The sequence below is a fragment of the Rhodanobacter sp. UC4443_H10 genome (genome assembly GCF_052978325.1).
Genome location: NZ_CM129668.1, coordinates 2,041,291 through 2,154,103 on the forward strand (window position 1 = coordinate 2,041,291; position 112,813 = coordinate 2,154,103).

Annotated in this window: 97 protein-coding genes, 2 tRNA genes, 3 rRNA genes and 1 pseudogene (2 of these 103 running past the window's edge); 43 read left to right on the forward strand and 60 right to left on the reverse strand. The window is 66.2% G+C overall.

The genetic code is table 11. The features are described 5' to 3' along the window. The 6 genes from ACVCMB_RS09485 to ACVCMB_RS09510 form a co-directional block, all read right to left on the reverse strand. A protein-coding gene (locus tag ACVCMB_RS09485) for a Y-family DNA polymerase (RefSeq protein WP_447106778.1) crosses the window boundary here: on the reverse strand, positions 1–939 show its 5' portion. It extends 462 nt beyond the left edge of the window; 939 of the gene's 1,401 nt are visible here — the first part of the coding sequence; it begins with the start codon at positions 937–939; its stop codon lies beyond the left edge, outside the window. A 12-nt stretch (positions 940–951) separates the two neighbouring features. Further along, a complete protein-coding gene (gene imuA, locus ACVCMB_RS09490; protein WP_395120208.1) occupies positions 952–1,578 on the reverse strand; it encodes a translesion DNA synthesis-associated protein ImuA in 627 nt (208 codons plus the stop codon). After that, positions 1,578–2,198, reverse strand: coding sequence for a transcriptional repressor LexA (gene lexA, locus ACVCMB_RS09495; protein ID WP_395120209.1), 621 nt, complete (start codon positions 2,196–2,198; stop codon positions 1,578–1,580). The genes imuA and lexA overlap by 1 nt, the downstream gene beginning before the upstream one ends. A 64-nt stretch (positions 2,199–2,262) precedes the next feature. Then, positions 2,263–3,330 carry a tetratricopeptide repeat protein gene (locus ACVCMB_RS09500; protein ID WP_395120210.1) on the reverse strand — a complete coding sequence of 356 codons (1,068 nt, stop codon included), beginning with the start codon at positions 3,328–3,330 and terminating at the stop codon, positions 2,263–2,265. Positions 3,331–3,412: 82 nt separating this feature from the next. Continuing rightward, positions 3,413–4,072, reverse strand: a complete 660-nt coding sequence (locus tag ACVCMB_RS09505; protein WP_447106779.1) for a thiopurine S-methyltransferase — start codon at positions 4,070–4,072, stop codon at positions 3,413–3,415. A gap of 52 nt (positions 4,073–4,124) precedes the next feature. Further along, complete coding sequence (locus ACVCMB_RS09510; RefSeq protein ID WP_447099677.1) at positions 4,125–4,427, reverse strand: hypothetical protein; 303 nt, start codon at positions 4,425–4,427, stop codon at positions 4,125–4,127. Between the two features lie 161 nt (positions 4,428–4,588). Here ACVCMB_RS09510 and ACVCMB_RS09515 point away from each other — a divergent pair, with 161 nt between their 5' ends. After that, the gene (locus tag ACVCMB_RS09515; RefSeq protein WP_447106780.1) at positions 4,589–5,080 is read left to right on the forward strand and encodes an SRPBCC family protein; all 492 of its coding nucleotides are present in this window, start codon (positions 4,589–4,591) and stop codon (positions 5,078–5,080) included. Beyond that, positions 5,064–5,417, forward strand: a complete 354-nt coding sequence (locus ACVCMB_RS09520) for an ArsR/SmtB family transcription factor (protein ID WP_395120214.1) — start codon at positions 5,064–5,066, stop codon at positions 5,415–5,417. Before ACVCMB_RS09515 ends, ACVCMB_RS09520 begins: the two co-directional genes overlap by 17 nt. Positions 5,418–5,486: 69 nt before the next feature. Here ACVCMB_RS09520 and ACVCMB_RS09525 read toward each other — a convergent pair whose 3' ends face one another. The 3 genes from ACVCMB_RS09525 to ACVCMB_RS09535 are packed head-to-tail and all read right to left on the reverse strand — an operon-like array spanning position 5,487 to position 7,480. Beyond that, complete coding sequence (locus tag ACVCMB_RS09525; protein WP_395120215.1) at positions 5,487–5,972, reverse strand: pilin; 486 nt, start codon at positions 5,970–5,972, stop codon at positions 5,487–5,489. A gap of 2 nt (positions 5,973–5,974) precedes the next feature. Further along, the gene (locus ACVCMB_RS09530; protein WP_447106781.1) at positions 5,975–6,928 is read right to left on the reverse strand and encodes a hypothetical protein; all 954 of its coding nucleotides are present in this window, start codon (positions 6,926–6,928) and stop codon (positions 5,975–5,977) included. A gap of 6 nt (positions 6,929–6,934) precedes the next feature. Next, on the reverse strand, positions 6,935–7,480 hold the full coding sequence (locus ACVCMB_RS09535) for a hypothetical protein (RefSeq protein WP_447106782.1): 546 nt from the start codon (positions 7,478–7,480) through the stop codon (positions 6,935–6,937). A 205-nt stretch (positions 7,481–7,685) separates the two neighbouring features. Here ACVCMB_RS09535 and ACVCMB_RS09540 point away from each other — a divergent pair, with 205 nt between their 5' ends. Next, a complete protein-coding gene (locus tag ACVCMB_RS09540) occupies positions 7,686–7,847 on the forward strand; it encodes a hypothetical protein (RefSeq protein ID WP_447098036.1) in 162 nt (53 codons plus the stop codon). A gap of 116 nt (positions 7,848–7,963) precedes the next feature. Continuing rightward, complete coding sequence (locus tag ACVCMB_RS09545) at positions 7,964–8,779, forward strand: hypothetical protein (protein ID WP_447106783.1); 816 nt, start codon at positions 7,964–7,966, stop codon at positions 8,777–8,779. 241 nt (positions 8,780–9,020) lie between these two features. On the opposite strand, the gene ACVCMB_RS09550 is transcribed toward ACVCMB_RS09545, so the two are convergent. After that, positions 9,021–9,284, reverse strand: coding sequence for a hypothetical protein (locus tag ACVCMB_RS09550; protein WP_447106784.1), 264 nt, complete (start codon positions 9,282–9,284; stop codon positions 9,021–9,023). Positions 9,285–9,867: 583 nt separating this feature from the next. Beyond that, positions 9,868–11,919 (reverse strand): alpha/beta hydrolase domain-containing protein, encoded by a 2,052-nt coding sequence (locus ACVCMB_RS09555; RefSeq protein WP_447106785.1) that lies wholly within the window; start codon positions 11,917–11,919, stop codon positions 9,868–9,870. Positions 11,920–12,565: 646 nt separating this feature from the next. Between ACVCMB_RS09555 and ACVCMB_RS09560 the strand changes: the two genes are divergently transcribed. The 6 genes and pseudogenes from ACVCMB_RS09560 to ACVCMB_RS09585 all read left to right on the forward strand — a co-directional run bounded on the left by ACVCMB_RS09560 (position 12,566) and on the right by ACVCMB_RS09585 (position 17,131). After that, positions 12,566–13,195: a GntR family transcriptional regulator gene (locus ACVCMB_RS09560; protein ID WP_447106786.1), complete on the forward strand. Its 630-nt coding sequence runs from the start codon at positions 12,566–12,568 to the stop codon at positions 13,193–13,195. A gap of 171 nt (positions 13,196–13,366) precedes the next feature. Continuing rightward, a complete protein-coding gene (locus tag ACVCMB_RS09565; RefSeq protein ID WP_447106787.1) occupies positions 13,367–13,507 on the forward strand; it encodes a benenodin family lasso peptide in 141 nt (46 codons plus the stop codon). A 50-nt stretch (positions 13,508–13,557) separates the two neighbouring features. Further along, positions 13,558–14,187 carry a lasso peptide biosynthesis B2 protein gene (locus ACVCMB_RS09570; RefSeq protein ID WP_447106788.1) on the forward strand — a complete coding sequence of 210 codons (630 nt, stop codon included), beginning with the start codon at positions 13,558–13,560 and terminating at the stop codon, positions 14,185–14,187. A 27-nt stretch (positions 14,188–14,214) separates the two neighbouring features. Further along, positions 14,215–15,371 (forward strand): IS3 family transposase gene (locus ACVCMB_RS09575; RefSeq protein WP_447105647.1). Its coding sequence is split into 2 segments (ribosomal slippage): positions 14,215–14,464 and positions 14,464–15,371, totalling 1,158 coding nucleotides; the frame shifts between segments, so codons are not numbered across the junction. Positions 15,372–15,389: 18 nt separating this feature from the next. Then, positions 15,390–15,707, forward strand: a pseudogene (locus tag ACVCMB_RS09580) (type II restriction endonuclease); the annotation flags it as partial. Between the two features lie 362 nt (positions 15,708–16,069). Beyond that, positions 16,070–17,131 (forward strand): hypothetical protein, encoded by a 1,062-nt coding sequence (locus ACVCMB_RS09585; RefSeq protein ID WP_447106790.1) that lies wholly within the window; start codon positions 16,070–16,072, stop codon positions 17,129–17,131. Between the two features lie 156 nt (positions 17,132–17,287). Here ACVCMB_RS09585 and ACVCMB_RS09590 read toward each other — a convergent pair whose 3' ends face one another. The 7 genes from ACVCMB_RS09590 to ACVCMB_RS09620 all read right to left on the reverse strand — a co-directional run bounded on the left by ACVCMB_RS09590 (position 17,288) and on the right by ACVCMB_RS09620 (position 27,712). Next, positions 17,288–18,316 (reverse strand): hypothetical protein, encoded by a 1,029-nt coding sequence (locus tag ACVCMB_RS09590; protein WP_447106791.1) that lies wholly within the window; start codon positions 18,314–18,316, stop codon positions 17,288–17,290. After that, positions 18,285–20,351, reverse strand: a complete 2,067-nt coding sequence (locus ACVCMB_RS09595) for an ORC-CDC6 family AAA ATPase (RefSeq protein WP_447110563.1) — start codon at positions 20,349–20,351, stop codon at positions 18,285–18,287. The genes ACVCMB_RS09590 and ACVCMB_RS09595 overlap by 32 nt, the downstream gene beginning before the upstream one ends. After that, positions 20,315–21,289, reverse strand: coding sequence for a phosphoribosyltransferase-like protein (locus ACVCMB_RS09600; protein WP_447106794.1), 975 nt, complete (start codon positions 21,287–21,289; stop codon positions 20,315–20,317). The genes ACVCMB_RS09595 and ACVCMB_RS09600 overlap by 37 nt, the downstream gene beginning before the upstream one ends. Positions 21,290–21,302: 13 nt before the next feature. Beyond that, entirely contained in the window at positions 21,303–22,484 is a 1,182-nt protein-coding gene (locus ACVCMB_RS09605) for a DNA cytosine methyltransferase (RefSeq protein ID WP_447106795.1), read from the reverse strand. A gap of 442 nt (positions 22,485–22,926) precedes the next feature. Next, positions 22,927–23,670 carry a TSCPD domain-containing protein gene (locus tag ACVCMB_RS09610; RefSeq protein WP_447106796.1) on the reverse strand — a complete coding sequence of 248 codons (744 nt, stop codon included), beginning with the start codon at positions 23,668–23,670 and terminating at the stop codon, positions 22,927–22,929. Between the two features lie 100 nt (positions 23,671–23,770). Further along, a complete protein-coding gene (locus ACVCMB_RS09615) occupies positions 23,771–24,364 on the reverse strand; it encodes a hypothetical protein (RefSeq protein WP_210772175.1) in 594 nt (197 codons plus the stop codon). A 63-nt stretch (positions 24,365–24,427) separates the two neighbouring features. Continuing rightward, entirely contained in the window at positions 24,428–27,712 is a 3,285-nt protein-coding gene (locus tag ACVCMB_RS09620) for an LAGLIDADG family homing endonuclease (RefSeq protein ID WP_447106797.1), read from the reverse strand. Between the two features lie 354 nt (positions 27,713–28,066). Here ACVCMB_RS09620 and ACVCMB_RS09625 point away from each other — a divergent pair, with 354 nt between their 5' ends. The 6 genes from ACVCMB_RS09625 to ACVCMB_RS09650 all read left to right on the forward strand — a co-directional run bounded on the left by ACVCMB_RS09625 (position 28,067) and on the right by ACVCMB_RS09650 (position 38,556). Next, entirely contained in the window at positions 28,067–29,458 is a 1,392-nt protein-coding gene (locus ACVCMB_RS09625; protein ID WP_395120236.1) for a Do family serine endopeptidase, read from the forward strand. Positions 29,459–29,742: 284 nt separating this feature from the next. Next, entirely contained in the window at positions 29,743–31,056 is a 1,314-nt protein-coding gene (locus tag ACVCMB_RS09630; RefSeq protein WP_395120237.1) for a substrate-binding domain-containing protein, read from the forward strand. 34 nt (positions 31,057–31,090) lie between these two features. Then, the gene (locus ACVCMB_RS09635) at positions 31,091–31,798 is read left to right on the forward strand and encodes an HAD family hydrolase (RefSeq protein WP_395121252.1); all 708 of its coding nucleotides are present in this window, start codon (positions 31,091–31,093) and stop codon (positions 31,796–31,798) included. 67 nt (positions 31,799–31,865) lie between these two features. Beyond that, complete coding sequence (locus ACVCMB_RS09640) at positions 31,866–33,245, forward strand: leucyl aminopeptidase family protein (RefSeq protein WP_447106798.1); 1,380 nt, start codon at positions 31,866–31,868, stop codon at positions 33,243–33,245. Between the two features lie 439 nt (positions 33,246–33,684). Next, complete coding sequence (locus tag ACVCMB_RS09645; RefSeq protein ID WP_395120239.1) at positions 33,685–36,561, forward strand: TonB-dependent receptor plug domain-containing protein; 2,877 nt, start codon at positions 33,685–33,687, stop codon at positions 36,559–36,561. A gap of 102 nt (positions 36,562–36,663) precedes the next feature. Beyond that, positions 36,664–38,556 carry a sulfotransferase gene (locus tag ACVCMB_RS09650; protein ID WP_447106799.1) on the forward strand — a complete coding sequence of 631 codons (1,893 nt, stop codon included), beginning with the start codon at positions 36,664–36,666 and terminating at the stop codon, positions 38,554–38,556. 93 nt (positions 38,557–38,649) lie between these two features. Here ACVCMB_RS09650 and ACVCMB_RS09655 read toward each other — a convergent pair whose 3' ends face one another. The 12 genes from ACVCMB_RS09655 to ACVCMB_RS09710 form a co-directional block, all read right to left on the reverse strand. Continuing rightward, positions 38,650–40,899: a carboxy terminal-processing peptidase gene (locus ACVCMB_RS09655; RefSeq protein WP_447106800.1), complete on the reverse strand. Its 2,250-nt coding sequence runs from the start codon at positions 40,897–40,899 to the stop codon at positions 38,650–38,652. 8 nt (positions 40,900–40,907) lie between these two features. Continuing rightward, complete coding sequence (gene lipA / locus ACVCMB_RS09660; RefSeq protein ID WP_395120242.1) at positions 40,908–41,918, reverse strand: lipoyl synthase; 1,011 nt, start codon at positions 41,916–41,918, stop codon at positions 40,908–40,910. Between the two features lie 11 nt (positions 41,919–41,929). Then, positions 41,930–42,628, reverse strand: a complete 699-nt coding sequence (gene lipB, locus ACVCMB_RS09665) for a lipoyl(octanoyl) transferase LipB (protein WP_447106801.1) — start codon at positions 42,626–42,628, stop codon at positions 41,930–41,932. 106 nt (positions 42,629–42,734) lie between these two features. Then, on the reverse strand, positions 42,735–43,025 hold the full coding sequence (locus ACVCMB_RS09670) for a YbeD family protein (RefSeq protein WP_395120244.1): 291 nt from the start codon (positions 43,023–43,025) through the stop codon (positions 42,735–42,737). Further along, positions 43,025–44,269 (reverse strand): D-alanyl-D-alanine carboxypeptidase family protein, encoded by a 1,245-nt coding sequence (locus ACVCMB_RS09675; protein WP_395120245.1) that lies wholly within the window; start codon positions 44,267–44,269, stop codon positions 43,025–43,027. The genes ACVCMB_RS09670 and ACVCMB_RS09675 overlap by 1 nt, the downstream gene beginning before the upstream one ends. A gap of 77 nt (positions 44,270–44,346) precedes the next feature. Then, complete coding sequence (locus ACVCMB_RS09680; RefSeq protein WP_447098023.1) at positions 44,347–45,255, reverse strand: septal ring lytic transglycosylase RlpA family protein; 909 nt, start codon at positions 45,253–45,255, stop codon at positions 44,347–44,349. Continuing rightward, positions 45,252–46,256 carry a lytic murein transglycosylase B gene (gene mltB / locus ACVCMB_RS09685; RefSeq protein WP_447106802.1) on the reverse strand — a complete coding sequence of 335 codons (1,005 nt, stop codon included), beginning with the start codon at positions 46,254–46,256 and terminating at the stop codon, positions 45,252–45,254. Before mltB ends, ACVCMB_RS09680 begins: the two co-directional genes overlap by 4 nt. Positions 46,257–46,352: 96 nt before the next feature. After that, positions 46,353–47,468 (reverse strand): rod shape-determining protein RodA, encoded by a 1,116-nt coding sequence (gene rodA, locus ACVCMB_RS09690; RefSeq protein ID WP_395120248.1) that lies wholly within the window; start codon positions 47,466–47,468, stop codon positions 46,353–46,355. After that, positions 47,465–49,426 carry a penicillin-binding protein 2 gene (mrdA, locus tag ACVCMB_RS09695; protein WP_395120249.1) on the reverse strand — a complete coding sequence of 654 codons (1,962 nt, stop codon included), beginning with the start codon at positions 49,424–49,426 and terminating at the stop codon, positions 47,465–47,467. Before mrdA ends, rodA begins: the two co-directional genes overlap by 4 nt. Before the next feature lie 16 nt (positions 49,427–49,442). Then, positions 49,443–49,928, reverse strand: coding sequence for a rod shape-determining protein MreD (mreD, locus tag ACVCMB_RS09700; RefSeq protein ID WP_395120250.1), 486 nt, complete (start codon positions 49,926–49,928; stop codon positions 49,443–49,445). Then, positions 49,925–50,890 (reverse strand): rod shape-determining protein MreC, encoded by a 966-nt coding sequence (mreC, locus tag ACVCMB_RS09705; RefSeq protein WP_447099660.1) that lies wholly within the window; start codon positions 50,888–50,890, stop codon positions 49,925–49,927. The genes mreD and mreC overlap by 4 nt, the downstream gene beginning before the upstream one ends. A 21-nt stretch (positions 50,891–50,911) precedes the next feature. Beyond that, on the reverse strand, positions 50,912–51,958 hold the full coding sequence (locus ACVCMB_RS09710; protein ID WP_395120252.1) for a rod shape-determining protein: 1,047 nt from the start codon (positions 51,956–51,958) through the stop codon (positions 50,912–50,914). Positions 51,959–52,230: 272 nt separating this feature from the next. On the opposite strand from ACVCMB_RS09710, the gene ACVCMB_RS09715 reads away from it, so the two are divergent. Then, positions 52,231–53,166 (forward strand): carbohydrate kinase family protein, encoded by a 936-nt coding sequence (locus tag ACVCMB_RS09715; RefSeq protein ID WP_395120254.1) that lies wholly within the window; start codon positions 52,231–52,233, stop codon positions 53,164–53,166. A 7-nt stretch (positions 53,167–53,173) separates the two neighbouring features. Here ACVCMB_RS09715 and glpK read toward each other — a convergent pair whose 3' ends face one another. From glpK to ACVCMB_RS09750, 7 genes are all read right to left on the reverse strand, one after another. Further along, positions 53,174–54,679 (reverse strand): glycerol kinase GlpK, encoded by a 1,506-nt coding sequence (gene glpK, locus ACVCMB_RS09720; RefSeq protein WP_447106803.1) that lies wholly within the window; start codon positions 54,677–54,679, stop codon positions 53,174–53,176. Then, positions 54,676–56,214, reverse strand: a complete 1,539-nt coding sequence (gene glpD, locus ACVCMB_RS09725) for a glycerol-3-phosphate dehydrogenase (RefSeq protein WP_447106804.1) — start codon at positions 56,212–56,214, stop codon at positions 54,676–54,678. The genes glpK and glpD overlap by 4 nt, the downstream gene beginning before the upstream one ends. 287 nt (positions 56,215–56,501) lie before the next feature. Beyond that, positions 56,502–56,615: ribosomal RNA gene (rrf, locus tag ACVCMB_RS09730) — 5S ribosomal RNA — on the reverse strand. 302 nt (positions 56,616–56,917) lie between these two features. Then, positions 56,918–59,796, reverse strand: a 23S ribosomal RNA gene (locus ACVCMB_RS09735). A gap of 204 nt (positions 59,797–60,000) precedes the next feature. Then, a tRNA-Ala gene (locus ACVCMB_RS09740) sits at positions 60,001–60,076 on the reverse strand. 1 nt (position 60,077) lies between these two features. Further along, positions 60,078–60,154: transfer RNA gene (locus tag ACVCMB_RS09745), tRNA-Ile, on the reverse strand. Positions 60,155–60,375: 221 nt separating this feature from the next. Next, positions 60,376–61,921, reverse strand: a 16S ribosomal RNA gene (locus tag ACVCMB_RS09750). The 16S, 23S and 5S rRNA genes sit together here with 2 tRNA genes alongside, the layout of an rRNA operon. An 8-nt stretch (positions 61,922–61,929) precedes the next feature. Between ACVCMB_RS09750 and ACVCMB_RS09755 the strand changes: the two genes are divergently transcribed. After that, entirely contained in the window at positions 61,930–62,124 is a 195-nt protein-coding gene (locus ACVCMB_RS09755; RefSeq protein ID WP_395120256.1) for a hypothetical protein, read from the forward strand. 247 nt (positions 62,125–62,371) lie between these two features. Here ACVCMB_RS09755 and ACVCMB_RS09760 read toward each other — a convergent pair whose 3' ends face one another. Beyond that, on the reverse strand, positions 62,372–62,563 hold the full coding sequence (locus tag ACVCMB_RS09760) for a hypothetical protein (RefSeq protein ID WP_395120257.1): 192 nt from the start codon (positions 62,561–62,563) through the stop codon (positions 62,372–62,374). A 107-nt stretch (positions 62,564–62,670) separates the two neighbouring features. Further along, positions 62,671–62,868 carry a rubredoxin gene (locus ACVCMB_RS09765; protein ID WP_395120258.1) on the reverse strand — a complete coding sequence of 66 codons (198 nt, stop codon included), beginning with the start codon at positions 62,866–62,868 and terminating at the stop codon, positions 62,671–62,673. A gap of 108 nt (positions 62,869–62,976) precedes the next feature. Between ACVCMB_RS09765 and thiE the strand changes: the two genes are divergently transcribed. Both thiE and hemL read left to right on the forward strand, forming a co-directional pair. Further along, positions 62,977–63,612 (forward strand): thiamine phosphate synthase, encoded by a 636-nt coding sequence (gene thiE / locus ACVCMB_RS09770; protein ID WP_447106805.1) that lies wholly within the window; start codon positions 62,977–62,979, stop codon positions 63,610–63,612. A 7-nt stretch (positions 63,613–63,619) separates the two neighbouring features. Then, the gene (hemL, locus tag ACVCMB_RS09775; protein WP_447106806.1) at positions 63,620–64,903 is read left to right on the forward strand and encodes a glutamate-1-semialdehyde 2,1-aminomutase; all 1,284 of its coding nucleotides are present in this window, start codon (positions 63,620–63,622) and stop codon (positions 64,901–64,903) included. A 1-nt stretch (position 64,904) separates the two neighbouring features. Here hemL and ACVCMB_RS09780 read toward each other — a convergent pair whose 3' ends face one another. From ACVCMB_RS09780 to ACVCMB_RS09805, 6 genes are read right to left on the reverse strand one after another with little or no spacing between them, the layout of a single operon-like run. Then, positions 64,905–65,324: a VOC family protein gene (locus ACVCMB_RS09780; RefSeq protein ID WP_447106807.1), complete on the reverse strand. Its 420-nt coding sequence runs from the start codon at positions 65,322–65,324 to the stop codon at positions 64,905–64,907. Continuing rightward, positions 65,321–66,571 carry an acetylornithine/succinylornithine family transaminase gene (locus ACVCMB_RS09785; protein WP_447106808.1) on the reverse strand — a complete coding sequence of 417 codons (1,251 nt, stop codon included), beginning with the start codon at positions 66,569–66,571 and terminating at the stop codon, positions 65,321–65,323. The genes ACVCMB_RS09780 and ACVCMB_RS09785 overlap by 4 nt, the downstream gene beginning before the upstream one ends. After that, positions 66,568–67,392, reverse strand: coding sequence for an SDR family oxidoreductase (locus ACVCMB_RS09790; RefSeq protein WP_447106809.1), 825 nt, complete (start codon positions 67,390–67,392; stop codon positions 66,568–66,570). The genes ACVCMB_RS09785 and ACVCMB_RS09790 overlap by 4 nt, the downstream gene beginning before the upstream one ends. A 44-nt stretch (positions 67,393–67,436) precedes the next feature. Next, positions 67,437–68,039 (reverse strand): LON peptidase substrate-binding domain-containing protein, encoded by a 603-nt coding sequence (locus tag ACVCMB_RS09795; RefSeq protein ID WP_447106810.1) that lies wholly within the window; start codon positions 68,037–68,039, stop codon positions 67,437–67,439. A gap of 45 nt (positions 68,040–68,084) precedes the next feature. Beyond that, entirely contained in the window at positions 68,085–69,557 is a 1,473-nt protein-coding gene (gene mpl / locus ACVCMB_RS09800) for a UDP-N-acetylmuramate:L-alanyl-gamma-D-glutamyl-meso-diaminopimelate ligase (RefSeq protein ID WP_447106811.1), read from the reverse strand. Between the two features lie 44 nt (positions 69,558–69,601). Continuing rightward, entirely contained in the window at positions 69,602–70,186 is a 585-nt protein-coding gene (locus tag ACVCMB_RS09805; protein WP_027484899.1) for an adenylate kinase, read from the reverse strand. 189 nt (positions 70,187–70,375) lie between these two features. On the opposite strand from ACVCMB_RS09805, the gene ACVCMB_RS09810 reads away from it, so the two are divergent. The 6 genes from ACVCMB_RS09810 to ppa all read left to right on the forward strand — a co-directional run bounded on the left by ACVCMB_RS09810 (position 70,376) and on the right by ppa (position 78,334). Then, positions 70,376–71,653 carry a 6-phosphofructokinase gene (locus ACVCMB_RS09810; protein WP_395120266.1) on the forward strand — a complete coding sequence of 426 codons (1,278 nt, stop codon included), beginning with the start codon at positions 70,376–70,378 and terminating at the stop codon, positions 71,651–71,653. A 160-nt stretch (positions 71,654–71,813) separates the two neighbouring features. Further along, positions 71,814–72,263: an RcnB family protein gene (locus ACVCMB_RS09815; protein ID WP_447106812.1), complete on the forward strand. Its 450-nt coding sequence runs from the start codon at positions 71,814–71,816 to the stop codon at positions 72,261–72,263. Positions 72,264–72,424: 161 nt separating this feature from the next. Beyond that, a complete protein-coding gene (locus ACVCMB_RS09820) occupies positions 72,425–74,497 on the forward strand; it encodes a sodium-translocating pyrophosphatase (protein WP_136257809.1) in 2,073 nt (690 codons plus the stop codon). Between the two features lie 190 nt (positions 74,498–74,687). Beyond that, complete coding sequence (locus ACVCMB_RS09825; RefSeq protein WP_447107157.1) at positions 74,688–76,778, forward strand: prolyl oligopeptidase family serine peptidase; 2,091 nt, start codon at positions 74,688–74,690, stop codon at positions 76,776–76,778. A gap of 84 nt (positions 76,779–76,862) precedes the next feature. Continuing rightward, positions 76,863–77,717, forward strand: a complete 855-nt coding sequence (locus ACVCMB_RS09830) for a 2OG-Fe(II) oxygenase (protein ID WP_447098011.1) — start codon at positions 76,863–76,865, stop codon at positions 77,715–77,717. Positions 77,718–77,788: 71 nt separating this feature from the next. Next, positions 77,789–78,334, forward strand: a complete 546-nt coding sequence (gene ppa / locus ACVCMB_RS09835; protein ID WP_395120270.1) for an inorganic diphosphatase — start codon at positions 77,789–77,791, stop codon at positions 78,332–78,334. Positions 78,335–78,394: 60 nt separating this feature from the next. Here ppa and ACVCMB_RS09840 read toward each other — a convergent pair whose 3' ends face one another. Beyond that, on the reverse strand, positions 78,395–79,414 hold the full coding sequence (locus ACVCMB_RS09840) for a DUF2333 family protein (protein ID WP_447106813.1): 1,020 nt from the start codon (positions 79,412–79,414) through the stop codon (positions 78,395–78,397). A 213-nt stretch (positions 79,415–79,627) separates the two neighbouring features. Between ACVCMB_RS09840 and ACVCMB_RS09845 the strand changes: the two genes are divergently transcribed. Further along, entirely contained in the window at positions 79,628–80,644 is a 1,017-nt protein-coding gene (locus tag ACVCMB_RS09845) for a zinc-binding alcohol dehydrogenase family protein (RefSeq protein ID WP_447106814.1), read from the forward strand. Between the two features lie 21 nt (positions 80,645–80,665). On the opposite strand, the gene ACVCMB_RS09850 is transcribed toward ACVCMB_RS09845, so the two are convergent. Together ACVCMB_RS09850 and ACVCMB_RS09855 are read right to left on the reverse strand one after the other, a co-directional pair. Next, positions 80,666–81,280, reverse strand: a complete 615-nt coding sequence (locus ACVCMB_RS09850; protein ID WP_395120273.1) for a ferritin-like domain-containing protein — start codon at positions 81,278–81,280, stop codon at positions 80,666–80,668. A 110-nt stretch (positions 81,281–81,390) separates the two neighbouring features. Next, positions 81,391–81,990, reverse strand: a complete 600-nt coding sequence (locus ACVCMB_RS09855) for a TetR/AcrR family transcriptional regulator (RefSeq protein WP_395136006.1) — start codon at positions 81,988–81,990, stop codon at positions 81,391–81,393. A gap of 316 nt (positions 81,991–82,306) precedes the next feature. On the opposite strand from ACVCMB_RS09855, the gene ACVCMB_RS09860 reads away from it, so the two are divergent. Both ACVCMB_RS09860 and ACVCMB_RS09865 read left to right on the forward strand, forming a co-directional pair. Continuing rightward, positions 82,307–82,966: a protein-L-isoaspartate O-methyltransferase family protein gene (locus ACVCMB_RS09860; RefSeq protein ID WP_395120275.1), complete on the forward strand. Its 660-nt coding sequence runs from the start codon at positions 82,307–82,309 to the stop codon at positions 82,964–82,966. Positions 82,967–83,005: 39 nt separating this feature from the next. After that, the gene (locus ACVCMB_RS09865; protein ID WP_395120276.1) at positions 83,006–84,424 is read left to right on the forward strand and encodes a TolC family outer membrane protein; all 1,419 of its coding nucleotides are present in this window, start codon (positions 83,006–83,008) and stop codon (positions 84,422–84,424) included. 12 nt (positions 84,425–84,436) lie between these two features. On the opposite strand, the gene waaA is transcribed toward ACVCMB_RS09865, so the two are convergent. Then, positions 84,437–85,705 carry a lipid IV(A) 3-deoxy-D-manno-octulosonic acid transferase gene (gene waaA / locus ACVCMB_RS09870; protein ID WP_395120277.1) on the reverse strand — a complete coding sequence of 423 codons (1,269 nt, stop codon included), beginning with the start codon at positions 85,703–85,705 and terminating at the stop codon, positions 84,437–84,439. Positions 85,706–85,799: 94 nt separating this feature from the next. Here waaA and lpxL point away from each other — a divergent pair, with 94 nt between their 5' ends. Then, positions 85,800–86,717, forward strand: coding sequence for an LpxL/LpxP family Kdo(2)-lipid IV(A) lauroyl/palmitoleoyl acyltransferase (lpxL, locus tag ACVCMB_RS09875; RefSeq protein WP_447099649.1), 918 nt, complete (start codon positions 85,800–85,802; stop codon positions 86,715–86,717). A gap of 84 nt (positions 86,718–86,801) precedes the next feature. On the opposite strand, the gene ACVCMB_RS09880 is transcribed toward lpxL, so the two are convergent. From ACVCMB_RS09880 to ACVCMB_RS09895, 4 genes are all read right to left on the reverse strand, one after another. Beyond that, positions 86,802–87,554 carry a glycosyltransferase family 2 protein gene (locus tag ACVCMB_RS09880; protein WP_395120279.1) on the reverse strand — a complete coding sequence of 251 codons (753 nt, stop codon included), beginning with the start codon at positions 87,552–87,554 and terminating at the stop codon, positions 86,802–86,804. Next, the gene (locus ACVCMB_RS09885; protein ID WP_447099648.1) at positions 87,544–88,875 is read right to left on the reverse strand and encodes an O-antigen ligase family protein; all 1,332 of its coding nucleotides are present in this window, start codon (positions 88,873–88,875) and stop codon (positions 87,544–87,546) included. The genes ACVCMB_RS09880 and ACVCMB_RS09885 overlap by 11 nt, the downstream gene beginning before the upstream one ends. A gap of 56 nt (positions 88,876–88,931) precedes the next feature. Continuing rightward, the gene (locus tag ACVCMB_RS09890; protein WP_395120281.1) at positions 88,932–90,065 is read right to left on the reverse strand and encodes a glycosyltransferase; all 1,134 of its coding nucleotides are present in this window, start codon (positions 90,063–90,065) and stop codon (positions 88,932–88,934) included. 78 nt (positions 90,066–90,143) lie between these two features. Further along, positions 90,144–90,353, reverse strand: a complete 210-nt coding sequence (locus ACVCMB_RS09895; RefSeq protein ID WP_395120282.1) for a zinc-finger domain-containing protein — start codon at positions 90,351–90,353, stop codon at positions 90,144–90,146. A 196-nt stretch (positions 90,354–90,549) separates the two neighbouring features. Between ACVCMB_RS09895 and ACVCMB_RS09900 the strand changes: the two genes are divergently transcribed. Next, a complete protein-coding gene (locus ACVCMB_RS09900; RefSeq protein ID WP_447106815.1) occupies positions 90,550–91,812 on the forward strand; it encodes a Yip1 family protein in 1,263 nt (420 codons plus the stop codon). 79 nt (positions 91,813–91,891) lie between these two features. Here the strand turns inward: ACVCMB_RS09900 and ACVCMB_RS09905 are convergent, their stop codons facing one another. Beyond that, on the reverse strand, positions 91,892–92,485 hold the full coding sequence (locus tag ACVCMB_RS09905) for a YceI family protein (protein WP_447106816.1): 594 nt from the start codon (positions 92,483–92,485) through the stop codon (positions 91,892–91,894). Positions 92,486–92,666: 181 nt separating this feature from the next. On the opposite strand from ACVCMB_RS09905, the gene ACVCMB_RS09910 reads away from it, so the two are divergent. Beyond that, positions 92,667–93,683 carry a mitochondrial fission ELM1 family protein gene (locus tag ACVCMB_RS09910; protein WP_447106817.1) on the forward strand — a complete coding sequence of 339 codons (1,017 nt, stop codon included), beginning with the start codon at positions 92,667–92,669 and terminating at the stop codon, positions 93,681–93,683. A gap of 72 nt (positions 93,684–93,755) precedes the next feature. Here the strand turns inward: ACVCMB_RS09910 and ACVCMB_RS09915 are convergent, their stop codons facing one another. Together ACVCMB_RS09915 and glnE are read right to left on the reverse strand one after the other, a co-directional pair. Next, the gene (locus tag ACVCMB_RS09915) at positions 93,756–96,737 is read right to left on the reverse strand and encodes a diguanylate cyclase (RefSeq protein ID WP_447106818.1); all 2,982 of its coding nucleotides are present in this window, start codon (positions 96,735–96,737) and stop codon (positions 93,756–93,758) included. Positions 96,738–96,932: 195 nt separating this feature from the next. After that, complete coding sequence (gene glnE, locus ACVCMB_RS09920) at positions 96,933–99,803, reverse strand: bifunctional [glutamate--ammonia ligase]-adenylyl-L-tyrosine phosphorylase/[glutamate--ammonia-ligase] adenylyltransferase (RefSeq protein WP_447106819.1); 2,871 nt, start codon at positions 99,801–99,803, stop codon at positions 96,933–96,935. 178 nt (positions 99,804–99,981) lie between these two features. On the opposite strand from glnE, the gene ACVCMB_RS09925 reads away from it, so the two are divergent. The 3 genes from ACVCMB_RS09925 to ACVCMB_RS09935 all read left to right on the forward strand — a co-directional run bounded on the left by ACVCMB_RS09925 (position 99,982) and on the right by ACVCMB_RS09935 (position 103,148). Continuing rightward, complete coding sequence (locus ACVCMB_RS09925; RefSeq protein ID WP_447106820.1) at positions 99,982–101,886, forward strand: LTA synthase family protein; 1,905 nt, start codon at positions 99,982–99,984, stop codon at positions 101,884–101,886. Between the two features lie 66 nt (positions 101,887–101,952). Next, positions 101,953–102,783: an HNH endonuclease gene (locus tag ACVCMB_RS09930; protein ID WP_447106821.1), complete on the forward strand. Its 831-nt coding sequence runs from the start codon at positions 101,953–101,955 to the stop codon at positions 102,781–102,783. Then, a complete protein-coding gene (locus tag ACVCMB_RS09935) occupies positions 102,780–103,148 on the forward strand; it encodes a hypothetical protein (protein WP_136257784.1) in 369 nt (122 codons plus the stop codon). Before ACVCMB_RS09930 ends, ACVCMB_RS09935 begins: the two co-directional genes overlap by 4 nt. Positions 103,149–103,211: 63 nt before the next feature. Here ACVCMB_RS09935 and ACVCMB_RS09940 read toward each other — a convergent pair whose 3' ends face one another. The 4 genes from ACVCMB_RS09940 to ACVCMB_RS09955 form a co-directional block, all read right to left on the reverse strand. Further along, positions 103,212–103,631, reverse strand: a complete 420-nt coding sequence (locus ACVCMB_RS09940; protein ID WP_136257783.1) for a type II toxin-antitoxin system HicB family antitoxin — start codon at positions 103,629–103,631, stop codon at positions 103,212–103,214. 37 nt (positions 103,632–103,668) lie between these two features. After that, on the reverse strand, positions 103,669–103,845 hold the full coding sequence (locus ACVCMB_RS09945) for a type II toxin-antitoxin system HicA family toxin (RefSeq protein ID WP_136257782.1): 177 nt from the start codon (positions 103,843–103,845) through the stop codon (positions 103,669–103,671). Positions 103,846–104,206: 361 nt separating this feature from the next. Next, the gene (gene groL, locus ACVCMB_RS09950; protein WP_395120291.1) at positions 104,207–105,856 is read right to left on the reverse strand and encodes a chaperonin GroEL; all 1,650 of its coding nucleotides are present in this window, start codon (positions 105,854–105,856) and stop codon (positions 104,207–104,209) included. Between the two features lie 119 nt (positions 105,857–105,975). Next, a complete protein-coding gene (locus ACVCMB_RS09955) occupies positions 105,976–106,269 on the reverse strand; it encodes a co-chaperone GroES (protein WP_136257780.1) in 294 nt (97 codons plus the stop codon). Positions 106,270–106,504: 235 nt separating this feature from the next. Here ACVCMB_RS09955 and cutA point away from each other — a divergent pair, with 235 nt between their 5' ends. From cutA to prmA, 8 genes are all read left to right on the forward strand, one after another. Continuing rightward, complete coding sequence (gene cutA, locus ACVCMB_RS09960) at positions 106,505–106,828, forward strand: divalent-cation tolerance protein CutA (RefSeq protein WP_447106822.1); 324 nt, start codon at positions 106,505–106,507, stop codon at positions 106,826–106,828. Between the two features lie 100 nt (positions 106,829–106,928). After that, positions 106,929–109,118, forward strand: coding sequence for a protein-disulfide reductase DsbD family protein (locus tag ACVCMB_RS09965; protein ID WP_447106823.1), 2,190 nt, complete (start codon positions 106,929–106,931; stop codon positions 109,116–109,118). Beyond that, positions 109,118–109,681: a TlpA family protein disulfide reductase gene (locus tag ACVCMB_RS09970; protein WP_447106824.1), complete on the forward strand. Its 564-nt coding sequence runs from the start codon at positions 109,118–109,120 to the stop codon at positions 109,679–109,681. Before ACVCMB_RS09965 ends, ACVCMB_RS09970 begins: the two co-directional genes overlap by 1 nt. Positions 109,682–109,826: 145 nt before the next feature. Continuing rightward, positions 109,827–110,285, forward strand: a complete 459-nt coding sequence (gene aroQ, locus ACVCMB_RS09975; protein WP_395120295.1) for a type II 3-dehydroquinate dehydratase — start codon at positions 109,827–109,829, stop codon at positions 110,283–110,285. 66 nt (positions 110,286–110,351) lie between these two features. Then, positions 110,352–110,819: an acetyl-CoA carboxylase biotin carboxyl carrier protein gene (gene accB, locus ACVCMB_RS09980; protein ID WP_395120296.1), complete on the forward strand. Its 468-nt coding sequence runs from the start codon at positions 110,352–110,354 to the stop codon at positions 110,817–110,819. Positions 110,820–110,896: 77 nt separating this feature from the next. Further along, entirely contained in the window at positions 110,897–111,220 is a 324-nt protein-coding gene (locus ACVCMB_RS09985) for a four helix bundle protein (protein WP_447099634.1), read from the forward strand. 46 nt (positions 111,221–111,266) lie between these two features. Further along, positions 111,267–112,643, forward strand: a complete 1,377-nt coding sequence (gene accC / locus ACVCMB_RS09990) for an acetyl-CoA carboxylase biotin carboxylase subunit (RefSeq protein ID WP_395120297.1) — start codon at positions 111,267–111,269, stop codon at positions 112,641–112,643. A gap of 120 nt (positions 112,644–112,763) precedes the next feature. Further along, positions 112,764–112,813, forward strand: the 5' portion of a protein-coding gene (prmA, locus tag ACVCMB_RS09995; protein ID WP_447099633.1) for a 50S ribosomal protein L11 methyltransferase. It continues 877 nt past the right edge of the window; 50 of the gene's 927 nt are visible here — the first part of the coding sequence; its start codon is at positions 112,764–112,766; its stop codon lies beyond the right edge, outside the window.

The window sequence follows — 112,813 nt, forward strand, 5'->3', positions numbered from 1 at the left end:
CTGCTCCAGTCGTCCGCGTGCCAGTTCGAACAGCATGCCGGCCTCGCGCTCGGGTGCGAGCAGGCCCACCTTCACCTCGGTGTGTCCCTCGCGATGTTCCAGCTGCAACGTGAAACGCTGCACGCCGCCGTCGCGACCGGCCAGGTAGGCGGACAGGTCGGCCGTCATCCGCCGCAGCGGAAACACCAGCGCGCCGATGGCTTCGACTTCATGCGTCAGCTCGATGCGCAGGTCGAAGCGGTCGGGTGGCCGATACGCTTCCAGGCCGGCCGGGGCCGCGCCGGTCAGCCGATCCAGCGCCAGCAGCAACTCCGCACCGAAGCGCCGGCGCAGGCCGTCGCGCGGCAGCACCAGCAACTGGCCCAGCGTGCGGATGCCCATGCCCGGCAAGGCGTCGGCCGCCGCCGCAGGCAGGCGACTCTGCGACAGCGGGATGCGCTGCAGCGCGTGGCGCAGCTGCTCGTCGGTGAGCACCGCCTGGCCGTCGGCGACACCGGTCAGCACGTGGGCCGCATGCGGCGTGGGCGCGGCGCTGATCCGGTGGCGGAAACCCAGCGCATCGAGATCGGCACGCAGCAGGCTTTCCAGCCGCGGCCACGAGCCGAACAGGTTCAGGCTGCGGCTGACCTCCAGCACGATCGCGTGCGGCAGCAGGCTCACCTCGGCGCTGTAGCGATAGGCCACCGCGGCCAGGAACCGATGCCAGTGGTCGACCCGCTCAGGCTGGTACGGCAGCGCCTCGAATTGCGCCAGCAGCGCCTGCGCCGCGCTCAGCCGCTGGCCCACGCGCAGGCCGGCCTCGCGCGCGGCCGCGTTCGCTGCCACGATGCTGCGCGCATGTCCGGTGCCGGCCACCAGCACCAGCGGGCCCGCGTCCGGGCGGCGGCGGAGGACACCGTCCAGTGCCAGCTGCGGCAACAAGATGCAAGCCCACAACATGCGCGGCCACCATCAATGCAGCGCCGCGGTGGGCAGCGGCAGCGGTTGCGCCGGCACCGCGCCGCCCCGGCATTTGCGCACCCATACCCGCGCCTGCGGCCGTGCCTCCAGCTCCAGCCGCAACGCCGCCGGCGAGGCATTGGAGAGATGCCGGCGATCGCGGAACGCGAAGGCCAGCGCGCGGCCGCCGTCGGCCGCCACCTGCAGGCGCCGCAGCGCGCGATCGTCCGCCTGCCGCGGCCACGCCAGCACCGCCGCGCAGCTGCCCGAGCGCAGGCATTGCTCCGTCGCCCACAGCACGTCGGCCTCGGTCGCGTTGACGATCTCGACCCGACGCATGTCCACGCCGTGCTGGCGCCAACCGGCCACGCAGGGCAGATACGGCGGCGCCACCAGCACCACCGGCCGCGCACCCTGGCTGAGGCGCGCCAGCGTGGGCAGCACCAGTTGCAGTTCGCCCACGCCATCCAGCGGCAGCAGGATTTCCGACAGCGCCGCCGCCGGCCAGCCGCCGCTGGGCAGCACCGCATCCAGCGCGGCCCAGCCGGTCGGCTGCTCGCCGGCCGGCGGCGGCTCGGCCCGGCCGCGCCAGACCCGGCGCGCATCGAGCAGGTTCGACAGGGGCAGCACGGCCGCCATCAGCCGCCCCTCAGCAGGCCGGCGAACAGGCCTTCGATGGCGAAATCCTCGGTGGGGTCGGGATCGATCGGCTGGTAACCGGGGCTGTTCGGCAGCAGCCGGATCACCTCGCCCTGCCAGTACAGCCGCTTGATCGTGAAGCGGTCGCCGCCGACGCGCGCCGCCACCACCTGGCCGTGCCGCGCCACCGGCGTGGCGTGCACGCCGACCAGGTCTTGGTCGAGGATGCCCTCGTCGCGCATCGAGTCGCCAACCACCCGCACCAGATAATCCGGCGTGAGCCGGAACAGCCAGCGCGACACCCGCAGGCTGCGCTCGATCCGCGACTCGGAGAACAGCGGCTCGCCGGCGGCGATGCGGCCGACCAGCGGCAGCTCCAGGGTATCGGCATCCAGCGCGTCGGGCGCATCCACCAGGCGGATGCCGCGCGAGCGGTGCGGCTCGATCGCCAGCCGCCCCTTGGCCTCCAGCGAACGCACGTGTTTGAGCACCGCGCTGACGTGGGGCAGGCCCATCGCCTGGCCGATCTCCTCCAGCGTGGGCGCCTGCCCATCCCGTGCCACGCGGGCGCGGATGAACTCGAGGATGTTGGACTGGCGGCTGGTCAGGTGCAGGCTCATGGTTCCGGCATTTTCACCTCAAAAGGTGAAAATTGAAAGTACCCGGAAATCATCCCCGCCGACCTCAATTGCGCAGCGGCACCCGCGCGCGGTGGTCCGCGTCGGCGTTGCGGCCGAGCACGTCGGCACGTTGCAGGGCCCGCCGCGCATGGCGCTCCTCGCCCAGTTGCCGATAGACCCGGGCCAGCCCGAGGTAGAAACGCGGGTCGCCGTGGTACAGCCGGATGGCGCGCCGGTAGTGCTGCACGGCGCCGGCGTAGTCGCCCCGTTTTTCGTCGTCCATGGCCAGCAGGAACTGGAAGTACGGGTCCTTCTGCTGCACCTTTTCCAGTCGCTGCTGGAAGCGGGCGCGGCGCGCCTCGTCGCCCTGGCTGCGATACAGCGTGACCAGGTTGAACAGCGCGCCTGCATGCGTCGGGTCCAGCGCCAGCGCCTGCAGATAATTGCGCTCGGCGCCGCGCAGGTCGCCCAGGCGCAGCCGCAACACGCCGGCATTGGCCCGACCGCTGGCATAGCGCGGCGCCAGCTGCAGCGTCATCGCCATGTAGGGGGCGGCGACCTTCGGGTCATCGTCGGCCAGCAATTCGGCGGCGCGGTTGTTGTAGTAGAGCGCCAGCAGGCGCTGGTCGGGAATCGGCTCGGGCTGGTGCCGCGCCAGCACCTCGTCGCGGGCCACGTCGACGGTGTAGCGCATGCGGCCGATCGCGACTTGCGCGTTGACGTGGTTGAAGCGGTAGACCACGTTGTCCTGCACGCGCCAGGCCACGACGTCGTCGATCTCCTGCGCGCGGGCCTCCAGCCCGGCCTCGCGCGCCAGCGCCACGGTGAGCAGGGTGAAGGTGAGGCAGTTGGCCTGGCGCAGCCGGTACGCCTGCGCCACCGTCAAGGTGGCGTCGGCGGCGTAGGTCATGCCCAGGCCGGAAGGATCGAACAGGAACGCCACCAGGCGCTGCAGCCGCTGCCGCTCCGACCCGCCACCGCCGGTGACCTGCTGCTGCAGTTGCGCGCGCAAGGCCGGCGGAATCGCCATGACCTGTTCGGGAGGCGGCATCGGCTCCGGCGGCGGCATGGCCGGGGCGGGCGCGGTGGCCACCGACCACGCCAGGATCGCCGCATGCATCCAGGCCACCATGCCGGAACCCTCCACGCACAAGGCGGGAACGTTTGACGCGGTCAGTCTAGACCTTTTCGCACGCACCGAACGGCGCGGTGAATCAGGCCTTGCGCAGCAGCCGGTACGCGGCGGTCTCCAGTGCGCTCACCCCTTCGGCGGCGAAGCCCGGCTGCTCGGCCAGGATGTCGCGGCGCTCCAGCAACTCCACCACCCAGTCGCGGCCGTAACGCTCGCGCACCTCGGCCTCGGACACGGCAAACGGCGGGCCCTGCTTTTCGTGCGGCGGATAGTCGAGCGTGATCAGCAGGCCGCGGCAGCCGACGGGCAGCCTTGCATGCAGTTCGTCCACGTAGCGACGGCGCAGCTCCGGCGGCAGCGCGATCAGCGCGGCGCGGTCGTACACCGCCGAGCAATCGGCGAGGAGGTCGGCGTCGAGCCCGAACACGTCGCCGCAGATCAGCTCGATGTTGCCGGCCACGTGGCGACGGCCACAGGCCGAGGCGGACACCTGCGGCGTCAGTTCGTGTTCGGCGAAGAACTGCTCCACCGCCAGCGGCGACAGCTCCACGCCCAGCACGCGATGCCCCTGCGCGGCCAGCCAGACCATGTCCAGCGACTTGCCGGCCAGCGGCACCAGCACGCGGGTGTCCGGCGCCAGTGCCAGCGCCGACCAGTGCGCGAGCAGCAACGGCGTGGGTCGATCCTGATGAAAGCCGGTGCGACCCTCGCGCCAGCGCCGATGCCAGAAGTCGGGTTCCATGGCTTGCCTCCGGTGAACATGCCTCGCACGGTAGCAGGGTGTGCGTGACGCTTCAGCCGTGCCGGACCAGCCAGCGCAGATAGCCCAGATACAGCACGGTGGCCACCAGCGGCAGCGCATGCCAGGCGTATGCACCGGCGCCGCCACCGCACACTTGCAAGCCCAGCACGATGAGCGCGCTGCACAGGCAGGCACCGGGCAGCACGAAGATCGACAGGTTCAGCACCCGCAACTGGCGCGGGCGCAGCGACCGCCCGCTGGCCATGCCGCCGCCGGAAAATGCCACCAGCATGAACAGCAGATACGCCAGCAGCAGCTGGCCGAACACTCCCAGCAAGGTCCATCCCCACGACATGCCGTTTCCCCCTTGCGCGCCACGCCGGCGAAGTATCGCAGGCCTTCCCCGACAGGTGCTGGAGACCGGAAACCGGCGGCAGCAATCGAGCAACTGAAAGATTGCATATCAGGCGCGGCGCGTGCATCATGCAACCTCAAGGTTGCCATTGAGGATGACCCATGAGTTCGTCGACCGATCGCATCGAACAACACATCCTGCTCCGTGCACCGCTCGAACGGGTGTGGCACGCATTGACCGACGCCCGCGCATTCGGCGCCTGGTTCGGCATGGCGCTGGACGGCCCCTTCGTCGCCGGGCAGCCGATCACCGGCACGATCGAGCCCACCCAGGTCGACGCCGACGTCGCAAAGTTGCAGGCGCCGCATGCCGGCACGCCGTTCACGCTGTACGTGGAGCGCATCGAACCGATGCGCGTGTTCGCCTGGCGCTGGCACCCCTACGCGATCGAGGCGGGGATGGACTACGACAAGGAGCCGACCACCCTGGTCACCTTCGAACTCGAAGCGTTGGCCGAGGGCATCATGCTGCGGCTCACCGAGTCCGGCTTCGACCGGTTGCCGGCCGCGCGCCGCGACGCCGCACTGCGCGCCAACGCCGGTGGCTGGGCCATGCAGATGGGCAATATCGAGAAATATGTCGCCGCGCACTGAACGCTCCCGGCGCAAGGCCGCCGCGTTGTCCGCCAGCGCGCCGGTGTTCGCCGCGCTGGGCGATGCCACCCGGCTGCGGCTGGTCGTCGCGCTGTGTGCCGGCGGCGCGCTGTCGATTGCGCAGCTCACCGCGGGTACCACCATCACCCGCCAGGCCGTCACCAAGCATTTGCAGGTGCTTGCCGATGCCGGCCTGGTGCAGGACCTGCGCCAGGGCCGCGAGCGGCTATGGGAGTTCACGCCGGCGCGGCTGGACGAGGCGCGCCAGGCGCTGGACGCGATCAGCGCGCAGTGGGGCGCGGCGCTGGCGCGGCTGCAGCGTTTCGTCGAATCGTGATGGCGAGCGCGGGCTGCCGAGGTGCCGCGGTGGATGCAACGGCGGCGTGATGCGCCGAAGCCCGGGCGCCTATGGCGCGCGGCAGCTCGACGGCAGGTAGGCGGCCTTGAGCGTGGTGCGGTTGGTGCCGATGGCCGACATGCCCTCCGGTGCCGGCGATTCGCCGCAGGCCCAGGCAATCGGGCTGTGCGGGCTGCCCTTCACCACCAGCGGCCGCAGGCTCAGCACCTGGCCTTGCAGGGCGCTGTTGATGTTCCTGTCGCGGAAACGGATGTTGATCACGCCGTCGTCGACGGTCACCGCGCCCACGTAATGGCCGATGATCGACCCCGCCGACGGCACGCCGCTGGCGCGGTTGTCCGCGGGGAAGTGACCGAACTGGCGGTAGTAGTCGACGATCTTCGGCTGCACGAACGAGCCCAGCGAGAACGCCTCGGTGGTCTGCGCGCGAATGACGTAGCTCTGGTACGCCGGGATCGCGATCGCCGCGAGGATGCCGATGATGGCCACGACGATCATCAGTTCGATAAGCGTGAATCCGCGTTTGCGTGTCATCCTCAATGTACTCCCACCATGCTGGCGACCGAAAAAATCGGGATGTAAAGCACCGTGACCATGACGCCGATCAGGATGTAGAACAGCACGCGCGAGGCCAGGATCAGGCGGTCGCGCGACGATTCGAGTTGGGCCTGGGCGGTGGTCCAGTGCAGGCGGCGCTGCCATTCCAGTTCCACGCCGAACGTGCCCAGGCGCTCGGCCTGCGCGAGCTTTTCGCCCAGTTCGCCGGCGACCGGCGTCCCCGCTGGCCAGCCGGCCACCCGCAGGGCCGGCTCCAGCACCGCCGCATCCGTCACCCCTGCCGCCTTGAGCGCAGCGGCAAACTCCAGGCAGCGCAGCACCTGGTAGGCGGCCGCGCCCTTGCCATCCAGCCAGCCGGCACGGGCGCGCCCCAGCGGTTGCAGCTGCGCCATGCGACGACGCATGCGCAGCCATCGCGTCGCCAGCAGCACCAGCACGATGGCCATCACCAGCAGCGGCGCGAACAGGCGGATGGCGCCGTTCGCGGCGATCCAGTCGGCGGCGCCGTGCACGCCCAGCGTGCGGTCGAGGTGACTGAAGGCCGGCAGCACGTAGGTCGCGTAGATGAGCGCGATCACCAGCGCCAGGCCCAGCAGGAACAGCACGTACGAAAGAAAGGTGCGCACCGGCCGCCACCAGTCCAGCGCGAACAGCCGCGCCTCGGCCAGCGAGTGGATGAACGCGGCTTGCACGCCGGCCGCGCTGCCGCCAAGTTCCTTCGCTGCCGCAGCCAGGCGCGGGCCCATGCCGGCATCGGCGAAGCGGGCCGGGCCGTCCGCCGCATCGCCGCCGCCGAGCAGCGCCACGGCATCTGCGCCCAGCACCTCGCGCAACCGCGCATGCGCCGCCGGCTCGTCCAGGCCGCTGGCGAGCAGATGCGCGTACTGGCGCGTCACGAAATCGCGGGAGTCATCCAGCTTCAAGGCATCCATTCGCAATCACCGGCAAGAGGGCGGGAGGTAGTCCACGGGGAGGGTGGTCCGGTTCGCGGCCGTGGCCTCGACCGTTCCGGACACTGGCGTGGCGTAACCGCACAGGAAGGAAACCGTCGGCTCCTCGGCCGACCCCATCAGCTCGGGGCGGAACGACAGCCGCCCCCGCACACCGCCTGTCGCCACCGCGCCGCTGCGGTCGCCGGCCGGCAGCGACTGGCCCAGCACTACCTGCGCCGTGATGACGCCACCCTCCGCCAGTGAGAGGTTCTCGACGTGCGACCCCGCGCGCGCGTCGCCGAGGATGTTCGGGTCGCCCGCCGAGGGCCATCGACCATGTTCGGCGCGATAGACCCGGGCGTTGACTTGCGGGGCCCACGCCAGCGAGACCGCGTCCAGGGTCTGCGCCATGAGCATCACGCGGCTGCCGAAACCCGTGGCGACCGCCACCACGGCTGCCACGATCGCGCCAGCGGCAATGAGTTCCAGCGCGTCGGGCCCCCGCACTTCACGCGTGCGGCCGATCGCTGTCCGATGCAGTCTTGCTCCCATCGTTCGAGCCTAGCACAGCGCCCTGCGGCGCCGGAACGACTGCCTGGCGGCCCTCCTGCGAAGTGCGCGGTGGAAAGTTGCCGCCGCCACGATCACGCGGGTGGCGGCCCCTCGACGCCATGACGCGGCGATGATCCATCGACGACCGGGCATTCACCCGCCCGGACACTGGCGCAGGACGTCCATCTGGCTCTGGAGCACTCCCATGTCCAAGGGCGACAAATCCTCGTACACCGCCAAGCAGAAGCGCGAAGCATCCCACATCGAGGAAAGCGAAAAGAAAAAGGGCAAGTCGGAGAAGACGGCCGAGCGCATCGCCTGGGCCACCGTGAACAAGCGCGATGGTGGCGGCAAGAAGAAGTCGTGAGGGCAGCGGCTATCGACCCCGGTTCCCCACGCATCTGCCGGCAACGCCCGAACCCCGCGCTCACCCCACCGGGCTGCCCCGCTATATTGCGTGGCAGGCACAACGGGGAACAGTCGATGTCCGATGGCGATGACGAAGACGCAGACGGCGGTGAGTTCGGCATGTCCGTCGGCGAGGACGGCGAGGTCACCTTCGTCGGTCGCCCGCCCTGGGGCACCAAGGCCGCGAAGATCCCGGTCAACTCGAAGGCAAGCCGGGGACCGGTGGAGGACCGCCGCCACATCCTGCACTGGGGCGAGCAACTGCGGCCGATCCTGGCCTCCGTCATGACGGCCATGTTCCAGCTGCACGGCCGCAGCGGGCAGGCGATCGAGAAGGCGCTGCGCGACCCGCTGAAGGGCCGGGTGCAGCGCATCGTCGGCACCGGCGCCCAGGCGATCGCCGAGCGGGTGGCGAAGGAGATCAACGGCGCGGTGATCAACCTGGTCGCCGACCGCGCCGACATCAACAAGGCCATCGAACATGTCCGCGCCCGCGTGCGAAACCTGACCCGCCGCCTGACCGACGACCCCGCGCTCACCGCCAAGGTGGCCAAGGCCATGCGCGAGCCGTTCCCCAACGACGCGATCATGGAGGTCTACCTGGACGAGGCGGCACAGGAACTGCTGGGCGGGACCAGCGACAGCACCGCGATCAAGTCGCAGGTGCAGGACATCGGCTTCCAGATCGTCGGCCTGGTGCAGTCCTGCCGCGCGCCGTGCGATTTCGTGATGATGCTGCACCACGTGGCCGATTCGGTCACCTTCGACCTGTCGCAGAAAGCGGAGCGCGAACAGACTCGCCGCACGCTGGAATGGCTGCGCCGGATGGAAGCCAACGTGCGCGAACCCGCCGACATCCGCTACGAAGCACTGCTGACGCTGCTGGACTGAGCGGCGCCCCCTCGCGGTACGGCGGCGAGGGAAACCGCGAAGCGGCCCCGCACTCAGGACGGCATCAACTGCCGGTTCAAGTCCGACGGCAAGGCCGCCGGCATTGTGCCGCCAGTGCGTCGCGCCCCACGTCGTGGTAGTCGGTGCGCCCGACCGCGTATTGAACAGAACAGAACAACAAGGTCAGGTTCATTCAACCTACGCGGAATAATGAACCTGACCCCTTATTTGGGAAATGGTTTTACCCGACGGCGGAGATCTGGTTTACCCCAATGAACCGTCCGCGAAATCCATCCCCAACCCCCACGTCTTCGCTGGAATTGTAGTTAAGGCCGTCCACCGCATAGGGAGGGGCATGGTGGTCCGGAAGAAAGACCACGGTCACCTCGACGGAGGGGATCAGCATCTGCGGCAACTGCGCCCCCATCTTGGTCGAACTGATGATCACGGAAACCGAGCCGGGATTCGGGTCATTCGCCGCAAGCTTGCAACCACACAGTCCCATGCTTTTCTCCGGTTGACGTTGTCAAACAAAGGGCGGGTAAACAAGCAAGAGGTCAAACAAGGCGCAGGTACGTTTACCACGTTCCAGTGCATGCACCTGCCCCCCTTCCCGGCTGCCGAGGCATTGAGAAATTCGGGCTGGAAGGTACGATCAGCTGGCCTTGCCGCCCAGCTGCGGTCTGTCAGAGGCCGTCCCTCGCCTCCGTCAGAAAGTGCGCGCTGACCGTTCCTGGTTCCGAGAGAATGATGAACCCGCCCCCTTTCCGCGGGTGGGAAGTCCGCTTTCAGTGCGGCAAGTTTACACTGACCCCTTTTTTGACGATGGCCGGCTTTACCCGCTCAGTCGTTGAGCAGATCCATCCCGCTCCGCGGCGCGTGGCCGCGGGCCGGGCGCCGACTGATCGACCGGAGGCACATGCGGGCCGCAAAGTGCCGAGCCGTTGAAGGTCGCGCCGCTGCAACAGTCGTAACGAAAAAACGGGGACGCGGCCCGGGGATGACGAGCTTAAGTAAGTCATTGGATCCTAACCATTCCTCCGTCCCATTTGGGTCCGCCCTGACCCGGGCTTCTCGGCCGGAACCAGTTATTTTGCAGCCGCTCCCCGCTTGCCCAGATACCAGTCGAACTTCATCGTGTCGTCCCAGTTCCTTCCCATCTTCACGAGGATGTCCTCGCGCTGGATCGGCAGCAGGAATCGCTTTGCGATCGCGTTGTCGATCGACGCGGCGGCGGCTTTCATGAAGCCGTCGCGATTGCCGTAGCGTTCCTCGATCGACAGTCTGGGATCGTGTGCGGCCAGGCGCTCGGCACGCGTATGGGCAAACGGGATGAAGGCGCCGTAGAGGCTGGAAATGAAGCCGAAACGCGCGAGTTCCGGCGACGTCCAGTTCCACGCGGTGTAAGTGCCGAGCGGCACCGAGGACATCGCGCCGCGCCAGCCACCCAGCTCGTTGCCGTCGGCATCGACGGCCGGCACCAGCAGCGGATACCTCGCACCCACATGCACCGGCTCGGCGATGATGCCTTCGCTCGCATAGGCGGGTCCCATGCGGATCTGCCACAGCGGCGGCGGACGGGTTGGCACACGGATGCCCGGAATCGCCGGGAACCGCAGCTCGGCCACGGGGACGAGCGTGGAGCCCAATACCGGTGCCATCGTCGGCGGCGGCGTCACGTTGTCGACCGCCCACAGCCGGAGATTCTCGAGCTGCGCATCCATGCCATCGGCCAGGTCGACGTTGGCATTGTAGGGATAGGCCGCCTCCCTGCCCTTCTCGGTGAACTGGCCCGAAAACCTCAGCGCGTGTGACACGCCGGCAAAGTAGTAGAGCCGGCTGTCCGCTCCCAGCGCGACCGGCTGCTTGCCGTCGGTGGTCGTCTGCAGCAGCGATGCATTGCGCGCCCAGTATCCGGAGCTGCTGAGGATGTACATGATCTTCGGCACGGTGTTGTCCCGCACCGCACGGTCCAGCAGGCCGGCGTGGCCCTTGCCGTCGATATCCGGCGTCGGCACATCGGCGAACGGATACAGGTCCACGGCGCGCAAGTTGCTCATCACCGAGTTGCCCGCCTCGCCAGGCAGCGCGTAGCGGTGATCGAAGGAGCCGCGACCCGAGCCGGCGGTGGTGATGAGCATGCCGTCGAACACGCGCTGGCCGTCCGGTCCGGTATTGAAGCCGTGGTAGACGAAGTCGCGCAGGAAGCGTCCGCCCTGCGAATAGCCGAACGCGAAGACCGCGACGGCGTCGCCGGGGCGATCGTTGATGGCGGAGGGAATGTTCTTCGCCTTCAGATGCACCGCGAAATCACGAAAGGCCGCCTCGCCCAGGCCCATCACCGCCGCATCCTCACCCTCGTAGACGAGGCTGAAATACGCATCCGCAGCCGCAGGTTTATCCAGCACGATGGCGCAGCGCGCGTCGTTCTTCTGTTCGACCGAAGCGGCCGCAAAATGCCACGACTTGCGTGGCACCACGGTGCCCGGATCGTCGAAGGTGTTCAGCAAACGAAGCACGGCCCTGGGCTGCTTGGCGTCGTGCGCGCAGTAAAAGCCGTTGTATGGCAAATCGAAGGTCCTGCGGTCCGGCGCCATTTCGTCGGCCGCGAAGGTGGCGCGCACCGCGCTGTGCACGCGCGCAACGGGAACTCGCAGGCCGAACTTGCCGGGCTCCATCCGGGCCTGCCAACCCACCCACGCCAGCGAATAGCCAAGCTTGAAGAAGGTCGGATCCGTCAGCTTCGTGACCTTGCCGGGCGACATCAGGTCAAGCCCGTCCTCGGTCTCGAAGAACATGCCGTCCATCTCCGTCCGCCCACGGTTCGCCACCTCGATCAACGTCGTGTGATTTCCACGGGCGGCATCGACAGGACGAATGATCACGAACGGACCGGAATACTCGACCAGGCCGCGCGCGTCGACCGGCGCAAAACGAATGTCGACCACATCGCGCGCCGAAGCGCTGCGCGGATCGATCGCATAGTGGACGGTGCCGCGCAGCACCTCATACGCACCCACCTTGCCGAAGGACTGGCCGCCCACCCAGGGCTGCCGGCTCGTGACCTCGACCGACGTGACCTCGGCGAGTGATGGCGAAGAGGCGAGAAAGCAGGCAAGCAGCAGAAAGTATTTGCGCATCGCGACACCTTGAGTGGGACGAAGGAGGTGGGCGAGGTTACGGCCTACCCCGCGTCGACCCGCGACGGGCGTCATGCCTGGACTCAACCTCGCTGCACGAGGCTGGGCACCTGAGAGGGGTTGGTCAATCGGGATGCGACGAAGCGATCGGAATGGCGGATCAAGCGGCGAATACGGCGATGAACGATTCCACGAATGGCGTCAGGAATACTCGCTCACTCGGCGGACTCTCGCCCATCGCCTACGCCATGACAACATCCCACACCTCTACTTCTGGATGACTCGGAAAAACGAGGACGCTTCATCGTGACGATCTGGCTCTCGGTGAACTTGCTCTTGCGCATCGGTGGTCTCCTTGGGGCTAGTTTGCCCGGAGATCTCTGGGTATGCCGGATCAAGATTGGGGGGAGTCGACAGTCCCGTTCATCCCACTACATGGCTGTTCACGACGATAGACATTCCACAGTGAGAATCACATCACACTTATGGTGCCGATTTTTGAGCTAATCCAGCCGTGCGCGTTCAAGAACTTTCGCCACATCCGCGCGCTGCCCAACGGGGGGCGTTCCCACTCCTTCTCAGGTGCCGAAAGATCCTTGCGCCATCCAAGGAGGGAAATCGCCATCCGCAGACAGGGAGTCCAGCCATGGATCCGATCCACTCCAAGAGCGTCCTTGTGTACAGGCAGGTCAAACGCGCCATGCGGTCAGGACGCTACGCACCCGGGGAGCGAATCGACCCGGCCAGGCTCGCCAGCGAGTTCAAGACCAGCGCCACACCAGTCCGCTTCGCCCTGTACCGATTGGTCGGCGAAGCCCTGATCGTCGATAACGCCCGCGATGGACTGCACGTTCCGCTGCTCAACGAAATCGCTTTGCGCGATCTCTATGACTGGATGGAACGGTTGTTATTGATGGCATGCGACATCGGCGAGGATCCGATACTCCAGGCGTCAAGGACACCGGAGTTTGCGACCGTCGACAGCGACCCGGTGAAACTCACCTGGCAGCTGTTCGACGCGATCGCCCGATCGACCGCCCACGGTGCCTTGCACCGCGCGGTTAAGCAGGCCAACGATCAGCTGGCGCCCATACGTCGAGCCAAACAGGGACTGCTCGACGATGCCCACGAAGAGCTTGCGCGGCTACATCAGCATTGGCTGGCTCGCGACATGCCGGCCCTGAGGGCCGCGCTGCACGACTATCACGATCGCCGCAGACAACTGGTGCCGCGTATCGTGGCCTTGCTGAGCGACCATAGCGGCTACGCCCACTAGCAGCTTGTTCGACCAGAAAAGGTTCGCGAAAAGCCCCACATGACGGGACGACCATGACGCTGCCGGAATAATTACCGGGTGACAGCACAATAATCATTTGAAAATCAAGATTTCCGCCTTCTACGCTGCTCACGTCATGGGACGGCCATGACGTGACCGAAGGAGACTGAGATGAAGACGAACGAAAACATGCATACCGACCTGCCGGAAGACGTCATCGTGCTCGGCGTCGCCAGCGTCGAAACCAAAGGGCCGGGAGGAATTAGCGAGGCGAACGGCCTCGGCGTCATTCCGGGCATTTCCGAAGAATGACCGCCAAGGGGCGCGCTCCTCAGCGCGCCCCTTCCACCTTGGAGTCGACGATGATCCAGCATTTGAATGCGAACGTATCGTTCTGCGAGCTTGATGGCCGACTGTTCTTCCTGGATATACAGAAAGACCGGTACTTCCAGCTTTCCAGAGCGCTCGAATGCAGCTTCCTCAGCCATCTGAAAGCTCCTGACGATGCGGTCGTAGGCATTGGCGCACCGATCAAACATAACCTGCTACCGCAAGCGACGATGGCATCGCACGGCGAGGCGATAACAGGCATTGCTTTCCCAAGCGAAAGTGCGCTTGAGGTTCCCTGTCCCCATAGCCGGGTTCCTCTCGATGTGGCACGAGATGTCTTTCTTGTCGTTGCCATGATGCGCTTGCAACTGAAAGTGCGACGCCTAAAGCCCATCCTCAAAGCCGTGAGCGACTACCGCAATCGCAGAACGTCGGCGCCTGTCGAAGACCAGTCCGAACTCCCACAACGCCTGTTGAAAGCTGCTACTAACTTCAACCGCGTTCGTCCCTACGTACCCGTCGAGATGTGCTGTCTGATCGACTCACTTTCGATGATTAGATTCCTCGCCAAGCAAGGTCTGCATGCCCACCTCGTCATGGGAGTCGCGTGCGATCCATTCTCCGCCCGGGTTCTACCCCGATTCTGCGGACACTTTCACTAAGCCCCATACTGGGCCAGAGGAGTGTCCATGTCCAAGCGCAAGCGTTACAGCCCTGAATACAAACGGGAGATCGTCGAACTGGTTCGGCGGTCGAAGTCGAGCTGCCGCCAGGTCGCCCTGGAGGTCGGCGTCAATCCGAACATGCTGACCCGGTGGGTGCGGGAGGCCGAGGCGGGAGGTGGCAAAGCTTTCCCCGGAGGCGGCACCCCGCGTGACGAGGAGCTCGCTCGGCTCAAGCGCGAACTGACGCGCGTGACCAAGGAACGGGATTTTTTAAAAGACGCGGCAGCGTACTTCGCGAAGCAATCACCGAACGGTACGCGGTGATTGAGCGCTGCCGCAGCGACTATCCCGTCGGGATGATGTGCCGCTGCCTTGAAGTTTCAACGAGTGGTTTCTACGCTTGGGTCGGGCGCAAGCCGGGCCCGCGTGCGCGGGCCAACGCGGGCCTGCTGGAGCGCATCCGGGAGATCCACGAGGACAGCAAGGGCGTCATCGGCGCCCCACGCATGCAAGAGGACCTGGTCGATGAGGGCATGCATGCCAGCGTCAATCGGGTGGCTCGACTGATGGCCCGCGCTGGCCTGCAGGGCTGGCCACGGCGAACCCGGCGCCGTTTTGGCGGCAAGCCGGGCGCCCGGCCCGTGGGGATCGAGAACCGGCTGGAACGTGACTTCCAAGCCTCCGAACCGGAGACGAAATGGGTAACCGACATCACCGAAGTCGCGACGCAGGAAGGCAAGTTGTACCTGTGCGTCGTGGTCGATCTGTACAGCAAGCTGGTGGTGGGCTGGTCGATGCATCACCGCCAGGATCGCCACATGGTGGTGCGGGCGGTGCAAATGGCGGTGTGGCAGCGGCAAGGCAGCTCGGAGGTCATCCTGCACTCCGATCGCGGTGGCCAGTTCATCAGCGGCACGTATCAGAAGTTCCTGGGCGGGAATGCCCTGGTGAGCAGCATGAGTGCGGTTGGCCACTGCGCCGACAACGCGGCGTGCGAGGGCTTCTTCGGGATGCTCAAACGAGAGCGGGTGCACCATCGCTGCTACCGGACTCGCGACGAGGCGCGGGCCGATCTGTTCGATTACCTTGAGCGGTTCCACAACCCGCGCATGCGTCGTAGAGTTGCCCGGCGCGACCGGGAGTTTTCAGCCTTAATCAAACCGTCCGTGGAAACGGGGTAGAACCCAAACAACGCGAAGCCAGACTTCATGTTCCCGGGCCGGAGCGAATACCACGATCCAAACTTTGCCGAAGGCATGCTCGCTATGCTCGGCGTAAAGACCACCTGCAAAGATCGCTGGCGTCAAGTTCTGTCGGAAGCCCAACGCATCCCGAACAAGCACCTGCTCACACTGGAGTCGGCCATCAGCGAGAACCAGACGGCAGAGATGACGGCCTGGCACCTCACGCTTGTGGTACCCAAACCATTGCAGGAGAGCTATACCGACGCCCAACGGAAGTGGCTATGGGGCGTCAACGAATTCGCCAAATTCATTGCTGCCAAACAGGCCGGCTGAAAGCAATGCCGACACGCGGCCGGCTCTGCTCTTCCACTCCTGAGAGTGGACCGGAAGGAAAGTAATCCACCCCACGCCGTGGAGAAAAATTTAAGGAACACCTTGAAAGGGCAGCAGCCAACCGCCGCACCGCGGTGACCAGACTCCACACGAGCCACAAAGCATGCACTGAGCCGCTCAGATTCCAGCGCTTTTCCGCTGCTACAGATGGCAGCAGATCACCGTAGCTAGTTCGTCAAGCGTAAATCTCCGAACTGCAGCCCGAATCATGGAAGTGATCTTGAATTCACGGTTACGAGGGGATTTCCGAGGACACGGGTTGACGCGCTACGCTATCGACATGTATCTACTGTGCGAATCCAATGCAAGAAGCTCTTTCCTGTGATTTCGCTGAACTCTCCACTAGCTGCCCGAAAGCACTTCGCCTCAATGGCAACGTCACCACATGCAGTATCGCCGCTGCGTTCTATCAGGGGCTGATCGACTGCGACGCCCCCAGCCGCACGGCGCCGCTCTCGGCCTTTCTTCAGGCTGAAGGCCCGAAACGCATACCCGCCTTCGTGTTCGAGCGGATATTCATTCGCAGAATGAAGTTGAATCACGAGGTAGCGGGCAACTGGTATGTCTGCAACGCACGCGATGCACGGGCACCATCCATCTGGTTCAAACTGGCGTCCTCCGTCCGCGATTGGAGTGCGCTCGATGACGATTTTTCACGATTGCTGATGTCACACAACATCCCGGCATGGAAGGCCTGGTTCGAGGGCACTCAGCTGCGGCTGTCAGAGGTCGGCAGCCAAGCAACGATCCTCAGCGCCGATCAGTTTCTCGACCGCAACCCCTGCCAAATGAACATCGAACGCGGCCGGGTCCGGAGCATGCTGACCACCGGGGAAATCCCAGAGAACGCGCTGCGCCTGCTCGTGGAAGCAGGGGACACCGCGATCGACGAACTGATCCGCTCTAGGATTTTCATCAACTGCTTCCTAGAACTGACAGGCGGGCGACCGTTCGACGTGGATGCCATCTGCCGCAGGAAAGATCAGATCTTTGCGGCCGAGTTCAAGCGCAAATACCCCTCAAGAGAAGGCTTCTTTGGTGTGGACCAGCACCTGATCAAGCTCCCCCAACTACTTGACGGCATCTGTCCTTTGTATCACTTCGTGCTGGAGGATCTGCGCGGAAAACGCGCAAAAGACGGTGACCCTACCACCGCTTTGACAGACGCGCACATCGGGGAATCCACCTTCCGATGGCACGTACTGCGGCTGAAGCCAAACTTCGAGCTAGCCTATACGGCGCACCTCGAAACGCGAGGCAGTGACAGCGGCCAGAGAGGCGGCGTACGCGAGCAGGCGGGCATCCCCGCAAGCGAGTTCATTCATCTTCCCCCGACCGGGGCTATTGATGTTTTTGGACTGTAGGGCTCTAGAAAATGAGCCCAACGGCATTGATTCAACGGTAATCGGCAGCTCGATCTAATACCGGGCTCAATGGAAGGCGCTGAAGTAGCTCAGACTACGTATCGCACCGCTACTCGAAGCGGAAAGGCCCCGAGCGAACAAAGATTGCCGCGAACCTCAGATGTAGCTAACGCCGTGTCTTTTTAAACAATATGCATATATTTCGGGAGCACCATCTGAGCCCCTAGCCACGCCAATCGAATAACTCGGATGGTATAACTTTGGCTGCGAATACATGACTTGCGAAGTTTCACCGACCGATAACGACGCGAGTCCCATGGCTAAAGAATGTGGCTTTGGCCCCAAAGCAACCATATCCAGGTCGCCGTCAGCATCGCTACCAATTTGCTTCAACCAGTCGAGAGCCGCAAACATATCCATCGCGTGAATACGATGAATTTCCAGCGGTATCGACGCCTGCGGCATCAACTGACGTATAAGCCGCCAGTTTCTCCTGAATGCTGGCGACCCAGGCGGGAAGGGAAACATGAAATGTAGATTCACCGCCTGCACCTGCTCAATGAGCTGATTTATGTCAAACGCAACATATCCAACCCCGACAACCAAAGATGCTCCTGTCCCCTCAGACACACGGGCAAATCCGGGGAGAGCTTCGATCGGGTTTGAATCTTGAGTGAGCACCCCCTCCGGATACGAACCGGCCCTCGTATAACAGACAATCAGATTCTTTAGTGAATCCTTCGCCAGAAGACGTTTGACAATAAAAAGAAATACTCGCTTAGGAAGCGTACTAATATCTAATATCACGGACTCAGCATCTGGCAACGCTTGAGAAAGAATCGAATTCCAAACGGCGGGCTGAGCTAAGAGGTCCTCTCGATAAAATGTACTCTTTGGGAAAAATTCCCTAAGTCGCCTTTCCTGCGTATCCGTTAGTCGCTCAACCTCATCTGTAAAGCGATTAACGGGATCATTTATGCGGAGGAAATGAGCGCTCTTCGGCACAACGCCACGCATCGCACACCATTCTGCGAGCGCCGAACTTCTTTCCTCGAACGAAGCACAAAAAAACAGTTCCCAAGCCCTCACCGACAGCTTCGGAAACAGCCAGTCAATAGTTCCCCACGGCCTCATTGGCGTCACGATGCCATCCCTAGAAAAGCTCTCGCTGGGCGTCTGACCCACCAGTTTTCTTCCTAGCAATCCTTACGATATCACCTTTTTTCTGAGACCCGTTATAAATATCCTCCAATTCATGTACTTTCGTGTAAATCGGCTCTTTCGTTCTAACAAATTGAATTCGAAAATATGGACAAAGTAACGGGTGCAAATACCACTTTCTTCGCGGCTTCTGGTCGCTAGATTTTGTGGTATGTTCCGACTCTATAAGATCACCGTGGTCCCTCGAATTTTTTATAAGCTCAATCATCCACCCACCCGCCTCGAACTCCGACAAGAGTAAAGAAAACCCATTGTGCCCTGGATTTGACAACGCCTTGTCTTCGCGTATCGAGCGAGAAAACCAAGTACCCAGGGCATTTATGAAATTTGCCCTCCGATCCCCGTCCAAACCCTCCCGCAATTTATCGAACCAGACCTTACTCGCCTCACCAATTCCGATTATCTGCGCATCCACAGGAATCCTAGGTAGACCCTGTAGCCCCCTTAGTTCAGCATCAGAGGTATTGCGCAACCAGGCCCCCCAGATGGCGCGGCAAACCGACATGAACGACAAGATGTTAAATCCGGCAAGATCAATAATGTGCTTTCGGCCGCTCCAGATCAGCGATTGAATAGCAGCTCCGGCCATCTGCACCAACGCTGCCTCCTTGCGCTCTTTTGCCCAATAAATCTTATCTTTTTTTAACCAAGGGTACCCTTGAACGAGAGCTCGGTTTCTATGAATCCCTTTTTTTTGCTGTATCTCTTGGCGCAACCACGCTTCACCCAACTTGGCTTGTAAAGGTCGCCCATCCAGCCACATCTTCTCTAATTCTTCTTTCCACCGATCATCCCAATCTTTACCAAAGGAAAGTCGAGGTGTCTCGCTCTTTGCAAATCGCAGCGCACGTGCATCAGCGCTCAAGGACTTACCGAATACGGTATCAAGCAATCCCTTACCTTCTGTGTGGGAAACCTGAAAACCACTTGCTTTAAGCCGCCGACCAAAAACGTCTTCGGCGAAATCATCAAATGGCGTGGATCCGATCTCAGGCCGCCGATAAATTTCGTCTAAATCTACGGTGACGTAGTCACGCATGTTTTCGAGCTTCGCTCCACTTCCCCATACTTCGATATCGTCGCTCCATGCGTAATGGCGAGTGCCTATACGATAGGAAACTCGTCCTTCACGTAGGGCAATAGCACGATTAATCACCTGTCGGAATATCTCACCATATCCAGAAGAGTGTTCGAGGGCATAAAGCTCTTCATGCTGATCTATCCGAAGAAAGAACAACGTGTTTTCGGGTGTAGTACCCGAATCCCTAAGCGCATCAGCAAGCGCCATCATTGGCTCACCAATACTAGTTTTCGACGACTCAACTTCTTTATCTAAACTATCACAATTGAAATTAAAATATCTCCTATATGCCTGCAACCTAGATGACAGCCTCCGCTGAATTTCATCAAGGTTCTGGCATCCATCTAGATAGCCAAACCATACCTCTGAATCAACTATTTTACTCACCAAGGCTTTTTTGGTTCTATCGTTCAAATTTATATGAATATTATTTTTCAGCCACCCGCTAGCGGACTGCTCGCGACCTAGCAACAGGATATTGTCTAGCATGTCCTTACAAAGCAGATAGTTTAGATAGTCGGCAAACGTAGTCGCTGCCCAGTTTCTCCGCCTATCTACTGGAACCTCGTCTAGTCTAGAAGCAACAATTCGAGCGTTATCTCTAATGAGATGGACGCCGCAAGCCATAAAAGGTTGACCATTCACCGGACCTGGGTAGCTGATATTGCTTTTCTCGTACGCGATACGAGTCGTTGTGCTCAGCAAATTAAGTAGCATGCTCTTGCCACTTCCCTGGGTGCCGCGTACAACCACATTGCTTGTTCCAAAAAGTTCAGCCGCATGTTTCACAATATGCGGACTAAACATATCTACGAACTCGGCGGGATTTAGGATCTCCGTGAGCCATAGGTCATGAAAAGGATTGTCGTGCCTCTGCATAGCTAGACCCGAGTACTTCTGGGGAAAGGGGGGCGCCATATTTCACCATCAAAATGAAAAATTGGCGGCGTATTATTTGGGCAGTTGCTGTATAGGACCACTAAGCTTCCCGTCCCTTGGTAACCAAACGCCTTCCCATTTAACTCTCCTTCTCGTTTTATCTTCCGATATCCATCTTTCATCGCCTCTCGCAATTTAGGGAATAGTTTTGGTTGACCATCAATGGCATCCCTCCCTACCAGACAATCTTCAGAGATAACCAGACCTGGATCATATCTAACATCCTGCAAATTTCCGCTTAAAACCGTTCGCTGCATTTTTTTATGGCCAGGCGCACAAATAATAAGTGGCACAGCCAAAATCGGCCCTTTAAAAACGCCTGCAGCGTATTCGATTGCTCTAGACAGCTGGTTTCCCGTCCCTGAAAAATCCTCGAGAATGATGAGATACTTTACGCCGTTATTTCTTACAAAATCGTCAATGCGGGAGCTGCTACCCAGTTCACGAAGACTATACCAATCAGGCCTTATCGATTTTCCCCTCATGTGAGACACATGTAGGAAACCATTGATGCGCAAACTATCGGTCGCTGGACATATCCAGCACTGTTCAATCGCCTCGTCTATACGTTTGCCCGCGTCCGGCGAAAATATGTCTATGCTATTGATGTCAATCAGCCAAGGCTTAATGATATTCTCCGCCGCATGACGGTAAAGCTCATCAAATTCAGCTTGCCCCGCAAAAAGTAGGTATTCCAATGATCGAAACGCGGCCCATTTATTATCGTCGTTATCGAAACAGTCAATCCACGACTCTACTCGCTTCAAAAATTTTCTAGAGACTCTATGTGAAACCATGCGTGTGGGCTCATATTGCCCATATAGCTGAATTGCCATAGTTTCATATAGGCCTCTTAGATACATGGCTTTGTTTCGGCGCTCGACATTTAACTCCCACTCGTCAATCTTTGAGGCCATCGTTAATCCATTCTTAAGCCAAGACTGACTGCACCAGCTTCGCGATAGCTTTACCCATCGGAGGGGGTACAGCGTTACCTATCATTTTGTATTGATCTTTCACCAAACCACGAAAAATGTAAGTGTCGGGAAAACCCTGAATCCTTGCTGCTTCTCGAACGGTGAAGCCTCGGTGCTGAGTGGGATGAAGAAAGTAACGAGGGTCGCCAAACTTTGTGTCAACAGTAAACGATTCACCGCCGATTTTCGGCCTTCGATACTTCCCATTAAATCCATGCTTGAGATCTACATTGCTTTTGATCATCTTAAGATAACCCTTATCTACGAGGCTATTGATGTCGCGCACAGCAGCCTTGCCCAGTGCCGCAACCAAGAGCCTGGTACTTACCGGATCCGCGTCGCCAAAATCACGAAGCCGGACACGCCGCCGTATCTGCATCACCTCAACTAGCAGTTGCTTTTCGCGGGCTGTCGTCTTGCCAAAAACTTCCGGGATATCCCAAGTGTGCACTGCGTTGGGGCCACCTCGCACATCACAAAGTTTTTGACCTTGTTCGATCTTCTGAGCAATCCGAAAGTCGTCAGAATCCTTCTGAAGTGCGGAGGGATGATGGTTACTAACACCACGGACACCGCTCAGCACCGAAGCAAGAGTTACCCGCTTGTCGGTTATTCCAATGGGCTCCGGATCACTCTTAGTTCGCCAAGCAAGCACGATAACGCGGCGGCGGGTTTGAGGGATTCCACAATCACGTGCATCGACCACTTGGGTAAGGGTTTTATAACCCGCTTTGTGAAGTTTTTTGCAAGCGTTTTCCCAGTAAGCACGATGCTCACCGGACAATAGCCCAAGCACGTTTTCAAGAACAATAACCCTTGGGCTCAAATCGATGGATGTTTTAATGGCGGCACTCAGTAGTTTGTTCCGTGGATCATCAACCTCCCGCTTTCCGGCTGTCGAAAATCCCTGGCAAGGTGAGCCCGCAATTACAACATCACATTTTTTTACGCTAATGGGTAATCGAGCGATTGATAAATCCAAAACTTCAGCATGCCCGCCTATATTCCTTTTGTAGTTTTCGACCGCCGAATCCCAATTGTCGTAGGCGGCCACGGGCTCAAACCCAGCTTGTACAAAGCCAAGGTCCATGCCGCCGCAACCGGCGAAGAGTGAAACAAACTGCGACTTAGCCATCGATATACTGCAACCTAGGTTACAAATTTTGGAAGAAAAAACTGATTACAAGGTTTTCGTTCAATCGCCCCATTCATTCGAGGTGGATTGGAGCGGGTCTCTCAAACGTTCGTCTAAGTGACTGTTTTTACAGTGGAACGTAAAGGGACAGTATGCCGGTTCCAGTCCCCTTGTTCAAAGAAGGCGTTACCGCTGATTTCAAGCCCATATCCGCCTGATATCAAAGCTAAAATTCCTTCAAACATGCACGGCCCAACCATCAGGGACACTTCCCCCATCCCATGCACCCGATAGCTTTGCTGGCGTCCAAGACCGCATGTAGGGGGTATGGGGGCGTCACCGCTCGTGGCGAACGAAATGGATCCGACCCACTTTCATACTGCTCAAAGAACAAGAGCGGCATCGCGGCCGCTCTTGTTTGATCATCATCAGTTGCCGCTAATCACCCGCACTTCGAATACCCACAATTCAAACAAGTCTGGCAGTTGTCCATCAGCACCAGCGCCTTGGTGTTGCACTTGTCGCACATCATCGAGCCGGCCGGAAAGGTCAGCGTCTCGGCGCCTGCCGACTCGGCGCTCACGCCCGCATCAGCGTTTTTTTTTGAGTCCATCGCCTCGTAGGCGGCGCGCTTTTCGGCGATCAGCTTGCGGGTCGCCTCGTCCATCTCCGGGTCGTGGATCAGCCCGATGTTCTTCATGTGCTGCTCCACCACCGAGCCGATCTCGGCGACGATGCTGGGCATGTAGACGCCGCCGGCCTTGAAGTAGCCGCCGCGGGGGTCGAACACGGCTTTCAGCTCTTCCACGATGAACGTCACGTCGCCGCCCTTGCGGAACACGGCGGAGAGGATGCGGGTGAGTGCCACGATCCACTGGAAGTGGTCCATGTTCTTCGAGTTGATGAAGATCTCGAAGGGGCGGCGCTGCTCGTACTTGGTGCCGGCGTTGAGCACGATGTCGTTGATGGTGACGTACAGGGCGTGCTCGAACAGCGGCGACTTGACCTTGAAGGTGGAGCCGACCAGGGTTTCCGGCCGCTCGACACTCTCGTGCATCTGGATCACTTCGGCCTGCTTGGGCGCGGCAGGGGTGGCCTGCTTTGCGCTGCCGGCCGCATCGGCAACCTTGTCCTCGGGCTTGACCACGTTGTAGCCGGTGATCTTCTTGTCGATCTTGATTGCCATGGGATTCGCTTCTTTGCTGGGGCGCGCCGCGATGGCGGCGACGTGTGACGTGAAAAACCCTCCGGCCCGGCGCATGACGCCGGGCCGGAGGAGGTACGGCTTACTTCTTCTTGCTGGCAGTGGACCTCTTGGCTGCCTTGGGGGCGGCCTTCTTCTTGCTGGCGGACTTCTTTGCCGCCGCCTTCTTCGGGGCCGCCTTGCGGGCGACCGACTTCTTGCCCGCCGCCTTGCGGGCGGGCTTGGCGCGCTTGACGGCGGCTTTCTTCACCGCCTTCTTCGCCACTTTCTTCGCGCTCTTGCGCACCGCCTTCTTCGCGGCGGCCTTCTTCACCGCTTTCCTTGCCGTCTTCTTGGCAGCAGCCTTCTTCGGAGCGGCCTTCCTGACTGCAGCCTTTTTCTTGGGAGTCGCTTTCTTTGCGGCGGCCTTCTTCTTCGGAGCTGCCTTCTTGGCCGCGGCCTTCTTCTTCGGAGCCGCCTTCTTCGCGGCAGCCTTCTTCTTCGGCGCAGCCTTCTTGGCCGCGGCCTTCTTCGGTGCCGCCTTCTTCACTGCGGCCTTGCGGCGTGCCGGTGCCTTCTTCGCCGGGGCCGCGGCGGGTGCGGCCGGCGCCACCTCGGGCAGCACGGGCAGCACGACGGCGGGCGCCTCGGCGGCCGCTGGGTTGTTGCTTGACTCAAGCTCGTTGTCGATGGACATAACTGGTGTTCCCCTCCGATGAATGTCAGTACGTGCCGTGGCCCTCGGGAAACTGCGCGCAGTTCAGAACTTGCCGTAGTAACCCTCCTTCAAGGCATCGAAGAGGTTGGCGGCCGAATGCATCTCGCCGTCGTATTCCACCTGCTCATTGCCTTTCAGTTCGACAACACTACCGTCCTCCAGCTCGAAGCGGTAGAGGGTGTTTTCAAGGTCCGATTCCTTGACCAGCACACCCTGGAAAGCGGCGGGGTTGAAGCGGAACGTGGTGCATCCCTTGAGCCCCTGCTTGTAGGCGTAGAAGTAGATGTCCTTGAAGTCTTCGTACGGGTAATCGGTGGGCACGTTGGCGGTCTTGGAGATCGACGAATCGATCCATTTCTGCGAGGCGGCCTGGATGTCCACGTGCTGCTTCGGGCCGATGTCGTCGGCGGAGACGAAGTAGTCGGGCAGCTTGTGCGCGGCATCGTCGGTGAACGGCCTGGCCTCGGCGTTGATCAGCGCGCGGTAGGCGAGCAGCTCGAAGCTGAGCACCTCGACCTTCTCCTTGGATTTCTTGCCTTCGCGGATCACGTTGCGCGAGTAGCTGTGCGCGAAGCTCGGCTCGATGCCGTTGCTGGCGTTGTTGGCCAGGCTGAGCGAGATGGTGCCGGTGGGGGCGATCGAGGTGTGGTGGGTGAAACGCGCGCCGGTCTCGGCCAGTTGCTCGACCAGCTCCGGCGCCACCGTGGCGATGCGCTGCATGTAGCGGCTGTATTTCGCGTGCAGCACGCGGCCGGGGATGGTGTCGCCGATCTTGTAGCCGTCGGCCGCCATTTCCGGGCGCTTGCGCAGCATGTCGCCGGTGACGGTGTAGTCGCGCAGCAGCACCGGCGCGGCGCCCTTCTCTTTCGCCAGCTCCAGCGCCACTTCCCAGCCGGCCAGCGCCATCTCGCGCGAGACGTCCTCGGTGAACGCCACCGCCTCGGCGCTGCCGTAACTCTGCTTGAGCATGGTCACGGTGGAGCCCAGGCCGAGGAAGCCCATGCCGTGGCGGCGCTTGCCCATGATCTCGTTGCGCTGCTGCTCCAGCGGCAGGCCGTTGATCTCGACCACGTTGTCGAGCATGCGGGTGAACACCTTGACCACCTCGCGGTATTCCTCCCAGTCGAAACGCGCCTTGGGCCCGAACGGGTCGCGCACGAACTTGGTCAGGTTGACCGAGCCGAGCAGGCACGAGCCGTAGGGCGGCAACGGCTGTTCGCCGCAGTTGTGCGCGTGCAGGCCGTTGCCGTCGAAGGTGTTGATGCCGGGTACCTGCACGTCGTAGACGTCCTCGACGCCATCGGCCTGCAGCGATTGCACGGTGGCGACAAAGCGCTCGCGGTTGAGGTGACGCTTGTAGCCCGACAAGGCGGCCTTCAGACGCGCGGCCTTGTCGCTGTCGGCAAAGCCGATCAATTCGGCGAAACGCGGCAGCGACTCGCCGGCAATCACCAGCTCGTGCTGGGCCCGGGTGGCATAGGCATGCCTGCCGCCATGACCATCGGGCAACAGGCTTTCACCTGCGACACGGCGGTCGCGATAGATCCGTGACGGCATGCCCAGGCGCAGCAGCATGCGCTGTACCGCTTCCAACCGCGGCAGGTCCGACTGCGCCAGGCGCACGGACACGCCCTTGGCCTGGCTGCCCTGCACCGAACCGTCGGCGTCGAAGAAGCCGCGCAGGAAGCCGCGATAGGCCTCGCTCGACGCCTGCTCCAGCGCCGGCGTGATCGCCTTGTCGCCCGGATTCATGCCGAACTCGAACGCAAGGTCACGCAGCGCGGCGGACTTCATGCGGAACTCGCCGCGGCCGGCCACTTCCGACCAGCCGGTGAAATCGGCACGGTGCGGCAGCGTCCGGGCGCAGCGCAGGGCTTCGGCCATCAGCGCACGGGTACCGCCATCCACCGAGCCGTTCATCACGGCGGCCTGCGGCCACACCGACAACACCGCGGCCTCGTGCTTGAGCGTGCCGTCACCGACCAGCAGGCCGAGCAGGTAGCCCTGCTCCCCGGTCAGCGCACCGGGCCACTGCGCGTTGGCGCGGTGATCGTTGAGCAGCACGCGGTCGCCAGGCTGCAGCGCGCCGGCGGCGCACCACTCGGTGTCCACGCTCCAGCGGGTCAGGCGCGACACGCGGCGCACGCGGTGGTCCTCGGTCAGGCGCAGGCGGTGGCCTTCCTCGGTCTGCAGCGCCAGCACCGGCTTGGTCGCGGTGCGGAAGAAACCCTCGGCGCCAGTGGCGTGATCGTTGCCGTCCACGCGGGCCATGAAGCCTCGACCGAGCAGGTCACTGACCTGGCGCGGGCCTTCGGCGGTCTGCACCCAAGTGTCGGCCGTGACGCAGGGGTTGGTCGCGCGGATGTGCTCGCACCACCAGTTGTTGTTCATCTCGTTGACCTTGTCGATCAGGATGAACCCGGGCTCGGCGTAGTCGTACGTCGAGACCATGATCATGTCCCACAGGTGCCGCGCGCGGATGTGGCTGTAGATCTTGCAGGCGACCAGGCCGTCTTCGCGGTCGACATAGTTCTCGTGGGTGGGCCATTCGCGCCAGACGACCTTGCTCGGGTCGTTGATGTCGATCTCGTCCTTTTCCTTGACGTGCACCGGGAACACCAGCGGCCAGTCCTGGTCGTGCTCGACCGCCTGCATGAAGCCGTCGGTGATCAGCAGGCTGAGGTTGAACTGGCGCAGGCGGCCATCCTCGCGCTTGGCGCGGATGAACTCCTTGGCGTCCGGGTGGCTGATGTCGAAGGTGCCCATCTGCGCGCCGCGACGGCCGCCGGCAGAGGAGACGGTGAAGCACATCTTGTCGTAGATGTCCATGAACGACAGCGGGCCGCTGGTGTACGCGCCGGCGCCGGAGACATAGGCGTTGCGCGGACGCAGGGTGCTGAACTCGTAGCCGATGCCGCAACCGGCCTTCAGGGTGAGGCCGGCCTCGTGCACCTTCTCCAGGATGTCGTCCATCGAATCGTGGATGGTGCCCGAAACGGTGCAGTTGATCGTGCTGGTGGCCGGCTTGTGCGCCAGCGCGCCGGCGTTGGAGGTGATGCGGCCGGCGGGGATGGCCCCGCGGCGCAGCGCCCACAGGAAACGCTCGTACCAGTGGCCGCGCAGCTCGTCGGTGGCTTCCACGTCGGACAGCGCGCGCGCCACGCGCTGGTAGGTCTCGTCGATGCTGCCGTCGACCGGCTCGCCGGTCTTGGTCTTCAGGCGATACTTCTTGTCCCAGATGTCCCACGAGGCGGGTTGCAGCGGGATGTCCACGGCAGCATCGCGGCCGGTGGCAGGGTGGTTGGCTGGCGCACGCATTGTGCTCATCGTTTTGCTGACCTCTCGGTGTGGCCTCGCGGCCCCCGTTGATTTTTATTGGGATGTAAGGGTGTCGCTCGCGACGCGACGGCGACGAAGATCACGGGCGGGAACGACCTCCCGGCCTGCCCGCCCCCTGGCTTTCCGACAACAGTGGCTCCTCCCCAAGAACGCCGCGGTTGGCACCAGTGCTAGTCTCGGCATTGGCGCTTCAACACAAGATGTTGTGGTTGTTACCAAGGGAGGAAGTTAACCCTGCCGCTCCGGGAAGTAAAGTCCTGCGAGCGGCATCGGCCGGCGGGAACCCGCACGCCGCCGATCGGTCGAACCAGCGCCGAACTCACCCCCGCCAAGGAGCCCCTCATGTCGCCTCGCCATCCCTCCGTGCCGTCGTGGTTGACCGGCTTGCTGGCCGCGCTGGTGATCGCGTTCGGCACGCTGCCGGGTGCCGGCCGCGCCGCCACCTTGCCGGCGGCGATCGACGGCCAGCCGATGCCGTCGCTGGCGCCGATGCTGACCCGGGTGACGCCGGCGGTGGTGAACATTTCCAGCACCACCCACGTGCCGGTGCGCGATGCGTATTTCGACGACCCGATGGTGCGCCAGTTCTTCGGCCTGCCGCCCACGCCACGCGAGCGCGTGGAGCAGAGTCTGGGTTCGGGCGTGATCGTGGACGCCGCCAGGGGCTACATCCTGACCAACAACCACGTGGTCGCCGGCGCCGACGACATCAGCGTGACGCTGCAGGACGGGCGCAGCTTCAAGGGCAAGCTGATCGGCACCGACCCGGCCACCGACGTGGCGGTGGTGCAGATCCGGGCCAGCGACCTGCACGCGCTGCCGATGGCCGACTCCTCCACCCTGCGCGTGGGCGACTACGTGGTGGCGGTGGGCGAACCGTTCGGCCTGGGCCAGACGGTGACCGCCGGCATCGTCTCGGCGCTGGGGCGCTCGGGCCTGGGCGATTCGAGCTACCAGAACTTCATCCAGACCGACGCCTCGATCAACCCGGGCAACTCCGGCGGCCCGCTGGTGAACCTGCGCGGCGAGCTGGTCGGCATCAACACGATGATCTTCTCGCCCTCGGGCGGCAACGTGGGCATCGGCTTCGCGATCCCCAGCAACCTCACCGCCGAGGTGATGAAGCAGCTGATCGCGCATGGCAAGGTCGAGCGCGGCAGCCTGGGCCTGCAGGCGCAGGCGATCACCCCGCGCATCGCCCAGGCGCTGGGGCTGAAGGAGAGCAAGGGCGTGGTGGTGACCGGCGTCGGCGACGGTTCGGCCGCCGCGCGCGCCGGGCTGCAGCCGGGCGACGTGCTGACCTCGCTCAACGGCAAGCCGCTGCAGAGCGTGCAGCAGCTGCGCAACACCGAAGGCCTGCTGCCGCTGGGCAGCAGCCTGCAACTGGGCATCGTGCGCGACGGCCAGCCGCGCCAGGTCAATGCGACGCTGAGCGCCGAGAAGCTGGCCAGCCTCGACGGCGGCCAGCTCGACCCGCGCCTGGCCGGCGTGCGTTTCAGCGAGCTGAGCCAGAGCCAGCGCGACCAGGGTTGGTACGGCGCCGCCGTCAGCACGGTGCAGCCAGGCAGCCGCGCCGCCCAGGCGGGACTGCGTGCGGGCGACGTGGTGGTCGGCATCGGCAACCAGCGCCTCACCAGCCTGCGCATGCTGCGCGGGCTGGCCGGCGTGCGCCTGCGCCAGTTGGTGCTGGTGGTGGCCGATGCAGACGGCAGCCACTACGTACTGATCAACTGACGACGCGGCAAAGCGACCGCGCGAAAAACCGGACGTGGGTCGCGTGAACGGCGTGTTCGCGCGCACGCTCTGTGACGCATCGTCACGCAAACGCCAGAAATCGCTTGATATTGTGGGTTCAGGCCGATCCAATATCCTGACGGCTTGTCGAACGCGCCGCGCGTCGGCTGCATATCCGCTTTCGATCACGCACCTTCGTCAAGTCGCCAGACGGGTGGGTCGGCCCGATCGGCCAGCTCATCCGCCCATGTCATGAGTTCATCACGCCGGGGTTTCGCATCATCATGTCCGTACGCTTTGCTCGCCTGTTCTGCCTCGCCCTGATCGGCGCCTGTTTCTCCACCGCGGCAACCGCGGCCACCAAGTCCGGCAGCCTGGTCTGGCGCGGCGACGACGCCACCGCCAACGCGGTGATGAACGAAGTGGGCAAGGCATGGACGAAGGCCGGCCACGGCCGCATCGAGCTGCAGCCGTTCAACACCGCCTCGGGCCTCGACGCGGTGAGCAACGGCACCGCCGACCTCGCCGGCAGCGCGCGCCCCTCCGACGGCAGCGCGCAGAACGACCGGCTGACCTTCACCCCGGTGGCCTGGAGCGGCCTGGTGATCATCACCCAGGCGTCCAACCCGATCGGCAGCCTCACGCTGAAGCAGGTGCACGACATCTACTACGGCAAGATCCACAACTGGAGCGAAGTCGGCGGCCGCAACGCGCCGATCGACGTCTACGCGGTGGCCAGCCCCGGCGACGGCGTGGAGTACAGCCTGCGCAGCCTGCTGTTCGGCCGCGGCAACCAGCCGGTCGCCGCGCCGCGGCTGTACGTCAACACGCGCAAGCTGGAAGAAGGCATCGCGCTGAACCCGAACGGCCTGGGCGTGGCCATGCTGGCCGGCATCAGTGACAACCCCAAGCTGAAGGCGATCCCGATCAACGGCCGGACCGCGACCACGGCGAACATCGCCAACGGCAGCTACCCGCTGTTCATCCCGCTGTACCTGGTCACCAACCCGCACAGCGCCAAGGCCGAGCAGGCGCAGGATTTCGTGGACTTCCTCAAGACCGAGCCGGCCAAGGCTGCGCTGCGTCGCCACGGCGTGCTGCCCTACGACGACGGCGCGCGGCTGGCGGCGATGGATGCCGAGCGCCGCAGCACGATCCTGGCCGAAGTCGGCGCGCGCGCGCGGTCGCAGGGCACGCCGATCTCGGCGCCCGGCGCCACCTACGCGTCCCGCGCCGCCATCGCGCCCACGTCGGAGCGCACGGTGCAGGCCCGCAACGCGCTGGAAGCGCGCCGCGAGCGCGCGGCGAACGATGCACGGCTGGAGCGCGTCAGCGGCAGCGTCAGCAACGTCGCCGTGACCGGCGTCGAGCGCGCCAGCGGCTCGGCCACCACGGTGAGCCAGGCCAACGGCAAGAATTTCCGCGGCGTCAGCGCCGACGCCACGCAGACCCATTCGACGTACAAGGTGGTGCGCGGCGACACGCTGTCCTCGATCGCCAAGGCACATTCGGTCGAGGTGGCGCAATTGCGCGCGTGGAACCAGCTCAAGAGCGACCACCTGCAACAGGGCCAGGTGTTGCGCGTCAGCAAGCGATAACCGGGTGAGCCGCGCCGCAGAGGCGGGCGCCGGCATGGTCCAGCGTCCGCTGGCGCTGACGCTGGATCTGGACGACACGCTGTGGCCGGTGCTGCCCGCGCTGGAACGGGCCGACCAGGCCGTCGACGCCTGGCTGCAGCAGCACCATCCGGAGGTGGCGCGTGCGTGGCCGATCACCGCGATGCGCCAGCTGCGCGCCAAAGTGGCCGCCGAGCGGATCGACCTGGCGCACGATTTCACCACCCAGCGCCAGCTGACCCTGCGCCATGTGTTCGAGGCCAGTGGCATCGCCGATGCGCCGGTGGACGCGTTGTGGGAAATCTATTTCGCCGCGCGCAACCAGGTGGAACTGTTCCCCGACTGCCCAAGCGCGCTGGAACGCATCGCCGCACGCTGGCCGCTGGCGAGCCTGACCAACGGCAACGCCGACCTGCGCCGCATCGGCATCGAGCGGCATTTCCGCCATCAGGTCTGCGCCCGCGACCATGGCGTGGGCAAGCCCGACCGCGCCATCTTCCTTGCCGCAGCCGCCCTGCTCGGCGTCGAACCGGGACAGGTGCTGCACGTGGGCGACGACCCCGCGCTGGACGTGGCCGGCGCGCGCGACGCCGGCTTGCGCACGGCGTGGATCAATCGCCAGGGCGAACCGTGGCCACCCGGCATGGGCCCGCCGCCGGATCTCGACCTGCCCGACCTGGCGGCGCTGGCCGACTGGCTCGAAGCCTCGTCCCGCCGCGACTGACGCCGTTGCGATTGTTCTTCGACGCGGGCATGTCCATCATGGGCCATTTCCCCGCAAGGATTTGCCCATGTCCGCCCTGATCGAACGCCGCCCTGGCCAGCGCCATGGCATCCCCGTCGAGACCACCGACGCCGCGCACCTGGCGGTCAGTCGCCGCCGGCTCGATGCGACGCAGCGGCGCTGGCTCGGCGACAGCGGCTTCGACGCGGCACCCGGCACGTTCGCTCTGGTGCCTGACGCAGCCGGCAAGCTGGCGCGCGTGCTGGTCGGCGTGGCGCCGGCCGATCCGCTGGCCGCGCTGGCCGGCCTGCCCTGCCACCTGCCCGAAGCCACCTACGAACTGGCCGCCGAAGGCGTGCTCGCCGACACCGCGCTGGCCACGCTGGGCTGGGCGCTGGGCGCCTACCAGTTCACCCGCTACCGCGCAGCCAAACGCGCCCCGGCGCGGCTGATCGTGGCGGCCGAGGAACTGGCCCGGCTGGCCCCGCTGGTGGAGGCCACCTCGCGCGTGCGCGACCTGGTCAACACGCCCACGCAGGACATGGGTCCGGAGCAACTCGGCGAGGCGATAAAGACCCTGGCCAAGGCACACAAGGCGAAGCTGCGCGACTGGGTCGGCGACGAACTGCTCAAGGCGAACTTCCCCACCATCCACGCCGTGGGCCGCGCCAGCCATCGCGCGCCGCGGCTGGTCGAACTGAGCTGGGGCAAGCCCGACCATCCCAGGCTGGTGATCGTCGGCAAGGGCGTGTGCTTCGACACCGGCGGCCTGAACCTCAAGGGCGGCGAAGGCATGCGCTGGATGAAGAAGGACATGGGCGGCGCCGCGCACGCGATCGCGCTGGCCGGACTGGTGATGCAGGCCAACCTGCCGGTGCGGCTGACCCTGCTGGTGCCGGCGGTGGAGAACGCCGTGGCCGGCAACGCGATGCGCCCGGGCGAGGTGATCACCACCCGCGCCGGCCATACCGTGGAAGTGGACAACACCGACGCCGAAGGCCGGTTGATCCTGTGCGACGCGCTGGCCTACGCCGGCGAACAGCAACCGGCGCTGATCATCGACTTCGCCACCCTCACCGGCGCCGCCCGCGTGGCGCTGGGCCCGGATCTGCCGGCCCTGTTCGCCAACGATGACGCGCTGGCCGACGCGGTGCTGCAGGCCGGTAACGCCGTGGCCGACCCGCTGTGGCGGCTGCCGCTGTGGCGTCCGTACCGGCGCATGCTGGACTCCCACCTGGCGGACTTCGCCAACTCCAGCGCCTCGCGCCACGCCGGCGCGATCACCGCCGCGCTCTATCTCGAACGCTTCGTCCCTGACGGCACGCCGTGGCTGCACCTGGACACCTACGCCTGGAACGACGCCGACCGCCCCGGCCGCCCCCGCGGCGGCGAGGCAATGGGCCTGCGCGCGGTGTTCGCGTTCCTGCAGGAGCGTTACGGACACTGAGAGGCTGAGCGGTTTTCAACCCCTCGGACCAGCCCCGGCGAGGGCATGGCTGTCCGAGTGGAGGCAAGGCAGGAGCAATGGCCCGATGCCCGAGTCGAGGCAACAGGAGCGGTTGTCCGAAGGCTGGACATGAAACAGGCATCTAGGGGACTGTTCCACGTGAGCGAGTCCGGGCCCGTAACGGGCTCGCGACAGCAGGAAACCACGGGAGGCGGTTTCCTTCACAAGCTCCGGGGCGCCCCCGTCGACCTCGACGCCCGATACCCCGTTCCGCCCGGTGCCGTGCGCAGTGGTGCGACGAAGCCTCGGGGGAGTAACCTCTCGAACGTTGGGCGTGGTCCGAAACTGGTTGCGACATTGCCTGAGGGGGGACAAGGGGCACCAGTGGACGCGCTCGACATTACAGGGCCGAGCCATCACCACTGGGGAAAGAAACCACATGAAATACGACTTGAATCACCTGTCACTGGCTGTGCGTCTCGCATTGACCGCCGGGATGCTCTCGGTCGCCGGCGGGCTGCAGGCCCAGACGACGACCACCAATCCGCCCACGACGGATCAGGCCACGCCGGCCTCCAAGGACAAAGCCAAGACGCTGAACGCCGTGGTGGTCACCGGCTCGCTGATCCGCCGCGTGGACGTGGAAACCGCCAGCCCGGTGGTGACCATCGACCGCGAGGCCATCACCAACTCCGGCAAGCCCACCCTGGGCTACGTGCTGCAGGACATGCCGGCGATCTCCGGCAACGCCACCAACCCCTCCAACAACAGCAACGGCGGCGGCGTCGCCAGCCCGCTGCTGGAAGCCGGCGGCGGCGCCTCGCGCGTCTCGCTGCGCGGCCTGGGCATCAACCGCACGCTGGTGCTGGTGGACGGCCAGCGCATGGTCAACTCGGACATCAACATGCTGCCGCCGGACATGATCGACCGCGTCGACGTGCTGGCCGAAGGCGCCTCCACCGTGTACGGCTCCGACGCCATCGGCGGCGTGGTCAACTTCATCCTGCGCAAGGATTTCCAGGGCGTCCAGTTCAGCCTGAACGACGGCATCTCCAGCCACGGCGATTCGCAGCGTCGCGGCTTCAACCTGACCGGCGGCATGTCCGGCGACAACTACAGCATCGTCGGCGGCCTCGACTACAACAAGTACGACGCCACGCTGGCCTCGCAACGCGACTTCTCGCGGCAGCAGCTGTACCTGTCCAGCGGCACCATCATCGCCGCCGGCTCCAGCTCGATCCCGACCGGCCGCATCCAGCTGCCGGCCTCGATCGCCAGCCAGTACGGCTGCGCGATCAACTCGTCCGGCACCGCCAACGTGACCCTTGCCACGGGCGACGGCTCCAGCCTCGGCGACTACCGGTGCCGGCTCGGTTCGGACACCTACAACTATGCCGCGCTCAACTACATGCAGACCGCGCAGAAGCGCACCAACGGCTTCGTGCTGGGCAGCTACGACCTGACGCCCAACCTCAAGGCCTACGTCAACGCGTTCTACAACCGCACCGAATCCAGCGGCCAGGATGCCCCCTCGCCGGTCGGTACCGGTGACGGCCTGATCATCTCCTCCAGCAACCCGATCAACCCGTTCGGCGTCACCTTCAGCCAGAACGCGGTGCCGGGCGACCCGAACAGCGGCTACAACTTCCAGACCCGCCTGACCGGCGCCGGCACCCGCGTGCACAGCTACAAGACCGACAACGCGCAGATCAACACCGGCCTGCGCGGCAACTTCGGCCAGGACAGCAGCTGGATCTGGGACGCGTCGATCAACTACAGCCACAGCAAGCGCGACCAGCGCGACACCAACGAGGTGGACATCCCCGCCCTGCAGGCGGCGGTCGATGCCGGCGCCAACATCTTCAACCAGGCCGACCCGGCGGTGGGCAAGCTGCTGAGCGCCGGCGTGAAGACGCCGATCTATGTCATGACCAACTCGACCAAGCAGGCGCAGTTCGACGCCAGCGGCGACCTGTGGGACCTGCCCGCCGGCGCCATGCAGCTGTCGGTCGGCGCGCTGTACCGCAAGCAGACGATGAAGTACACGGTGAGCCCGTTCGCGGTGCTCGACCCGGTCACCACCCAGTGCCAGATCCTGCAGGAAGCATGCGGCTCGCCCGCCAGCGGCAGCTACAACGTCAAGGAGATCTACGCGGAAACCCTGATCCCGCTGCTCGCCGATGCGCCCGGGGCGCAGTCACTGAACATCGACCTGGGCGTGCGCTCCTCCAACTACAGCACCAGCGGCAGCACCACCAACGGCAAGGTCGCGATCGAATGGAAGCCGGTGGCCGATCTGCTGGTCCGCGGTACCGTCTCGCAGGTGTTCCGGGCGCCGAACCTCAACGAGCTCTACGACGGCCGCACCCTGGTGCAGCCCACCCTGAACGACCCCTGCGTCAACCTCAGCGCGGCCGACCTGGCCCAGCATGCCGCGGCCTGCCAGTACGTGCCGGTCAACTGGGGTGGCAACTCGCCGGCGCAGGTCAACACGTTCTATTCCGGTGCCGCCACCGTGGGCAACTCGCTCAAGCCGGAAAAGGGCAAATCCATCGACCTCGGCCTGGTCTACTCGCCGGAGTGGCTGCCCGGCTTCTCCACCAGCCTCGACTTCTGGCACATCTACCTGTCCGACACGTTGACCGCGATCACCGGCGACCTGGTCGTCAGTTCGTGCTTCAACAACAGTGCCAGCCCGTACTGCGGGCTGATCCATCGCGAGGACACCACCAGCCGCCAGCCGGGCCAGGTGTTCCTGATCAACACGCCGGTGGTCAACCTTGGCACGCTGAATACGTCGGGTGTCGACTTTACCTTGCGCTACAAGGTGCCCCACTTCAACATGGGCAGCGTGGACCCGGGCGACTTCCAGGTGGGCCTCAACAGCAGCTACACCTCCACCTACAGGAACAACGCCACCCCCGGCGAGCCGGGCGCACAGGCCATCGACTACGCCGGCACCTACAGCCAGCAGTTCGGCAACATCTCGCGGCTGCGCGGCACGGTCACGCTGAACTGGAGCAAGGGCAACTGGAACGCCCAGTGGCAGTCGCGCTACATCAACAGCCTGACCGCGCTCAACACGGATGCGGCCATTCCCGGCGTGAACATTCCGATCGCCTCGGTGACCTACCACTCGATCCAGCTCGGCTACGCGGTGCCGTCGATCCACACCCGCTTCGACGTCGGCGTGGACAACATCGCCGACAAGGCACCGCCGCTGATGTATCAGAACGGTTCCAACTACAACGTGGACGTCTCCACCTACGACGTGCTCGGTCGCTACTACTGGGCCCGCGCCACCGTGAAGTTCTGATGTCCTAGCTCCATCGCAGTCGTTGCAAACCCCCAGGAGGGCCGCGGGCAAACCGCGGCCCTCTTGCATAATGGGCGCCGGACACCATCCCACCGAGGCCGCATGCCCCCGCCCCCGCCCGCCGCCGATCCACCCAGCACTCCGGCCAGCACGCTGGCCGCCGCCATGGCCAGCGCGTGGAATGCAGGCGACGCAGGGCGCGTCATCGAACTGGCGGCGCAGGCGGCGGATGCCGCCGGCGACGACGAAGGCGTGCTCGTCCTGCTCGGCGTGGCGCAACAGGCCACCGGCCGGCACGCACGGGCGGCCGCCACGTTCAACCGCCTGTGCCAGTTGCGACCGGCCGTCTCGGCCTACTGGAACAACCTCGGCGTGGCCTCTCGCCTGGCCGGCGACCTCGCCGCGTCCGGACAGGCCTTGCGTCAGGCCCGGCAGCTCGCGCCGGGCGATGCGGAGGTGCACTACAACCTCGGCCTGCTGTACACCCAGCAACGCGATTGGCCGGCGGCACGGCAGGCGTTGCTGGAAGCGGCCAGTCTCGCCCCGTCATTCATCGAGGCCCGCCTGCAGGCGGCCTACGCCTGCTACGTCTGCGGCGACAACGCGGCGCAGGAGGAAATGCTCGACGGCGCCGGCGAGTGGCCGCCGCAACCCGCCGAACAGGCGCTGATACTGGCCGCCATGTTGTCGGTGCAGGGCGCTTCCGAGGCGGCCCTGCGCACGCTCGCGCGCGCGCAGTTGCCGCCGACGGAGGCCGCGGCCGCTCCGCTGCGCCTGCGCATCGCCGCCCAGCGCGTGGTGTTGCACGAGCGCAGCAACCAGGTCGAACGCGCGCAGCAGGACCTGCAGCAACTGCCGCTGGCCGCGATCGACGCCCTGCCGCCGGACGCCGTGCAAGCGCGCGCCGACGGCTGGCGCGCGCACGCCGCGATGGCCTCACGCAACGGCGCGTACGCCGAGGCAGCGGCGCTGTACCGGCGCGTGCTGGCGCTGCCGCTCGACGACGAGAGCCGGGCCAGCGTCGGTTTCGGCCTCGCCATCGCCTGCGACCGGCTGGGCCGCCACGCCGAGGCATGGGACGCGTTGCAGGCGGCGCACGCGGCGCAACTGGAGATCGCCCGCCAGGTCGTGCCGGAGCGACTGGCGGCGGACAGCCAGCCGCTGCCGCTGGCGGACTGCGTGGTCGAACCGCACGACTACGCTCGCTGGACCGAGCTGCGCGCCCCCGGCTCCATGGATAGCCCGGTCTTCGTGGTCGGCTTTCCGCGCTCGGGCACCACCTTGCTGGAACAGATGCTCGACGCCCACCCGGATTTCCGGTCCATGGACGAGCGTGCCTACATCCATGAGCTGATCGAAAGCATGGAACGCGTCGGCCAGCGCTATCCCGCCGATCTCGCCTCACTGAGCCAGGACGATGCCGATGCCCTGCGCCGCAGCTATCGCCGACGGGTCGCGCAGGTGCGCCCCGACCTCGGGCCGCGCCGGCTGGTCGACAAGAACCCGCTCAACATGCAGTGCCTGCCGATGATCATGCGGCTGTTTCCGCAGGCACGGATCATTCTCTGCCTGCGCCATCCCTGCGACGTGTTGCTCAGCTGCAGCATGCAATCGTTCCGCTCGCCGGCGTTCATGGTGCTGTGCTCCTCCCTGGCGCGCCTGGCGCAGGGCTACGCGCGCGCCTTCACCCAATGGCAGCGCGATGTCGAGGTGTTCGCCCCGCAGGTGCTGGAGTGGCGCTACGAATCCGTGGTGGAGCAGTTCGGCGACCAGGCGACACGACTGGCGCAGTTCCTGGACCTGGCCGATGCCGCGCCCCTGCAGCGCTTCGCCGAGCATGCGCGCGAGAAGCACATCAGCACGCCCAGCTACGCGCAGGTCACCCGCGGCGTCTATCGCAAGGCGGTGGGACGCTGGCGCGACTACCGCGAGCATTTCGAACCGGTGTTGCCCGTGCTGCAACCGTGGCTCGAACGCTTCGGCTACGACGGGTAGGAAACGGCCCGCGGGACAAGCGCCTGCGGACCGCAGGCTCCCGCACGCACCACGACAGGCAGTGCCGCCTTGTCGTCGTGCGCAGCGGGATACTCAGTGCGCCGGGCTGCTCGCGGACGGCGCGGGGGTGGTTACGCTGGCCAGTGCGTGCGGCGAGAACTTGCCGCCGTAAGGCAGCACCTCGCTGGCCAGTTTCGGGTCGGCCTTGATCATGCCGATCGCGTCGAACAGGATGTGCGCGGTCTCCTGGAGCTGCGGGTCCTTGGCGTTCTTGGCGTCCTTCTCTTCCTTCAGCTCGCTCTTGATGCTGCGCTCGTTGGGGTTGAGGCCGTCGTCCAGCGTGCTGCCCGCCTCCGGCAGGGCCGCGTCGCTGCCGTCGATGGCGACGTGCCGCGCGCGGAAGGCGGCCTGCATCTGCTCCTGCTGCTTGCGCTCGGCTTCGCGGGTGGCCAGGTTCAGCGAGATCGTGGTCATGTCGCGCATCTTCTTGTACTGCGCCAGCTCGTCCAGCATCAGCTTCCACGCCGGCGATTGCGCCGCACGCTGGTCGTGCTGCTTGAGCAGCTGCGGCAGGTAGGCGGAGAGGTTCGCCACCGGCTGGTAGTCGGCCGGCGGAATCTGCGTCCACGGCAGCGCGTTGTCGTAGGTCGATTCGCCGAAGTCCTTCTCGTCGCCGTTCTTCGGGAACTCGATGTCCGGGGTGACGCCCTTGAGCTGGGTGGAACCGCCGTTGATGCGGAAGAACTCCTGGATCGTCATCTTCAGTTCGCCCAGCTGCGGCTTCTCGCTGTCGCCGGAGGCGAACTTGTCCAGGTCCACCAGGGTCTGCACGGTGCCCTTGCCGAAGGTCGGCTCGCCGATGACCAGGCCGCGGTGATAATCCTGGATCGCCGCGGAGAAGATCTCCGAGGCCGAAGCCGTGCCGCGGTTGACCAGCACCGCCAGCGGACCGCTCCAGGCCATGCCTGCATCGTCGTCGCCCTGCACCTGGACTTCGCCGTGCGAGCCGCGCACCTGCACCACCGGGCCCTTGTCGATGAACAGGCCGGTCATCGAATCCGCCTCGGCCAGCGAGCCGCCGCCGTTGTTGCGCAGGTCCACCACGATGCCCTGCACGCCTTCCTGCTTGAGCTCGGCGATCAGCTTGGCCACGTCGCGGGTGGTGCTGCGGTAATCCTTGTCGCCGGCGCTGCGCGCGCCGAAATCGGAGTAGAACGAGGGCAGGTCGATCACGCCGATCTTGCGGGTGACCGCGCCGTCCTTGATCTCGATGACCTTCTTGCTGGCCGCGGCATCCTCCAGGTTGATCTTGTCGCGCACCAGGGTGATCAGCTCGTGCTTGCCGTCCGGGCCGACATCGGCGGGCAGCACTTCCAGCCGCACCACCGTTCCCTTCTTGCCGCGGATCAGCGCGGTGACGTCGTCGATGCGCCAACCGACCACGTCCACCATTGCGCCCTTGTCGCCCTGGCCCACCGCCACGATGCGGTCGCCCGGCTTGAACTTGTGCGACTTCATCGCCGGGCCGCCGGGGATCAGCTTGACGATCATGGTGTAGTCGTCGCGCGACTGCAGCTGCGCGCCGATGCCCTGCAGCGACAGGCTCATCGCGATGTCGAAGTTGGCCGCCGCCTCCGGGCCGAGGTAGTCGGTGTGCGGGTCGGTGGATTCGGCGTAGGCGTTCATGAAGGTCTGGAACGCGTCGGCGCTGTTGATCTGCCGGATGCGGTCGATGTAGCCGCTGTAGCGCCTGTCCAGCGTCTTGCGGATGTCCGCGTCGTCCTTGCCGGCCAGCTTCAGACGCAGCCAGTCGTTCTTGGTGCGCTTGCGCCAAAGGTCCTGCGCGGCGGCCTCGTCCTTCGGCCAGGCGGCGTCCTTGCGGTCGACCTCGTAGCTCTCGTCGCGGCTGAGGTCGAAGCCGTTCTTCAGCAGCTCGCGGGCGTAGCTCATGCGCTGCACGGCGCGCTGCAGGTACAGGTTGAAGATGGCGAACGGTGCGGAGAGGTCGCTGTTCCAGATCGCGTCGTCGAACTTGCTCTTCAGTGGCGCGAACTTGTCCATGTCGGCCTGGGTGAAGAACACCTTGTCGCCGTCGAGCATCTTGAAATATGCCTTGTAGATGCGCGCGGACATCGCGTCATCCAGCGGCTGGGCGTCGTAGTGGAAGCGGGTCAGGAAGCGCGCGGACAGTTGCGCGGCCTGGGCCTGTTCGGCCGTGGGCTCCAGCGGCCAGGTGGCCGCCTTGCGCGGCTGGGGGCCGGCACCCAGGTCGGCCGCGGACTGCGCAAAGGCGCAGCTGGCGGAGAGAACGAACAGCAGGACCAGCGCGGGGCGAAGTTTCATGGGTGCTCTCAGGCGGATTCGGTGACGCCGGCGGCATGCGCCTGCAGGTCGGCGTGATAGGACGATCGCACCAGCGGGCCGGAGGCGACGTGATGGAAGCCCATGGCTTCGCCGGCTTCGCGCAGCGCGTGGAATTCCTCGGGCGTCCAGTAGCGCAGCACCGGGTGGTGGTGCGGCGTGGGCTGCAGGTACTGGCCGATGGTGATCATCTCCACATCGTGGTCGCGCAGGTCGCGCAGCGTCTGCAGCACCTGCTCGCGGGTCTCGCCCAGGCCGAGCATGATGCCGGACTTGGTCGGCACCTGCGGGTGCTGCGCCTTGAAGCGCTTGAGCAGGTCCAGCGACCACTGGTAATCGGCGCCGGGGCGCACCTCGCGGTACAGATGCGGCACGGTTTCCAGGTTGTGGTTGAACACGTCCGGCGGGAATGCCTTGAGCACCTCCAGCGCCCGTTCCATGCGGCCCTTGCCGCGGAAATCGGGGGTGAGGATCTCGATGCGGATGGCCGGGCTGGCATGGCGCACCGCGCGGATGCAGCTGGCGAAGTGCGCCGCGCCGCCGTCGCGCAGGTCGTCGCGGTCGACCGAGGTGATCACCACGTACTTCAGCCGCATGTCGGCGATGGTCTGCGCCAGGCGCGCCGGCTCCAGTTCATCCGGCGGCTGCGGCCGGCCATGCGCCACGTCGCAGAACGAGCAGCGCCGCGTGCACACCTCGCCGAGAATCATGAAGGTGGCGGTGCCGTGGCTGAAGCATTCGTGGATGTTGGGGCAGGAGGCTTCCTCGCATACGGTCACCAGCGCGTTCTCGCGCAGGCGGGCCTTCAGCTGCTGCACCGCGTTGCCCTGCGGCAGGCGCACGCGGATCCAGTTGGGCTTGCGCAGGGTCGGCACGCTGGTGTCGAAACCGGCGCGGTTCAGCGCGATCTTGTCGCTGCCGAGCTGTTTCTCCACCGTGCCGGTGCCGGCCACGACCTGGATCGGAATGGATTTGGACAAGGGGGCGCTGGTTTCGCTCATGGGAGAGGAGTTCAGACCGCGGCGCGCGCGGGGAGTTCGGGAATCAGGGGGGCAGCGGGCGCGGCGACGAAGCCGAACTGGCGGCAGAACTCGTCGGCCAGCACCGTCTCGACGTCCGCCAGCTGCGACGGACCGCCCAAGTCTACCAGTTGCGTGACCGCCAAACCCTTGTAGCCGCAGGGGTTGATGCGTTCGAACGGCTCCAGGTCCATGGCCACGTTGAAGGCCAGCCCGTGGAAACTGCAGCCGCGACGCACGCGCAGGCCGAGCGCGGCGATCTTGGCCTCGCCCACGTACACGCCGGGGGCGCCTTCGCGGCGCGCCGCCGCCACCTGCCAGTGCGCCAGCGTGTCGATCAGCGCCTGCTCGATCCGCCGCACCAGCTCGCGCACGCCCACGCCGATGCGGCGCAAGTCGATCAGCGGGTAGCCGACGATCTGGCCGGGCCCGTGGTAGGTCACCTGCCCGCCGCGGTCGACCGGGATCACCGGGATGTCGCGCGGCGCCAGCACGTGCTCCATCTTGCCGGCCTGGCCCAGGGTGAACACCGGGTCGTGCTCCAGCAGCCACAGCTCGTCCGGCGTGTCGGCGGTGCGGTTGTCGGTGAACGCGCTCATCGCCTGCCAGGTCGCCGCGTAGGGCTGGCGGCCGAGACGGCGGATGGCCAGGGGCCGGGATTCGGGATGGGGGGTGCGGGATTCGTGGTTCACGACGAGCTTGTGGCCTTGCAATTCTTCTGGTTCAAGAGCCGCCGAACCCATGCGACGCGGAGGCTCGGGACGCGGCTCTTGCGAATCCCCATCCCGAATCCCGGCCTCACAACGTATACCGGACATCCGCATCGGCGCGCAGTGCGTGATGCGCCGCTTCGTACTGCTCGCGGTTGTCGCAGCGGAAGGTGACCGTGACCGAGACGAAATTGCCGGCGCCGGAATGGCGGTGACGCACGGTTTCGTGCAGCACGTGCAGACCGGCGCGTTCGAGCAGTTGCGGCACGTGGCGGGGCAGGTCGGCGCTGGCGCTGCCCACGGCGGTGATCTCGAACTCGCCGGGGAACTGGAAGCCCCGGCCTTGCCGCTTCGCCTTGTCGAAGTCGATCGGTTGCATCACTTGGCGCTCGGCGCCTGCTCGGTGTTGCCGGTGTCCTTGTGGAACCAGAGCAGGATGCTGTCCCACAGGCGCGAGAAGAAGCCACCCTGCGGCGCGTCGGCCAGTGCGACCAGCGGCACCGTCTGCAGCGCCTGGCCATCCAGGCTGATGCGCAGGCTGCCGATCTGCTGGCCCTTCTTGAACGGCGCGATCAGGGTCGAGGGGATGTCCATCACCGCCTTGAGCTTGTCGTACTGGCCGGTCTTGACGGTGACCAGCACGTCGCTGGCCACGCCGATCGGCAAGGTGTCCGCCTCGCCCTTCCACAACCGCGGCGTCGCCAGCGGCTTGCTGGTGTCGTACAGCTTGTGCGTCTCGTAGAAGCGGAAGCCGTAGTTGAGCAGGGCCATCGCCGAATCGGCGCGCGCCTTGTTGGAGCTGGCGCCCATCACCACCGCGATCATGCGCTCGTCGCCATGCTTGGCGGACGCCGCCAGGCAGAAGCCCGCGTCGGCGGTGTGCCCGGTCTTGATGCCGTCCACGGCCGGATCGCGCCAGAGCAGCTCGTTGCGGTTCTGCTGCTTGATGCCGTTCCACTCGTACGACTTGATCGCCGAGATGGCGTAGTCGTCCGGAAAGTTGTGGATCAGCGCGCGCGACAGGATCGCGACGTCGCGCGCGGAGCTGTAGTGGTTCTGCACCGGATAGCCGGAGGCGTTGGAGAAGTGCGAGTTGGCCATGCCCAACTGCTTGGCGTAGGCGTTCATCAGGTTGGCGAAGGCATCCTCCGAACCGGCGGTGTGCTCGGCCAGCGCGATTGCCGCGTCGTTGCCGGACTGCACGATCATGCCCTTGAGCAGGTCCATCAGCGGCACCTGGCTGCCCAGCTTGAGGAAACTGGTGGAGCCGTCGGTGCCGGCACCGCCGCCGCGCCACGCATGCTCGCTGATGGTGATCATGTCGCTGGTGTGGATGCGGCCGTTGGCGAGCTCGGCCGACACCACGTAGTCGGTCATCACCTTGGTCAGCGAGGCCGGCGCGCGACGCGCATCGGGATCTTTCGAGGCAAGTATCTGGCCGGTGGCGTAGTCCATCAGCACCCAGCTGGCGCCATCGACGTCCGGCGGCGGCGGCACCGGTGCGGCCGGCATGGCCGGGCGCGGCACGGGCGACGGATGGGGCGGGGTCTGCGCCATCGCAGCGCCGACCAGCAGGACGGCAACGGCGGCAAACGGCATCAGGGTGCGTCGAAGAAAGTTCATCGTGTTTTCGAGTCCGGTTTTTTCGAGGATCGGCGTTGCGCGCGCCGAAGTGGCAAGGAAGCCTGCGCAAATCCTGCTCAGTCTACCGCGACCTGCGGCGAGGGCAGACCCATGCGTTCGATCCGGCGACTGACTTCGTCGGCGCGATCCACGCTGTCCAGCGGGCCGACCCGCACGCGGCGCAGGCGCTGGCCATGCGCCACGCCGTCGATCACCTGCACCGTGCCGAGGTCGGCCGCACGCAGGCGCCGGGCCAGGCGGTCGGCATTGGACGCGTCGGCGAACGCACCCACCTGCAGGTAGATTCCCGGGTGCCTGCCTGAGACCGTCTCCGGCGGCGGCAGTTCCTGCGCCGGATGCGCCGGGTCGATGCCGCGCACCTCGACCAGGCCGGTGCCCTTGGGCCAGATGCCGATCTTCACTGCCGCGGCATAGGACAGGTCGATCAGCCGGTTGTCGTGGAACGGTCCGCGGTCGTTGACCCGCACGACCACGCTCTTGCCGTTCTCCAGGTTGGTGACGCGCGCGTAGCTGGGCAGCGGCAGCGTGGTGCTGGCCGCGCTGAACGCGTACATGTCGTAGGTTTCGAGGTTGGAGGTCTTGTAGCCGTGGAACTTGTTGCCGTAGAACGAGGCGATGCCGCGCTCGTCGTAGCCGCGCGCCGTGGACAGCACGCGATAGGTCTTGCCGCGCACGCTGTAGGGCGACTTGTTGCCGTAGCGCGAGCGCGGCTCGGCCTTCGGCACCGGCTCGGACAGCTTGCTGACGTCGATCGGCGGCGGCACGCTGTCGCGGCCGTCGCGGTAGCGGCTCGATTGCGGCCGACTGAGGTCGTCGTGGATGCCACCTTCACCCGCGGGCGATGCCGTGCCGGACACGCCGCGATGGCCCGCGCCGGACGACGACGACGGCCGGCTGCGCGGCCCGCTGCACGCGGCAAGCAGCGCGCTGGCCGCGAGCACGGCGGCGACCGCGACGAACCTCACCGCGCCGCGTCCGCCTGCGCCACGCCGGCGGCGATCGCCTGCGCCAGCTGTTCGACGGCCATCGCGTACAACGGGCTGCGGTTGTAGCGGGTGATCACGTAGAAATTCTGGAAGGTGAACCAGTACTCCGGCCCGGCCGGGCCTTCGAGCTGCTGCAGGCTGGCGAGCCGGCCGGGGTCGATCCGCTGCAGCGGCGCGTAGCCCCAGGCCTCGAACTGTTCCAGCGGATGCTTCGGCATGAGCTCGTTGAGGTCGCTCGCGTGCGCCTTGGCATCGGGCTGCGCCCGCGCCGCCACCGGGGCATCGCGCTCCCAGCCGTACCCGTGCAGGTAGTTGGCGACGCTGGCCACGATGTCGTCGGCCGAATCGTGCAGGTCGATGCGACCGTCGTGATCCTCGTCAACCGCGTAGTCGCGGATGCTCGAAGGCATGAACTGGCCCCAGCCCTGCGCGCCGGCATAGGAACCGACCAGCGAGTCCAGCGGACCGGCCAGCTTGCTGGCGGGAAGCTCCAGCAGGGTCTTCAGCTCGTCGCGGAAAAACGGCGCGCGCGGCGGGTAGTAGAAGGCCAGCGTCACCAGCGCATCGAGCACCTTGTAGCGGCCCACGATGCGGCCGTAATTGGTCTCCACGCCGATGATCGCCACCACGTATTGCGGCGCCACGCCGTACTCGGTCGCGATCCGGTCGAGCAGTGCGCGATGCTGCTGGTAGAACGCGATGCCGCCGTCGATGCGGGCATCGGTGAGGAAGATCGGTCGATAGTCCTTCCACGGCTTGGCCTCGGCCGGGCGGCTGATCGCGTCGAGGATCGACTGCTGTTTGGTGGCGCCGTCGAGCAGCGCATTGAGCGCGGCCGGGCTCTGGCCGGTGTCGTGCGCCACCTCCTGCACCAGTTTCGCCTGCCCCGGATGGGCGGCCAGCGCGGCGTCCGTTCCAGCCACCCACGACAGCAGGATCAGCAGGCAACAGCACACACGGGACACGGGATGCACGGACATGCAAGGCCTTCGCAAAGGGAAAATCGGGGTCAGCGAGAGCCTACCATGCAAGCCGCGGCGACTTCGGCCCCACGCATGGCGCGCGCGGGGCGCGATTCAGATGTGGCTCTTGCGATTGGCATGGATCGACATCAGCACGCCGAAACCGGTCAACAGCGACACCGCCGACGTGCCGCCGTAACTGATCATCGGCATCGGCACGCCGACCACCGGCAGCATGCCGGCCACCATGCCGCCGTTGACGAACACGTAGACGAAGAAGCTCATGCCGATCGCGCCGGCGAGCAGGCGCGAATACGTATCGCGCGCCTCCATCGCGATCCACAGGCAGCGGCCGATGATGAACGCGTACAGCGCGATCAGCGCGCACACGCCGACCAGGCCGAACTCCTCGGAGAACACCGCGAAGATGAAATCGGTGGTGTGCTCGGGCAGGAAATCCAGCCGCGACTGCGTGCTGTGCAGCCAGCCTTTGCCGAACACGCCGCCGGAGCCCACCGCGATCTGCGACTGGATGATGTGCCAGCCGTTGCCCAGCGGATCGGATTCGGGATTGAGCAGGGTCAGCACGCGATCGCGCTGGTACTGGTGCAGGAAGTGCCAGCCGATCGGGATCATGCCCACCACCGCGCCCACCAGCAATCCGATGCGCCACCACGCCATGCCGGAGAGGAACAGCGCGAACGCGCCGGCCGTGGCCACCAGCACCGCCGTGCCCAGGTCCGGCTGTTCGGCGATCAAGGCGGCAGGAATGGCGATCAGGATGCCGACCACCGCGATGTCCTTCCAGCCCGGCGGCAGCTGCCGCGGGTGGAGGTACCAGGCCACCATCATCGGCGTGGTGAGCTTGAGCAGTTCGGACGGCTGGAAACGCATCACGCCCAGATCCAGCCAGCGCATCGAACCGCGCCCTTCACCGAGGATCGCCACCACCACCAGCAAGGCGACGCTGACGGCGTAGAGGCCCGGCGTCCAGCTGCGCAGCACCGGGGGCGGAATGCGCGAGACCAGCAGCAGCAAGGCGCCGCCCAGCACGAAACGCGCGGCCTGGCCACCGACCAGGGCCAGACTGCGATCACCCGCGCTGTAGAGCGTGGCCAGGCCGATCAAGGCCAGCACGAACAGGCCGGCCGCCAGCGGCAGGTCGATCCGGCGCCGGGTCATCACCCGGTGCGCGAAGCGGCGCATGCGCGCGCGCAGCACGCCGATCATGGTTGCACCTCGCTGCTGGCGGACACGGGCACGTCCTCGACGACCGAGCCGGCCGGTGCCGGCGCAGCGGATGGGAGCGGTGCGGCATCCGGCAATCGCTCGGCGCCGGGCAGCACGCCCTGGTGGGTGGCCAGCCACGCATCGAGAATCTTGCGCACGATCGGCCCCGCCGCCGAAGCGCCCCAGGCGCCCTGCTCCAGCACCACGGCTACGGCGATCTGCGGGTGGTCGGCCGGCGCGTAGGCGATGAACCAGGCGCGATGGCGGGTGGCCAGATACGCGGTGTTGCGATTGGTGTCGTACGCGTCGCTGGTGCGCGAGTAGCGCTCGGCGGTGCCACTCTTGCCGGCGATCGCGTAAGGGAAGCCGTCGTTCAGGCCCTTGCCGGTGCCTTCGGTGATCACCGCGCGCATGCCCGCGTTGATCACCGCCCAGTCGCCGCGCTGGCGGATCAATGTGGCGCCCGGCGGATTGGGCAGCGGCTGGCGCTGCGCCTCGCCGACCGTGCTGGTGGCCATGCCCAGCCGCGGCAGGTACGGCACGCCACCGCCGGCCAGGGTCGCCACCGCATGCGCCAGTTGCAGCGGGGTAACCGCCCAGTAACCCTGGCCGATGCCGGCGATCACCGTTTCGCCGGGATACCAGGGCTGCTTGCTGTTGGCCGCCTTCCACTGGCGCGAGGGCAGGATGCCGTCGGATTCGCCGATCAGGTCGATGCCGGTCTCGCGGCCGAAGCCGAAGCGACTCATCCACTGGCTCAGCCGGTCGATGCCCATGTCCAGCGCCAGCTTGTAGAAATACGTGTTGGTCGACTTCTCGATCGCGGTGACCATGTCCACCGTGCCGTCGCCGCCGCGCTTGTCGTCGCGGTAGCAGCGCGTCTGCCCCGGCAGGCAGAACTGACCGTTGGAGAACACCGTGTCCGACGGCTTGCGCAGGCCCAGCTCCAGCCCGCCGAGTGCAAGGAACGGTTTCACCGTCGAGCCCGGCGGATAGACGCCCCGCAGCGCGCGGTTGTACAGCGGCTTGTCCGGGTCGGTGGTCAGCGCGCGGTAGTCGGCCTGGCTGATGCCGTTGACGAACAGGTTGGGATCGAACGTGGGCACGCTGACCATCGCCAGCACCTGGCCGTTGCGCGGATCGATCGCCACCGCCGCGCCGGGACGGCCCTCGAATGCCGCCTCGGCCGCCTTCTGGATGCGCGCGTCGATGCTCAGGTAGAGGCTGCGGCCGGGCGTGGGCGCATGGGTTTCCAGCACGTGCTGGGTGCGGCCATCGGCGTTGACCTCCAGCAATTCGTAGCCGGGCTTGCCGTGCAACACGTCCTCGTAGGAACGCTCCACGCCGCTGCGCCCGACATGGCTGGTGCCCTGGTAGCGATCCGCGTCCAGCCGCTGCAGGTCGTCGGCGTCGATGCGCCCGACATAGCCGACCACGTGGGCGAACAACGGGCCGAACGGATAATGCCGGGTCAGGTAGGGCACCACGTCGACGTTGGGAAAGCGCCAGCGATTGACCGCGAAACGATCGATCTCGTCTTCGGTCAGGTGCATCTTCAGCGGCACGCTGTCGAAACGCCGGCTCTGCCGCAACTGCTTGTTGAACGCGTCGATGTCGTCCTGGTCCAGCGGCACCACCTGGCCCAGCCGCGCCAGCAGAGCGGGCATGTCCTTGACCTGCTCGGGCACCACTTCCAGCCGGAACGCCGGCACGTTGTCGGCCAGCACCACGCCGTTGCGGTCGTAGATCAGGCCGCGCGCCGGCGGGATCGCGCGCGGCTTGACCCGGTTGTTGGTCGAGCGGGTGGCGAACTCGTCGTGTCGCGCGACCTGCAGCACCACGTAACGCCCGACCAGCCCGCCCAGCCCCAGCAGGATCAGCACGAAACCCACCAGCGCGCGTCGACGGAACAGCGCGGTCTCGTCACGGACGTTCTTGAGCGCGCGGCGACTCTTCATCTCACCGGCTCATGCTTCATTGGATCCGCAGCCGCGCGCGCAGGTCGTCGAGCAACAGGAACAGGAACGGCCACAACGCCGCGCCGACGAAGGGGGAAATCCACCAGCTCGCCGGCGGCAGCGAGGCTCCGGCCAGCATGCGCACCAGCAGCAGCAGGAAGCGATCGTTGAGCAGCAAGGCCAGCACCGCCAGCGCCTGCTGCCACATCGGGAAGAAGCGCAATCGCGAACGGAATCGCACGGTGATGAAGACCAGCGCGCACAGCCGCAGCGCCTGCTCGCCCAGCAGCACGCCGTCGAGCAGGTCCGCAAGCAATCCGACGCCGAAGGCAAGGCCCAGGCTCACCCGGTCTTCCGCTTCCAGCGCCCAGTACAGCAACACCAGCGCCGGCCAATACGGCTTGAACGGCTCCAGCACGCCGGGCAGCGGCACCAGCATCAGCAGCAGCGCCGCGGCCAGCGTGCCGACGAACCACCACTGGCTCAGCCGCGCGCGACTCATCGCGGTACCCCGCCGGCCTGACCCGGGCGCACCGCCGGCGCGGCCACGCTGGCGGAAGCGGCCGGCGCCAGGACCTGCGGCGGACCTGCCGGAACGGGCAGGTCGGGCGGCCCCTTGGGTTCGGCCTGGTCGTGCAGCAGCAGGACATCGGTGCTGCGATCGAGATCCGCCGCCGGCGTGGCCAGGGCGACCTGGAACATGCCGGTCGGCGCCGGCGCCACGCTGTCGATCCGGCCCACCGGGAACCCCGGCGGAAAACGGCCGCCGATGCCCGAGGTGAGCAGCTTGTCGCCAGCGCGCACGTCAGCCGCCAGCGGCAGGTTGGGCAGGCTCAGCTGGTCGCCGTCGCGCGAACCGTAGGCCACCGTGCGCAAGCCGGTACGCGCGATCGTCACCGGGATCGCATGCGAGGGGTCGGTGATCAGCATCACCACGGCAGTGTGCGGCAGCACGGCCTTCACCTGGCCCATCACGCCGTGGGCATCGATCACCGGCTGTCCGGGCTCGACGCCGTCGCGCGAGCCCATGTTCAAGGTCAGCTCATAACGGTACGCGCCGAGATCCACGCCGATGACCCGCGCCAGTTGCACGTTGAGCTTCAGGCTGTGCTGGGTATCGAGCAGCCGCCGCAGCCGTTCGTTCTGCTCGGCGACCGCGGCCATGCGGTTCAACTTGGCGTTGGCCAGCAGCAGATCCTCGCGCAGGCGCTGGTTCTGCGAGGTCAGCAGTTGGCGATCGGCAAACGCGACGCCGAGGGTGTGCACCCCGGCCGCGGGCAGGCCGGCCAGCCGATAGACCGGCTCGACCACCGCCGAGGCGGCCGAGCGCAGCTGCCACAGCCAGCCATTGCGCTGGTCAAGCACCATCAGCACCACCGCCAGCGCCAGATAGACGATCAGCCGCAGCGTGCCGGCCGCGTTGCCGGCAAACAGGGGGGAAGAACCTTCGCGTGCGCGCGCCATCGCGGCCCCCGTTGCCGCGCGCTATTCGGGCGAGAAGAAGTCGCTGCCATGCTGATCGATCAGCTCCAGCGCCTTGCCGCCGCCGCGCGCCACGCAGGTGAGCGGGTCGTCGGCCACCTGCACGTGCAGGCCGGTTTCCTCGGAGATCAGCCGGTCCAGGTCGCGCAGCAGCGCGCCGCCACCGGTGAGCACGATGCCGCGCTCGGCGACGTCGGAGCACAGTTCCGGCGGGGTCTGTTCCAGCGCCGACTTCACCGCCGCCACGATGCCGGCCAGCGGCTCGTGCAGTGCCTCGAGGATTTCGTTGGAGTTGATCGTGAACATGCGCGGCACGCCCTCGGCAAGGTTGCGCCCGGAGATCTCGATCTCCTTGACGTCGTCCTGCGGGAACGCGCAGCCGATCTGCAGCTTGATCCGCTCGGCGGTGGATTCGCCGATCAGGGTGCCGTGGTTGCGGCGCACGTAGTTGATGATCGCCTCGTCGAAACGATCGCCGCCGACGCGGGCGGACTGCGAGTAGACGATGCCGTTGAGCGAGATCACCGCCACCTCGGAGGTGCCGCCGCCGATGTCCAGCACCATCGCGCCGCGCGCCTCGTGCACCGGAATGCCGGCGCCGATCGCCGCAGCCATCGGCTCTTCGATCAGGAACACGTCGCGGGCACCGGCGCCTTCGGCCGATTCCTTGATGGCGCGGCGCTCGACCTGGGTCGAGCCGCACGGCACGCAGACCAGCACGCGCGGGCTCGGCCGCAGGAAGCGCGACTTGTGCACCTGCTTGATGAAGTGCTGCAGCATCGCCTCGGTCATGGTGAAGTCGGCGATCACGCCGTCCTTCATCGGGCGCACCGTGGCGATGTTGCCCGGCGTGCGGCCCAGCATGCGCTTGGCGTCGCCACCCACCGCCGCGATCGTGCGCGGACCACCGGGGCCGCGGTCCTGGCGAATCGCCACCACCGAAGGCTCGTTCAACACGATGCCCTGACCACGCACGTAGATCAGCGTGTTGGCCGTGCCGAGGTCGATGGAGATGTCGTTGGAAAAGATGCCGCGGAACTTCTTGAACATGGGTCCGCCGTGGGTCGGCCAGGCTAAACAGACAAGCTCGCCAGTCTAGTCAGGCCCACCGTTCCACGCAAGGAAAAACACGTTAAGAAACCCTTGTGCAACACGGCCATAAGCGATTTTCCTGTGCCGTGGACTGAACTGCGAAGCAGGTCGCGAAGTCGCCAGCGCGGACGGATGGCGGTACGATGGCGGCCTTTGGCTGCAGGGACCGATTCTGCCCGTCCGGGCACGCACCCGCAGCCTCCCATCTCAAATCGGGGTTTTCTCGCATCATGCCTGCCGTCATCTGCGGATCGCTCGCCTACGACACCATCATGGTGTTCCAGGATCAGTTCAAGAACCACATCCTGCCCGACCAGATGCACATCCTGAACGTGTCGTTCCTGGTGCCGGCCATGCGGCGCGAGTTCGGCGGCTGCGCCGGCAACATCGCCTACAACCTCAAGCTGCTGGGCGGCGACCCGCTGCCGGTGGCGGCGGTGGGCCAGGATTTCGCACCCTACCGGCAGCACATGCAGGACTGCGGCATCCGGCTCGATGGCGTGCGCGTGTTCGAGGAGCAGTTCACCCCGCAGTGCTTCATCACCACGGACCTGGACAACAACCAGATCACCGCCTTCCACCCCGGCGCGATGTCCAGTGCGCAGGAGAACCACGTCCGCGACATCCCGCAGATCGACTTCGCGATCGTGGCGCCCGATGGCCGCGAGGCGATGCTGCAACACGTCGACGAATTCGCCGCGCGCGGCGTGCCGTTCATCTTCGATCCCGGCCAGGCGATGCCGTTGTTCAACGGCGACGAGTTCCGCTCGATGATCGCCAAATCGACTTACGTGATCGTCAACGACTACGAATCCCAGTTGCTGCAGACGCGCACCGGCTGGAGTGCGGCGGAGATCGCCAGCCATGTCACCGCCTACATCGTGACCCAGGGTCCACGCGGTTCGGTGATCCACGTGGGCGAGGAGAGCCACCACATTCCGCCGGCGCGCGAGCGCGTCATCGTCGATCCGACCGGCTGCGGCGACGCCTACCGGGCCGGCCTGATGTTCGGCATCATGCATGGCAAGGACTGGCCCACCACCGGCCGGATCGCCTCGCTGATGGGTGCGCTGAAGGTCGAGCACCCCGGCACCCAGAACCAGCGTTTCAACTACGCCGAGTTTGCCGCGGAGTTCGCCGACCAGTTCGGATACGCACTGGACTGAGCGGAAGTCAGCTCGCGGGAAAGCCCATCGTGGCCTGCACCGCCGCTTGCCAGCCGCTGTAGAGGCGCTCGCGACGGGATGCCTCCATCGCGGGATCGAAGCGGCGATCCTGCTGCCACAACCGCGCGATCTGCTCGCGGCTGTCCCAGACGCCGACCGCCAGGCCGGCCAGATAGGCGGCGCCCAGCGCGGTGGTTTCGGTAATCCGGGGCCGCAGCAGCGGCACGCCGAGCATGTCGCTCTGGAACTGGGCCAGGAAATCGTTGCCGATGGCGCCGCCGTCGGCGCGCAACTCCTTCAGCGCGATGCCGGCGTCGGCCTCCATCGCGGCCAGCACATCGCGCGTCTGGTAGGCCATCGACTCCAGCGCCGCGCGTATCAGGTGCTCGCGGCTCGTGCCGCGCGACAGGCCGAAGATGGCGCCACGCACGTCGGCGTGCCAGTACGGTGCCCCCAGCCCGGCGAAGGCGGGCACCAGATACACACCTTCGGTGGAATCCACGCTGTCGGCGCAGGCTTGCGATTGCTCGGCCCGGTCCAGCAGGTGCAGGCCGTCGCGCAACCATTGCACCACCGAACCGGCCACGAAGATGCTTCCTTCGAGCGCGTACTCCACCTTGTCGCCCAGCTTCCAGGCCAGCGTGGTCAGCAGGCCATGCTGCGACGGCACCGCGGAGAGTCCGGTGTTCATCAGCATGAAGCAGCCGGTGCCATAGGTATTCTTGGCCATGCCCGGCTCGAAGCATGCCTGGCCGAACAGGGCGGCCTGCTGGTCGCCTGCGATGCCGCAGATCGGCACGTCGCGACCGAAAAAATACTTCGGCTCGATGCGCCCGTAGATCTCGCTGCAGCCGCGCACCTGCGGCAGCATCGAGGCGGGCACGCCGAACAGGGCCAACAGGTCGTCGTCCCAGCATTGCCGATGGATGTCGTACAGCAGCGTGCGCGAGGCATTGGTCACGTCGGTGACGTGGGTGCGACCGCCGGTGAGGTTCCACACCAGCCAGCTGTCGATCGTGCCGAACAGCAGTTCACCGCGCTGCGCCCGTTCGCGCACCCCGCTGACCTGCTCGAACAGCCATTTCAGCTTGGTCGCGGAAAAATAGGCGTCCAGCAGCAGACCGGTACGCTCGCGCACCAGCGCGTCGACGGCCTCGCTGCGCATGGACTCGCACAGTTTCGCCGAATGCCTCGACTGCCACACCAGCGCGTTGTACACCGGCTCGCCGGTAGCACGATCCCAGACCACGGTGGTTTCGCGCTGGTTGGTGATGCCGATACCGGCCACCGCCGACGCCTCGATCCCGGCCTTGTGCATCGCTTCCGTCAGGGTGACCTGGACGCTGGTGAGAATGTCGCGCGGGCGATGCTCGACCCAGCCTGAGCGCGGAAAGATCTGCTCGAACTCGCGCTGTGCCGAAGACACCACGCAACCTTGCGCGTCGAAGACCATCGCGCGTGAACTGGTGGTGCCCTGGTCGATGGCGACGACGAAGTGTGCTTTCCCGCTCATGCCGACTGTGCCTCTGCTCTCTCCGCGGTTGCACCCACCAGCATCGGAACCATCCGCGCCACGTAAGCGTGCACCCGGTGGTGTTCCACCGGACTCAGGCGCAACCCGAGCTTGGTACGGCGCCACAGCACGTCGTCGCCGCTGCGCGCCCATTCCGCGCGGATGAGATAATCCAGTTCGAGCTGGTAGAGGTCGGCGCCGAAGTGCTCACCCAGATAGCCCATGGCGCACGCTTCGCCGAGCAGGGTTTCGGTGCAGGTGCCGTAGTGCCGGAACCAGCGATGCGCGAGCGAGGAAGGCAGCCAGGGCCAACGCTGCGACCAGGCCGCGAGCAGCCGTTCGGCATCGGCAAAATCGCCGCCTGGCAAGGGATCGCCTTGGGCAGTCCATGCCGACCGCTCGGGCCACAAGACCTCAGCCAATTGATCCACCGCTTCCTCGGCAAGTCGCCGGTAGGTGGTGATCTTGCCGCCGAAGACATTCAGCAGCGGGGCGCCCTGTTCGTGGTCCAGCGTGATGCGATAGTCCCGGCTGACCGTGCTGGCGTTGCCATCCTCATCCAGCAGCGGCCGCACGCCACTGTAACTCCACACGACATCCTTCGGCTGTACCGGCGTGCGGAAGTAGCGATTGACGGCGTCGCACAGGTAGCGAACCTCGCCAGCGTCGATCACGACGTTCGCGGGGTCGGCGGCATAGTCGAGATCGGTGGTGCCCACCAGGGTGTAGTCGTCCTCATAGGGGATCGCGAACACGATGCGTCGATCGGGCTGCTGGAAGATGTAAGCGTGGTCGTGTTCGAACAGCCGCGGCAGTACGATGTGGCTGCCCTTCACCAGCCGCACGCGTGGATGCCGATCGCGGCCCAGCACGTCACCCAGGAAGCGCCCGGCCCACGGGCCGCACGCATTGACCAGCACCTTCGCACGGCAGCTGTCCATCTGCCCGTCGGGGCCAAGCAGCTGAGCCTGCCACACGCCATCCTCGACGTGCGCGGAAACGCAGCGCGTGCGCACCCGGACATCGGCCCCGAGCCGGTGCGCATCCATCGCGTTGAGCACGACCAGGCGCGCGTCCTGCACCCAGCCATCGGAGTACACGAAACCGCGTGTGTACGTGTTTTTCAACGGCGCGCCGCTGACATGGCCGCGCAGATCCACCGCGCGCGAATCGGCCAGCGTCCGATGGCCGGCACCCAGGCTGTCATACAGCAACAGGCCGAGCCGGATCATCCAGGCCGGGCGCAGGTGCGATTCGTGCGGCAGGACAAACAACAGCGGCCAGGCAATGTGCGGTGCCAGCCGCATGACCACCTCGCGCTCGGCCAGCGCCTTCGCCACCAGCCGGAATTCGTGCTGTTCCAGGTAACGCAAGCCGCCATGGATCAGCTTGGTGCTTGCACTGGAGGTGTGCCCGGCCAGGTCGTCCTGCTCGCAAAGCGTCACCGAAAGTCCGCGGCCTGCCGCATCACGTGCCATTCCCGCCCCATTGATGCCGCCACCGACGATCAGGATGTTCGTGTCATGCCCCGCCATCATCGCCCTCGCCTGCGCCGAGCCGGCAACCCCACGACACGCTAACACGCCGCCCCTGCAACCAGTCGGCCCGTGTCATGGAACGGCCTTCCCGGCACAGCTTTGCTCCTGTTTTGCCAGGAACGTAGCGGGTTGATCGTGGGGTGGGCGGCGCTTGCCACCCGAGCGCAGGTCCACCTCGAGAACGAGCTCCCTGGCGGTGACCTGTTGCAGGTTGCGGGCGGCGGTGGCGGCGGCAGAAAAGAAAAACCCCCACCGTTGCCGGTGAGGGTGTTTCGGGATAAAGCCCCTGGCGGTGACCTACTCTTGCATGGCAAAGCCACACTACCATCGGCGCATGCGCGTTTCACTTCTGAGTTCGGGATGGGATCAGGTGGGACCACGCCGCTATGGCCGCCAGGGAAGGGGTGGGAGCAGCGCGCGTGCGCCAGCTCCACGTTTCTGAAGAGGCGGCCCTGACGGCCGGCTCTTCCGCGAAAGATCCCTCGAGGTGTTGAAGAGTCCGCCATGGATGGCGAGGTGTTGACTCCTCTTTCCGTGAGAGGGATCTCACGTGAGATAAATCGTAAACGAGTGACAAGCGTCGAGGTGAAATTCAAACGTTTCGAGACAGTGCTCGAGGCGGCTCCTTTGAAGAGTCCGGCCAGGGATGGCCGGTGGCTCCGCAGAGGGACCTGCGTCAAACAAAGCCACTTGGGGTTATATGGTCAAGCCGCACGGCTCATTAGTACAGGTAAGCTCAACGCATTGCTGCGCTTCCACATCCTGCCTATCAACCACCTGGTCTTGATGGTGCCTTCAGGAGAGTCAAGCTCTCGGGAGATCTCATCTTGGGGCGTGCTTCCCGCTTAGATGCTTTCAGCGGTTATCACTTCCGTTCATAGCTACCGGGCAATGCCTCTGGCGAGACAACCCGAACACCAGCGGAACGTCCACTCCGGTCCTCTCGTACTAGGAGCAGCCCCCCTCAAATCTCCAACGCCCACGACAGATAGGGACCGAACTGTCTCACGACGTTCTGAACCCAGCTCGCGTACCACTTTAAATGGCGAACAGCCATACCCTTGGGACCGGCTACAGCCCCAGGATGTGATGAGCCGACATCGAGGTGCCAAACACCGCCGTCGATATGAACTCTTGGGCGGTATCAGCCTGTTATCCCCGGAGTACCTTTTATCCGTTGAGCGATGGCCCTTCCATACAGAACCACCGGATCACTAAGACCTACTTTCGTACCTGCTTGATCCGTCGATCTCGCAGTCAAGCACGCTTATGCCTTTGCACACAGTGCGCGATGTCCGACCGCGCTGAGCGTACCTTCGTGCTCCTCCGTTACTCTTTGGGAGGAGACCGCCCCAGTCAAACTACCCACCATACACGGTCCCTGACCCGGATAACGGGCCGAGGTTAGAACGTCAAGCACTTCAGGGTGGTATTTCAAGGATGGCTCCATGCAAACTGGCGTCTGCACTTCAAAGCCTCCCACCTATCCTACACAGAAGAACTCAACGTTCAGTGTAAAGCTATAGTAAAGGTTCACGGGGTCTTTCCGTCTTGCCGCGGGAACGCTGCATCTTCACAGCGAATTCAATTTCACTGAGTCTCGGGTGGAGACAGCGCCGCTGTCGTTACGCCATTCGTGCAGGTCGGAACTTACCCGACAAGGAATTTCGCTACCTTAGGACCGTTATAGTTACGGCCGCCGTTTACTGGGGCTTCGATCAAGAGCTTCGCCTTGCGGCTGACCCCATCAATTAACCTTCCAGCACCGGGCAGGCGTCACACCCTATACGTCCACTTTCGTGTTTGCAGAGTGCTGTGTTTTTGATAAACAGTCGCAGCGGCCAGGTTACTGCGACCCATCGGTGCTCAGCTACGCATGTAGCCACACTGATGGGCGCACCTTCTCCCGAAGTTACGGTGCCATTTTGCCTAGTTCCTTCACCCGAGTTCTCTCAAGCGCCTTGGGATTCTCACCCTGCCTACCAGTGTCGGTTTACGGTACGGTTCTTCTACAGCTGAAGCTTAGTGGCTTTTCCTGGAAGCGTAGTATCAGTCACTTCGCCCAAAAGGGCTCGTCATAAGTGCTCGGCATAAAGGATCCCGGATTTGCCAAAGATCCATGCCTACCTCCTTTCCCCGGGACAACCAACGCCCGGTAGACCTAACTTTCTCCGTCCCCACATCGCACTGTAGAAAAGTGCGGGAATATTAACCCGCTTCCCATCGACTACGCATTTCTGCCTCGCCTTAGGGGCCGACTCACCCTGCGCCGATGAACGTTGCGCGAGGAAACCTTGGGCTTTCGGCGGGGGGGCTTTTCACCCCCCTTATCGTTACTCATGTCAGCATTCGCACTTCCGATACCTCCAGCAGACTTTACAATCCACCTTCACAGGCTTACGGAACGCTCCTCTACCGCGCACATTGCTGTGCACCCCGAGCTTCGGTGTCTAGCTTAGCCCCGTTAAATCTTCCGCGCAGACCGACTCGACCAGTGAGCTATTACGCTTTCTTTAAAGGATGGCTGCTTCTAAGCCAACCTCCTGGCTGTCTATGCCTTTCCACATCGTTTTCCACTTAGCTAGAACTTGGGGACCTTAGCTGCGGGTCTGGGTTGTTTCCCTTTTCACGACGGACGTTAGCACCCGCCGTGTGTCTCCCGGATAGTCTGTCCTGGTATTCGGAGTTTGCCATGGTTTGCTAAGTCGCGATGACCCGCTAGCCATAACAGTGCTCTACCCCCAGGAAGATTCGTCCGAGGCGCTACCTAAATAGCTTTCGAGGAGAACCAGCTATCTCCGAGTTTGTTTAGCCTTTCACTCCTATCCTCAGCTCATCCCCATCTATTGCAACAGATGTGGGTTCGGTCCTCCAGTGCGTGTTACCGCACCTTCAACCTGGCCAAGGATAGATCACTCGGTTTCGGGTCTACTGCCTGAGACTATGCGCCCTATTCAGACTCGATTTCTCTTCGCCTCCCCTATACGGTTAAGCTTGCCACAGACAGTAAGTCGCTGACCCATTATACAAAAGGTACGCAGTCACCCTTGCGGGCTTCCACTGCTTGTACGTATACGGTTTCAGGGTCTATTTCACTCCCCTCTCCGGGGTTCTTTTCGCCTTTCCCTCACGGTACTAGTTCGCTATCGGTCAGTCAGGAGTATTTAGCCTTGGAGGATGGTCCCCCCATGTTCAGACAAGGTTTCACGTGCCCCGCCTTACTCAATTTCATATCAAGTGCCCTTTCGTCGACTGGGCTATCACCATCTATGGCCGGCCTTTCCATGCCGTTTGACTAGAACACAAGATACTTTTGGGCTAGTCCGCGTTCGCTCGTCGCTACTGACGGAATCTCGGTTGATTTCTTTTCCTCCGGGTACTTAGATATTTCAGTTCCCCGGGTTCGCCTCGCATGACTATGTATTCATCATGCGATACCGCTTGCGCGGTGGGTTTCCCCATTCGGACATTGCCGGATCAAAGCTTGTTGCCAGCTCCCCGACACTTTTCGCAGGCTGCCACGTCCTTCATCGCCTCTGACTGCCAAGGCATCCACCGTATACGCTTAGTCGCTTGACCATATAACCCCAAGTCGCCTCGGGGCATGCCCCCTCCTCAGGGGCAGCCAAGTTACTTCGTTTCGTGCCTTAACACTTGCCTCGGTTCGGTTCGAACCAAGACGCTTGTCACTCGTTTACGTGTTTTCAAAGAACATCGTGCCGGCCTCAATGCCGGTCGATTTCAAAATCTTTCGTGTGCTGATACTTCACGCGCCCACTGGAGTGGTGGAGCCAGTCGGGATCGAACCGACGACCCCCTGCTTGCAAAGCAGGTGCTCTCCCAGCTGAGCTATGGCCCCATGGTGGGTCTGGGTGGACTCGAACCACCGGCCTCACCCTTATCAGGGGTGCGCTCTAACCACCTGAGCTACAGACCCATGAAAGGTGAACCCCAGAACCCGCGAGCCAAGCTACCTGGTCCCGCTTGACGGGGCCGTAAGCCTCGTTCGAAGCGGCTGTTGTGAAGAGTCCGGCCATGGAGGGCCGGTCTTGATGTTCGCTCTTCGCAACAGGGACGTTGCGTAAGCAAACCCTTCGCGTGAAGTACAGGTGTCTTGTGTGGACGTCTTGCACCGATCGGTGCGACGTGTCGTTCTCGAAAGGAGGTGATCCAGCCGCACCTTCCGATACGGCTACCTTGTTACGACTTCACCCCAGTCATGAACCACTCCGTGGGCGTCGTCCTCCTTGCGGTTAGACTAACGCCTTCTGGAGCAACCCACTCCCATGGTGTGACGGGCGGTGTGTACAAGGCCCGGGAACGTATTCACCGCGGCATAGCTGATCCGCGATTACTAGCGATTCCGACTTCATGGAGTCGAGTTGCAGACTCCAATCCGGACTGGGATCGGCTTTCTGGGATTGGCTCCACCTCGCGGTATTGCAACCCTCTGTACCGACCATTGTAGTACGTGTGTAGCCCTGGCCGTAAGGGCCATGAGGACTTGACGTCATCCCCACCTTCCTCCGGTTTGTCACCGGCAGTCTCCTTAGAGTTCCCGACATTACTCGCTGGCAACTAAGGACAAGGGTTGCGCTCGTTGCGGGACTTAACCCAACATCTCACGACACGAGCTGACGACAGCCATGCAGCACCTGTGTTCCGATTCCCGAAGGCACTCCCGCATCTCTGCAGGATTCCGGACATGTCAAGGCCAGGTAAGGTTCTTCGCGTTGCATCGAATTAAACCACATACTCCACCGCTTGTGCGGGCCCCCGTCAATTCCTTTGAGTTTCAGTCTTGCGACCGTACTCCCCAGGCGGCGAACTTAACGCGTTAGCTTCGACACTGATCTCCGAGTTGAGACCAACATCCAGTTCGCATCGTTTAGGGCGTGGACTACCAGGGTATCTAATCCTGTTTGCTCCCCACGCTTTCGTGCTTCAGCGTCAGTGTTGTCCCAGATGGCCGCCTTCGCCACTGATGTTCCTCCCGATCTCTACGCATTTCACCGCTACACCGGGAATTCCACCATCCTCTGACACACTCTAGCTCGCCAGTATCCATCGCCATTCCCAGGTTGAGCCCGGGGATTTCACGACAGACTTAACGAACCGCCTACGCACCCTTTACGCCCAGTAATTCCGATTAACGCTTGCACCCTTCGTATTACCGCGGCTGCTGGCACGAAGTTAGCCGGTGCTTATTCCTCAGGTACCGTCAGACTGCACACGTATTAAGCATGCAGATTTCGCTCCTGATAAAAGTGCTTTACAACCCGAAGGCCTTCTTCACACACGCGGCATTGCTGGATCAGGCTTGCGCCCATTGTCCAATATTCCCCACTGCTGCCTCCCGTAGGAGTCTGGGCCGTGTCTCAGTCCCAGTGTGGCTGATCATCCTCTCAGACCAGCTAGCGATCGTCGCCTTGGTGGGCCATTACCCCGCCAACTAGCTAATCGCACATCGGTTCGTCCTGCCGCGCGAGGCCTAAAAGGTCCCCCGCTTTCTCCCGTAGGACGTATGCGGTATTAGTCCCGGTTTCCCGAGGTTATCCCCCACGTCAGGGTAGATCCCGATGCATTACTCACCCGTCCGCCACTCGCCACCCAAGGAGCAAGCTCCTCTGTGCTGCCGTTCGACTTGCATGTGTTAGGCATGCCGCCAGCGTTCAATCTGAGCCAGGATCAAACTCTTCACTTAAGTTTTCGATGACCGAAGCCATCTATCTTTCCGAAGCGTATGTTCCCAACCAATCAAAACTCATTACTGACTTTTTACTTGGTGGGACGCTTGCATTGCTTGGACAGGTCACGACCCATCAACGCAAGACGTCCACACAATTCACCTGCGCACACTGTCAAAGATCTTCGCTGCCCGACCGCCTTTCGGTGATCGCCCCGTGACCTTTCGTCCCGGGTGAGCCGCCCATTCTACATCGCTTTCCGAGACCGTCAACACCCTCGATGGAAAAATTTCGACGGTGTTTTGTTGCGGAATCTTCGCCGACAGGGCCTGTCGTCGAAGGGGCGAGCATGATAGCGCCCCGCGGCGTTCGTGGGAAGGGTCTGCGTGCAGTTTCTTCCAGGCAATGGCGCAGCGAGGGCCGTCGAACGGCCTCACCGCACCATCGTGCAGAGGGTTGGCCTGCAATCAGGATCCCGCAGCGCCACGCGAAAACAGCGGCCGCGCCGGACAGGTCTCCTGCGACAGCGCCACGGCGCACGTGGGCGGAGTCGCGAGCGCCGGTTCAGGCAGCAAGCCGACTCGATAGGGGATGAAATCTTCCGGGCGCATGCGTTCGAACGCGTCCCAGTCATCTTCGAAGGGAATGAACCGCAGCATGGGATGCTCCTGATCCGGCGCGCACCATCCGTGCGCGAGTTCATCAGAGCGGTCGGCGCGGCCAGTTCGCCGGCAGGGTCTGGCCGTTTGCGGGCGCAACGCTGCGCTTAGTCGATCTCGATCATCTCGAAGTCGTCCTTGGTCGTGCCGCAATCCGGGCAGGTCCAGGTCTCGGGTACGTCTTCCCAGCGCGTGCCTGCCGGGATGCCCTCGTCGGGGACGCCCTGCGATTCATCGTAGATGTAGCCGCATACGACGCACATCCATTTGCGCGTGGCAGCGGCACCGGGGGAACTCTGGCTCATGGTCGGGCTTCTTCGGATGACTGGGAATAGGACATTCTCGCAACTCGACCGACAATGCGAAAGCACGACAATGATCCGGCCATCTTCACGCCACTCGGAAATCCGCCCATGAAACACCCCGCTACGCTCGCACAACGTGGCCTGTACGCGATCACCAACGGACCGCGCCCCGACCTGCTCGACGTGGTGGCACAGGCGCTGGCCGGCGGCGCACGGCTGCTGCAATATCTGGACGAGGAGCCCGGCGATGTGCGCCGCCACGCCGAGGCCACGGCGATCGCGCAATTGTGCCGGCGGCATGCGGTGCCGCTGATCATCCACGAGGACGCGGCGCTGGCGCAGGCCGTCGGCGCCGATGGCGTGCATCTGACGCACTCGGCCGACACAATCCGCGCGGCCCGCGAACGCCTTGGCCCAACCGCCATCATCGGCGTCGCCTGTCGCGACTCGCTCGCCGACGCGCGCAGCGCGGCACAGGCCGGCGCCAGTTACGTATCGTTCGGTGCGATGTATCCGTCGCCGACCAAGCCGCAGGCGACGATCGCCCCGGTGGATCTGCTGAGGCAAAGCGCCGCGCTGGGCGTGGCACGGGTGGCGATCGGCGGCATCACGCCGGACAATGCTGCCTTGCTGATCGAGGCCGGCGCCGATTACGTGGCTTCGATTTCCTCCCTGTTCGCTGCGCCCGACGTGCGCGACGCGGCTCAGCGTTTCGCCCGGCTGTTTCCCTCGCCCAATCCTTGAGAATCCGATGACGACCAACCACGAACTGTTCCAGCGCGCCCTTCCGTTGTTGCCCGGCGGCGTGAATTCGCCGGTGCGCGCATTCAAGTCGGTCGGCGGCGAACCGTTCTTTACCGCCCGCGCCGATGGCGCGTATCTGTGGGATGTCGAAGGGACGCGCTACATCGACTATGTCGGCTCGTGGGGCCCGATGATCGTCGGCCACAACCATCCCGCCGTGCGCGAGGCGGTGGAACGCGCGGTGCGTGACGGCCTTTCCTTCGGCACGCCGTGTGCGGCCGAAGTGGTGATGGCCGAAACGATCACGCGGTTGATCCCGTCGATCGAGATGGTGCGCATGGTCAATTCCGGCACCGAGGCGACCATGTCGGCGATCCGACTCGCCCGCGGCGCCACCGGCCGCAGCAAGATCGTGAAGTTCGAGGGCTGCTACCACGGCCACGGCGACAGCTTCCTGGTCAAGGCCGGCTCCGGTGCGCTGACCTTCGGCGTGCCGACCTCGCCGGGCGTGCCGAAGGCAAATGCGGATCTCACGCTCACCCTGCCGTACAACGACCTCGCTGCCGCGCAGGCGCTGTTCGCCGAACTGGGCGACGAGATCGCCGGGCTGATCATCGAGCCGGTTGCCGGCAACATGAACTGCATCCCGCCGGTGGACGGTTATCTGCAAGGCCTGCGCGAACTGTGCACGCGACATGGTGCCGTGCTGATCTTCGACGAGGTGATGACCGGTTTCCGGGTGGCGCTGGGCGGCGCGCAGGCGCATTACGGCGTCACGCCGGACCTGACCACGTTCGGCAAGATCATCGGCGGCGGCATGCCGGTCGGCGCCTACGGCGGCCGCAGGGACCTGATGGAACAGATTGCTCCGTCGGGCCCGATCTACCAGGCCGGCACGCTCAGCGGCAATCCGGTGGCGATGGCCGCGGGCCTGGCGATGCTGGAGCTGATCCAGGCGCCCAGCTTCCATGATCGTCTGGCCGCGCGCACGCGTCTGCTCTGCGACGGCCTGCAATCGGTCGCCGACGGCGAGGGCGTGGCGTTCAGCACGAACCGCGTGGGCGGCATGTTCGGCCTGTTCTTCAGCGCCGGGCAAGTGAACAGCTATGCGCAGGCCACGGCCGCCGACGTTGCGCTGTTCAATCGCTTTTTCCACGGCATGCTGAAGCGCGGCGTGTATCTGGCGCCTTCCGCTTTCGAGGCGGGGTTCATGTCCAGCGCACACAGCGACCAGGACATCGCCGATACGCTGGAGGCTGCACGCGGCGCCCTGCGCGACGCGCGCGGCTGATTCACCAGCTGCCGGTGTTGGGCATGGACGCCCACGGTTCGCGCGGCGGCAAGTGGCCTTCCTGCAGCAGTTCGACGGAAACCAGGTCGGGCGAACGCACGAACGCCATGTGGCCGTCGCGCGGCGGGCGATGGATGGTGTAACCCATGTCCAGCAACCGCTGGCAGGTGGCGTAGATGTCCTCCACCCGGAAGGCGAGGTGGCCGAAGTTGCGCGCGCTGCCGTAATCCTCGGTGGAACCCCAGTTGTACGTCAGCTCGACTTCCGCCTCGGGGCTGTCCGGCGCAGCCAGGAATACCAGGGTGAACTGGCCCTGGGCGTTTTCCATGCGGCGCACTTCACGCAGACCCAGACCTTCGCAGTAGAAGCGCAGCGAGGCATCGATGTCGCGCACGCGCACCATGGTGTGCAGATATTTCATGGTCCACTCCTGTCTGTCGCGGGTTTCCCGCCTGCGACGAAATCGTTCAACGCGTGGTGCAGGCGGGAAAGGCCTTCGGCCAGTTCCTCGTCGGTGATGGACAACGGCGGCACGAAGCGCAGCACGTCCGCGCCGGCCTGCAACAGCAGCAAGCCGCGAGCCGCGGCGTGGTCGAGGATGTCGCCGGCCCTGCCCTTGTAAGCATCCGCCAGCACGGCACCGATCATCAGGCCACGCCCGCGCACTTCGTCGAACAGTGCCAGTTGCTGGTTGATCCGGGCCAAGCCCGCGCGCAAATCGTTGGCCTGGCGCTCGACGTTGGCAAGGATCGCCGGCGAGGCCAGCTTGGCCAGCGCCACGCGCGCCACCGCGGCGGCCATCGGATTGCCGCCGAAGGTGGTGCCGTGCGACCCGTACTGCATCGTGTCGGCCACTTTCGGTCCCGCCAGCATGGCGCCGATGGGGAAACCGCAGCCCAGTGCCTTGGCCAGGGTGACGACGTCCGGCTTGACCTGGCCGTGCGCGAACAGCTCGCCGGTGCGGCCCATGCCGCACTGGATTTCGTCCAGCACGAGCAAGGCGTCGTGCTCGTCGCACAGCTCGCGCACGCGTTCGAGGAAACCCGGCGCCGCCGGCACCACACCGCCTTCGCCCTGGATGGGCTCCAGCATCACGGCGGCAATGTCGCCGGCCTCGAAGGCCAGTTCCAGCGCTGCCGCGTCGTTGTAGTCGAGGTAGCGAAAGCCGGCAGGCAGCGGCTCGTATCCGGCCTGGTATTTCGGCTGCGCCGTCGCGGTCACCGTGGCCAGCGTGCGACCGTGGAAGGAACCCTTGAAGGTGACGATGATGCGTCGCTCCACCGGGCGCCCCTGCGCGGCCGCCCAGCGGCGCACCAGCTTGATCGCCGCCTCGTTCGCCTCCGCACCGGAGTTGCACAGGAATACGCGCTCGGCGAAACCCGAAGCCATGACCAGTTCCTCGGCCAGGCGCAGCGGCGGCTCGGTGTAGAACACGTTGCTGGCGTGCCACAGCTTGTGCGCCTGAGTGGCCAGCGCAGCGAGCAGATCCGGGTCCTGGTGTCCCAGCGAGTTCACCGCGATGCCGGCGCCGAAGTCGATGTAGTCGCGGCCCTGCGTGTCCCACACGCGCGACCCGCGACCGTGATCGAGCACCAGCTCGCGCGGCTTGTAGACCGGCAGCCAGTAACGCTTGCCGAGGTCCAGCAGTTCCTGTTCGGGCGAGCTCATGAGCGCTCCAGGAACAGGTCCGGCAGCAGCTCGGCGCTGGGCTCGACGGCGTACTGGTCGAAATCGGTCACGCCGGTTTCGCGCAGCACTTCGTCGTCGATCGCGAAATGGCCGGTGTAGTCGCGGGCCGGCCGGGTCAGGATGGCGTGGGCGGCATCGGCCACGATCTCCGGACGGCGGCACTGCCCGGCGGTGACGCCGTCGATCATCGCAATCGCGGCGGTGGCGATTACCGTGCGCGGCCACAGCGCGTTGACCGCGATGCCGAGCGGGGCGAACTCGGCGCTCATGCCCAGCACGCACAGGCTCATGCCCATCTTGGCGATGGTGTAGGCGACATGCGGGGCGAACCATTTCGGATCGAGGCTGGGCGGCGGCGACAGCATCAGCACATGCGGGTTGGTCGCTTTCTTCAGGTACGGCAGGCAGGCCTGGGTGACCAGGAAGGTGCCGCGGGTGTTGACCTGGTGCATCAGGTCGAAGCGCTTCATCGGCGTGCCTTCGGTGCCGGCCAGCCAGATCGCGCTGGCGTTGTTGACCACGATGTCGATGCCGCCGAAATGCTCCGCCGCCCGCGCCGCCGCGGCGACCACCTCGGCCTCCTCGCGGATGTCCACCTGCAGCGCCAGCGCACGACCGCCCGCCGCTTCGATGTCGGCCGCGGCGGTGTGGATGGTGCCGGGCAGCTTGGGATTGGGCACCGCGCTCTTGGCCGCGATCACGATGTTGGCGCCGTCGCGTGCGGCCCGGCGCGCAATCGCCAGGCCGATGCCGCGCGAGGCGCCGGTGATGAACAAGGTCTTGCCAGCGAGCGAACTCATGCGAATCGACTCCATGGGATGAACGTCCAGTGTAGCCGGGCCGCTCACGCCTTCTGGAAGCGCGGCAGGATGTCGCGCAGCTCGGCCAGGCGCTGCAACGGATCGATCAACTCCAGCATGCGCTGTTGTTCGCCGGTGTCCAGCGGCAGCAGTTCGGCCAGGCGAAAACCCAGCCAGCTGGCATCTTCGTAGTCGCTGCGCGCGGCATGCCGCCAATGCGGCGCCATCGTCTCGATCAGTCGTTCGAGGATGCTCTGCAGCAGGGCGAACTCCACCGGCACCTCCTGCACCGGCTCGCCGGGCCAGCGCTCGGCGTTGCCGCGCAACTGGCCATCGGCGCGCGCGCGGCTGCGCGAAACGCGAAAGCGCGCACCCCCTTCGGCCACGATGCCGAGCAGGCCGTTCTCGTCGCGCTGGAAATCGCTGATGCGCGCCAACGTGCCGATCGCCGCCGGCACGGCCGGCTCGCCAGTCTCGCGCCCGGCCAGGATCAGGCACACGCCGAACGGGCTGCCGTCACGGCAGCATTCGCGCACCAGATCCAGATAACGCGGCTCGAAGATGCGCAGGTGCAGCCGCCCACCGGGAAACAGCACGGAGGAGAGCGGGAACAGCGGGATGTCGAGCAGCTCGGATTTGACGGCCATCGGCCGAGTGTACCCAGTGCCCAGCACGACGGTCTGCGCGCAGCATCAGGCGCCGCGCAAACGCTCGACGAAGCGCCGCGGCGCAGCCTCGAAACCGCCGTTGGACATGAACACCACCTGGTCGCCCGGCCGCACCTGCCGACCCAACTCGGCGATTAGCGCGTCGACGGTCGGCACCGCGGCGCCGCGGCCGCCGAGGGCTGCCGTCACCGCACCGGCGTCCCACGGCAACTCGGCACGCTGGAGGATCAACACGCCATCGGCGTCGGCGAGCGACGGCGCCAGCGCCGCCGCGTGTGCGCCCTGCCGCATCGAGTTCGAGCGCGGCTCCAGCGCGACCAGGATGCGCGTGTCGCCAACCTTCGCGCGCAGCCCGGCCAGGGTGGTGGCTATCGCGGTGGGGTGGTGGGCGAAGTCGTCGTAGACGCGCACGCCGTTTACTTCGCCGACCAGTTCCATCCGCCGCTTGACGCTCTCGAAGCTGCTGAACGCCGGCAGCAATGCACGCGGATCGGCGCCTGCGGCCGTCGCCGCGGCGAGCGCGGCCAGCGCGTTCATCACGCTGTGCTGGCCCAGCAGCGGCCAGCGCACCTCGCCGAGCCGCTCGCCGCCGCGGTGCACCGTGAACGCCGAGCCATCCGCCTCGATCAGCGTGGCCTGCCAGTCACCGCGGCCGATGCCGAAAGTCTCCACCGGCGTCCAGCAGCCCATCGCCAGCACCTCGGCGAGGCGCTCGTCATGCGCATTGACGATCAGCCGGCCGTTGCCCGGCACGGTGCGCACCAGGTGATGGAACTGGCGCTGGATCGCCGCCACGTCGGGGAAGATGTCCGCGTGGTCGTACTCGAGGTTGTTGAGGATCGCGATGCGCGGGTGGTAATGCACGAACTTCGAGCGCTTGTCGAAGAACGCGGTGTCGTACTCGTCCGCTTCAATCACAAATGGCGCCGCCACCGGCGGCACGACACTCCCTTCTCCCGCCGGCGACCCTTGGGGAGTCCCCTCGCGGGTGAGAAGGTGGCGCGCAGCGCCGGATGAGGGTCCGGGGCTTGCGTGTCCCGATGTGCTCCCCAGCCTCGCCGACACCCCGAAATTCCCCGGCACGCCACCGACCAGGAACCCCGGCGCCATCCCCGCACTCTCCAGCAAATGCGCCAGCAGGCTGGTGGTGGTGGTCTTGCCGTGGGTGCCGGCCACGGCCAGCACGTCGCGCTCGGCCAGCACCGTCTCGCCCAGCCACTGCGGGCCGGAGACGTAGCGCAGGCGCGCATCGAGCATGTACTCGACGGCCGGATTGCCGCGCGTCATCGCGTTGCCGACCACGACCAGATCGGGTGCCGGCTGCAGGTGTTCGGCGGCGTAGCCGCTCATCAGGCCGATGCCGAGCGCCTCCAGCTGGGTGCTCATCGGCGGATAGACGTTCGCGTCGGAACCTTCGACCGTGTGACCCAGTTCGCGCGCGAGCGCGGCGACGCCGCCCATGAAGGTGCCGCAGATGCCGAGGATGTGCAGACGCATGCCGAGCGACTCCGTGAAATCCGCTCCGCCGGAGCGGGAAGCGCTCAGCCGTTCGCGGCGGCGGCTTCGTTCTGCAGCGCGCGCTCGATCCGCGCGGTGACCTCGGCCAGCTCGCCGACGCCGTCCACCACCTGCAGCTTGCCGCGGCCGGCGTAGAAATCCGCCACCGGCGCGGTCTGCTCGGCATAGATGGCCAGGCGCTTGCGCACGGTGTCCGGGTTGTCGTCGGCGCGGCCCTCCGCCTTGAAGCGGATTTCGCAGCGGCCGATGATCGCCTGGTTCGGCACCTCCAGCTTCACCACCGCGTCCAGCGGCTGGCCGAGCTTGGCCAGCAGGTGGTCGAGCGCGTCGGCCTGGGCCAGGTTGCGCGGGTAGCCGTCGAGGATGAAGCCGGCCTTCGCGTCGGCCTGGGCCAAGCGCTCTTCCAGCATGCCGAGCAGGATGTCGTCGGAGACCAGCTGGCCGGCGTCCATCACCGCCTTGGCCTTGAGCCCCATCGCGGTGCCCGCGGCGACGGCGGCGCGCAGCATATCGCCGGTCGAGATATGCGGAACGCCCAGCGCCGTTTTCAGCCGGGCCGCCTGCGTACCTTTGCCCGAACCGGGCGCACCAAGTAGGACGAGTCGCATAATGCTCCACGAGTTCGGCGGGTCGCCGCACGCTGCAGCAGCCCGCCCGATGCACGAAATTGTCGTCAAATTAGCGGCTGCACCGGGTGCCGTCAAACAGCGACCTTCGTCGCATCCGGCCAAGTATTTGTTGCATAAAAAGATTTGCCGGCACCGTTGCCACGCTTCCACTGCCCTATCGAGGATCCCATGAGCCCGAGCCGCCGTTCCCCCGCCGTCACCGGCAACCTGCTGTACGCTCAGTCCGGCGGCGTCACCGCGGTGATCAACGCCACCGCCGCCGGCGTGATCGAGGCCGCCCGCGGCAAGGGCGTGAAGGTGTACGCCGCGCGCAACGGCATCCTCGGCGCGCTGCGCGAGGAGCTGATCGACACCTCGAAGGAATCGGCCGCCGCGATCGCCGCGCTGCGCCACACCCCTGGCGGCGCGTTCGGTTCGTGCCGCTACAAGCTGAAATCGCTGGAGGACAACCGCGGCGAATACGAGCGGCTGATCGAGGTGTTCCGCGCCCACGACATCCGCTGGTTCCTCTACAACGGCGGCAACGATTCGGCCGACACCGCGCTGAAACTCTCGCAGATCGGCAAGACGCTCGGCTACGACATCCGCTGCATCGGCGTGCCGAAGACGGTGGACAACGACCTCGCCGTCACCGACTGCTGCCCGGGCTTCGGCTCGGTGGCGAAGTACACCGCGATCTCCACGCTGGAGGCCAGCCTCGACGTGGCCTCGATGGCCGAGACCTCGACCAAGGTGTTCATCCTCGAAGTGATGGGCCGCCACGCCGGCTGGATCGCCGCCGCGGCGGGCCTCGCCGGCGACGATGCGGACGCGGCACCTCACCTCATCCTGTTCCCCGAGAACGCCTTCGACGAGGCGGCATTCCTGGCCAAGGTGCAAGCCACCGTCGAACGGGTGGGCTGGTGCACCGTGGTCGCCTCCGAAGGCGTGCGCAACGCGGCCGGCCAGTTCCTCGCCGAGGCCGGCACGCGCGACGCGTTCGGCCACAGCCAGCTCGGCGGCGTGGCGCCGGTGCTGGCGGCGCTGGTGAAGGAAAAGCTCGGCTACAAGTACCACTGGGCGCTGCCCGACTACCTGCAGCGCTCGGCGCGGCATGCCGCCTCGCAGGTCGACGCCGAGCAGGCGTACGCCGTGGGCAAGGCCGCGGTCGACTACGCGCTCGCCGGGATGAACGCGGTGATGCCGGTGATCGTGCGCACGTCCGACGCGCCGTACCGCTGGAAGATCGCGCCCGCGCCGCTGGCGAAGATCGCCAACCGCGAGAAGAAGATGCCGAAGAACTTCATCAGCCGCGACGGCTTCGGCATCACCGCCGCCGCCCGCCGCTACCTCGCCCCGCTGATCCGCGGCGAGGCACCGTTGCCCTACGGCAAGGACGGCCTGCCGCGCTACGTGCGGCTGAAGAACACGGCGGTGACAAAGAAGCTGGCGGCATTCGGGCGCTGAACTCCACGGCTTCCGTGACCGGCGTCACCGTGCTGAGCGCCACCTGAAAACAGGGGCGCCCGCATAGGCTTGCGTTCAGCCGCAGCTTCTTACGCTCCATCCTGCCCGGGTCGATCGCCGTGCTGCTGCGGCCACGACCCTCCACGGGAGGAGACTTGAGATGAAACTCATCCACCGCCTGCTCATTGCCCTCGCCCTGCTCGGCACCGGCAGCCTTGCGCTGGCCGCCCCCGGCCCCGGTCCGGGCGACCACGGCCGATACGGCCACGACCGGGGTCACGACCGGGGTCACGACCGTGGCCACGATCGCCACCACGACGACCGCCGCTGGCACGATGACCGCCGCTACGGCGACTGGCGCCGCCACGACGACCGCCGCTACGGCTACGACCACCGCGACTACCGCTACGCCGGCCCGCGCTACTACCCGGTGCGCCACCATCGCTGGGAGCGCGGCCACCGCTATTACGGCCCGAGCTACGTGGTGCGCGATTATCGCTACTACCGCCTGCGCCCGCCGCCGCGCGGCTACCACTGGGTGCGCGCGGACAACGACTACCTGCTGGTCGCGATCGCCACCGGCATCATCCTGGACTACGCCCTGCGCTGAGTCCGCACCAAGCTGACCGATCCGGGGCCATGCATCCGTGCATGGCCCTTTTCGTTGATGGACGGCGCTGCGCCGCACAACGGCCTGCACCACTGCCTCTGCCTATACTCCCCCGGACCGCCCGTTCCGGACGGCCACTTACAACCCATGGGGAGGCTCCGATGCTGCAGCAGTATGGCTGGTGGATCGTTGTTGCGTGTGCGGTGGTGGCGGTTCTGTATGGCGCGCTGTCCGCGCGCTGGATCCTGGCGAAATCGCCGGGCAACGAACGGATGCAGGAGATCGCCGCGGCCATCCAGGAAGGCGCACGCGCCTACCTCAACCGCCAGTACACCACCATCGGCCTGGTCGGCGTGGTGTTGCTGCTGCTGATCGGTTTCTTCCTCAACTGGCCGACCGCGATCGGCTTCCTGCTCGGCGCGATCCTGTCCGGGGCGGCCGGCTACATCGGCATGAACGTCTCGGTGCGCGCCAACGTGCGCACCGCCGAGGCGGCGCGCAGCGGCCTTGGCGCGGCGATGGACGTGGCGTTCCGCGGCGGCGCGATCACCGGCATGCTGGTGGTTGGCCTGGCCCTGCTCGGCGTGGCCGGCTACTGGCTGGTGCTCGGCCACTTCGGCGTCACCGGCGAGACCGCACTGCACGCGCTGGTCGGGCTGGCCTTCGGCAGCTCGCTGATCTCGATCTTCGCGCGCCTGGGTGGCGGCATCTTCACCAAGGGCGCGGACGTCGGCGCCGACCTGGTCGGCAAGGTGGAGGCCGGCATCCCCGAGGACGACCCGCGCAACCCGGCGGTGATCGCCGACAACGTGGGCGACAACGTGGGCGACTGCGCCGGCATGGCGGCCGACCTGTTCGAGACCTACGCGGTGACGGTGATCGCCACCATGCTGCTGGCCGGTCTCACCTTCGCCGACAACCTCGCTGCCGTGCTGTACCCGCTGCTGCTCGGCGGCGTGTCGATCATCGCCTCGATCATCGCCACCTTCTTCGTCCGGGTGAAGGCCGGTGGCTCGATCATGGGCGCGCTGTACAAGGGCGTGATCGTGTCGGCGGTGCTCTCGGCGGTCGCGTTCTGGTTCGTCACCGGCAGCCTGCTGCCGCAGGGCCTGGCCGCCGGCGACGGCAGCGTCATTTCCAGCCACGCGTTGTTCCACTGCGCGCTGATCGGGCTGGTGCTGACCGGCCTGATCGTGTGGATCACCGAGTACTACACCGGCACGCAGTACAAGCCGGTGCAACACATCGCGGCGGCCTCGACCACCGGCCACGGCACCAACATCATCGCCGGCCTCGGCGTGTCGATGAAAGCGACCGCGATGCCGGTGATCGTGATCTGCGCGGCGATCTGGGGTGCCTACAGCCAGGGCGGCCTGTACGGCATCGCGATCGCCGCCACCGCCATGCTGTCGATGGCCGGCATGATCGTGGCGCTGGACGCCTACGGCCCGATCACCGACAACGCCGGCGGCATCGCCGAGATGGCCGATCTGCCGCCGGAAGTGCGCGGCGTCACCGACCCGCTGGATGCGGTGGGCAACACCACCAAGGCGGTGACCAAGGGCTACGCGATCGGCTCGGCCGCGCTGGCCGCGCTGGTGCTGTTCGCCGACTACACGCACAACCTCGACGTCGCGGCCCAGGCCAAGGCATTGGCCGCGGGCACGGCGTATTCCCCGCTGACCTTCGACCTGTCCGACCACATGGTGATCATCGGCCTGCTGATCGGCGGCCTGATCCCGTACCTGTTCGGCGCGATGGCGATGGAGGCGGTCGGCCGTGCCGCCGGCGCGGTGGTGGAGGAAGTGCGCCGCCAGTTCCGCGACATCCCCGGCATCATGCAGGGCACCGGCAAGCCGGAATACTCGCGTGCGGTGGACATGCTGACCAAGTCGGCGATCCGCGAGATGATCGTGCCGTCGCTGCTGCCGGTCGCCGTGCCGATCGTGGTCGGCCTGCTGCTGGGCCCGAAGGCGCTGGGCGGCGTGCTGATCGGCACCATCGTCACCGGCCTGTTCGTGGCGATCTCGATGACCACCGGCGGCGGCGCCTGGGACAACGCCAAGAAGTACATCGAGGACGGCCACCACGGCGGCAAGGGCTCCGAGGCGCACAAGGCCGCGGTCACCGGCGACACCGTGGGCGACCCGTACAAGGACACCGCCGGCCCGGCGGTGAACCCGCTGATCAAGATCATCAACATCGTGGCGCTGCTGATGATCCCGCTGCTGTAACCGAAGCCATCCCATCCGGCTCGACGAAAATCCCGCTGCGGCGGGATTTTCGTTCGCCGCCAGCGGCGCCCTGCGGCCAGCGGCCGCATGGGATCCGCTCGATCGCCGGCAATTCCGCGCTCGCCCCCAAAGGAGAAACCTCATGCGACTGGTCTGGCTCACCCTGGCACTCGGCGTCACACTGGCGGGCATGAATCCTGCCGACGCCAGCGATACCCCAACCGCGAAAACCCCTGCCGACCAGGCCGCCACCGACGATCCCTGGCTGTGGCTCGAAGACATCCACGGCACCCGCTCGATGGAATGGGTGAAACAGGAGAACGCGCGCACGCAGGCGCGCTTCGCCAGCGACGCCAGCTTCGACAAGACGCGCGACGCGATCCTGCAGGTACTCGATTCGGATGCACGCATTCCCTACGTCAACCGCATGGGCGGCGAGCTGTACAACTTCTGGCGCGACAAGACCCACCCGCGCGGCGTCTGGCGCCGCACCACCCTGGCCGAATACCGCAAGGCCGAGCCGAAATGGGAGGTGCTGCTGGACATCGACGCGCTGAACAAGGCCGAGGGCAAGCGCTGGGTGTTCAAGGGCGTGCAATGCCTCAAGCCGGCGTTCGAGCGCTGCCTGGTGTCGCTGTCGCCCGACGGCGGCGACGCGGTGGCGGTGCGCGAGTTCAGCATCCCGAAGAAGGCCTTCGTGAAGGGCGGCTTCGAGCTGCCGGTGGCCAAGAGCGATGTCGGCTGGATCGACGAGGACACCATTTACGTGGGCACCGACTTCGGCCCCGGTTCGATGACCGCCTCCAGCTATCCGCGCATCGTCAAGGAGTGGAAGCGCGGCACGCCGCTGTCGGCCGCCGCGACCGTGCACGAGGGCAAGCACGACGACCTCGCGGTCAGTGCGTTCCACGACCGCACGCCGGGTTACGAGCGCGACTTCGTGTCGGTGGCCAAGGATTTCTTCCACAGCGAGCTGTTCCTGCGCCACGGCGGCAAACTGACACGCCTCGACGTGCCCACCGACGCCGATGCCAACGCCCACCGCGAATGGCTGCTGGTGCAGACGCGCTCACCATGGACGGTCGGCGGCGCCACCTATCCCTCAGGTGCGCTGCTGGCCACCCGCTTCGACGACTACATCGCCGGCAAGCGCGAGTTCACCGTGCTGTTCAAGCCCGACGAGCACACCGCGCTGTCCAGCTACGCCTGGACCCGCAACCACCTGATCCTCGACGTGCTGGATGACGTCAAGAGTCGGCTGGAAGTGCTCACTCCGCCGCGGATGGCGGGCGCCGACGACGGCTGGCATCCCGAGGTGCTGCCGGGTGCACCGGCGCTCAGCACGGTCAGCGTGATCGACACCGACCCCGACCACAGCGACGAGTACTGGCTCGACGTGGCCGGCTTCCTCACCCCCGCATCGCTCGAACGCGGCGTGCTGGGCAGCACGCCGGCGGAGACGATCAAGCAGGAGCCGGCGTTCTTCGACGCGTCGAAGTTCACCGTCAGCCAGCACTTCGTGACCTCGAAGGACGGTACCCGCGTACCGTATTTCGAGATCGCGCCCAAGAGCATCAAGCTGGATGGCGCCAACCGCACCCTGCTGTACGGCTACGGCGGCTTCGAAGTGTCGCTGCTGCCGCACTACAGCGGCAGCATCGGCCGCGCCTGGCTCGATCGCGGCGGCGTCTACGTGGTAGCCAACATCCGCGGCGGCGGCGAGTACGGCCCGCGCTGGCACAAGGCGGCGCTGAAGGCGAACCGCCCGCGCGCGTACGAGGATTTCGCCGCCGTCGCGCAGGACCTGATCAAGCGCGGCATCACCTCGCCCGGGCACCTGGGCGCCGAAGGCGGCAGCAACGGTGGCCTGCTGATGGGCAACATGCTCACCATGTATCCGCAGTTGTTCGGCGCGATCGCCTGCGAAGTGCCGCTGCTGGACATGAAGCGCTATTCGCGCCTCTCCGCCGGCGCGTCGTGGATGGCCGAATACGGCAACCCGGACACCGCCGACTGGAACTTCATCAAGACCTTCTCGCCGTACCAGAACGTGAAAAAAGACGGCCACTATCCGCCGGTGCTGTTCTACACCGCCACCAGCGACGACCGCGTGGGTCCGGTGCAGGCGCGCAAGATGGCCGCGAAGATGCAGGCGCAAGGCCACCCCGACGTGTGGTTCTACGAGAACCTCGAAGGCGGCCACGGCGCCGGCGCGGACAACCAGCAGTCCGCCCACATGCACGCGATGGCCTACGACTTCCTGTGGGATCAGCTGAAGTAGCGGTGACCGCCGCACGCTCGCGCGGGCGTGCGGCGAAAGTGGTCGCTGAAGTATGCTGACACGCCGATCGCAAGCCTTTCCGCCATGCCGTCACGCACCGCCATCAGCCATGAATTGCGCGAGTGGATCCTCGCCACCACACGGGCCGGCCACGGCGTGCCGGACGTGCTCAAGCTGATGAAGGACAACGGCTACGACCCGCGCCAGAGCCGCAGCATCGTCGCCGAAGTGCTGAAACTGCCGCTGGCCGCGCTCAACGCCGGCACCACTTCGCCCGCACCGCGCGGCCTGCGCACCAGACACCCGGAGGCGCCGGCGGTCTGCGTCGACGGCCACGCCATAGGCGTGTCGCTGAGCGTCGACGAACCGCCGCTGCGCGTGCTGGAAAACATCCTGGACGACGCCGAATGCGCCGAACTGATCGAGCTGGCGCGACCGCGGCTGGCGCGCGCGCTGACCGTCGACGACGACGGCAAACAGCAGGTGGACCAGCGCCGCACCAGCGAAGGCATGTTCTTTTCCATCGGCGAACGGCCGCTGATCGCGCGCATCGAGCAGCGCCTGGCCGGCCTGCTCGGCCTGCCGGTCAACCACGGCGAAGGGCTGCAGATCCTGCATTACCGCCCGGGCCAGGAGTACGAGCCGCATTTCGACTGGTTCGACCCTGCCTTGCCCGGCTACGACGCCATCACCCGTTCCGGTGGCCAGCGCATCGCCAGCGTGGTGATGTACCTCAACACGCCCGAACTGGGCGGCGGCACCGCCTTCCCCGAGCTGGGCCTGACCGTCACCGCGCGCCGCGGTTCGGCCGTCTATTTCGCCTATGAAGGCGGCGACCCCCGCTCGCTGCACGCCGGCCTGCCGGTGATCTGCGGTGAAAAATGGATCGCCACCAAGTGGCTGCGCGAGCGGCCCTACCGCCAGGGCGGTCGCGGCTGACAAGCGGTGCTGCGATGCAGCAGCGTTTGGCGTATCCTAGCGGACTGTTTTTTCCCCGCTTGAGGATTCCCATGGGTCTGCATCTTGTCCCCGCCGGTCGCGACGTGCCAAACGAAATCAACGTCATCATCGAGATCCCCAAGGACGCCGAGCCGGTCAAGTACGAGGTGGACAAGGAATCGGGCGCGATCTTCGTCGACCGCATCCTGTCCACGCCGATGCGCTACCCGTGCAACTACGGCTACGTGCCGGGCACCCTGGGCGGCGACGGCGACCCGCTGGACGCGGTGGTGATCCTGCCGTTGTCACTGGCCGTGGGCTCGGTGATCCGCTGCCACCCGGTCGGCATGCTGCAGATGACCGACGAGGCCGGCGCCGACGAGAAGCTGGTGGTGATTCCCTCGCCCAAGGTGTTCCCGGGCTACGCCCACATCAACGACATGAAGGGCGTCTCGCCGCACTGGCTGCAGCGCATCGGCCACTTCTTCGAACATTACAAGGATCTGGAGCAGGGCAAGTGGGTCAAGGTCGAGGGCTGGGTCGGCGCCGAAGAGGCCAAGGCCGAAATCCTGGCCGGCATCGCCCGCTACAAGGCCGAGCACGGCTCCAAGGCCTGAGCCCGAAGGCGATGCAACGCAAGAGCCCCGCCCGTGCGGGGCTCTTGCGTTGGGGCCGCATCAGCCGCGCTTGAGCAACTCGCGCAGGTCGATCAGCGCCGCATTGGCGCGCGAGACGTAGTTCGCCATCACCAGCGAATGGTTGGCGAAGAAACCGAACGGCGAACCGTTCAGCACCATCGGACTGTGCAGCGGGCGCTGCGCCTCCTCCAGCTCGCGAATCACCTGTTCCAGGCTCACGTCAGCGTGCTTGGAGCGCAGGATCGGGCCGAAATCGCGCTGGATCGCCTTGAGCTGTTCCAGCAGCGTCCAGGTGTAGCCGCGTGCTTCGTAGAAATTGTCGTCGATCTGCGTCCACGGGGTCTTGACCAGCCGGCCGCCGCCGGGTGCGGCCGCGGTGGACGCGCTGGCCGGATCGGAGGCGTCCACGTCGCCGATGCGGATCTGGCCCACGCTGGCCGACAGCCGCTGCGACAACGAGCCCAGCCGCGACGAAGCCAGCTGCAGGTAATCGGCCAGGTTGTCGGCGCGGGCATAGAAGTGCGCGTTGCTGCCGTCGGCATCGCCGAGCCGGGCCAGATAGCCGTCCAGATGTCTGATCGCCTTGCGGTACTGGCTCTCCGAACTGGGCAGCAGCCAGCGGTCGTTCGGGCTGTTGAGCAGCGGGTCGGCCTCGGCCAGGTCCTTGTCCTCGGTCGACTGCGTCTGCGAGCGGCTGAAGTCGTTGCGCAGCGCGCGCACCAGGTCGCGCGAGGCGGTCAGCGAGCCGAATTCCCAGTTCGGCAGGTTGTCCAGCAGTACGCCCGGCGGCAGCTTGTCGTTGCTGAGGTAGCCGCCGCGCTTGTCGAGCAGGGTGCGCACCGAGGCGATCAGGGTGACCGTGGTGGTGGCGCCGGTACTCACCGGCCGCTTCAATTCCTGCATCCGGGCCTGGGTGGCCGCCACCGGATCGAACAGCGCCGGCTCGGTATCCCACCACCACATCGACGCCGCGATCAGCAGCACCAGCACGGCGACCACGGCCAGGATCGCCCGGCGCAGGCCGCGGCGCGGCGCGGGGGAAGTGTCAGGGGTCAGCATCGGACGGCTCCTGCGGAGGTGGCGAGCGGAGTCCGCAGCTTACAACGCGACCACCCCGGCGCTGTCGGGCGCATCTCGCTCGCGGCGGCGAGGTTCCGCCGCACAGGCTTTGCCGCGAGGCCGTGCCATCGCCGTATGCTTGCCATCGCCCGACGGCGCATCGCGCAGCGCGTTCGCTCACCGATGTTTACCCGCCGCCCCGGAGACATCCACATGAAAGCCGTCGCCCTCACCCGCTACCTGCCGATCGACGATCCGCAATCGCTGTTCGACCTGGAACTGCCCACACCCGCGCCGGGCGGGCGCGACCTGCTGGTGCGCGTCGAGGCCGTGTCGGTGAATCCGGTCGATACCAAGCTGCGCGCACCGAAGCCACACGTGGAAGCACAACCGAAAGTGCTGGGCTACGACGCCGCCGGCACGGTGGAAGCCGTTGGCAGCGCGGTGGCAGGTTTCAAGCCGGGCGATCGCGTGTATTACGCGGGCGACGTCACCCGCCCGGGCAGCAATGCGCAGTTCCAGTTGGTGGACGCGCAGTTGGCCGCGGCGATGCCGCACAGCCTGGATTTCGCCGACGCCGCGGCGCTGCCGCTGGTGGCGATCACCGCGTGGGAGTTGCTGTTCCAGCGCATGCCGTTCGACAGCGAGCACGGCGGCGAGGGCCAGTCGTTGCTGGTCATTGGCGGCGCCGGCGGCGTCGGCTCGATCGCGATCCAGCTGGCGCGGCGCGCGGGGTTCACCGTGATCGCCACCGCCTCGCGTGCCGACAGTACCGACTGGTGCCGCGCGATGGGCGCGCAGCACGTGGTGAACCATCGACAGCCGCTGGCGCCACAACTCGCCGCGCTGGGTTTCGCGACCATCGACGCCGCACTCAATCTCGCCGACACGGATGCCTACTGGGACGAACTCGGCGCGCTGCTGGCGCCGCAAGGCCACGTCGGCCTGATCGTGGAACCGCATGGCGCGCTGCGCATCGGCGATCCGTACAAGGCCAAATGCATCGGCATCCACTGGGAGTTCATGTTCGCCCGCGCGCGCTTCCACACGGCGGACATGGCCGAGCAGGGGCGCATTCTCGCCCGCGTGGCAGAGCGGGTGGATGCCGGCGAGTTGAGGGGCATCCGGCGCGAGACGCTGAACCCGATCAACGCGGCGAATCTGCGCGAGGCACATCGCCGGCTGGAATCGGGCAGCAGCATCGGCAAGCTGGTGCTGGCCGGCTGGTAGGCCGCCCGATCGACGGTGCCATCAGCGGCGCTTGCGGACCACCGCTTTCCCGCCGCTGGCCCTGGTCGAGGGTGCCGGCTTGGCAGGCTCGCCCTTCTTGCCGAGCTGCTCCAGCAAGGTGTTCATGTCCTCGGCGTGCTCTTCCTCCATCGCCAGGATGCTTTCCAGCACACGGCGGGTGGTGGGGTCGGCGGTGCCCACGTAGTCGATCATCTCGCGGTAGCTGTCGATGGCGATGCGCTCGGCGACCAGGTCCTCCTTGATCATGTCGACGATGTCCTCGCCTTCGACGTAGTCGGAGTGGCTGCGCGTGAGCAGGCCCTCGGGCGACAGGTTCGGTTTGCCGTCGAGCTGGGTGATGCGCTCGGCGAGCAGGTCGGCGTGTCCCTGTTCCTCGTTGGCGTGCTGCAGGAACTCTTCCTTGATCGCCTGCGAGTGGATGCCCGAGGCCATGTAGTAGTGGTACTTGTAGCGCAGCACGCAGACGATCTCGGTGGCCAGGGCGTGATTGAGCAGGGTCACCACGGTGGCGCGGTCGGCCTTGTAGCCGGCGGTCATCGCGCCCTTGTCGATGTCCTGGCGGGCGCGTTTGCGGATGTTCTCGATGTCGCTGACGAACGGCTTGGTCTTGGCCATGGCTTGCTCCTGCGGACGGGTGGCGCCGGCTGCGATGAGCTTTCCGGCGCACGGATATCGGCAGAGCATGGGCACCGGCCCGAGAAAGCCGGGTGAAGAACTTGGCGTGGTCAGCGCGGCAGGAAGGCGCGCAGGAAGGTGTCCACGCCCGCGCGCGCGGTCGTCTCGATTTCCTGCAGGTAGCTTTCCGGGCAATTCGTGCAGCCGAACATCTGCCGCATCATCAGGTTGCCCTTGATCAGGGTGAGGAACTGCATGCTGGCCCGGCGCACGTCGTCGATGTCGAGCTTGCCGGCGTCAACCGCCTGCTGCAGCAGGCGTTCCATCAGGCCATGGGTGCGCGTGGCGCCTTCTTCCCAGATCAGCTTGCCGTAGCGCGGGTTGCCCTGGCGGCAGTCGCTGAGGATGGCGCGGAAGGTGCCCACGGTTTCGGCGTTGCAGTCCAGGTGGGCATGGGTCAGCGCCACCCGCAGCAAGGTCTCGCGGATGTCCGCCTGCGGATCGAAGCGGTAGGTTTCCTCCGGCAGCAGGTCCTGGATGCGCGAGCGGATGACTTCGCGGAACAGGTTGTCCTTGTCGCCGAAATGGCTGTAGACGGTGAGTTTGGACACGCCGGCGTCGGCGGCGATGGCATCCATGCTGGTGCCACTGAAAGCGTTGCTGATGAACAACGCCTTGGCCGCTGCCAGGATGGCCGCACGCTTCTCCATGTCCTTCGGGCGACCGGGTCCCTGGGCTCTGATGGGCGCGCTGGTACTCATGTCCTCCACCTTCAAATACAAATGATCAGCCTTTAGTATACGCTTCGGTTTATTTATTTGCCACGCGGCGGCAATCCGGCCATGGGCGGCGGTCGATCCGATGCGCACGGCGGGGTGACGGACGTCACGCAGCGCCGATGACTTCCGGCACTTCGTGCACCGTGGCGCAGCCGTCAGGCTAGGTGTCAAGCGGCGCCGCCATTGTCGCGGCAGGTGGCAGAGCTTATCCTTCCGGGTTCTTCCGGGACAGCGCAGGCATGCACAGATGGCGATGAATTTCGAACAGGCACGCACGAACATGGTGGAGAACCAGGTGCGTCCGTGGGAGGTACTCGACGGCCGCGTGCTCGACGTCATCAGCCGCGTGCGCCGCGAGGATTTCGTCGCCGCCGAACACCGGCAGCTGGCCTTCGCCGATCTGTGCCTGCCGCTGGGCCATGGCGAGGTGATGATGAAGCCGGTGGTCGAGGGCCGCGTGTTGCAGGCGCTGGACGTGCAGGCCACCGACCGCGTGCTGGAAATCGGCACCGGCTCGGGCTATCTCAGCGCGTGCCTCGCCACCCTGTCGGCACAACTGGTCAGCGTGGACATCCATGCCGATTTCACCGCCGCCGCGAGCGAGCGGCTGCGTCACGCCGGCATCGGCAATGCCAGCCTGGTCACCGGCGAGGCGGTGCGCGCGTGGCAGCCGGATGGCTTGTTCGACGTGCTGGTGGTCACCGGCGCCGTGGCGGAAGTTCCGTCGCGCTGGCGCGCGTGGCTCAAGCCCGGTGGCCGCGCGTTCGTGGTGAGCGGACAGTCGCCGGTGCAGCGCGCCAACCTGCTGGTTCTCGAAGCGACCGGCGAACTGCGCGCGCAAGGCCTGTTCGAGACCGACCTGCCATATCTGGTGCATGCCGAGCCGGCGCCGCGATTCGTTCTGTAGACCCCCTCCCCGACGTCCCCGATCGACACGAGGCATTCCATGCAATTGAAGCTACTCACCCTGGCCCTGGCGCTGGCCGCCGTCTCGCTGCCCAGCCATGGCGAGGATCTGCTCGATGCCTATCGCGACGCGCGCGCCAATGACCCGGTACTGGCCCAGGCCGACGCGACGCGGCTGGCCACCGGCGAAGGCGTGCCGCAGGCGCGTGCCGGGCTGCTGCCGCAGATCGACGGTTCGCTCACCCTGCAACAGGCCAACGGCGGCCAGGGCAGCAACAGCCTGGACTTCGGTACCGGCGCCAACAGCTTCCTGTGCAGCGGCATCGCCGCCGGCAGCGGCAACTACACCTGTACCGGCCCGCTGGCGTCCAACGGCACCGCCTCCGACGGCGGCCACCTGCGCACGCGCAGCCTCAATGCCACGCTGACCCAGACCGTTTTCGACTTCAGCAAGTACGCCAACCTCAAGGCCGCGCACTCCGCCAAGGATGCGCAGGACGCGACCTACCAGGCCGCAGCGCAGGACCTGCTGGTGCGCGTCACCGCGGCGTACTTCACCGTGCTCAACGACGAGGATCAGCTGACCTTCGCCAAGGCCAACGAGGACGCGTTCAAGCGCCAGTACGACCAGGCCGACCAGCAGTACAAGGTGGGTCTGTCGGCGATCACCAACGTGTACCAGGCCAAGGCCTATTACGAGAACGCCAAGACCCAGACCATCGCGGCGCAGAACACGCTCGACAACGACCGCGAAGCCTTGCGCGTCATCACCGGCAAGCCGGTGGGCGAACTCAAGAAGCTGCGCGACGACCTGCCGATGGACGCGCCCGCGCCGAGCGATCCGCAGGCCTGGGTGAAGCAGGCGCTGGAGAACAACCCGACCTTGCAGGCGCAGCAGGACAACGTGCGGACCGCCGAGCACAACATCACCGCGGCACGCTCGGGCCACCTGCCCACGATCAGCGCCAGCGTGAACTACGGCAAGAGCAGCAGCTGGTACCAGGACCCCGCCCGCATCGGTTCGGAGCGGCCGGCCTCGACCACCATCGGGCTGACCCTGAACGTGCCGATCTTTTCCGGCGGTTACACCCAGTCGCGCGTGCGCCAGTCGATCTACCAGCGCGATGCCGCCAACGACGCACTGGAACTGCAGCGCCGCCAGGTGATCCAGAACACGCTCAACTACTACCGCTCGGTGCTCGCCGGCATTTCGCAGGTGGAGTCGGGCAAGGCCTCGGTGGAGTCCGGCCAGAAGGCGCTGGAAGCCACCCGTGCGGGCTTCGAGGTCGGCACGCAGACCTTCACCGACGTGCTGCTGGCGATCCAGACCCTGACCCAGTCCGAAAGCGCCTATTCGCAGGCGCGCCACCAGTTCATCCTGAACAAGCTGCTGTTGCAGCAGGCCGCCGGCACGGCCGACTTCAAGGACATCCAGGGCATCAACGCTCTGCTGCAGTGAGGCGCTGACCGCCTACTCCTGCAGCAGCGCGTCGACCAGCTGCATGACGCGCTGCACTGCCCCGCGCTCGCGCTCGAATACCTGTCGCGCCGCCTCGCCCATCTGCCCGCGGCGCGGCGCGTCGAGCAGCAGCCGCAGCACGTGCGGGCCGAGTTGCTCGGCGGCAGCCACGCGCTCGGCGCCGCCGTCCTCGATCAGGCTGCGGATGATCTCTTCCGAATTGAAGGTGTGCGGCCCCACCAGCACCGGCACCGAGAGCGCCGCCGGCTCCAGCACGTTGTGGCCGCCGACCGGCACCAGGCTGCCGCCGATGAAGGCCAGGTCCGAAGCCGCGAAGAACGGGATCAATTGCCCCATGGCGTCGATCACGAAGACCTGATGCGCGGTCGCCGGCACGCCTTCCAGGCTGCGCGTGGCGACCGTGAAACCGAGGCTGCGCACGGTGTGCTCCACCAGCCGGAAACGCTCGGGGTGGCGCGGCGCCAGCAGCAGCAGCGCATCGGGCAGGCGCTGCAGCACTTTCAGATGCGCCTCCAGCACCGCCAGTTCCTCGCCGTCGTGCGTGCTGGCCGCCATCCACACCGGCCGCCGGGGCCCCCAGTGCGCGCGCATCGCGGCGCCGGCCGCCACCGCGCCGTCCGGGATCGGCACGTCGAACTTCATGTTGCCGCTGACCAGCACCGACTGCGGATCGGCGCCCAGGAGGCGATAGCGCGCAGCATCGGTGCGCGACTGTGCGGCGATCACGCTCACGCAGCGCAGCGCCGAAGCGATCAGCGGACGCAGCGGCTTGTAGCCGCGCATCGAGCGCTCGGACAATCGTGCATTGACGATCATCAGCGGGATGCCGCGGCGGCGGCAGGCGAAGTAGAGGTTGGGCCAGATCTCGGTTTCCACGATCACCGCCAGACGCGGCCGCACGCGCTTCATGAAGCGGCGCACCGCGAACGGCAGGTCGTAGGGCAAGTACACGTGGAACACGCTGTCGCCGAACAGCTGCTGCACGCGCGCGGCGCCGGTGGGGGTGACCGTGCTGACCACCAGCGGCGCGTGGGCGTAGCTACGCTGCAGTGCCTTGACCAGCGGCTCGGCGGCGTTGACCTCGCCCACCGATACCGCGTGAATCCACAGGCTGCCGCTGAAGCCGGGCGCGTCGAACGAGCCGAAGCGCTCCAGCCAGCGCCGGTGGTGGTGCGGCGGCGAGCGCAAGCCCCGCACCAGCAGGCGCAGCACCAGCACCGGCGTGACCAGGAACATCGCGAGGGTGTACAGGAAGCGCAACGGCCGATCCTTGCAATCAACGCGCGAGTATAGCGACAGCGCCTGAAGCAGGTTCGCGCGCGGATGGCCCGGTACAATGCCGACGATGCCCGGCATGCCCCGCCCCGAATTCACCCGATCGCTGCTCGCTCCCCGCCACTGGCCGGCATGGCTGGGGGTGGCGGCGGTGTGGCTGATCGCGCATCTGCCACAGGCGACACTGCCGTGGCTGGGGCGCCGACTCGGCGCGCTGGTGGCGCGCATTCCGTCGGCGCGACGGCGCATCGCGGCCGCCAACATCGCGCTGTGTTTCCCCGCGCTCGATCCCGCGCAGCGCGCGACACTGGTCGACGCCAACCTGCGCGACATCGGCATGATGCTGGTGGAGTTCGCGCTCGGCTGGCTGGGCAGCGACCGGCGCATGGCCGCGCTGCCGACCGCCATCGAGGGGCTGGAACACCTGGAGGCGGCGCGCGCGCGCGGCAAGGGCGTGCTGCTGGTCGGCGGCCACTTCTCGCACCTGGAGCTGTGCGCGCGGCTGGTGTCGCAGCGCATCCGCATTGCCGGCATGTACCGGCGCATGGATTCGACCGTGTTCGAATGGGTGGTGCTGCGCGCGCGGCTGCGCTACGCCGCGGCGATGTTCGACAAGGACGACATCCGCGGCACGGTGAAGTACCTGCGCGCCGGCGGCACGCTGTGGTACGCGCCGGACCAGGACATGCGCAGCAAGGACACCGTGTTCGTGCCGTTCTTCGGCGTGCCGGCGGCGACCATCACCGCCACCCACCACCTGGCGCGGCTGTCCGGCGCGGTGGTCATCCCGTTCTTCCACCGCCGCCTGCCCGACGGGTCGGGTTACGTCCTGCGCCTGGGTGCACCGCTGGAGGATTTCCCCGGCGCGGACGTGCTCGAGGACACCGCCCGCGTCAACGCCTGCATCGAGCAGATGGTGCGCGAGGCGCCGGAGCAGTACCTGTGGGTGCACAAGCGATTCAAGACCCGCCCGCCGGGCGCCGCCGCCATCTACTGATCCGTTCGGCAGCCGGATGCCCGGCGGCGCTCGACCAGGTACAGCCGCATGCCTGCGTCCCGAGCGGCGATCGAGCTGGCCGGATCAGCCCCGCGGCCGCCGCTGCTCGTACAGCTTGGCGTACTTCAGGAACGCGTAGAACGCGTGGATGCGCGCGGCGATGAAGCCGGCCCAGCCGGAGCGCCAGTGTCCACGCAGCACGTAATAACGAAGAAACGCCACCGTCGGATACGCCACCATGCGCAAGCGCAGCCAGCTCACCCGTCGCCCGGCCAGATCGGCCTGTTGCAGGCTGGAGTAGCGGTTCGCCTTGGCCACGCGGCCGGCGATGTCGGGCTCGCCATGGTGATCGATGACCGCGTCGAGCACGCCCACCGGGCCGTCCACCTGCACTTCCTCGTGCACCTCGTGGCCGCTCATGCGCGCACGTTGCCGGTCGAACAGGCGCACGTAGTGGTTGAGCCGGCCGCGCCGCGACTGCCAGCGCCAGAACTGCCACTCGCGCCGCCACAACTGGTAACCCGCATGGGCCGGCTCGCACAGCGCCTGCTGCAGGCATGCGGCGGCATCCGCATCCAGCGATTCATCCGAGTCCAGCAGGAGCACCCAGCGATGGCTGGCCAGGTCGATCGCCGCCTGCTTCTGGGCGCTGTAGCCGGCGAACGGCTGCGCGTGGATGCGCGCACCGTAGTGCGCGGCGATCGCCGTGGTGGCATCGCTCGAGCCCGAGTCCAGCACCACGATCTCGTCGGCCCAGCTCACCCCGCGCAGGCAGGCGTCGAGCGTGCCGGCGCTGTTGAACGTGGTCACCACCACCGACAGCGGCTCACGCCCCATCGGGCGTCCCCTGAGGGGGTTCTGCGTTGAGGAGTCCGGCACGGATGCCGGGCTCTTCGTTGCCTGCAGGAATGCCGGCAACGAACAGACTGGCGCACCACAGCCCGAGCAGCCAGGCGAACAGCAGCCCCCACCAGGCCGAGTAGAACGCCAGGTGCGAGTTCAGCGGAAACAGCATCACGCCCAGCGCCAGGCTGGCGGGGAACGCGCGTGCGCGCGCCGCCGCGCCCACCCGCCGCCATGCCCGCCACGCCAGACCCGCCGCGGCCAGCCACAGCGCCAGCCCGAGCAGGCCGGTATTGGTGAGGATCTCCAGCAGCAGCTGGTGCGGATGGCAGGCGCCTTCGCCGACGCCGCACGCTTCGGCCGACACCACGAAGTGGTCGTCGGCCGGCGCGAACTGCGGATAGGCGTAGCGGAATCCGCGCACGCCCACGCCGTTGACCGGATGCGCCGCGGTCATCGCCACGCCGACCTGCCAGATATCGAGCCGGCCGCTGAGCGCGGTGTCCACCGACTGATCGGTACCCTGCAACACCAGCAGGCTGCGCGCCATCCGGTCATGGAAGCGCGCCGAGGTATTCCATGCCACCACGCCAGCCAGTGCCAGCAGCAGCGCCGCCGCCCCGCACCACAACGAGAAGCGCCACAGCGTGCGCGCCTCCTGCCAGGCGAAACCCGCCAGCACCAGCACGTAGCACAGCCACGCCGAGCGCGAGCCGGCCAGCAGCACCGGGCCGAGCACCAGCACCGCGGCCAGCACCAACCCCGGCCGCCCCCAGCGCTGCCGCGCCGCCCACAATGCGAACGGCGAGAGCACCGCCAGGCTCGGGCCCAGTTTCAGGTTGTCGGCGCCGAAAATGCCCGAGACCCGAAAAGCTTCGGGATGGCCGCCCAGACTCCAGCCGGTGAACGCCTGCACCCACGCATCCGCACACCACAGCGCCAGCACCGCGGCGACCGCCGTGTACAAAGCGTGCAGTTTGGCCTCGCGACGGATCGCGAAGCACGCGTACAGGCCCAGCGGAACGTAACGCAGCGTGGCGGCCACCGTGCTCCAGCTCTTGCCGGGACGAATCGCGTCCAGCGCGGAAAACAACGCCGCCGCCACATACGCTCCCAGCAGCCACAGCAGCAGCTGCGCGCCGGGGTGCTGGCGCAGTGCGGCCGGGTCGCGTGCAAACAGCATGATCACGCCGAGCAGGCACAGCAGCGTGCCCAGCTCCGAACTGCGACCGAACGGCAGCAGCGCAATTACCAGCCAGAACGGCAGCAGGGGGGAACGCAGCGCCGCCTTGAGTGAACTGCCGAAGGTCGTCATGGGTGGGCCAGGCGGGAACCAGCCCGCATTGTAGGCGCGCCGCGACGCCTGGCGCGTCAGCCCTGCGGCTGGCTCACTTCGTCGTACAACGCCAGCGTGGATTGCTGCATGTCGCTGAGCCGGTAGCTCTGCAGCGGCGAGATCGGAGGCGCCACCCGCAGCAATTCGGCCGCGCGTTCGACCAGCCGCTCGCGATCGCCCAGCGGCACGCGGCCGGCAGGGTACAGCTCGGCCAGCAATTCGCCGACGCCGCCATGGGCGTAGCCGAGCACCGGCCGGCACAGCGACAGCGCTTCGATCACCGTGCGCCCGAAGGTCTCGGGCTTGTTCGACAACTGCAGCACCAGCGCCGACAGCGCGTAGATGTCGCGGATGTCATCGCGCGGCGGCGACAGCACCACCTGCGAGGTCACCCCGCGCAAGCGGATCAGCTCCTGCAGCTCGGCCACGTAGGCCTCGCGGCCGGGCTCGACCACGCCCAGCAGCAGCAAGCGCGCCTCGATGCCGCGACGCTTGAGGTCGGCCAGCAACTCGATCGCGTCGTGGTGGCCCTTCAACCGCGTGCCGCGCGCGGGCATGGTCAGCAACGGCGCACCAGCCAGCGCAGGGAACTCCGCGAAGAACGCCTTCTGCCATGCATCGTCCGGCCGGTGCCCGTAGGGAAACGCATCCTGGTCGATGCCGCGCGGGATCACCCGCACCCGGCCCGGCTCCAGCCAGCGATAGTGGCTGAGCACATAGTCACGCAAGGTCTGCGACACCACGATCACGCGCTCGGCGCGCAGCAGGATCGAGCTGTAGCGGCCCGGCGAATTGAAGCCATGCACGGTGGTGATGAAGTGCGGTCGCGGGGAAATACCGCGCAGCGCCCACCAGCCCACCCACGCCGGCAAGCGCGAACGCGCGTGCACGATGTCCGGCTTCAGCTCGCGCAGCAGGCGTCGCAGCGGGCCGATGCGGCCCAGGGTGGCGAGCGACTTGCGCCCCAGGTCGAGCGTGATGTGCTCGCTGCCCTCGGCCTGCAACTGCTCGACCAACCGCCCACCGGCGGAAATCACCACCGAGCGATGGCCTGCCTGCACCAGCGCGCGCGCGATCTCCAGCGCCGAACGCTCCGCGCCGCCGGAATGCAGCGCGGGGATCAGCTGGACCACGGTCAGCAGCTTGGCGGGCACGACAATGCTGGACATGAGCTCGGGGCTGGCGGCTTTCATGGCAAAAAACAAGCAAAAAAAATGCCATGGCCGGCCGCCGACCGGGTCCGCTGATCAGTCGCGCAGCACGTAATGCGCGCCACAGTAGGCGCAGGTTGACTCGCCGCCGTCATCGACGATCGGCAGGTAGACCTTCGGATGGGAATTCCACAGCACCATGCCCGGCATCGGACACGACAGCGGCAGGTCCTGCCGCGTCACTTCGTAACGATTTTCGGCATTTGCCGGCACCAGGGGCACGGTCGCGACAGCGGGGGATGACATCAGCGGACTCCGGACTGGACAGCAGGCTGCAAATGGTAGCAGGCTGGCGTTTGCTGCCGGGGCGCTCATCCGCCACGGCGCGGCCGGAAGGGGTTTCCGCCGCGCGACGGCAGCAAGCGGTGCGACGCACCAAAGGGGAAATCAACGACGTCCCGGCGCCCCGCGCCGGATTCGGGCATCTGATCGGGAGCAGACCATGGATTCCGCAAAGCTCATCGCGCGCGCAAAGAACATCCTGACCACACCCAAGACCGAGTGGCCCGTTGCCGCCGCCGAACCGGCCACGGTCAACAACCTGTACCTCGGCTACATCGCCATCATCGCCGCCCTGCCGGTGATCGCGCAGTTCATCAAGGGCAGCCTGATCGGCACCAGCTTCCTCGGCGTCACCGTGCGCGCCGGCATCGGCGCGGGCATCGGCCGGATGATCCTGGGCTACATCCTGTCGCTGGTACTGGTCTACGTGATGGCGCTGATCATCAACGCGCTGGCCGGCACCTTCGGCGCCAAGCCGAACCTGATCCAGGCACTGAAGACGGTGGCCTACGCGTGGACCGCCTGGTGGATCGCCGGCATCGGCGTGATCGTGCCGTGGCTGGGCCTGCTGATCGTGCTCGCCGGCGGTGTCTACAGCATCTACCTGCTGTATCTGGGCCTGCCCCACACCATGCAGTGCCCGCCGGAAAAGGCCGGCGGCTACACCGCGGTGAGCGTGATCATCGCGATCGTGCTGGGCTGGATCGTTAGCCTGATCCTGGGCCTGATCTTCGTCGGCGCGCTGGGCGGCGCGGCGATGAGCGGCATGCACGTCACCAGCAGCAACGGCGAGACCGTCACTGTCGACGGCAACAGCGCGCTGGGCAAGCTCGCGGCGATGGGCCAGCGCGCCGAACAGGCCGGCAAGGAGCTGGAAGCGGCGCAGAAATCCGGCGACAGCGCGGCGCAGTCGGCCGCGATGGGCAAGATGATGGGCGCGATGTCCGGCACCAACGGCCCGGTGGAGGCGCTGGCGCCCGACCAGATCAAAACGTTCCTGCCCGCTGCCGTGGGCAATCTCAAGCGCACCGGCATCTCGGCCGAGCGCAACGGCGCGATGGGCATGCAGGTGTCGGAGGCCAGCGCGGAATACAGCGGCGACAACAACCAGCACATCACGCTGGAAGTCACCGACACCGGCGGCGCCAAGGGCTTCATCGCGATGGCCAGCGCGATGGCGCCGGAGGAGGAGAAGGAAACCGAAACCGGCTACGAGAAGACCTACAGCGACAACGGCAACCTCATCCACGAGGAGTGGGACCACCAGTCCAAGTCCGGCGAGTACAGCGTGATCGTCGGCAAGCGCTTCACGGTCAAGGCGAACGGCAACGCCGACAGCATCGACGAGCTGAAGGCGGCGGTGGGCAGCGTCGACCTGGGCAAGCTGGAGTCGATGAAGGACAGCGGCGTGAAATCCGAATAACCAGCGGTCGCCGGCACAAAAAAACCGCGCCGATGACGGCGCGGTTTTTTTGTGCGAGTGCGCCAGACCGGCGCGACGATTACTTCGCCGCGACTTCCTTCGGCACCGAACCTTCGGTGGTGATGCGCACGTGCACCTCGTCGCTGACGTTGGGCACATAGGCGCCCACGCCGAACTCCGAGCGCTTCAGCGTGGCGGTGGCGTCGAAACCGATCGACTGCGCCTTGCCCATCGGATGCGGGCCCACCCGGTTCAACGTGGCGTCGAGCACCACCGGCCGGGTCACGCCATGCACGGTGAGGGCACCGGTGACCTTGAACTTGTTGTCGCCCAGCGGCTCGACCTTGCTGCTCTTGAAGGTCACCACCGGATACTTGGCCGCATCGAAGAAATCGGCCTTTTTAAGATGCTCGTCCAGCGCCGCCACGTGGGTATCCAGCCGCGCCAGCGGCAGGGTCACTTCGACGCTGGACTGCGCCGGATGCTGCTCGTCGAACACGATCGCGCCCTCGCCCAGACCGAGGTCGGCGGTGGGGTTGGAGTAGCCGAAGTGGTTCCAGCTGAACAGCACCATCGTGTGGTTGGGGTCGAGCTGATAGGTCACCGGCGCCGCCTGTGCGGAAACCGCCGCACCCAGCAGACCGGCGAGAAAGAGATATTTCAGTGGGGACATGCGAAGACTCCATGGGGCAAGGACGAAAGGCTGTTTCGGGCTGTCGCACGGTATCCTTCGCGAGAGCCGCACCGGCACGCTGGCCAGAAATTCCAGTGTACAGACCGGGCGCCGGCGGTCGACGCCCGGCGGAGAAACGCATCGTGTTGATTCGGGAAACAATCCTGCGGCGAACCCGGCCATGCTGACGCTGCACGGCGAGTGCTGGGTGATCACCGATTCGGCCGCCGGCAACCAGCGCCAGGCGCTGGCGCTGGCCGAGCATCTGCAACTGCCGCGCCGCCATTTGCTGCTGGAGCCGCGCGCGCCATGGTCATGGCTGGCGCCGCGCCTTATCGCGGGCGGACGCCTCGCCCTGCCGGCCAGCCAGCGGGCGTGGTTTGCGCCGCCCTGGCCGGCAGTCGCAATCGGCTGTGGCCGCGCGGCCGCGTTGTTCACCCGTATGCTGCGGCCGCTCGGCGATGGCCGTTGCCACACCGTGCAGATCCTCGACCCGCGCATCGAGCCGACGCTGTGGGACACCGTGGTGGTGCCGCGCCACGATGAGCTGCACGGCGCCAATGTGCTGACCACGCTGGGCTCGCTCAACACCGTCGACGACGAATGGCTGGCCGACGGTCGCGACGCCTGCCCGCAGTTCGAGGCCTTGCCGCGGCCCCGCGTGGGCGTGCTGCTGGGCGGGCCGCGCCGCGGCATTGCACTGGACGCCGACTACGCCAGCGCGCTGATCCGGCAGCTGCTGGCGCGCCAGCGCGCCGAAGGCGGCAGCCTGCTGGTGCTCGGCTCGCGGCGCACGCCGGCGGCACTGATCGAATCGCTGCGGCCGCTGCTGGCCGAGGTGCCGGGCCTGCTCTGGGCTGGCCGCGACGACGGCCGCAATCCCTACCCCGGCGTGCTCGGCTGGGCCGACCGGCTGGTGGTCACGCCCGATTCGGTGAACATGTTGTCCGAAGCCTGCGCCGTCGGCTGCCCGGTGCTCACCTTCATCCGCGCACCGCTGCCGCCGAAGATCGCGCGCTTCCACCAGACCCTGCGCGATGCCGGCCTGCTGCACGACCTCGACGCTCCGGGCACCGCCGCGCAACGCCCGCTGCGCGAAACCGCACGCGTGGCCGCGCTGGTGCGCGAGCGCATCGAGGCGACCCGGGGCGGGTTGCGTGGCGGGGATCCCGGCGGATTCCCGCTTTCGCGGGAATGACGGCGCGGGGTGCTCGAGCGCGGCGGGCAGGGCTTCGCCCGAAGCGCCGGCGCAACGATCGAAGGCGCCCGCTCAGTTCGTCGGACGCACCCATTTCAGCTGGCCGGCGGCCAGCAGCGCGTCCAGTTGCGGTGCCAGCGGATCGCGCAGGATTGCCGCCGGCAACGGCGCGGCGGCCAGCAGGCCGACGCACTGGTCGCGGCCGAGGTACTTGGCGCGATACAGCGCCAGATCGGCCAGCTCCACCGCCGCATCGAAGGTTGCCGCGTCGCTGTGGGCAGCCAGCGGATGCATGCTGAAACCGATCGAGCAGGTCAGCCGCAGCACGCCGCCGCGACCATCCGCGAATGCCTTGGCGGCGATGTCGTGGCGCAGGCGCTGGGCGATGCGCAGCACGTCGGCCTGGTCGACGTCGCGCAGCAACAGCAGGAACTCCTCGCCGCCCCAGCGCACGGTGATGTCGCTGTCGCGGCGCAACTCGGCGAGCCTGCCGCCCAGCTCGCGCAGCACCGCATCGCCCACTGCATGGCCGCGGGCGTCGTTGATGTGCTTGAAGTGGTCGATGTCGATCTGTATCACGCCGACGCTGCTGCCCTCGGCCAGCAGCGCGGGCAGCTGCGCCAGCAGGTAGCGCCGGTTGTGCAGCGCGGTCAGCGTGTCGGTATGGCTCTCCTCTGCCAGCGCGAGATTGGTGACGCGCAGGCGCTCCAGCGCGCGCGACAACTCGCCGGTACGGCGTTCGACCTGTTCCTCCAGCCACGCGTTGCGGCGGCGCTGCCGGCGCATGCTCCAGCGCGTCAGCACGAACAGCAGCACGACCAGCGCGGCCGCGGCGGCGAGCCGCACCAGCAGGTTTTCGTACCAGTACGGGGTGACTTCGACGGCGATCGCGGCCTCGGGCCCGTAGCCGGCGGCACCCGGCAGCGTGGCGGCGACGCGAAAGCGGTAGTTGCCCGCCGGCAGGTGGGTGTAGAACGCCTCGCGGCGCACGCCCGCGTGCTGCCAATCCTTGTCGTAGCCGTCCAGCCGGTAGCGGAAGTGCAAGGTCCCCACCTGCAGATAGGGCGCGGTGTAGTGCACGGTCAGGTCGCGGCTGCCCTGGTCGAGGGTGAACGCGCCGCCCGTGTATTGCCGGTCGTCATGTTCGACCGACACCACTGCCGCACGCGGCGCCGACGGCCGCTCGCCGAGTGCGCGCGTGTTCACGCCGAGGATGCCGTCGGTGGTGGCGTACCAGATGACGTCGCCGACGATGGCGCTGCGCGCGCGGGCGCCGCCATTGCAGCAATGCAGGTTGCTCACCGTGGTGGAACGCTGCTCGCCGGCCAGCTGCTGCGGCGAGACCGTGCGCGGCGGCGAGCCGGGCAGCGGCAGTTGCGAGAGCGGCAGGCGCCAGGCGCCTTCCGTCGAGCTGGCGTAGAGCTGCCCGTCGAGCAGGTCGAACGTCCACACGTTGTCGCTGGGCAAGCCTTCGCTCTGGCCGGTCATGCGCAGGCGGCCGTCTGCCATCAGGCCAATGCCGGCGTCGCTGGTGGCCACCGCGAGCAAGTCCGGCTTGAGCAGCGCCAGCCGCGTCACGAAGTGGCTGCGCAAGGGCTCGGCCCACGCCGGCCGTGTCCAGTGACCGTCGCGCCACTCGCGCACGCCGTCGCGGGTGCCGACGTACCAGCGCCCCGGCGCCAGCGGCAGCACCGAGCGGATGATGGCCTCGGCGGCGGTAGCCTGCGGATCGAGCCGGCTCAACTCGCCCTGCCGCCAGCGATAAAGCCCGGCGGAAGTGCCAAACAGGAAATCGTCGTCGCCGAGCTCGTGGATGTCGTTGATCTGCAGGTTGCGCAGGCCTTGCAGCGCGGGCGGGGTGACGTCCACCCCGCGGTCGAACACCGCGATGCCGCCGCGCGTGCCCACCCACAAGCGCTGGCGGCGGTCGTAGTACAGCTCGTAGGCGGACGGGTTGGGCAGCGCGCTGCCGGGAATCAGCGTGCGCACCTGCTTGCCGTCGAAGACCTCCACGTCGGAATTGGTGCCGAACACGATCGAGCCGTCGGGCGCGCGCAGCACGCTCCACACCAGCGGGTCGCGCACGCCGTCGTGCAGCGACAGGCGCCGGGTCCAGCCATTCCAGATGCGGTACAGGCCTCGGGTGTAGGTGCCCAGCCACAGGTTGCCGTCGCGGTCCTCCAGCATGCGGTGCACCCACGGCCGGCGCTGGACATCGATCTCCTCGCGCTCCAGTTCGCCGTCCGGCAGGCGGCGGTACAGCGCTTTGGCGGTGGCGATCCAGAGCGAACCGACGCGATCGGTGAGCAGGCTCTCGATCGGCGCCGCATCGATCCCGTCGCCCAGTCCCGCCGCGACCCACTGCCCATCCACGATCCGCATCAAGCCGGCCGACGTGCCCAGCCACAACTGGCCGCCCTGCAGCGCCAGATGATTGACCACCACGTGCCGCCATGCCGCCGGCCCGGCCGCGATGCAGCTTTCCGTGGCCGGTGCGGCGCTGTCGGCGCGGCGGCAGACGCGGCCGATGCCGCCGATCCACAGATGGCCGTCGCCACGCAGCAGGCTGAAGGCCGGCCCGCCGCTGCCGCCGGTCGACACCATCCGGCCTTCGTGCAGCCGCTGCACGCCGTCGGCGGTGGCCAGCAGCGGCGTGCCGTCACCGGCGTCGATGATCGCGTTGACCGCAGCCCCGCCCAGCGCCTTGAACTGCCCGTCGCGCTGCTCGATCAGGCCGCGCGCGCCGCCGAACCATACGCCGCCGTGCGGGTCGGCCCAGGCAGCGTTGAGCATGCTGGTATCCACGCCGGTGCTGGCACGGTCGTAGCGCACGAAGCGGGCGCCGTCGAAACGCGCCACGGCCGTTTGCGTGTTGACCCACAGGAATCCGGCGCGATCCTCGGCCATTCCCAGCACGGTGATTTGCGGCAGGCCCTGTTCCACGCCCCAGTGGTCGAGCACAAAGGAATGGAACGGCTGCTGCGGATCCATCGCCCGCGCGGGCGACATGACAACCAGCCAGCCGGTCGACATCAGCAGGAGTGCAAGCAGCACTCGCGATCCCACTCCCCCTGTCACGCGTCCCCTCATCCCGCCCCTGCCGACAGCCCGTGGCCATGGTCGATCTTGCCTGCCGGGATGGGTCCAGACAAGCGCCATGCGTTGACGGCACTCTTCACGTCCGTGAAGCGAAGGGCTCTCCGCGAACACTCCCCGGATCGCGCGCAAGGAGCATGCGCGCGATTCCTCTCAACCCTGCGGCGGCGGCTCCGCGTCGGCGGCGAAGGCGAAGCCCAGCGCGTCGGTGACCCCGCGCACGCCGGCGCGCAACTGCTCCAGCGCGGCGTCGCGCGGCGCGATGCGCGAGCGCAGGTCGAGCGTACAGGCCAGCGCGCGTTGCAGCAGGCCAGCGTGCGCGGCCGCCAGGGTCGCCGCCTGATCGTCGTCGAGCACGCCGGCGACGCGGCAGGCCTCGATCAACCCGGCGTTGGCGGTGACGCCGAGCAGCGCCGGCTGCCGCGCCGCGTGCGCCAGCACCAGTCCCTGCAGCGCGAACTCGATGTCGAGCAGGCCGCCGAGGCCCTGCTTCAGGTCGAACTGCTGCTCGTCGGAACGGTCACGCTCGGCGCGCCAGCGTTGACGCATGCTGGCCACTTCCGCGCGCACGGCGGCCGGTTCGCGCGGCACGGCGAGGACGTCGCGGCGTACTGTCGCCAGCTCGGCGTTGAGCGCCGCGTCGCCAGCCACCGGCCGCGCGCGCAACAGCGCCTGGTGCTCCCATGTCCACGCACGGCTTCGCTGGTAGGCCACGAACGCATCGAGGCTGCTTACCAGCAGGCCCTTGGAACCATCCGGACGCAGCCGCGTGTCCACCTCGTACAGACGGCCGGCGCGGGTCAGCACGGTCAGCCAGTTCATCACCCGCTGGGCCAGCCGCTGGTACCAGCGATAGCCTTCCAGCGGACGCTCGCCGTCGCTCATCGCCTGCGCGCGCTGGCCGTCGAAGACGAACACCAGGTCCAGGTCCGAGGCGAAGCCCAGTTCCTCGCCGCCGAGACTGCCGTAACCGAGCACGGCGAAGCCCGACCCCACGCCCGGCAGGCGGCCATGCCGCGCCACCAGATCGCGCTCGGCCAGCGCCAGCACCGCGCCCACCACCGACTCCGCCAGCGCGGCCAGCCGGCGTGCGGTGGCTTCGGCGTCGACGCGACCGTCGTTGAAGGCCAGCCCCAACCGGAACGCGGTGGACGAACGGAACTCGGTGATCCGCTCCAGCTCGGTCTCGGCGTCGCGCTCATCCAGCGTGCCGAGCACGCGGGTGATCTCGGCGGCGATGTCGGCGCGGCGCAGCGGCAGCTGGTCGATGCGCGGATCGAGCACGTCGTCCAGCAGCAGCGGCTGGGCGATCACCCGTTCGGCGAGAAAGGCGCTGTCGGCGAACAGCCGCACCAGCCGGCGCCGCGCCGCGGGCTGCTCGTCCAGCAGCGCGAGATAGGCCGAGCGCCGCGCCACCGCCTGCATCAGCCGGCACAGCCGCAGCAGCGCGGGCACCGGCGCCGGAGTGTTGCGCGCGGCGCCGAGCAGCTGCGGCAGCAAGCGGTCGAGCCGCTCGCGCGAACGCGGCGACATCGCGCGCACCGAGGCGGCTTGCGGCAGCTTCAGCAAGGCGTCGGCCAGTTCCGCCGCGGGCGCGAAACCGGAAGCCTCCAGCGTGGCCGCATCCAGCGTTTCGTCGCAGGCGCGCTCCCACAGCCGCACGTCGGCGACCGGTGCGGCGGCGACCTGGCCATGCGCGGGCATCAGCACGGCGGCGAACTCCTCGCTGACGATCGCGCGATGGGTCGCCAGCGCCGCGCGCAAGGTTTCCCAGTCGGGGTAGTCGAGGCTGAGCGCGATGCGTTCGCGGCTCAGTGCATCGCCGGGGATGTCGTGGGTTTGCGCGTCGCGCAGCATCTGCACGCGGTTTTCGGCCCGACGCAGCAGCGCGTAGGCCTCGCGCAAGCGCCGCGCGCGCTGCGCGCCGATGTGGCCACGCGCCTCGCAGGCGGCCAGCGCGCCGAGTAGGCCGTGCACGCGCAGGGAGGGTTCGCGTCCGCCGCGGATCAGCTGCACCAGCTGCACGATGAACTCGATCTCGCGGATGCCGCCGGGGCCGAGCTTGAGATTGTCGGCCAGATCCTTGCGCGCCACCTCGGCGTCGATCAGCGCCTTCATCTCGCGCAGCCCGGCGAACGCGGTGTAGTCGAGATACTTGCGGTAGACGAACGGGCGCAGCATCTCCTGCAACTGCTTGCCGTCGGCACGGTCGCCGGCCACCGCGCGCGCCTTGATCCACGCGTAGCGCTCCCAGTCGCGCCCCTCGCTCTGGTAGTACTGCTCCATCGCGGCGAACGACAGCGCCAGCCGGCCGGCCTTGCCGAACGGGCGCAGGCGCATGTCGACGCGCGCGCAGATGCCGTCCATGGTCGGTTCGCCGAGCAGGCGCACCAGCTGGCGGCCGAGCCGCACGAAGTATTCGCTGTTGTCCAGCGGCCGCGCGCCATCGCTCTGGCCCCCGTGCGGGTAGGCAAACAGCAGGTCGATGTCGGAGGAGAAGTTGAGCTCGCTGCCGCCGAGCTTGCCGAAGCCCACCACCAGCAGGTGCTGCAACACGCCTTGCGCATCGCGGCTGTGGCCGTAGCGCGCGGCCATTGCCGCGGTGGCCCACGCCAGCGCCTTGCCCAGCAGCGCCTCGTACAGGACGCTGGTGGCGGACAGGGTTTCCGGCAACTCGTCCAGCCCGTTGACGTCGCGGAACACCAGCCGCAACGCCTCGGCATGGCGAAAGCGGCGCAGCGCGGCCATGCAGCCGGCTTCGTCCTCCGGCAGTGGCAGCGCGTCGATGCGGGCTCCGGCGTCGGCGCCGGAGCGCAGGCGATCCAGCCCCTGCGGGGCGAGCAACTGCGGCTGGCGACACCAGGTATCGAACGCGAAATCGCTGGCCAGCAAGGTGCGACGGATGCGTTCAGCGACGCCGGCATCGTCATGCAGGTGCACGCCGGCGGCGCGGCAACGGCGCTCCAGCTCGCGGTAGCGATCATCGATCAGCGCGCGCAGCGCGGCGGATTCGGGCGGGTTCATCGGCCCATTGTGCCGCAGCGCGGCGGCGACGCCGCGCATCGCCGTGCACGGCCGACCCGTTCGTGCGTTGCGCATGCCTGCGGCAGGCCCGACACTTGTCGTTTTGCGCGCCACCCGCCGTTCATCGAGTCCTGTTTACATTCTGGAGACCACCCATGACGACCCCGGCAGTCGCCACATGCCCCTGACCTCTCCCGACATCCGCAGCGCCAGGTATCCGCTGGGCGCGCGCATCGCGCTGGTGCTGGCACTGGCGCTGGCGTTCGTGCTGCTGACCGGGCTGGTCGACGGCGGCGTGGGGGTGACCACGGCACAGTTGCTCAAGCAGCCGCGGTTCCCGCTGGCCAATGCGCTGCCCGGCCTGCTGCTGGCCGGTGCGCTGCTGGCGTGGACCCGCCGTGCCTGGCTGTCGTTCGGCCTGGCGTTCACGCTGCAAGGGCTGGTCTACGGCGTCAACGTGCTGAAGGTGGCCAACCTCGGCACGCCGCTGCTGCCGGACGATTTCCGCATGATCGGCCAATTGCGCAAGGGCGGCATGCACCTGCTGGCCGGCTACCTGCCGCACAGCCCGTGGCCGTACCTCGCGTTGCTGGCGGCGCTGGCGCTGGTGGTGCTGGCGTGGCGTTACGAGCCGCCGGTGGTACCGCGGCATACCGGTGGCAAGCGCCTCGCCGCCTGCGGCCTGCTGGCCGCGGCGTTCGTCAGCATGCTGGTGGGCCTGTCCGCCTGGGGCAGGATCTACAACGCGCGCGTGCTGTGGCTGGAGCCGTGGTCGGCCCGGGTCACCACCAACCATTCGGGCCTGATCAGCTCGCTGATGCTGTTCCACCTGCAATACGGCGGTGGCCACCACAAGCCCGACCGCGCCGCGGCCGAGCAGCTGATTGCGCAATCCGCGCCGGCGTTGCAACAGGTGTTGCGGCAGCCGGCGGCAACCGGTGAGCTGCCCGACATCGTGGTGGTGCAGAGCGAATCGTTCTTCGACCCGTCGATCATGCACGGCTACGAGCACAGCAACTTCGCGCCCAACCTGCGCCGGCTCGCGCGGCACGGCAGCAGCGGCAAACTGCACGTGCCCACCTTCGGCGGCGGCACCATCCGCACCGAGTTCGAGTTCCTCACCGGCCTGTCGCTGCGCTACTTCGACAACCTGCAGTTCCCCTACCTGCAGATGAGCCACAAGTCGCTGCCCAGCCTGGTGCGCACGCTGGCGTCGCACGGCTACAGCACGCTTGCGCTGCATGGCAACGACCCGGCGTTCTGGAACCGCACCACCGCGTTCCAGGCAATCGGCTTCGACCGGTTCGTGTCGCAATCCTCGTTTCCGCCCGGCGCGCCGAATGACGGCAGGTACATGGCCGACAGCGCGATGACCGACGAGATCATGACCCAGCTCAAGGACAGCGGCCCGCCGCAGTTCATCTTCGCCATCAGCATCGAGGCGCACGGCCCCTACGACATCGAGCCCGCGCACGTCGCCGAACGCGACGCGATCCCGGTGCCCGACGGCATCACCGGCCGCGACAAGCTGGAGCTGCAGACCTACCTCTACCACCTCAAACATGCCGACGCCGAACTCGGCCGGCTGGTGAAGCTGCTCGCCAAACGCGACCGGCCCAGCGTGGTGCTGTTCTACGGCGACCACCTGCCCGCCCTCAGCAACAGCTACCACATCACCGGTTTCGTCGACGGCAGCGACATGCTGAGCCAGGCCGGCGTGTGGCTGCTGGTCGACCCGAAACGGCCGTCCAAACCGCTGCAGGCCGACACCGCCTCCTGGCTGCTGCCGGGCAAACTGCTGGCCCACCTCGGCATCCACGACGACCCCTACTTCGCACTGACCGAACTGGTCGGCCCGCAGATCGCCGCCCTCACCGCCGCCCCCGGCGCCCCGCCGCGCCCGCAGAGCGACGAGCAGCGGCAACTGGACAAGGCCATGGCCGGCGTCGACCAGTTGCGCATGGGCGGCAAGCTCGAACCGATACTGGCCAAGGCACTGGACGCCGCCGCGGCGATGACGCAAGTGGTGCACGCCACCGCGACGCCTCCGGCGGTCGAGGAACAGCCCGCAACGGCGCATTGATCCGGCATGCGGTGACGGCGTCGGCGCAAAGTGCCAGGATGCACGTTCGCCGCCATGGAAGCCGCCATGCCCGCCACCGACCCGCATCCGCCCGCATCATTTCCCGGCAGCGGCAACTGGAGCCACGCCCAGCTCAAGCTCGCCTTCGCCTTCTACTGCCAGACGCCGTTCGGCAAGCTGCACAGCCGTAACCCCGCGATCGTGGAACTGGCCCGGCTGATCGGACGTACCCCGGACGCGTTGGCGATGAAGCTGGTCAACTTCGCCAGCCTCGATCCTTCGATCACAGGCACGGGTCGCAAGGGGTTGAGCGGCGCTTCATCGCGGGACCGGGAGATCTGGGAGGCTTTCCACGCCGACTGGGAAGGCCTCGCCGTCGAGTGCGAACAACTGCGCGAGCAACTGCGACACGAACACGGCCGGAAGGCCACGGCATCGCGCGCGGTGCGCGACGACCCGGCACTCGCCGACTACACCGGCGAAATGCGCCAAGCCATCGTGCTACAGCGCATCAAGCAGGACTTCTTCCGCCGCGCCGTGCTGGCCAGCTATCGCGGACGCTGCTGTATCTCCGGCGTCAGCGACGCGCGCCTGCTGGTTGCCAGCCACATCGTGCCGTGGCGCGAGGACAAGGCCAATCGCCTGAACCCGAGCAACGGACTTTGTCTTTCGGCGATCCACGACAAGGCTTTCGACCAGCATCTGTTCACGCTCAGCGACGAGCATCGCATCGTGCTGTCCGACCAGCTCAAGGCAAGCAAGGATGCCTTCATCCACGAGGTGTTCTGGCCCACCGAAGGTCAGCCCATCGAACTGCCCGAGCGCTTCGCGCCGAGCCATGACTTTCTTGCACGACACCGCGAAGCCACCTTCGCAACGATGGGCGATACGCAATGAGCACCAAAGCACGCAGCGTGTTTGTGTACATGTATCGGGATGCCGCGAACTACAAGGCAGGTGGTCAGCTCCTGCTCGACGGCGAGTGCTCCGAGGCTGCGGAAGCCACCATCCGCCAGCACTGCGATTCGTGGAATCACTTCGTCGCCGAGCAGGTCGACGTGCCGGTTCTGTACGCCGAGCTGTATCAGTTCAGCAACGGCCCCACCGTCGATGACATCGCCTTTCACGAATTTGAACGTCTGCGTGCGGCAACGGCGGAAGATGTAGCTTCGACCCAATCATGGGGAACGCTCGACGACCTCATCGCCCGCTTTCGGGCCGTGGAGTATTGGGATTGCACGTTGTCACCGCACTGCCAGTGAGCGCTCTTGCATCACTCGCGTAGCCAAAACCTGTTTCCCGCCAATCGCGCCCGGGTTTGCCGTTTACGCCGCCCGCACCGCCAGTTCGATCCGATAGCCCACCGCGTTGAGAGCCGCCTCGACTTGTTCCAGCTTGGAGCGGTGGCGCAGGTCGAGCAGGCGGTCGACTTGCGGCATGTGCACGCCGAGCAACCGCGCGAGATCGGCCTTGCGCATGCGCTTGGCCTGCATCGCCTGATACAGGCCCAACTTGGCCACCGCCAGCGGCGGCAGGGCGACGAGGCGCTGGCCACGCTTGGGCACACTGGGCGCCGGGATGTCACAGCGATCCTGCATGTACATCTGCAAGGTGGTCTCGATGGCGTCGATGGCTTCGCGCAGTGCCTCGTCCGGGGTGTCGCCCACGGTGGCCAACTCCGGCAGGTCCGGACAGGTGGCCATCACCGCGCCGTCGGCGCGCGTCAGCTTGATCGGGTATTTCATCGTGCCTCCTGTACGACCTCGGCGGTGCAGCGTTCGCTCATAGACCCAGATCCTTCAGGACCTTCTTGCGCAGCGGCTCGGGCATTTCTTTTGCTCCATGCGAGGGGAACACGGAAGTTCTTCCTCGGTATCGCACTATCTGGTGGCTGCCCTTGCCCGACTCGAAACTCACGCCTTGACGCCTGAGCCATCGCTGGAACTCGCTGTATTTCATCGGCCCATCCTTGTTCCGGTCGCCGGCCAGCATAGCAACATTTTTGTTGCATGCAAAAACAAACACTTGCGAGGAATCGGTCCACCAGCAAACGGAGGCTTTCGCGTTGCGTGCCCTTCGACTTCGCCGCTGCGCGGCTGCGCTCAGGTGATCGGGTCGGGACGGCTATGCGCAGGGCAAGCGGACTGGAGCGGCTGTGCTCAGCGAGGACGGGTGGGGACGGGCGACTTGCGTGCGCAAAGAAAAACCCCGCCGAAGCGGGGTTTTTCGTATTGCCGCCGGATTTCCGGTGCGTTGAGCGGCAGCCCTGCCGCTCGAACGCACCGAGTTGATCCGTCGCCGCGTCGCGGCGAGGGACAACTCAGAAATCCATGCCGCCCATGCCACCCATGCCACCGCCCATGCCGCCGGCGCCGTGGCTGTGCTCTTCCTTCTTCGGCAGCTCGGCGACGATCGCCTCGGTGGTGATCGCCAGGCCGGCGACCGACGCGGCGTGCTGCAGGGCCGAGCGGGTGACCTTGGTCGGGTCCAGGATGCCCATCGCCACCATGTCACCGAACTCGCCGGTGGCCGCGTTGTAGCCGAAGTTGCCCTTGCCTTCCTTGACCTTGTTGAGGATCACGGACGGCTCTTCGCCGGCATTGGCGACGATCGCGCGCAGCGGCGCTTCCAGCGCGCGGCGGGTGATCGCGATGCCCAGGTCCTGGTCGGCGTTGTCGCCCTTCAGTCCCTCGACCGCCTTGAGCGCGCGGATCAGCGCCACGCCACCGCCGGGGACCACGCCCTCTTCCACCGCAGCGCGGGTGGCGTGCAGGGCGTCTTCGACGCGGGCCTTCTTTTCCTTCATCTCGATCTCGGTGCCGGCACCGACCTTGATCACGGCAACACCGCCGGCCAGCTTGGCCACGCGCTCCTGCAGCTTCTCGCGGTCGTAGTCGGAGGAGGTCTCCTCGATCTGCGCCTTGATCTGGCCGATGCGCGACTGGATCTTCTCCGCGTCGCCGGCACCGTCGATGATCGTGGTGTTTTCCTTGGTGATCACCACGCGCTTGGCGCGGCCGAGGTCGTTGATGGTGGTCTTCTCCAGCGACAGGCCCACTTCCTCGGACACGACCTGGCCGTTGGTCAGCACGGCGATGTCTTCCAGGATGGCCTTGCGACGGTCACCGAAGCCCGGCGCCTTGACGGCGGCGACCTTGACGATGCCGCGGATGGTGTTGACCACCAGCGTGGCCAGCGCCTCGCCCTCGACTTCCTCGGCGACGATCACCAGCGGCTTGCCGGCCTTGGCGACGGCTTCCAGCACGGGCAGCAGCTCGCGCACGTTGGAGATCTTCTTGTCGTGGATGAGGATGTACGGGTCATCCATCTCGACCTGCTGCGAGGTCTGGTTGTTGATGAAGTACGGGCTCAGGTAGCCGCGGTCGAACTGCATGCCCTCGACCACGTCCAGCTCGTTGTCCAGGCCGGAACCTTCCTCGACCGTGATCACGCCTTCCTTGCCGACCTTCTTCATCGCATTGGCGATGATGTCGCCGATGTCGGTGTCGGAGTTGGCCGAGATCGTGCCGACCTGGGCGATTTCCTTGTCGTTGGCGGTGGGGTTGGAGAACTTCTTCAGCTCGCCGACGGCGGCGGTCACCGCCTTGTCGATGCCGCGCTTGAGGTCCATCGGGTTGATGCCGGCGGCCACGGCCTTGAGGCCTTCCTGGATGAACGCCTGCGCCAGCACGGTGGCGGTGGTGGTGCCGTCACCGGCCACGTCGGAGGTCTTGGAGGCGGCTTCCTTGACGATCTGCGCGCCGAGGTTCTCGTACTTGTCGGCCAGCTCGATCTCCTTGGCGACGGACACGCCGTCCTTGGTGATCGTGGGCGCGCCGAAGCTCTTCTCGAGCACCACGTTGCGACCCTTCGGGCCGAGGGTCACCTTGACCGCATTGGCCAGGGTGTTCACGCCCTTGAGCAGGCGGGCGCGGGCGTCTTCGCCGAAACGGACTTCTTTGGCTGCCATAATTTTTTTGCCTCAAAAAAATTGAATAGGTAAAGGAACGGGTTTCGAAAGCGTTGCGGAAAGGAGCCGAAGGCGACTGGCGTGCGCGCTCTTGTTCGCGCTCAACCAGTCAGAGCCCATCACCCCTCGATCACCGCCACGATGTCGTCTTCCTTCAGGAACACGAGCTCTTCGCCGTCGATCTTGATTTCCTGGCCGGCGTACTTGCCGAACAGCACGGTGTCGCCTTCCTTCAGCGACATCGGACGCACCTTGCCGTCGGCCATGATCAGGCCGGTGCCGGCGGCAATGACCTTGCCGCGGGTGGGCTTCTCGGTGGCGCTGTCGGGGATGACGATGCCGCCGGCGGAGATGCGCTCTTCTTCGAGACGCTTGACGATGACACGATCATGCAGCGGACGCAGTTTGCTCATGGAAGGACTCCGATGTCGTTTTTGAGGTGGAACAAGGCTTTCAGGACCCCGATCCGGCGATCTTGTTAGCACTCGTGTTAGATGAGTGCCAATTCTAGCGACACAAACTGCCGCTGCAAGACGTTCGGAACGGGAACGTACAGCTAATTGGGTGGATGGGTGCAGGTTTCAAGGGGCGGGCGTCGTGCCCGAGGCAGGGGTGCGCGCGGCGGCTCCGCCGGTTAGGCTGGCCGGCATGCCTGACACCGTCCTGCTCTGCTATTGCACCTGCCCGGACCGCGACAGCGCCGGGCGCATCGCCCGGGCGCTGGTCGACGAGCGGCTGGCCGCCTGCGTCAGCGGGATCGCTGCGGTGCGTTCCACCTACCGCTGGCAGGAAGCGGTGCACACCGACACCGAGGAACTGCTGCTGATCAAGACCACCGCCGCCCGCCTGCCGGCGCTGGAACGTCGCGTGCTGGAACTGCATCCTTACCAGGTGCCGGAGTTGATCGCGGTACCGGTGGCCGATGGCCATGCCGCCTACCTCGACTGGGTGCGCGAGCACAGCCGGGACTGAAGTCCGGCGCGACCAAATGAAGCACGCCGCGGCGCAGCGAACCGGCTGCGCCATAATGAACCGCTGCCCGCGCGCGGGCCCCATGTTTTCCGGAGTCATGATGCGATCGTTGTCCGCCGGCCCGATGTTTGCCCGCCTGCTGCTGGGCGTGGGCCTGCTGCTGGCCGGCCTGCCCGCGCTGGCGCAGGACACCGACGCTCTGCTGCCGGTGACCGAGGCCTACCAGCTCAGCGCCGACGCCGGCACTCCCGGCGTGCTCAAGCTGCACTGGAAGGTCGCGCCGGACTACTACCTCTATCGCGGCCGCATGAAGTTCAAGGCCGGCGACGGCGTCACCCTGGGCCAGGCGCAACTGCCCGAGGGCAGGAAATACCACGATGAATACCTGGGCGACGTGGAGACCTACCACCACGACATCGACGCCAGCATTCCCTACACCGTCGCCACAGGCACCACGCGGCTGAAGCTCAGCGTGCAGTACCAGGGCTGCCACGAGGTCGACCCGAAGATCTGCTACCCGCCGCATACCGAACAACTGGACCTGGCGCTGCCGACCGCCACCGCACCGACCGCACCCGCGGGCTCGCTGGGCGCGGCCCTGGACCAGCTCGGCCGCGGCGGACAGAGCGCCGCCACCGGCGTGACGCGGGCGCCGCTGCCGCCCGAGCAGGCGTTCCGCTTCGAGGCACTGGCGCAGAGCCCGCAGCAACTGCTGCTGCGCTGGACCATGCCGGCGGGCTATTACCTGTATCGCGACCACACCACGCTCAAGCTGAGGAAGGCCGACGGCGCGCAGTTGGGGACGCCCGCGTGGCCGGCCGGCGTGCGGCATCAGGACCCGCAGTTCGGCGAGGTCACGGTGTACTTCGACCAGGTCGAAGTGCCGGTGGCGCTCGAAGGCGTACCCGCCAGGTCCGGACCGTTGACGCTGGAGGCGACCTTCCAGGGTTGTCAGGACGGCGGCCTGTGCTACCCGTTGATGACGCGCACGGTGCAACTCGACCCGGGCAGCGGCACGGTCGTCACCGGCATGCCGACCAGCGCCGCCAGGGAGCTGCCGCCGGCCACCAACGGCGGCCCGCTGCGCACCAGCCTGTTCGCCGCACTGGCGTTGGCGCTGGGCGGCGGGCTGATCCTCAACCTGATGCCGTGCGTGTTGCCGGTATTGTCGATCAAGGCGGTCGGCGTGCTGGAGAGCGGCGAAAACCCCGCCACGCGGCGCAGCCATGCCTTGTTCTATACCGCCGGCGTGCTGTGCAGTTTCGCCGCGCTGGGGCTGGGCATCCTCGCCCTGCGCAGCGCCGGTCACGCACTGGGCTGGGGTACGCAGCTGCAGCAGCCGGTGGTGGTCGGCGTGCTGGCCTGCGTGATGCTGGCGGTGGGCCTGTCGATGTCCGGCGTGGTGCAGTTCGGCGCCTCGCTGGGCAATACCGGCGCCGGGCTGGCGCGGCGCGCCGGTCCGGCCGGCGACTTCTTCACCGGCGTGCTGGCGGTGGTGGTGGCCAGCCCCTGCACCGCGCCCTTCATGGGCGGCGCGCTGGCCTATGCATTCACCGCGCCGATGCTGTCGGCGCTGCTGGTGTTCCTGATGCTGGGCATCGGCCTGGCGTTGCCGTTCCTGGCGATCGGCTTCGTGCCCGCGGTGGCGCGATGGTTGCCGAAGCCCGGGCGCTGGATGGAAACGCTGAAGCAGGTGCTGGCCTTCCCGATGTACCTCACCGCCGCCTGGCTGGTCTGGGTGCTGGCCAACCAGCGCGGCGCCGACGCGGTGGGCCTGGTGCTGGTGGCGATGGTGCTGCTGGCGATGACCTTGTGGTGGTTCGAGCGCAGCCGTTCGCGCGGCGTGGTCAGCAAGCTGGCGGTGGCCGTGCTGGCGGTCGCCACGCTGGTGCCGATGAGCCTGCTCAGTCAGGTGCCGCCGCCTACCGCAGCCCGCATGGCCGACGGCGTGGTGCCCTATTCCGCGGAGAAGCTGGCCGCGCTGCGCGAAGCGGGCACGCCGGTGTTCGTGGACATGACCGCCGACTGGTGCGTGACCTGCAAGGCCAACGAGCACACGGTGCTCGACACCGCGCGCTTCCGCGACCTGCTGCAGCGCACCGGCGCGGTCTACATGAAGGGCGACTGGACCGACGTGAACCCGGCGATCAGCGCCTTCCTGGCCGAGTACCACTCGCCGGGCGTGCCGCTGTACGTGGTGTTCCCGAAGGATGGCGGTCCCGGCCGGCAGCTGTCGACCGTGCTGACCGCCTCGATGGTCGAACGGGCGTTGACCGACGCGGCGCGCTGATGCTCGACCGCACCTCCGGCCTGATCCTGCTGCTGGCCGCGCTGGCCGCCCTGCTCGGCGGCGGGCTGGCCCAATACCGACACCATCGCGCGACAGCCCCCGTTCCGGTCGCCGCGCCGGCCGTATCGGCGATGGTCGGCAAGCCGCTGCCGGCGCTGACGCTGGCGGATCTGGACGGGCGCATGCACGCGCTGACGGCGTACCGCGGGCGCCGCCTGCTCATCAATTTCTGGGCCAGCTGGTGCGGCCCGTGTCTGCAGGAAATGCCTGCGCTCGACGGGGCCCAGCGCAAGTTCGCCGATAATGGGGTGATCGTGCTGGGAATCGCCATGGATCAGCCCGACCACGTTCGTGCTTTTCTGGCCAGGCAACCGGTGAGTTACCCGATCTTGCTGGGCAATCTGGAGGCACCGAGCACATCCCTGCAATTGGGCGATGAGGCTGAAATCCTGCCATTCAGCGTGCTGATCGGCGCCGATGGGCACATTATCGCGACTCACGCCGGTATTCTTTCGCCGCAGCTGCTGACCCAGTGGTTGGCGCCGCAGCAAGGTGCTCTCTGAGTTCGGCCAAACATACGCCAGCGCAGGGCAATCCCTGCGGGTTCTCCGTTGAACATCGCCGATCTGCCGCGAACTGGACAACATCGCCCGACGCGCGCACACTGCGCCGGGTTCCGGGGCCTCCGGACGCAAGCTGGGTGGTTTCGTGGCGAAGATCCTGGTCCTGCACGGACCCAACCTCAACCTGCTGGGTGCACGCGAGCCGCAGATCTACGGCCGCGAAACGCTGGCCGGGATCAACCAGAGCCTGGCCGATCGGGCGCAGGCGGCCGGCCACGAATTGCAGTGGTTCCAGTCCAATGCCGAGCATGAGCTGATTGCGCGCGTGCACCAGGCGCGCGACGACCGCACCGCCCTGATCCTGTGCAATGCCGGCGCCTTCACCCATACCAGCATCGCGCTGCGCGACGCGTTTGCGGCGGTGGCCATCCCGTTCATCGAAGTGCACCTGTCCAACGTGTTCGCGCGCGAGCCGTTCCGCCACCACTCGTATCTGTCGGATCTGGCGCTCGGCGTGATCTGCGGCTTCGGCAGCGCCAGCTACGCACTGGCGCTGGACGCGGCGATCCAGCGGCTGCAGGCGCCGCCTGCCGCCGACGCCTGACCGGCGGCACCCTCTTTCCCCTTCCAGCCGCCTCCACGGCGGCATGACTGACCAAAGGCTGATCCGATGGATTTGCGCAAAATCAAGAAGCTGATCGACTTGCTCGAGGAATCCAACCTCGCCGAACTGGAGATCAAGGAGGGCGAGGAAGTCGTGCGTCTGTCGCGCGTGCCCAAGGGCACCGCACCGGTCGCGGCCGCCGCGCCGGTGGCCGCCGCCGCGCCCGCCGTGGCCGCCGCCCCGGTGGCCGCTGCGCCCGCCGCCGCTTCCGAAGCGCCGCCCGCCGACGCCCTGCCGGCCGGCCACGTGGTCAAGGCGCCGATGGTCGGCACCTTCTACGCCTCCGCCTCGCCCGGCGCCCCCGCCTTCGTCAAGGTCGGCCAGCAGGTCAAGGCCGGCGACACCCTGGGCGTGATCGAGGCGATGAAGATGTTCAACCAGATCGAAGCCGAAGTCGCCGGCACCGTACAGGCCATCCTGATCGAGAACGGCCAGCCCGTGGAATTCGACGAACCGATGTTCGTGATTGCCTGAAAAGCAGGGAATAGGGAATCGTGAATAGGGAATTGTCAAAGCGGCCGCACGAAGACTTGTCGGTCTGGAAGCGAGCAATGTCGCTGGTGGAGCAAGTCTATGCCTGCTCTTCGGCATTCCCCGACAGCGAACGCTTCGGGCTGACCGCCCAGCTCAGGCGCGCTGCCGTCAGCGTCCCGTCTAACATCGCCGAGGGCGCCGCTCGTCGCTCGACTCCCGAATACCTGCGCTTTTTGTCGATCGCTCGTGGATCGCTATCAGAGCTGGACACTCAGCTGCAGATCGCCGCACGGCTTGGTTACGGGACTATTCCGGTTGACACCAAGATTTCCATAGATGAGGTGTTTGCCATGCTGACTGGTCTGATGAACACACTGCGAACAAGAGAGGCGATTCGATGATCTCCCTATTCCCTATTCCCCATTCCCTATTCCCTTTCACATTCCCATGCTAGAAAAAGTCGTCATCGCCAATCGCGGCGAAATCGCCCTGCGCGTGCTGCGCGCGTGCCACAGCCTTGGCATCAAGACGGTCGCGGTGCACTCCACCGTGGACCGCAACCTGAAACACGTCGGCCTGGCCGACGAGGCGATCTGCATCGGCCCGGGGCCGTCGGCGGACAGCTACCTCAACATCCCGCGCATCATCGCCGCGGCGGAGATCACCGACGCCCAGGCCATCCATCCGGGCTACGGCTTCCTCTCCGAGCGCGCCGACTTCGCCGAGCAGGTGGAGCAGTCCGGCTTCATCTTCATCGGACCGACCGCCGACGTGATCCGCCTGATGGGCGACAAGGTCGAGGCGATCCGCGCGATGAAGGCGGCCGGCGTGCCCTGCGTGCCCGGCTCCGGTGGTCCGCTGACCGAGGATGTCGACGCCAGCATCAAGATCGCGCGCGAGATCGGCTACCCGGTGATCATCAAGGCCGCCGGCGGCGGCGGCGGCCGCGGCATGCGCGTGGTGCGCACCGAGGCGCACCTGGGCAACTCCATCGTGATGACCAAGCAGGAGGCCAAGGCGGCCTTCGGCAACGATCAGGTCTACATGGAGAAGTTCCTGGAGAACCCGCGCCACGTGGAGATCCAGGTGCTGGCCGATGGCCAGGGCCACGCCATCTATCTCGGCGAACGCGACTGCTCGATGCAGCGCCGCCACCAGAAGGTGGTCGAGGAAGCGCCGGCGCCGGGCATCACGCCCGAGCTGCGCGCGCAGATCGGCAAGGTCTGCGTCGACGCCTGCCTGCGCATCGGCTACCGCGGCGCCGGCACGTTCGAGTTCCTGTTCGAGAACGGCCGCTTCTACTTCATCGAGATGAACACCCGCATCCAGGTCGAGCACCCGGTGACCGAATTCATCACCGGCGTGGACCTGGTGCGCGAGCAGTTGCTGATCGCCGGCGGCCAACCGTTGTCGATCCGGCAGGAAGACGTGCACATCACCGGCCACGCCATCGAGTGCCGCATCAACGCCGAGGACCCGGACACCTTCATGCCCAGCCCCGGCACGGTGAAGCGCTTCGAGGCGCCGGGCGGCCCCGGCGTGCGCGTGGACACCCACCTCTACGACGGCTACAGGATCCCGCCGAACTACGATTCGATGATCGGCAAGCTGATCGTCCACGGCCCGGATCGCAAGACCGCCATCGCGCGCATGCAGCTGGCGCTGGCCGAAACGGTCATCGAAGGCGTCAAGTGCAACATCCCGCTGCAGCAGCGGATCATGGCCGACGTCGGCTTCCAGCACGGCAGCCAGAATATCCATTACCTGGAAAAGCGCATGGCCGAGCAGAAGGAAAAGGCTGCCGCCGGTGCGGCAGAAAAGTGAGTGAAAAGGAGTGAGGAACGAGAGAAGGCCGGCGCGCCCGTGCTTCTCTCCACCTTTGACACACTCGCCAAGCCTCGCTCTTCTCTCGTTCCTCACTCCTCTTCACTCACTCCTGGCCTCATGCCCTTCCTCGAACTCTCCCTGATCATCCGCACCGAACAGCAGCCGCG

Excerpts from the sequence above, each read along its gene's own strand:
- imuA (WP_395120208.1), bottom strand. The coding sequence starts at position 1,578 with ATGGCGGCCGTGCTGCCCCTGTCGAACCTGCTCGATGCGCGCCGGGTC.
- lexA (WP_395120209.1), bottom strand. The coding sequence starts at position 2,198 with ATGAGCCTGCACCTGACCAGCCGCCAGTCCAACATCCTCGAGTTCATC.
- ACVCMB_RS09500 (WP_395120210.1), bottom strand. The coding sequence starts at position 3,330 with ATGGTGGCCTGGATGCATGCGGCGATCCTGGCGTGGTCGGTGGCCACC.
- ACVCMB_RS09505 (WP_447106779.1), bottom strand. The coding sequence starts at position 4,072 with ATGGAACCCGACTTCTGGCATCGGCGCTGGCGCGAGGGTCGCACCGGC.
- ACVCMB_RS09510 (WP_447099677.1), bottom strand. The coding sequence starts at position 4,427 with ATGTCGTGGGGATGGACCTTGCTGGGAGTGTTCGGCCAGCTGCTGCTG.
- ACVCMB_RS09515 (WP_447106780.1), top strand. The coding sequence starts at position 4,589 with ATGAGTTCGTCGACCGATCGCATCGAACAACACATCCTGCTCCGTGCA.
- ACVCMB_RS09520 (WP_395120214.1), top strand. The coding sequence starts at position 5,064 with ATGTCGCCGCGCACTGAACGCTCCCGGCGCAAGGCCGCCGCGTTGTCC.
- ACVCMB_RS09525 (WP_395120215.1), bottom strand. The coding sequence starts at position 5,972 with ATGACACGCAAACGCGGATTCACGCTTATCGAACTGATGATCGTCGTG.
- ACVCMB_RS09530 (WP_447106781.1), bottom strand. The coding sequence starts at position 6,928 with ATGGATGCCTTGAAGCTGGATGACTCCCGCGATTTCGTGACGCGCCAG.
- ACVCMB_RS09535 (WP_447106782.1), bottom strand. The coding sequence starts at position 7,480 with ATGGGAGCAAGACTGCATCGGACAGCGATCGGCCGCACGCGTGAAGTG.
- ACVCMB_RS09540 (WP_447098036.1), top strand. The coding sequence starts at position 7,686 with ATGTCCAAGGGCGACAAATCCTCGTACACCGCCAAGCAGAAGCGCGAA.
- ACVCMB_RS09545 (WP_447106783.1), top strand. The coding sequence starts at position 7,964 with ATGTCCGATGGCGATGACGAAGACGCAGACGGCGGTGAGTTCGGCATG.
- ACVCMB_RS09550 (WP_447106784.1), bottom strand. The coding sequence starts at position 9,284 with ATGGGACTGTGTGGTTGCAAGCTTGCGGCGAATGACCCGAATCCCGGC.
- ACVCMB_RS09555 (WP_447106785.1), bottom strand. The coding sequence starts at position 11,919 with ATGCGCAAATACTTTCTGCTGCTTGCCTGCTTTCTCGCCTCTTCGCCA.
- ACVCMB_RS09560 (WP_447106786.1), top strand. The coding sequence starts at position 12,566 with ATGGATCCGATCCACTCCAAGAGCGTCCTTGTGTACAGGCAGGTCAAA.
- ACVCMB_RS09565 (WP_447106787.1), top strand. The coding sequence starts at position 13,367 with ATGAAGACGAACGAAAACATGCATACCGACCTGCCGGAAGACGTCATC.
- ACVCMB_RS09570 (WP_447106788.1), top strand. The coding sequence starts at position 13,558 with ATGATCCAGCATTTGAATGCGAACGTATCGTTCTGCGAGCTTGATGGC.
- ACVCMB_RS09585 (WP_447106790.1), top strand. The coding sequence starts at position 16,070 with ATGCAAGAAGCTCTTTCCTGTGATTTCGCTGAACTCTCCACTAGCTGC.
- ACVCMB_RS09595 (WP_447110563.1), bottom strand. The coding sequence starts at position 20,351 with ATGGCGCCCCCCTTTCCCCAGAAGTACTCGGGTCTAGCTATGCAGAGG.
- ACVCMB_RS09600 (WP_447106794.1), bottom strand. The coding sequence starts at position 21,289 with ATGGCCTCAAAGATTGACGAGTGGGAGTTAAATGTCGAGCGCCGAAAC.
- ACVCMB_RS09605 (WP_447106795.1), bottom strand. The coding sequence starts at position 22,484 with ATGGCTAAGTCGCAGTTTGTTTCACTCTTCGCCGGTTGCGGCGGCATG.
- ACVCMB_RS09610 (WP_447106796.1), bottom strand. The coding sequence starts at position 23,670 with ATGGCAATCAAGATCGACAAGAAGATCACCGGCTACAACGTGGTCAAG.
- ACVCMB_RS09615 (WP_210772175.1), bottom strand. The coding sequence starts at position 24,364 with ATGTCCATCGACAACGAGCTTGAGTCAAGCAACAACCCAGCGGCCGCC.
- ACVCMB_RS09620 (WP_447106797.1), bottom strand. The coding sequence starts at position 27,712 with ATGAGCACAATGCGTGCGCCAGCCAACCACCCTGCCACCGGCCGCGAT.
- ACVCMB_RS09625 (WP_395120236.1), top strand. The coding sequence starts at position 28,067 with ATGTCGCCTCGCCATCCCTCCGTGCCGTCGTGGTTGACCGGCTTGCTG.
- ACVCMB_RS09630 (WP_395120237.1), top strand. The coding sequence starts at position 29,743 with ATGTCCGTACGCTTTGCTCGCCTGTTCTGCCTCGCCCTGATCGGCGCC.
- ACVCMB_RS09635 (WP_395121252.1), top strand. The coding sequence starts at position 31,091 with ATGGTCCAGCGTCCGCTGGCGCTGACGCTGGATCTGGACGACACGCTG.
- ACVCMB_RS09640 (WP_447106798.1), top strand. The coding sequence starts at position 31,866 with ATGTCCGCCCTGATCGAACGCCGCCCTGGCCAGCGCCATGGCATCCCC.
- ACVCMB_RS09645 (WP_395120239.1), top strand. The coding sequence starts at position 33,685 with ATGAAATACGACTTGAATCACCTGTCACTGGCTGTGCGTCTCGCATTG.
- ACVCMB_RS09650 (WP_447106799.1), top strand. The coding sequence starts at position 36,664 with ATGCCCCCGCCCCCGCCCGCCGCCGATCCACCCAGCACTCCGGCCAGC.
- ACVCMB_RS09655 (WP_447106800.1), bottom strand. The coding sequence starts at position 40,899 with ATGAAACTTCGCCCCGCGCTGGTCCTGCTGTTCGTTCTCTCCGCCAGC.
- lipA (WP_395120242.1), bottom strand. The coding sequence starts at position 41,918 with ATGAGCGAAACCAGCGCCCCCTTGTCCAAATCCATTCCGATCCAGGTC.
- ACVCMB_RS09670 (WP_395120244.1), bottom strand. The coding sequence starts at position 43,025 with ATGCAACCGATCGACTTCGACAAGGCGAAGCGGCAAGGCCGGGGCTTC.
- ACVCMB_RS09675 (WP_395120245.1), bottom strand. The coding sequence starts at position 44,269 with ATGAACTTTCTTCGACGCACCCTGATGCCGTTTGCCGCCGTTGCCGTC.
- mltB (WP_447106802.1), bottom strand. The coding sequence starts at position 46,256 with ATGTCCGTGCATCCCGTGTCCCGTGTGTGCTGTTGCCTGCTGATCCTG.
- rodA (WP_395120248.1), bottom strand. The coding sequence starts at position 47,468 with ATGATCGGCGTGCTGCGCGCGCGCATGCGCCGCTTCGCGCACCGGGTG.
- mrdA (WP_395120249.1), bottom strand. The coding sequence starts at position 49,426 with ATGAAGAGTCGCCGCGCGCTCAAGAACGTCCGTGACGAGACCGCGCTG.
- mreD (WP_395120250.1), bottom strand. The coding sequence starts at position 49,928 with ATGAGTCGCGCGCGGCTGAGCCAGTGGTGGTTCGTCGGCACGCTGGCC.
- mreC (WP_447099660.1), bottom strand. The coding sequence starts at position 50,890 with ATGGCGCGCGCACGCGAAGGTTCTTCCCCCCTGTTTGCCGGCAACGCG.
- ACVCMB_RS09710 (WP_395120252.1), bottom strand. The coding sequence starts at position 51,958 with ATGTTCAAGAAGTTCCGCGGCATCTTTTCCAACGACATCTCCATCGAC.
- ACVCMB_RS09715 (WP_395120254.1), top strand. The coding sequence starts at position 52,231 with ATGCCTGCCGTCATCTGCGGATCGCTCGCCTACGACACCATCATGGTG.
- glpK (WP_447106803.1), bottom strand. The coding sequence starts at position 54,679 with ATGAGCGGGAAAGCACACTTCGTCGTCGCCATCGACCAGGGCACCACC.
- glpD (WP_447106804.1), bottom strand. The coding sequence starts at position 56,214 with ATGGCGGGGCATGACACGAACATCCTGATCGTCGGTGGCGGCATCAAT.
- ACVCMB_RS09755 (WP_395120256.1), top strand. The coding sequence starts at position 61,930 with ATGACCGAAGCCATCTATCTTTCCGAAGCGTATGTTCCCAACCAATCA.
- ACVCMB_RS09760 (WP_395120257.1), bottom strand. The coding sequence starts at position 62,563 with ATGCTGCGGTTCATTCCCTTCGAAGATGACTGGGACGCGTTCGAACGC.
- ACVCMB_RS09765 (WP_395120258.1), bottom strand. The coding sequence starts at position 62,868 with ATGAGCCAGAGTTCCCCCGGTGCCGCTGCCACGCGCAAATGGATGTGC.
- thiE (WP_447106805.1), top strand. The coding sequence starts at position 62,977 with ATGAAACACCCCGCTACGCTCGCACAACGTGGCCTGTACGCGATCACC.
- hemL (WP_447106806.1), top strand. The coding sequence starts at position 63,620 with ATGACGACCAACCACGAACTGTTCCAGCGCGCCCTTCCGTTGTTGCCC.
- ACVCMB_RS09780 (WP_447106807.1), bottom strand. The coding sequence starts at position 65,324 with ATGAAATATCTGCACACCATGGTGCGCGTGCGCGACATCGATGCCTCG.
- ACVCMB_RS09785 (WP_447106808.1), bottom strand. The coding sequence starts at position 66,571 with ATGAGCTCGCCCGAACAGGAACTGCTGGACCTCGGCAAGCGTTACTGG.
- ACVCMB_RS09790 (WP_447106809.1), bottom strand. The coding sequence starts at position 67,392 with ATGAGTTCGCTCGCTGGCAAGACCTTGTTCATCACCGGCGCCTCGCGC.
- ACVCMB_RS09795 (WP_447106810.1), bottom strand. The coding sequence starts at position 68,039 with ATGGCCGTCAAATCCGAGCTGCTCGACATCCCGCTGTTCCCGCTCTCC.
- mpl (WP_447106811.1), bottom strand. The coding sequence starts at position 69,557 with ATGCGTCTGCACATCCTCGGCATCTGCGGCACCTTCATGGGCGGCGTC.
- ACVCMB_RS09805 (WP_027484899.1), bottom strand. The coding sequence starts at position 70,186 with ATGCGACTCGTCCTACTTGGTGCGCCCGGTTCGGGCAAAGGTACGCAG.
- ACVCMB_RS09810 (WP_395120266.1), top strand. The coding sequence starts at position 70,376 with ATGAGCCCGAGCCGCCGTTCCCCCGCCGTCACCGGCAACCTGCTGTAC.
- ACVCMB_RS09815 (WP_447106812.1), top strand. The coding sequence starts at position 71,814 with ATGAAACTCATCCACCGCCTGCTCATTGCCCTCGCCCTGCTCGGCACC.
- ACVCMB_RS09820 (WP_136257809.1), top strand. The coding sequence starts at position 72,425 with ATGCTGCAGCAGTATGGCTGGTGGATCGTTGTTGCGTGTGCGGTGGTG.
- ACVCMB_RS09825 (WP_447107157.1), top strand. The coding sequence starts at position 74,688 with ATGAATCCTGCCGACGCCAGCGATACCCCAACCGCGAAAACCCCTGCC.
- ACVCMB_RS09830 (WP_447098011.1), top strand. The coding sequence starts at position 76,863 with ATGCCGTCACGCACCGCCATCAGCCATGAATTGCGCGAGTGGATCCTC.
- ppa (WP_395120270.1), top strand. The coding sequence starts at position 77,789 with ATGGGTCTGCATCTTGTCCCCGCCGGTCGCGACGTGCCAAACGAAATC.
- ACVCMB_RS09840 (WP_447106813.1), bottom strand. The coding sequence starts at position 79,414 with ATGCTGACCCCTGACACTTCCCCCGCGCCGCGCCGCGGCCTGCGCCGG.
- ACVCMB_RS09845 (WP_447106814.1), top strand. The coding sequence starts at position 79,628 with ATGAAAGCCGTCGCCCTCACCCGCTACCTGCCGATCGACGATCCGCAA.
- ACVCMB_RS09850 (WP_395120273.1), bottom strand. The coding sequence starts at position 81,280 with ATGGCCAAGACCAAGCCGTTCGTCAGCGACATCGAGAACATCCGCAAA.
- ACVCMB_RS09855 (WP_395136006.1), bottom strand. The coding sequence starts at position 81,990 with ATGGAGAAGCGTGCGGCCATCCTGGCAGCGGCCAAGGCGTTGTTCATC.
- ACVCMB_RS09860 (WP_395120275.1), top strand. The coding sequence starts at position 82,307 with ATGGCGATGAATTTCGAACAGGCACGCACGAACATGGTGGAGAACCAG.
- ACVCMB_RS09865 (WP_395120276.1), top strand. The coding sequence starts at position 83,006 with ATGCAATTGAAGCTACTCACCCTGGCCCTGGCGCTGGCCGCCGTCTCG.
- lpxL (WP_447099649.1), top strand. The coding sequence starts at position 85,800 with ATGCCCCGCCCCGAATTCACCCGATCGCTGCTCGCTCCCCGCCACTGG.
- ACVCMB_RS09880 (WP_395120279.1), bottom strand. The coding sequence starts at position 87,554 with ATGGGGCGTGAGCCGCTGTCGGTGGTGGTGACCACGTTCAACAGCGCC.
- ACVCMB_RS09885 (WP_447099648.1), bottom strand. The coding sequence starts at position 88,875 with ATGACGACCTTCGGCAGTTCACTCAAGGCGGCGCTGCGTTCCCCCCTG.
- ACVCMB_RS09890 (WP_395120281.1), bottom strand. The coding sequence starts at position 90,065 with ATGTCCAGCATTGTCGTGCCCGCCAAGCTGCTGACCGTGGTCCAGCTG.
- ACVCMB_RS09895 (WP_395120282.1), bottom strand. The coding sequence starts at position 90,353 with ATGTCATCCCCCGCTGTCGCGACCGTGCCCCTGGTGCCGGCAAATGCC.
- ACVCMB_RS09900 (WP_447106815.1), top strand. The coding sequence starts at position 90,550 with ATGGATTCCGCAAAGCTCATCGCGCGCGCAAAGAACATCCTGACCACA.
- ACVCMB_RS09905 (WP_447106816.1), bottom strand. The coding sequence starts at position 92,485 with ATGTCCCCACTGAAATATCTCTTTCTCGCCGGTCTGCTGGGTGCGGCG.
- ACVCMB_RS09910 (WP_447106817.1), top strand. The coding sequence starts at position 92,667 with ATGCTGACGCTGCACGGCGAGTGCTGGGTGATCACCGATTCGGCCGCC.
- glnE (WP_447106819.1), bottom strand. The coding sequence starts at position 99,803 with ATGAACCCGCCCGAATCCGCCGCGCTGCGCGCGCTGATCGATGATCGC.
- ACVCMB_RS09925 (WP_447106820.1), top strand. The coding sequence starts at position 99,982 with ATGCCCCTGACCTCTCCCGACATCCGCAGCGCCAGGTATCCGCTGGGC.
- ACVCMB_RS09930 (WP_447106821.1), top strand. The coding sequence starts at position 101,953 with ATGCCCGCCACCGACCCGCATCCGCCCGCATCATTTCCCGGCAGCGGC.
- ACVCMB_RS09935 (WP_136257784.1), top strand. The coding sequence starts at position 102,780 with ATGAGCACCAAAGCACGCAGCGTGTTTGTGTACATGTATCGGGATGCC.
- ACVCMB_RS09940 (WP_136257783.1), bottom strand. The coding sequence starts at position 103,631 with ATGAAATACCCGATCAAGCTGACGCGCGCCGACGGCGCGGTGATGGCC.
- ACVCMB_RS09945 (WP_136257782.1), bottom strand. The coding sequence starts at position 103,845 with ATGAAATACAGCGAGTTCCAGCGATGGCTCAGGCGTCAAGGCGTGAGT.
- groL (WP_395120291.1), bottom strand. The coding sequence starts at position 105,856 with ATGGCAGCCAAAGAAGTCCGTTTCGGCGAAGACGCCCGCGCCCGCCTG.
- ACVCMB_RS09955 (WP_136257780.1), bottom strand. The coding sequence starts at position 106,269 with ATGAGCAAACTGCGTCCGCTGCATGATCGTGTCATCGTCAAGCGTCTC.
- cutA (WP_447106822.1), top strand. The coding sequence starts at position 106,505 with ATGCCTGACACCGTCCTGCTCTGCTATTGCACCTGCCCGGACCGCGAC.
- ACVCMB_RS09965 (WP_447106823.1), top strand. The coding sequence starts at position 106,929 with ATGCGATCGTTGTCCGCCGGCCCGATGTTTGCCCGCCTGCTGCTGGGC.
- ACVCMB_RS09970 (WP_447106824.1), top strand. The coding sequence starts at position 109,118 with ATGCTCGACCGCACCTCCGGCCTGATCCTGCTGCTGGCCGCGCTGGCC.
- accB (WP_395120296.1), top strand. The coding sequence starts at position 110,352 with ATGGATTTGCGCAAAATCAAGAAGCTGATCGACTTGCTCGAGGAATCC.
- ACVCMB_RS09985 (WP_447099634.1), top strand. The coding sequence starts at position 110,897 with ATGTCGCTGGTGGAGCAAGTCTATGCCTGCTCTTCGGCATTCCCCGAC.
- accC (WP_395120297.1), top strand. The coding sequence starts at position 111,267 with ATGCTAGAAAAAGTCGTCATCGCCAATCGCGGCGAAATCGCCCTGCGC.